General features: G+C 39.7%; 77 protein-coding genes, 2 rRNA genes and 1 riboswitch (2 of these 80 running past the window's edge). Of the genes, 50 read left to right on the plus strand and 29 right to left on the minus strand.

Annotation, left to right across the window (positions count from 1 at the left end; translation table 11 throughout):
* Positions 1-1463: ribosomal RNA gene (locus tag MKY07_RS00635) — 23S ribosomal RNA — on the plus strand (it extends 1466 nt beyond the left edge of the window).
* Between the two features lie 86 nt (positions 1464-1549).
* Positions 1550-1665: ribosomal RNA gene (rrf, locus tag MKY07_RS00640) — 5S ribosomal RNA — on the plus strand.
* Between the two features lie 100 nt (positions 1666-1765).
* Here the strand turns inward: rrf and MKY07_RS00645 are convergent.
* A complete protein-coding gene (locus MKY07_RS00645) occupies positions 1766-2437 on the minus strand; it encodes a LytTR family DNA-binding domain-containing protein (protein WP_339263474.1) in 672 nt (223 codons plus the stop codon).
* Between the two features lie 215 nt (positions 2438-2652).
* Here MKY07_RS00645 and aceA point away from each other — a divergent pair, with 215 nt between their 5' ends.
* The 5 genes from aceA to MKY07_RS00670 all read left to right on the plus strand — a co-directional run bounded on the left by aceA (position 2653) and on the right by MKY07_RS00670 (position 8642).
* The gene (aceA, locus tag MKY07_RS00650; protein ID WP_008407410.1) at positions 2653-3936 is read left to right on the plus strand and encodes an isocitrate lyase; all 1284 of its coding nucleotides are present in this window, start codon (positions 2653-2655) and stop codon (positions 3934-3936) included.
* A gap of 429 nt (positions 3937-4365) precedes the next feature.
* Positions 4366-5541 carry an alanine--glyoxylate aminotransferase family protein gene (locus MKY07_RS00655; RefSeq protein ID WP_014825064.1) on the plus strand — a complete coding sequence of 392 codons (1176 nt, stop codon included), beginning with the start codon at positions 4366-4368 and terminating at the stop codon, positions 5539-5541.
* A gap of 133 nt (positions 5542-5674) precedes the next feature.
* Positions 5675-7420 (plus strand): adenine deaminase, encoded by a 1746-nt coding sequence (ade, locus tag MKY07_RS00660; protein WP_339263475.1) that lies wholly within the window; start codon positions 5675-5677, stop codon positions 7418-7420.
* A 42-nt stretch (positions 7421-7462) separates the two neighbouring features.
* The gene (locus tag MKY07_RS00665) at positions 7463-8173 is read left to right on the plus strand and encodes a glycosyltransferase (RefSeq protein ID WP_014825062.1); all 711 of its coding nucleotides are present in this window, start codon (positions 7463-7465) and stop codon (positions 8171-8173) included.
* A gap of 85 nt (positions 8174-8258) precedes the next feature.
* A complete protein-coding gene (locus MKY07_RS00670) occupies positions 8259-8642 on the plus strand; it encodes a DUF1232 domain-containing protein (RefSeq protein WP_008407415.1) in 384 nt (127 codons plus the stop codon).
* 49 nt (positions 8643-8691) lie between these two features.
* On the opposite strand, the gene MKY07_RS00675 is transcribed toward MKY07_RS00670, so the two are convergent.
* The 4 genes from MKY07_RS00675 to MKY07_RS00690 form a co-directional block, all read right to left on the minus strand.
* On the minus strand, positions 8692-9639 hold the full coding sequence (locus MKY07_RS00675) for a BadF/BadG/BcrA/BcrD ATPase family protein (protein WP_014825060.1): 948 nt from the start codon (positions 9637-9639) through the stop codon (positions 8692-8694).
* On the minus strand, positions 9632-11155 hold the full coding sequence (gene argH, locus MKY07_RS00680) for an argininosuccinate lyase (RefSeq protein ID WP_008407419.1): 1524 nt from the start codon (positions 11153-11155) through the stop codon (positions 9632-9634). Before argH ends, MKY07_RS00675 begins: the two co-directional genes overlap by 8 nt.
* 132 nt (positions 11156-11287) lie before the next feature.
* Positions 11288-12202 carry a DMT family transporter gene (locus MKY07_RS00685; protein ID WP_008407421.1) on the minus strand — a complete coding sequence of 305 codons (915 nt, stop codon included), beginning with the start codon at positions 12200-12202 and terminating at the stop codon, positions 11288-11290.
* A gap of 18 nt (positions 12203-12220) precedes the next feature.
* Positions 12221-12781: a GNAT family N-acetyltransferase gene (locus MKY07_RS00690; RefSeq protein WP_339263476.1), complete on the minus strand. Its 561-nt coding sequence runs from the start codon at positions 12779-12781 to the stop codon at positions 12221-12223.
* 150 nt (positions 12782-12931) lie between these two features.
* Here MKY07_RS00690 and MKY07_RS00695 point away from each other — a divergent pair, with 150 nt between their 5' ends.
* The 5 genes from MKY07_RS00695 to MKY07_RS00715 all read left to right on the plus strand — a co-directional run bounded on the left by MKY07_RS00695 (position 12932) and on the right by MKY07_RS00715 (position 17396).
* On the plus strand, positions 12932-13879 hold the full coding sequence (locus tag MKY07_RS00695; protein ID WP_339263477.1) for a carbohydrate kinase: 948 nt from the start codon (positions 12932-12934) through the stop codon (positions 13877-13879).
* A gap of 529 nt (positions 13880-14408) precedes the next feature.
* Positions 14409-15515, plus strand: coding sequence for a helix-turn-helix transcriptional regulator (locus MKY07_RS00700; protein ID WP_339263478.1), 1107 nt, complete (start codon positions 14409-14411; stop codon positions 15513-15515).
* A 12-nt stretch (positions 15516-15527) separates the two neighbouring features.
* Complete coding sequence (locus tag MKY07_RS00705) at positions 15528-15728, plus strand: PLD nuclease N-terminal domain-containing protein (RefSeq protein WP_008407429.1); 201 nt, start codon at positions 15528-15530, stop codon at positions 15726-15728.
* Entirely contained in the window at positions 15725-16627 is a 903-nt protein-coding gene (locus MKY07_RS00710) for an ABC transporter ATP-binding protein (RefSeq protein WP_339263479.1), read from the plus strand. The genes MKY07_RS00705 and MKY07_RS00710 overlap by 4 nt, the downstream gene beginning before the upstream one ends.
* Positions 16614-17396 (plus strand): ABC transporter permease subunit, encoded by a 783-nt coding sequence (locus tag MKY07_RS00715; RefSeq protein ID WP_339263480.1) that lies wholly within the window; start codon positions 16614-16616, stop codon positions 17394-17396. Before MKY07_RS00710 ends, MKY07_RS00715 begins: the two co-directional genes overlap by 14 nt.
* Before the next feature lie 102 nt (positions 17397-17498).
* On the opposite strand, the gene MKY07_RS00720 is transcribed toward MKY07_RS00715, so the two are convergent.
* Entirely contained in the window at positions 17499-18179 is a 681-nt protein-coding gene (locus tag MKY07_RS00720) for a DUF421 domain-containing protein (RefSeq protein WP_014825055.1), read from the minus strand.
* Between the two features lie 188 nt (positions 18180-18367).
* On the opposite strand from MKY07_RS00720, the gene MKY07_RS00725 reads away from it, so the two are divergent.
* Entirely contained in the window at positions 18368-19567 is a 1200-nt protein-coding gene (locus MKY07_RS00725; RefSeq protein WP_014825054.1) for an MFS transporter, read from the plus strand.
* A gap of 43 nt (positions 19568-19610) precedes the next feature.
* Here the strand turns inward: MKY07_RS00725 and MKY07_RS00730 are convergent, their stop codons facing one another.
* The 5 genes from MKY07_RS00730 to MKY07_RS00750 all read right to left on the minus strand — a co-directional run bounded on the left by MKY07_RS00730 (position 19611) and on the right by MKY07_RS00750 (position 24023).
* A complete protein-coding gene (locus tag MKY07_RS00730) occupies positions 19611-20291 on the minus strand; it encodes a lactate utilization protein C (protein WP_339263481.1) in 681 nt (226 codons plus the stop codon).
* Positions 20288-21715, minus strand: a complete 1428-nt coding sequence (locus tag MKY07_RS00735; RefSeq protein ID WP_339263483.1) for a LutB/LldF family L-lactate oxidation iron-sulfur protein — start codon at positions 21713-21715, stop codon at positions 20288-20290. Before MKY07_RS00735 ends, MKY07_RS00730 begins: the two co-directional genes overlap by 4 nt.
* Positions 21716-21737: 22 nt before the next feature.
* Complete coding sequence (locus tag MKY07_RS00740) at positions 21738-22454, minus strand: (Fe-S)-binding protein (RefSeq protein ID WP_339263485.1); 717 nt, start codon at positions 22452-22454, stop codon at positions 21738-21740.
* Between the two features lie 109 nt (positions 22455-22563).
* Positions 22564-23268: a FadR/GntR family transcriptional regulator gene (locus MKY07_RS00745; protein ID WP_339263486.1), complete on the minus strand. Its 705-nt coding sequence runs from the start codon at positions 23266-23268 to the stop codon at positions 22564-22566.
* 68 nt (positions 23269-23336) lie between these two features.
* Complete coding sequence (locus MKY07_RS00750) at positions 23337-24023, minus strand: histidine kinase (protein WP_014825050.1); 687 nt, start codon at positions 24021-24023, stop codon at positions 23337-23339.
* A 333-nt stretch (positions 24024-24356) separates the two neighbouring features.
* On the opposite strand from MKY07_RS00750, the gene MKY07_RS00755 reads away from it, so the two are divergent.
* The 13 genes from MKY07_RS00755 (at position 24357) to MKY07_RS00815 (ending at position 34756) form a co-directional block, all read left to right on the plus strand.
* Positions 24357-26768, plus strand: coding sequence for a Na+/H+ antiporter subunit A (locus tag MKY07_RS00755; RefSeq protein ID WP_339263487.1), 2412 nt, complete (start codon positions 24357-24359; stop codon positions 26766-26768).
* Positions 26755-27177, plus strand: coding sequence for a Na(+)/H(+) antiporter subunit B (locus tag MKY07_RS00760; protein WP_079523223.1), 423 nt, complete (start codon positions 26755-26757; stop codon positions 27175-27177). Before MKY07_RS00755 ends, MKY07_RS00760 begins: the two co-directional genes overlap by 14 nt.
* 1 nt (position 27178) lies before the next feature.
* Positions 27179-27517 (plus strand): Na(+)/H(+) antiporter subunit C, encoded by a 339-nt coding sequence (locus tag MKY07_RS00765; RefSeq protein ID WP_008407452.1) that lies wholly within the window; start codon positions 27179-27181, stop codon positions 27515-27517.
* Positions 27510-28994, plus strand: a complete 1485-nt coding sequence (locus MKY07_RS00770; RefSeq protein ID WP_008407454.1) for a Na+/H+ antiporter subunit D — start codon at positions 27510-27512, stop codon at positions 28992-28994. Before MKY07_RS00765 ends, MKY07_RS00770 begins: the two co-directional genes overlap by 8 nt.
* 14 nt (positions 28995-29008) lie before the next feature.
* Positions 29009-29491: a Na+/H+ antiporter subunit E gene (locus MKY07_RS00775; RefSeq protein WP_008407456.1), complete on the plus strand. Its 483-nt coding sequence runs from the start codon at positions 29009-29011 to the stop codon at positions 29489-29491.
* A complete protein-coding gene (locus MKY07_RS00780) occupies positions 29488-29772 on the plus strand; it encodes a Na(+)/H(+) antiporter subunit F1 (protein WP_008407457.1) in 285 nt (94 codons plus the stop codon). Before MKY07_RS00775 ends, MKY07_RS00780 begins: the two co-directional genes overlap by 4 nt.
* Entirely contained in the window at positions 29750-30154 is a 405-nt protein-coding gene (locus MKY07_RS00785) for a Na+/H+ antiporter subunit G (protein WP_014825047.1), read from the plus strand. The genes MKY07_RS00780 and MKY07_RS00785 overlap by 23 nt, the downstream gene beginning before the upstream one ends.
* 485 nt (positions 30155-30639) lie before the next feature.
* Positions 30640-31011: a GntR family transcriptional regulator gene (locus tag MKY07_RS00790; RefSeq protein WP_014825046.1), complete on the plus strand. Its 372-nt coding sequence runs from the start codon at positions 30640-30642 to the stop codon at positions 31009-31011.
* Between the two features lie 4 nt (positions 31012-31015).
* Positions 31016-31900, plus strand: coding sequence for an ABC transporter ATP-binding protein (locus MKY07_RS00795; protein ID WP_339263488.1), 885 nt, complete (start codon positions 31016-31018; stop codon positions 31898-31900).
* Positions 31866-32579, plus strand: coding sequence for a silver transporter (locus MKY07_RS00800; RefSeq protein ID WP_339263489.1), 714 nt, complete (start codon positions 31866-31868; stop codon positions 32577-32579). Before MKY07_RS00795 ends, MKY07_RS00800 begins: the two co-directional genes overlap by 35 nt.
* Before the next feature lie 41 nt (positions 32580-32620).
* Entirely contained in the window at positions 32621-33250 is a 630-nt protein-coding gene (locus MKY07_RS00805; RefSeq protein WP_339263490.1) for a glucose-6-phosphate isomerase, read from the plus strand.
* A gap of 37 nt (positions 33251-33287) precedes the next feature.
* A complete protein-coding gene (locus tag MKY07_RS00810; RefSeq protein WP_014825042.1) occupies positions 33288-34106 on the plus strand; it encodes a metallophosphoesterase in 819 nt (272 codons plus the stop codon).
* A gap of 293 nt (positions 34107-34399) precedes the next feature.
* Entirely contained in the window at positions 34400-34756 is a 357-nt protein-coding gene (locus MKY07_RS00815) for a rhodanese-like domain-containing protein (protein WP_339263491.1), read from the plus strand.
* A 189-nt stretch (positions 34757-34945) separates the two neighbouring features.
* Here MKY07_RS00815 and MKY07_RS00820 read toward each other — a convergent pair whose 3' ends face one another.
* On the minus strand, positions 34946-36121 hold the full coding sequence (locus MKY07_RS00820) for a DHHA1 domain-containing protein (RefSeq protein ID WP_339263493.1): 1176 nt from the start codon (positions 36119-36121) through the stop codon (positions 34946-34948).
* Between the two features lie 133 nt (positions 36122-36254).
* On the opposite strand from MKY07_RS00820, the gene MKY07_RS00825 reads away from it, so the two are divergent.
* Positions 36255-36563: a DUF6509 family protein gene (locus MKY07_RS00825; protein WP_339263494.1), complete on the plus strand. Its 309-nt coding sequence runs from the start codon at positions 36255-36257 to the stop codon at positions 36561-36563.
* Between the two features lie 126 nt (positions 36564-36689).
* Here the strand turns inward: MKY07_RS00825 and MKY07_RS00830 are convergent, their stop codons facing one another.
* Positions 36690-38291, minus strand: coding sequence for a gamma-glutamyltransferase family protein (locus tag MKY07_RS00830; RefSeq protein ID WP_339263495.1), 1602 nt, complete (start codon positions 38289-38291; stop codon positions 36690-36692).
* A 158-nt stretch (positions 38292-38449) separates the two neighbouring features.
* On the minus strand, positions 38450-39385 hold the full coding sequence (locus tag MKY07_RS00835; RefSeq protein ID WP_339263496.1) for a Gfo/Idh/MocA family oxidoreductase: 936 nt from the start codon (positions 39383-39385) through the stop codon (positions 38450-38452).
* A gap of 294 nt (positions 39386-39679) precedes the next feature.
* Here MKY07_RS00835 and MKY07_RS00840 point away from each other — a divergent pair, with 294 nt between their 5' ends.
* From MKY07_RS00840 to MKY07_RS00860, 5 genes are all read left to right on the plus strand, one after another.
* Complete coding sequence (locus MKY07_RS00840; RefSeq protein ID WP_339263497.1) at positions 39680-41011, plus strand: FAD-dependent oxidoreductase; 1332 nt, start codon at positions 39680-39682, stop codon at positions 41009-41011.
* 593 nt (positions 41012-41604) lie between these two features.
* Positions 41605-41847: a small acid-soluble spore protein Tlp gene (locus MKY07_RS00845; protein WP_008407481.1), complete on the plus strand. Its 243-nt coding sequence runs from the start codon at positions 41605-41607 to the stop codon at positions 41845-41847.
* 440 nt (positions 41848-42287) lie between these two features.
* Positions 42288-44885, plus strand: coding sequence for a cation-translocating P-type ATPase (locus MKY07_RS00850; RefSeq protein WP_339263498.1), 2598 nt, complete (start codon positions 42288-42290; stop codon positions 44883-44885).
* Between the two features lie 41 nt (positions 44886-44926).
* Entirely contained in the window at positions 44927-46045 is a 1119-nt protein-coding gene (locus MKY07_RS00855; protein ID WP_339263499.1) for a nucleotide kinase, read from the plus strand.
* A gap of 208 nt (positions 46046-46253) precedes the next feature.
* A complete protein-coding gene (locus tag MKY07_RS00860) occupies positions 46254-47036 on the plus strand; it encodes an SDR family oxidoreductase (RefSeq protein WP_008407489.1) in 783 nt (260 codons plus the stop codon).
* Between the two features lie 59 nt (positions 47037-47095).
* Here MKY07_RS00860 and MKY07_RS00865 read toward each other — a convergent pair whose 3' ends face one another.
* Entirely contained in the window at positions 47096-47449 is a 354-nt protein-coding gene (locus MKY07_RS00865; protein ID WP_339263501.1) for a YbgA family protein, read from the minus strand.
* 250 nt (positions 47450-47699) lie between these two features.
* Here MKY07_RS00865 and MKY07_RS00870 point away from each other — a divergent pair, with 250 nt between their 5' ends.
* The 3 genes from MKY07_RS00870 (at position 47700) to MKY07_RS00880 (ending at position 51256) form a co-directional block, all read left to right on the plus strand.
* Complete coding sequence (locus MKY07_RS00870) at positions 47700-48995, plus strand: acetamidase/formamidase family protein (RefSeq protein ID WP_339264608.1); 1296 nt, start codon at positions 47700-47702, stop codon at positions 48993-48995.
* A gap of 111 nt (positions 48996-49106) precedes the next feature.
* Entirely contained in the window at positions 49107-49625 is a 519-nt protein-coding gene (locus MKY07_RS00875) for a hypothetical protein (protein ID WP_008407493.1), read from the plus strand.
* 188 nt (positions 49626-49813) lie between these two features.
* Positions 49814-51256, plus strand: coding sequence for a Fe-S-cluster redox enzyme (locus MKY07_RS00880; protein ID WP_339263503.1), 1443 nt, complete (start codon positions 49814-49816; stop codon positions 51254-51256).
* 46 nt (positions 51257-51302) lie between these two features.
* Here MKY07_RS00880 and MKY07_RS00885 read toward each other — a convergent pair whose 3' ends face one another.
* On the minus strand, positions 51303-52487 hold the full coding sequence (locus MKY07_RS00885; RefSeq protein WP_008407495.1) for a CaiB/BaiF CoA-transferase family protein: 1185 nt from the start codon (positions 52485-52487) through the stop codon (positions 51303-51305).
* Between the two features lie 701 nt (positions 52488-53188).
* Between MKY07_RS00885 and MKY07_RS00890 the strand changes: the two genes are divergently transcribed.
* The 7 genes from MKY07_RS00890 to MKY07_RS00920 all read left to right on the plus strand — a co-directional run bounded on the left by MKY07_RS00890 (position 53189) and on the right by MKY07_RS00920 (position 64082).
* Positions 53189-57655, plus strand: coding sequence for an S-layer homology domain-containing protein (locus tag MKY07_RS00890; protein ID WP_339263504.1), 4467 nt, complete (start codon positions 53189-53191; stop codon positions 57653-57655).
* A 427-nt stretch (positions 57656-58082) separates the two neighbouring features.
* Entirely contained in the window at positions 58083-59492 is a 1410-nt protein-coding gene (locus MKY07_RS00895) for a GGDEF domain-containing protein (RefSeq protein WP_339263505.1), read from the plus strand.
* Between the two features lie 448 nt (positions 59493-59940).
* A complete protein-coding gene (locus MKY07_RS00900; RefSeq protein WP_339263506.1) occupies positions 59941-60114 on the plus strand; it encodes an FAD-dependent oxidoreductase in 174 nt (57 codons plus the stop codon).
* Positions 60104-61597 carry a phytoene desaturase family protein gene (gene crtI, locus MKY07_RS00905; RefSeq protein ID WP_339263507.1) on the plus strand — a complete coding sequence of 498 codons (1494 nt, stop codon included), beginning with the start codon at positions 60104-60106 and terminating at the stop codon, positions 61595-61597. The genes MKY07_RS00900 and crtI overlap by 11 nt, the downstream gene beginning before the upstream one ends.
* 47 nt (positions 61598-61644) lie before the next feature.
* Complete coding sequence (locus tag MKY07_RS00910; protein ID WP_339263508.1) at positions 61645-62763, plus strand: glycosyltransferase family 2 protein; 1119 nt, start codon at positions 61645-61647, stop codon at positions 62761-62763.
* Positions 62764-62775: 12 nt separating this feature from the next.
* Positions 62776-63261: a hypothetical protein gene (locus MKY07_RS00915; protein WP_041865809.1), complete on the plus strand. Its 486-nt coding sequence runs from the start codon at positions 62776-62778 to the stop codon at positions 63259-63261.
* Positions 63262-63356: 95 nt separating this feature from the next.
* Positions 63357-64082: a 3-ketoacyl-ACP reductase gene (locus MKY07_RS00920; protein ID WP_339263509.1), complete on the plus strand. Its 726-nt coding sequence runs from the start codon at positions 63357-63359 to the stop codon at positions 64080-64082.
* Positions 64083-64188: 106 nt separating this feature from the next.
* Here the strand turns inward: MKY07_RS00920 and MKY07_RS00925 are convergent, their stop codons facing one another.
* The 7 genes from MKY07_RS00925 to crcB (MKY07_RS00955) form a co-directional block, all read right to left on the minus strand.
* Positions 64189-64734, minus strand: coding sequence for a GNAT family N-acetyltransferase (locus MKY07_RS00925; protein ID WP_339263510.1), 546 nt, complete (start codon positions 64732-64734; stop codon positions 64189-64191).
* Positions 64735-64863: 129 nt separating this feature from the next.
* Positions 64864-66051 carry an MFS transporter gene (locus tag MKY07_RS00930; RefSeq protein WP_065216226.1) on the minus strand — a complete coding sequence of 396 codons (1188 nt, stop codon included), beginning with the start codon at positions 66049-66051 and terminating at the stop codon, positions 64864-64866.
* 55 nt (positions 66052-66106) lie between these two features.
* A riboswitch (purine riboswitch) is annotated at positions 66107-66206 on the minus strand.
* 113 nt (positions 66207-66319) lie between these two features.
* Positions 66320-67162, minus strand: a complete 843-nt coding sequence (locus tag MKY07_RS00935) for an aldo/keto reductase (protein WP_339263512.1) — start codon at positions 67160-67162, stop codon at positions 66320-66322.
* 176 nt (positions 67163-67338) lie between these two features.
* On the minus strand, positions 67339-67794 hold the full coding sequence (locus tag MKY07_RS00940) for a general stress protein (RefSeq protein WP_065216224.1): 456 nt from the start codon (positions 67792-67794) through the stop codon (positions 67339-67341).
* Between the two features lie 143 nt (positions 67795-67937).
* Positions 67938-68390, minus strand: a complete 453-nt coding sequence (locus tag MKY07_RS00945; RefSeq protein WP_014825014.1) for a general stress protein — start codon at positions 68388-68390, stop codon at positions 67938-67940.
* Between the two features lie 111 nt (positions 68391-68501).
* Positions 68502-68864 (minus strand): fluoride efflux transporter CrcB, encoded by a 363-nt coding sequence (gene crcB, locus MKY07_RS00950; protein WP_339263514.1) that lies wholly within the window; start codon positions 68862-68864, stop codon positions 68502-68504.
* The gene (gene crcB, locus MKY07_RS00955) at positions 68861-69256 is read right to left on the minus strand and encodes a fluoride efflux transporter CrcB (protein ID WP_339263515.1); all 396 of its coding nucleotides are present in this window, start codon (positions 69254-69256) and stop codon (positions 68861-68863) included. The genes crcB (MKY07_RS00950) and crcB (MKY07_RS00955) overlap by 4 nt, the downstream gene beginning before the upstream one ends.
* Positions 69257-69531: 275 nt before the next feature.
* On the opposite strand from crcB (MKY07_RS00955), the gene MKY07_RS00960 reads away from it, so the two are divergent.
* The 4 genes from MKY07_RS00960 (at position 69532) to MKY07_RS00975 (ending at position 72944) form a co-directional block, all read left to right on the plus strand.
* Positions 69532-70149 carry a LysE/ArgO family amino acid transporter gene (locus MKY07_RS00960; RefSeq protein WP_339263516.1) on the plus strand — a complete coding sequence of 206 codons (618 nt, stop codon included), beginning with the start codon at positions 69532-69534 and terminating at the stop codon, positions 70147-70149.
* 542 nt (positions 70150-70691) lie between these two features.
* On the plus strand, positions 70692-72107 hold the full coding sequence (locus MKY07_RS00965; protein ID WP_339263517.1) for a cytosine permease: 1416 nt from the start codon (positions 70692-70694) through the stop codon (positions 72105-72107).
* A gap of 214 nt (positions 72108-72321) precedes the next feature.
* The gene (locus tag MKY07_RS00970) at positions 72322-72747 is read left to right on the plus strand and encodes a PAS domain-containing protein (RefSeq protein WP_339263518.1); all 426 of its coding nucleotides are present in this window, start codon (positions 72322-72324) and stop codon (positions 72745-72747) included.
* A complete protein-coding gene (locus MKY07_RS00975) occupies positions 72726-72944 on the plus strand; it encodes a hypothetical protein (protein WP_339264609.1) in 219 nt (72 codons plus the stop codon). The genes MKY07_RS00970 and MKY07_RS00975 overlap by 22 nt, the downstream gene beginning before the upstream one ends.
* Before the next feature lie 109 nt (positions 72945-73053).
* On the opposite strand, the gene MKY07_RS00980 is transcribed toward MKY07_RS00975, so the two are convergent.
* The gene (locus MKY07_RS00980; RefSeq protein WP_065216218.1) at positions 73054-73656 is read right to left on the minus strand and encodes a TetR/AcrR family transcriptional regulator; all 603 of its coding nucleotides are present in this window, start codon (positions 73654-73656) and stop codon (positions 73054-73056) included.
* 199 nt (positions 73657-73855) lie between these two features.
* Here MKY07_RS00980 and MKY07_RS00985 point away from each other — a divergent pair, with 199 nt between their 5' ends.
* Complete coding sequence (locus tag MKY07_RS00985; RefSeq protein ID WP_014825004.1) at positions 73856-74593, plus strand: SDR family NAD(P)-dependent oxidoreductase; 738 nt, start codon at positions 73856-73858, stop codon at positions 74591-74593.
* A 320-nt stretch (positions 74594-74913) separates the two neighbouring features.
* Positions 74914-76308 (plus strand): D-alanyl-D-alanine carboxypeptidase/D-alanyl-D-alanine-endopeptidase, encoded by a 1395-nt coding sequence (gene dacB, locus MKY07_RS00990; RefSeq protein WP_339263519.1) that lies wholly within the window; start codon positions 74914-74916, stop codon positions 76306-76308.
* Positions 76309-76377: 69 nt separating this feature from the next.
* Here the strand turns inward: dacB and MKY07_RS00995 are convergent, their stop codons facing one another.
* Complete coding sequence (locus MKY07_RS00995; protein WP_339263520.1) at positions 76378-76962, minus strand: helix-turn-helix domain-containing protein; 585 nt, start codon at positions 76960-76962, stop codon at positions 76378-76380.
* Between the two features lie 311 nt (positions 76963-77273).
* Between MKY07_RS00995 and MKY07_RS01000 the strand changes: the two genes are divergently transcribed.
* Positions 77274-78404, plus strand: a complete 1131-nt coding sequence (locus MKY07_RS01000) for a DUF418 domain-containing protein (RefSeq protein ID WP_339263521.1) — start codon at positions 77274-77276, stop codon at positions 78402-78404.
* Positions 78405-78554: 150 nt separating this feature from the next.
* Here MKY07_RS01000 and MKY07_RS01005 read toward each other — a convergent pair whose 3' ends face one another.
* Genes MKY07_RS01005 through MKY07_RS01015 form a run of 3 tightly spaced genes read right to left on the minus strand, consistent with a single transcriptional unit; the run spans position 78555 to position 81060 of the window.
* A complete protein-coding gene (locus MKY07_RS01005; RefSeq protein ID WP_008407537.1) occupies positions 78555-79349 on the minus strand; it encodes an ABC transporter permease in 795 nt (264 codons plus the stop codon).
* A complete protein-coding gene (locus MKY07_RS01010; protein ID WP_339263522.1) occupies positions 79339-80082 on the minus strand; it encodes an ABC transporter ATP-binding protein in 744 nt (247 codons plus the stop codon). Before MKY07_RS01010 ends, MKY07_RS01005 begins: the two co-directional genes overlap by 11 nt.
* Complete coding sequence (locus tag MKY07_RS01015; RefSeq protein WP_339263524.1) at positions 80083-81060, minus strand: ABC transporter substrate-binding protein; 978 nt, start codon at positions 81058-81060, stop codon at positions 80083-80085.
* Between the two features lie 139 nt (positions 81061-81199).
* Here MKY07_RS01015 and MKY07_RS01020 point away from each other — a divergent pair, with 139 nt between their 5' ends.
* On the plus strand, positions 81200-81814 hold the full coding sequence (locus tag MKY07_RS01020) for a CoA pyrophosphatase (protein ID WP_339263525.1): 615 nt from the start codon (positions 81200-81202) through the stop codon (positions 81812-81814).
* Positions 81815-82235: 421 nt separating this feature from the next.
* Here the strand turns inward: MKY07_RS01020 and MKY07_RS01025 are convergent, their stop codons facing one another.
* Positions 82236-82500 carry the 3' end of a carboxypeptidase M32 gene (locus MKY07_RS01025; RefSeq protein ID WP_339263527.1) on the minus strand. The gene runs 1223 nt beyond the window's last position, so only the last 265 of its 1488 coding nucleotides appear in the window; its start codon lies off the right edge, out of view — the gene reads right to left on this strand; it ends in the stop codon at positions 82236-82238.

An 82500-nucleotide genomic window follows, 5' to 3' on the forward strand; every position in this document is an offset into this window, starting at 1 on the left:
AAATGGGGGGACGCAGTAGGATAGGGTAAGCACGCCGTTGGTTGCGCGTGTTCAAGCAGTAAGGCGTGTATGTAGGCAAATCCGCATACTATAACGTTGAGCTGTGATGACGAGCTCGTATGAGCGAAGTTCCTGATTTCACACTGCCAAGAAAAGCCTCTATCGAGGTGAGAGGTGCCCGTACCGCAAACCGACACAGGTAGTCGAGGAGAGAATCCTAAGGTGTGCGAGAGAACTCTCGTTAAGGAACTCGGCAAAATGACCCCGTAACTTCGGGAGAAGGGGTGCTTCTTTGGGTGCATAGCCTAGAGAAGCCGCAGTGAATAGGCCCAGGCGACTGTTTAGCAAAAACACAGGTCTCTGCAAAACCGTAAGGTGACGTATAGGGGCTGACGCCTGCCCGGTGCTGGAAGGTTAAGAGGAGCGGTTAGCGCAAGCGAAGCTGTGAATTGAAGCCCCAGTAAACGGCGGCCGTAACTATAACGGTCCTAAGGTAGCGAAATTCCTTGTCGGGTAAGTTCCGACCCGCACGAAAGGCGTAACGATCTGGGCACTGTCTCAACGAGAGACTCGGTGAAATTATAGTACCTGTGAAGATGCAGGTTACCCGCGACAGGACGGAAAGACCCCGTGGAGCTTTACTGTAGCCTGATATTGAATTTTGGTACAACTTGTACAGGATAGGTAGGAGCCAGAGATCTCGGAGCGCCAGCTTCGAAGGAGGCGTCGGTGGGATACTACCCTGGTTGTATTGAACTTCTAACCCATGCCCCTTAGCGGGGTAGGAGACAGTGTCAGGCGGACAGTTTGACTGGGGCGGTCGCCTCCTAAAGAGTAACGGAGGCGCCCAAAGGTTCCCTCAGAATGGTTGGAAATCATTCGTAGAGTGTAAAGGCATAAGGGAGCTTGACTGCGAGACCTACAAGTCGAGCAGGGTCGAAAGACGGGCTTAGTGATCCGGTGGTTCCGCATGGAAGGGCCATCGCTCAACGGATAAAAGCTACCCCGGGGATAACAGGCTTATCTCCCCCAAGAGTCCACATCGACGGGGAGGTTTGGCACCTCGATGTCGGCTCATCGCATCCTGGGGCTGTAGTCGGTCCCAAGGGTTGGGCTGTTCGCCCATTAAAGCGGTACGCGAGCTGGGTTCAGAACGTCGTGAGACAGTTCGGTCCCTATCCGTCGTGGGCGTAGGAAATTTGAGAGGAGCTGTCCTTAGTACGAGAGGACCGGGATGGACATACCGCTGGTGTACCAGTTGTCTTGCCAAAGGCATCGCTGGGTAGCTATGTATGGACGGGATAAGTGCTGAAAGCATCTAAGCATGAAGCCCCCCTCAAGATGAGATTTCCCATTACGCAAGTAAGTAAGACCCCTGAAAGACGATCAGGTAGATAGGTTCGAGGTGGAAGTGCGGTGACGCATGCAGCTGACGAATACTAATCGGTCGAGGACTTAACCACATTTTATTGCTCAATTCAATGAAACGTTTATCCAGTTTTGAAAGAATGAAATTCTTTTACATAGGCTTATTTAAAGCCCACTATAGTGAAGTGATGATGGCAAAGAGGTCACACCCGTTCCCATACCGAACACGGAAGTTAAGCTCTTTAGCGCCGATGGTAGTTGGGGGCTTCCCCCTGTGAGAGTAGGACGTCGCTTCGCACAACGCAAACCCACTGAGTAATCAGTGGGTTTTTTGTTTTATTTTATTGAATTTCAACTTTTAAAACCCTGTAATGCCCACTCTAAAATCCATCATATATTAAAACTCCAGAACGACCCGCAAGTTATTTATATACGATTGACTAACTGGCAATTCCACACCATCATTCAGCTGTACAATAAAATTGGAAGTCAAATCCCGAGAGATTTTCTTTATATAGCAAATATTAATAATATAGGAACGATGAATGCGAAGAAAGTTATTTGGCAATCGAGTCTGCAGCTCCTTTAATGTAATCGCTGTTTTGTATTGTTCTCCTTTGGAATAAAACCATGTCCGCTTTTGCAGACTTTCAATATGCGAAATTTGGTCGATTGAAATCGGTACCCAATCTTCCATTTGTTTACCTGTTAAAAACTGATATATATCTGAACTCTTTACTTTAAATAACGGGGGCAAGACGACAACTAAAGCACCTTGTTCGCCATTTACCAAAATCGGATACCCGATTGCATAATAAGGTGATTCAAAAAGTGTATTTTCCATAACAGCATCTACTTTTCTACCTGTTTGAAGTACTTTATAAGCAATGCTGTCTTTCGGTACATCGGAACCTACTTTCAATGAAAAATGGTGATGACCTGTACTGAAATAAATAAAGCGATTGTTTACTGCTATTGCAATCGATGCATCTTGAGGAATCCAATCTTCTAAAATAATTTTATACTGATTTAAAATGTTCTTTTCGATCTCAATATTTTGTAGTGACAATGCAAATCCACTCCCTCTGTATTATTGCCTAAATGTCAATTCATCCTCCAAATATACACATTCATCCTAAATTAAAGTTAATTTGTCAGAAAATAATGAAAAGTTAAACATTCTGTTATACATTATATTACAGCAAGATGTTCTGTTATGGAACAGGCAATTACAAATTTTTCTAACAGAATATCCATACACAATGGGGAAGGTGGAAATTTATTATGTCAACTCGTCAAGAAAGAATCGAAGCTTTACAAAAGGATTGGGCAGAAAACCAGCGCTGGAAAGGAATTGAGCGTGGCTATACAGCAGAAGAGGTTGTAAAGTTACAAGGTTCATTCATCCAGGAGCAAACATTAGCAAAACGAGGATCAGCTCGTTTATGGAAGTCATTACACGAAGTGCCTTTCATTAATGCTTTAGGTGCTTTAACGGGGAATCAGGCAGTACAGCAAGTAAAGGCAGGTTTACAGGCGATCTACTTATCGGGGTGGCAAGTAGCGGCTGATGCAAACCTTTCTGGTCAAATGTATCCGGACCAGTCTTTATATCCAGCAAACTCTGTACCGGCAGTAGTAAAGCGTATTAACCAGGCACTGCAACGTGCTGACCAAATCGACCATGCAGAAGGCCGCGACGATGGCTTTGACTGGTTTGCGCCGATTGTAGCTGATGCGGAAGCAGGCTTTGGGGGTCCTCTAAACGTATTCGAATTAGTTAAAGGGATGATTGAAGCGGGTGCAGCTGGTGTGCATTTAGAAGACCAATTAGCTTCTGAGAAAAAATGCGGACACTTAGGCGGGAAAGTATTATTACCAACACAAAACGCTGTACGTAATTTAATTGCTGCACGTTTAGCTGCTGATGTGGCAGGCGTTGATACAATTTTAATCGCACGTACAGATGCGGATGCTGCTGACATGGTAACGTCAGATATTGACCCACGCGATGCAGAGTTCTTAACGGGTGAACGTACTCCAGAAGGATTCTACCGTACTAAACCAGGTATTAAGCAAGCAATTGCACGCGGGTTAGCTTATGCACCATATGCAGACTTAATCTGGTGCGAGACTTCTCACCCATCATTAGAAGAAGCTCGTGAGTTTGCTGCTGCAATCCACGCTGAGTTCCCAGGGAAAATGTTAGCGTACAACTGCTCGCCATCATTCAACTGGAAAGCTAAATTATCGGATGAGGAAATTGCAGAGTACCAACGTGAATTAGGGAAACTTGGCTACAAGTTCCAATTCATCACACTTGCAGGTTTCCACAGCTTAAACTTTGGTATGTTCGAGCTTGCGCATGACTACAAAGACAATGGAATGGCTGCTTACTCTAAGCTACAACAAGCTGAGTTTGCTGCAGAGTCTAAAGGTTACACTGCAACTCGTCACCAACGTGAAGTAGGTACTGGTTACTTTGATGAAGTATCACAAACAATTTCAGGTGGTACATCATCGACAACTGCGATGTCAGGTTCTACTGAAACAGAGCAATTTGTATAAGATTAAGATTTTATAGGCAGTGTTATGAATAGATTCATAAACGGGGAACTGCTTTTACGGATTAACTTATTCCTTTTCTTCTATCATATCGATTCAAGTGACATTGGGGAATGTGCACTTAGTAAATAGACGTTATGCCGAAGCGGTTATTGAAAGAAACGTAGGATGGAGAAGGGGAATAACTTTTTGAACTTGAACAGCTTGACTACTACGATAATTACTAAATCGAATTGGAACGCGGTTTAGTATGGGGTTGCCTCCCAACATATAAGGAAAACTTAGGGGTTTTTATAGAGATAAATGTCTTTTTAGCTTGGATGGGGCTAGAAAGGCATTTTCTATTTTTTAAAAATGAAGGAGTTTTAATCTGATATAGAGAATATTATATAGATAGAATATTTTTACTATTGTGAAAAGGGAGTAATTACAATGAAAAATAAAGAATTATTATTAGTACCAGGGCCGACACCGGTAATGGATGAGATTTATGACGCCCTGGCAAGTGAAACGAGAGGGCATACGGATCCTCGGTTTGTGGAAACATTTAAAAACGCACTTGCCAATACAAAAAAGTTATTTAATACAGATGGGGAAGTGTATGTTGTAGCAGGATCAGGAACATTGGCAATGGAAATGGCAATAGTAAATACTATTGCAAAAGGTGAACGTCTGCTTGTTATTAGTCACGGTTACTTCGGTGACCGTTTTACACCACTTGCAAAGGCGTTTGGAATTGAAGTCGATGTACTGCAGTCAACATGGGGTGAGCGTGTAGACTCAAAGCTTGTTGAGGAAGCATTGAAGGCTAACAATTATAAGGCGGTTACAATTACACATGCGGATACATCAACAGGGGTTATGTCCGATTTAGAGACACTTGTACCGATTATTAAAGCATCTGGGGCACTTGTTATTGTCGATGGTGTTGTCGCAACAGCAGCATTGCAAGAGGATATGAGTAAAGCTTACGGTGAAGACGACTATAAAATTGATATTGTGTTAACAGGATCTCAAAAGGCGATTGGTATTCCTCCTGGGCTGGCGATTGTTGCTTTCAGTCAACAGGCACTGGCTGCCCGTGAACAGATCGGGACAGTGCCAGCTTATTATGCGGATATACATAACTGGCGCGCAATTATGGAAAACCCGGCAATGTACTTTGCGACGCCTCCAGTGAACTTAATTTACGCATATGATGTTGCATTAAATATTGTATTAGAAGAGGGTATGGAAAAACGTGAAGCGCGTCATATCGCATTTGGTAAAGCAATCCGTGCTGCACTGCGTTCGTACGGGATGACACCATTGGCTAATGAGGAAGTAGCAGCACCGACATTGAGCTGTATTTTATATCCTGAAGGTATTGATGATGCCAAGTTTCGAGCAAGCTTGGCAAAAAGCGGCGTTATTGTAGCGGGTTCTTTAGCCCACTTAGCAGGAAAAGCATTCCGAATCGGACATATGGGGAATACGACGGCGGAAATGCTGGAGCAGGCAATTGCTGTGATTGGTGAAGCATTGCAAGAGCAACAGCTTCAAGTCGATATCGAAAAAGCTAAAAAAGTATTCTTGCAACAATTAGAAGCAGCTATGGTACAAAGTTAAAAAGATTGCCCGGAAAGCAAGATTCGGGGGAATATTGAAAAGGGGACGGTGCAATTTATGAGCGTTCCCTTTTTATTTAGTTACTGATAGAAAATATTGTATGATAGTTTGAAATAAAAAGGGTGGGTGGCATATGAAGCAAATCATCGATCAATCCCAAAAACGGGGAAAAGCAGATTTCATTATTCAACATGCACAAATTGCAGATGTCTTTAATTTGCGGTGGCGACAAGGGGATGTTGTAGTAGCAGAAGGAAAAATTGTTGCGATTTCCGAGCCGGGTGAATTTGAAGCAGAAGAAATAATAGATGCGCACGGAAAGTATATTGTGCCGGGCTTTATTGATGCACATATTCATATTGAATCTTCTATGGTGGTGCCAAAACAGTTTAACCGAATCGTGCTTCCCCATGGTGTAACGACTGTTGTTACAGACCCGCATGAAATTGCGAATGTCGCAGGAAAAGCTGGACTGAGATTTATGCTGCAGGATATAGAAAATGTGGAAATGGATATTTATTATATGTTGCCATCCAGTGTACCGGGCACCTCTTTTGAAAACGCGGGCGCAGTGCTGACTGCAAAGGATTTAGAGGAATTTGTTCAACATAAAAGTGTACTAGGTTTGGCAGAGGTGATGGATTTTCCTGCTGTACTAAATGGGGAAAAGGAAATGCTCGCAAAGTTAATGCTTGCTCAAGAAAACGGGATGGTCATCGATGGGCACTGTGCAGGTTTAACAAGTGCACAAATACGTGGCTACCGGGCGGCCGGCATAACAACGGACCATGAATGTGTGACGGCCGAAGAAGCATTGGACCGAGTGGAGCAGGGGATGTATGTGTTGATCCGGGAAGGTTCTGCAGCCAAAAACCTTAAAGCCATTTTACCTGCTGTAACAATGGCTAATTCGCGTCGTTTTGCCTTTTGTACGGATGATAAGCATTTGGATGAATTGATAGAGCAAGGGAGCATCAATTATGCAGTGGCCCTAGCGATTTCAGAAGGAATGGACCCATTACTGGCGATTCAGCTTGCTACAATAAATGCTGCGGAATGCTATCATTTAGTAAATAAAGGTGCTGTTGCTACAGGCTATGACGCAGATTTTATAATAATTGATGATTTAAAGACGATGAAAGCACGCGCTGTATGGAAAAATGGAAGAAAAGTTGCGGAAAGTGGAGAAATACTTTCACCAATCCCGGAAAAATCTACTGTGGAGAGATCTATTTTACAGTCAATGCACTTAACAAAACTTACAATTGAAGATTTACGCCTGCGGTTTAAAGGAAACCGGGCAAATGTTATTAAAATTGTACCAAACCAACTCATTACAAAACGGATAGAAGTGGAAGTAGATGTAGAAAACGGACAATTTGTACCATCGATCGAAAAGGATTTATTGAAGCTAGCAGTGGTAGAGCGCCACCACCATGTTGGGACAAAAGCAGTTGCAATTGTACAGGGTATCGGTATTCAAAGCGGTGCTGTAGCGACAACTATTTCCCATGATTCACATAATGCGATTGCCGTAGGAACAAATGATGAAGATATGCTAATCGCACTTAATGCACTTCAAGAGATAGAAGGCGGACTAGTCGTAGTTAATGATGGGGAAGTGATTGCTTCTTTTAGTCTGCCAATCGCAGGTCTTATGACAGATATTCCTGCAGAACAGGCGAAGCAAAAGCTGAAAAAATTACATGAAGGACTGCATACCATTCATCCTACGCTCGATTATCATCTGTTTCTGACATTATCATTTCTGGCACTGCCGGTAATCCCTGACATTAAGCTTACCGATACAGGATTGTTTGATGTTAAAAAATTCCGGCATATTCCTGTTGAGATTTTACAGTCCGATCAATCGCATTAACCTATATAGTTCCCATAAATATTTTATTAAGGAGCATGTAAAATGGAGCAAGTCATTATTATGATTCCAGCGCTAAACCCTTTACCGGCCCTTCTGGAATTTGTCAGGAAACTGCGTGCATTGCCGATCGCTCGTATTATTGTCATTAATGATGGCAGTGAAGAAAAATATAACCGTCTGTTTGAACAATTACAGCAAGAAGGTTGCGATGTATTAACACATGACCAAAATCTAGGGAAAGGCCGCGCACTTAAAACTGGGATGGAATATATTCTAAAATCCCGACTGCGTACAAAGGGAATTATTACAGTAGGTGCACATGGTCAGCATTCGGTGTTGGATGTTGAGCAAGTGCTATCAAGTACGAAAATTTTCTCGGATGGGATTATTTTAGGGATTCGTGATTTTAAAGATTCAGACTACCCGTTCATTAGCAAACTTCAAAATCGTGCTTATTCGATGATGTTTGAACTGTTTATTCGTAAACGTTTGCTCGACATTCAAACAGGATTACGTTATATTCCAAGAAAACATCTGCCATGGCTATGTAAAGTGAAAGGAGAGTCTTATCACTATGACACGAATATGCTGATAGAGGCGATAAGACGAAAAGTTCCTGTATACGAGGTGCCGATCGGTCATGCAAAGCTCCGGAAAAATTCAATCATTTACTACGATGAAGTATTGAATCCAACGAAAATTTTTCAGCAACTTTGGATAAATTTCCTACATAAAAGACAAAATACGAAATGAATCTTTTCTAATAGCGAAAACGTATAGGATTACGAGTCGCATATTTGAGGAATACTAATGTAATAGCAAGGAAAGGAGCATGAGTATGAGCGAACAATATAATTTCGAAAAAATGGTTGAAGGTCAAGACCAACATTATTCAGATAAAAAGTTTCTGCATAAATTGAAAAACTTCGGTGGAGGTTTAGGTTATAAAGCGGTGCATGCAGCGGCGACACTTTACGTTGCCCTGCGTAGCCCGGACATGCCTAAATCGAGTAAACTCATTGTTTTAGGAGCGCTGGGGTACTTCATTTTACCATTCGATTTAGTTGTCGATTTTCTCCCTTTAGTCGGTTTGACGGATGATGCATTTATTATTTTAACTGCACTTGGAAAAGTATATTTATCGATTACAGATGAGATGAAGGATGAGGCAAAAGGGTTAATCGATTCAAAGCTTGGAAGCCAGGAGAATGTAGTGAAATAAAAGAAGAAATCCCCTTTCAGCAACTACTGCAAAAGGGGATTTTCTATGTCTACTTTACGGGTTGTGCCCCATTTAATTCACGTAAGCCGCGGTTAAAGATAGCTTCAATCGGCTTTTCCTCACATAACTTTAACGTTATCTTCGGATGTGTTTTTTGGAGCTGTGTAGTTATTAACTCAACAAGCAAGGGATTGTTTTTTAGTATTCCGCCATTTAAAAAAAGTGTATGGGCTATATTGGAGTAACCGGCATTTTTCAATGTCGTTGTTGCCAATAATACAAGCTCATCTGCTGCCTTTTGCATAATTTTTTGTGCAACAGTATCTTCCATTTCGACTGCCTGTTGTAAGTAGGAACTGAAGCTTGCCAATCGCGCATTTGTATAATCCGCTGAATAAATGAGATTGAACAATTCATCTGTGCTGTTGACATGATGACCAGCTAAAACAAGCTCTGTTAATAAAGTCGGTTTATTTCGCCCGTCGGCAGCGCGGAAAATTGCTTTTGCAATATGTTTTCCGATCCAGTAACCGCTTCCTTCATCGCCAATCCGATGACCCCAGCCACCGCCGCGGCTAATCCGATCATTCATAAGGCTGTAGCAAATAGCCCCTGTACCGGAAATTAGCAGGCTGACATTGTTTTTCCCGAGCCCCTTTAAAGTTGCTTCAACATCATTTTCTATAATAATTTGACCGAATGTAAAAGGGGAGCGGGCGATACTTTCTTCAATAATCTCTTCGATAATCTTTTTGTCCTGATCTGTATCAATGCCGGCAAGTGCAAATATCGCGATATCAATAAACAGACTTGGTAAATGAGCTGCTGCACTCCGGAGCAGGCCGGTAAATACATGTTGGACATGTTCGATTCCAACAGCTTGGTAATTTGAGCCTGTGGAAGTTGCGGTAAATAGTTCACGGCCATCTGTAGAGCGAATAGTCATTATTGTTTTTGATGCACCACCATCAACGGCTAATACATAACGATTACTCATGTTCCGTCCACCCCTTTAAAATTTGTTCCAATCCATTTTCGGCCTTTAAAATTGCCTCTGTTTTTTCTCTCAGCCAATTTTCAAGATGGACAGTATCATCTTGTGCCTGGCTAAGTGATTTTCGCATTGTTGCAGGCGCAGGACCTCCCTTTAATGTACGAATATTAACGAAGTATTCCGGCTGAATGGCCTGGTAAAAAGCAATCTCATTAATTTGAAGCGTCTTTCCTGTAACTTCCACACATTTCTCATTTGCCAAATTCCATGTCAGGCTTGCAAGCGATTCTTTATTATTTGCCATCAGCTCCCGCACACAAAGGCTAACAATTTTATGTGATTGACGGAATGAAATACCTTCGGAGCGGACAAGGGAATCGGCAAGCTCTGTTACATTGGCAAAGCTGTTTTGTGCACGCTTCAGTAAATTCTCCTTATTCACATCCATCGTGAGAATCATTCCTGCAAATAGCTTATAAATTCCGACTAACCGGTCGATTGCCCGCCATAAATAAGGTTGCATATCATCTTCTGTATCGACAATATCTCCAAATGGTGTATTGTGAACCATCTGCAATACAGTTGCCGCATCCCCGACAACCGATGAGAGCAGTGAACGTGTATGTTCAATTGAAACAGGGTTGCGTTTTTGAGGCATGATGGAACTGATTTGCACATATGGACTGGCCAGCTTAAAAGCATTAAATTCCTGTGTTGCCCATAGTAAAAAGTCCTGAGATGTGCGCCCTAAATTAAGTGCGGCAAGCTGTACGATACTGGCAGCTTCTGCGATATAATCGGCACCGGCTACCGCATCCCAAGCATTTTCGATTAAATCATCAAAGGCAAGCAACTCCTGCACCCGTTCGCGGCTAATCGGAAACCCTGTAGTTGTTAAAGCAGCCGCGCCCATACTGCTTCGGTTAATCGTATTATATGCGGCCTGCATTCGTTTATAGTCCCTAGTAAGCTGGTCAATAACGGCCTTTAAATAATGGGCAAACGTTGTCGGCTGTGCTTGCTGTGTATGTGTATAGCCAATCATAATCGTCTCTACATGCTCTTCGGCAAAGACGATTAGCGATTGACGTAAATTCAAAAGTTCCTGCATGAGCGTGAGCATCTTTTTACGTAGTGTCATGCGGTAAATGGCGATTCCCATATCGTTTCTGCTGCGTCCAATATGTAAATTTCCAGAAACATCGCCACCCAGTTCGATTAGCTTGTTTTCAATACGAAAAAATAAATCTTCAAACTGCGGGTTATAATCACGCGTTTTATAATATTCCAAATCAAGATTTTGGATAGCTTGACCGATACGACGTGCATTTTCTGAGGTAACCAATTCCTGTTCTTCTAGCATCTTTAAATGGGCAATATGAATTTGAAGCATCGCATCCAAAAAATGCTTGCGTGCCTCATCGTAAGCGGGCTGTAAAACCATTTGACGATAACTATTGGAAGGAAATAAAATTCCTTCTTTTTCATTTATTAAATTGCGGTAATTCTGAAAGAACATGTTGAATGGGCCTCCAATCAAATGATAGAAACTACTACCTAATATTCTCATTCTACAATTATTAGAAAATTTTATCAATTCAAATAAATAAAGTGAATTAACCGGAATAAAAGAAAAACAGCCGCCCTAAATTCAGGGCAGCTGTTGTTTTTGATCGATAACACGCACTTTTTTTGAAGCGAAATAAGATGGCAATACCATACCAAATAGTACAAATACGATACCGAAAATTTGTAGAAGTGTTAAACTTTCATTTAATACAATGACGGAAACTGTAATTGCTACTGGCAGCTCCATTGCACTTAAAATTGGGACAAGTGCACCACCGACTTTTGGCGCGGCAATCGAAAATAGTAAAATCGGCAAGATAATACCGAAGAGTCCGAGTGCCAGACCGAACTTCCAAAGACCGCCAGTTAATTGGCCGTTCCATACAATTTCAGGTGATAAGAAGATGAATACGATAATCAGTGACACAACAGATAAAATAAATGTACGTCCAATCGTTGTCACCCCTTCAACAGGCTGAGCGTTAAATTGCATAAATGCTGCAAAAGTAAAGGCAGCGAGTAAACCTAGTGCCCATCCTTGCCAAGCAATCTGCGATAAATCTACATCAATCACACCGGCTGCTAAAATCGTACCTACAAATAAAAATACTAATGAAATTAATTCAATACGAGTTGGCAGACGTCTTTTCAGGAAGCAGTCCATAAACAACCCAATCCATGTGAATTGGAATAGCATAACAACTGCCAATGAAGCAGGTAAATAATTAAGGGAGTGTCCGTAAACAATACCGGTAATCGCTGTACATGTTCCGGCTAAAAGCAAAGTGATAGCGCCTTTTTTTGAAAGCTTCGGTAATGTGCGTTGTGTTACTACAAAAAGTACGAGTGCGAGTAAAAATCCAACGAAATACTGGCTAGTAACAGCTTCTGACGAAGTATAGCCGTGCTGCATTGCCACTTTTACAATTGTTGATAATACTCCATAACTACTAGCCGCTATTACGATTAATAGCGGGTAAATCCAGTTTTGTTTCATTTATTACTTCTTCCTATTCTAAAGCGATTTCACCATATGATGAAATGGCTCATTAATTATTGTCCAGCTTTCGGTTGTACGGTAGCCTATTTTTTCATACAAGCGTCGTGCATCTTGTTTCTCTAGTTCCACATTTAGAGAAATTTTTTCATAGCCAAGTTCCTTGCCTTTTTGCTCGGCGAATTGTAAAAGAAGCGTACCAATGCCAAGTCCGCGTGCATTTTTTGAGACGCAAATTGTATCGATATAATATTCATCCATATGTGCTTCAATATCCAATGAAGTCTGTATTCCTTTTTTGGCTAGCTGTTGTTCAAGCTGGCGATCGAGCTTGTACCCGAGACGCCCATCATAAAGCACGACAATCCCAACTATTTCACCTTGCTGTTCCGCTACAAAAGTATTCAAATAGCTGTGTCGATTTGTCGTTTCTGTGACATACTGTTCTAAAGCAGCTAAAATCTGCGAAACTTCCTCTTCACCAGTCAAATTGTTTGCAATGTCTCCGATTGCGTCATAAATTAAAGGGGCGACAGCTTTCGCGTCATCTCGTTCTGCTTGTCGAATGGTAATATTCATTAACAATCATCTCCTTACCGAACACAGTATAACAGAAATTAAATTCATGCGCGAAGAAAGCATTAGTTTCAGAATAGTATAAAGTTTTATAAATATATCTTTTCTATGGTAAATTAGTAAGAACATACAACGTCGGAGGTTAGACAATTAATGAGTCAAATAGACAAAGAATTCATCTTAGTTTATGGAGATGCATTCGTTGATTATATTGCAAATGATCAGACCAATACTTCATTTACGAAGTATTTAGGTGGCGCAACAATCAATGTTGCAGCAGGGATTAGTCGTATTGGGGCACCGTCAGCACTTATTACAATTACAGGCGATGATGAAACTTCGGAATTTTGCCGTCAGGAGATCGCAAAAGAAGGTGTGAATCTTGATTTCGCTGTATTTGATGCGAAGAAGCGTGTAAGTGGTGTATATGTGCATTTAACTGAAAAATGTGAGCGAGTATTTAAAGATTATGTCGATGAGACGCCGAATTTACAAGTAACACCTGAGCAGTTACAGGAAGAAGCATTCAAACGTGCTTCCGTTTTAAATGTTTGTTCAGGAACGATGTTTGAAGAAACCGCATTAAAAACAACACGTGCTGCAGTGGATATGGCCAAAGATAAAGGAGCGATTATCGCAATCGATGCGAATATCCGCCCGCTTCGTTGGGAATCCGAGGAAATTTGCCGTGAGACGATTACTTCATTTTTTGAAGATGCCGATATTTTAAAGCTTACCGATGAGGAATTATATTTCCTGACAGAAACAACAACAATTGAAGAAGGCCTCCAAAAGTTGGATGAGCTGTTAGTACCGATCGTGTTAATTACAGTTGGAGCTGATGGAGCATATGCTGTATTAAACGGTGAAGTAACACATGTTCCGGTTGAACAGGTAATCCCTGTAGATACGACAGGTGCTGGTGATGCATTTATGGCAGGCGTACTCCGTTATGTTCATTTCAATGGTTTACCTACAGTAACAGAAGATTTAATCAGCTGTGTCGCATTCGGCAACAAGCTGGGAGCAATGGCTGCTACTAAAGCAGGTGCGTTAACGGCACTGCCAAGCTTCGAGGAAATTAAGCATTTAATTAAATAAACTTTATATAGAGCAAGCTGTCTCCGAAGTGTTTTTACATTTTGGAGGCAGTTTTTTGTTGAGCGCAAGTTTGGGTTGCGGTTATTAGAAGAGTGAAGCCGTTTATTAGAAGAAGTTGGATGGTTATTAGAACAACGGGTGGTGTTATTAGAAAGTGAGGGGGAATTGCGAGTGGCAAGGCCTTCGTTTAAACATGAATAGAGGAGAAGGAAGGGCGTTTTAATTTTTATTAGAACAATGGTACGAGATATTAGAAGAAGTAGGAACGATATTAGAAAATACCTTAGCGATATTTGAACAATTCATCCGGATATTCGAACAATGAAAGGTTATATTAGAAAATCGCGATTTTATTAGAACAAATAAAAATATATTAGAACTTCCCCCATTTTATTAGAACATCCTGCCTCCACAATCCCAGCCACCACCGCCAAACGAAACCAGCAGTTGACAAAATCTATATTTCGAAAGAATTAGTCGCTATTAATCAGCCAAAGTTCTTTTATAATAAGAATAAGAGGTGAGGGGGATGACCAACTTTCAATTTGCGGCCATTTTTACAGAGCGCCGTAAACAATTACAAGTGACACAAGAGGAAATTGCGCGGCATGTCGGGGTATCAAGGGCAGCTGTTTCGAAATGGGAGAAGGGGCAAAGCTATCCGGATATCGCACTATTGCCGAAGCTTGCAACGTTTTTCAATATTTCAATTGATGCACTGCTCGGTTATGAGCCTCAATTGACGAATGAACGGATTTTAAAAATGTATGCGGAATTAGCAAAGCGCTTTTCAAAGGAACCATTTGCTGAAGTGGACGCAACAATTGATCAACTCATTGAAGAATATTATAGTTGTTTCCCGTTTTTACTGAAGATGGCGCAGCTTTACGTCAATTACTTTAATCTTGCACAGAATAAAGAAGCCGCTGCGGACAAAATACAGGAACTCTGTAAACGTGTAAAGGAGTTCAGCGGAAATTACCGGCTGAAAAACGAGGCGAATTTACTTGAGGCATATACGTATATTTTAAGAGGAGAACCTCAGCATGTACTCGAATTATTAGGAGAAGATGCTGTAGTTCAGCTTGGTACTGAACAGCTTATCGCTACGGCACAAACGATGCTGGGCAATATAGAAAAGGCGAAGGAAATTCACCAGGTCAACATGTACCAGCATTTGCTGTATATGATTACGAATGCGAATGAAGCACTTGGATTGGAAATAGGAAATGTATCTTATTTCGAACAGTCGGTCAGCCGAATTGAAACGATAATAGACACATTTCATTTAAATAAACTGAATATACACAACACACTGCTGTTTTATATAAAGGCAGCGAGCGGATATGCAACACAAAATAATATAGAAGAAGCAATTCGCTGTATTGAGCGCTATGTAAAAATTTGTACACAAATCAAATTTCCATTTCAAATTACAGGGGATGATTATTTCTACTTGCTGGATGGCTGGATCGCAAAGGAAGTTATGCTGAGCACGCAAACACCACGTGATGAAGAAACAATCAAAAAATCAATTTATGAAAGCATTGCCCAAAACCCGATGTTGGCAAGTGTGCAAAACGATACGCGCTATAAAAGTTTACTTGTCAATTTAAAACATCATTTAAAAATTTAAGGGGGATTTATAATGGATCAATTATCGAATATTCCTTGGGGACTTATTGCGCCGTTATTAGTATTGCAATTGGTGCTTGGGGCGGTTGCCATAGTGGATATTGTACGCAGTTATGAGACGCGCGGCCCGAAATGGGTATGGGTGCTCGTATCACTCTTTGTTAATACACTCGGACCGATCGCCTACTTTCTATTCGGACGGAAAAGCCAATGATCTGTATTGAAGTGAAGGGACTCACAAAGCGGTTTGGCGCAAAAAAAGTAGTAGAGGATTTATCATTCACATTACCGATGCATACATCAACCGCGCTGATCGGTCCGAATGGCGCGGGGAAAACGACGGCCCTTTCGATGCTTTCCAATATACTGGAGCCGACAAGCGGCAAAATCATGATGCCGGATGTAAAGGATATACGCAGTGCAATCGGCTTTTTACCCCAATATCCCCAGTACTATTCCTGGCTGACTGCACTTGAATATATGGAGATGGTGGCAAATTTAAGCGGTCTTGAAAAACGCTCATTAAGAAGTGAATGTAAAAAGATGCTGGAATTTGTGGGCTTGCATGATGCGATGAACAAAAAGACTGAGACTTTTTCAGGAGGAATGAAGCAGCGCTTAGGTATTGCCCAGGCAATAGTTCATAAACCAAAACTTCTATTGCTGGATGAACCAGTATCCGCACTTGATCCGGTTGGACGTCGGGAAGTGATGAACTTGTTAAAGGAAGTGCAGCAGCAAACGACGATTTTGTACTCAACGCATATTTTAAATGATGCAGAGGAAATGACCGATCAGCTGCTGTTTTTACGAGACGGTAAACTTGTCGAGCAAGGTTCATTAACAGAGGTGAAGCAAAAGTTTGAGGAACCGCGTTATAAAATTACATTCAAGCATGCGGATGAGGCGATTCAATTTGCGAGTCAGTCTACATTAGGAGCTGTAGCTAATGGTATAGCAGCATATGTGGAAGTTATAGATGAACGTCCTTCGATGCAACAGCTGCTTCAGCAATTGGCGGCCTCACCATTTGAAGTTGTAAAAGTAGAGCGGGAAACGGCAAGCCTGGAGGAAATCTTTATGAAGGTGGCGGGAAAGCATGCAGCAATTTAAGGCATTACTTTTAAAAGAATGGCGTGAAAGTGTTCGTAGCTTTAAAATTATATGGATTCCGCTCGTTTTTGTATTGCTCGGAATTAGTGATCCGCTCATGAATTACTTTATGGAAGATATTTTGCAGGCGGTTGGCAATATGCCCGATGGATTTATGATGACAATGCCTGAACTTCAGCCTGCTGATCTGCTTATGGCATCAACCGGGCAATTTCAATCAATTGGACTGCTTGTATTAATTACTGCCTTTATCGGTTCCGTGAGCCATGAACGTCAGAATGGTACTGCGACACTTCTTTATGTACGCCCAATGTCTTTTACTGCGTTGTTTTTCAGTAAATGGATTGTTGCAAGCATGATTGCTATTCTCAGCGCATTGGCGGGATATGCGGGGAGTATGTATTATACAGTACTGCTTTACGGGACTGTTGATTTATCAAAATTTTTAGCAATGCTCGGTACGTATTGTGTTTGGCTGATGCTAGTTATGGCGCTTACTGTTGCGATGAGTGCAGCCTTCCAAACATCGGTCGCTGCTGCGATTACAATTATTCTCATCCCAGTCGGTCTGCTTATTGATACATTAATCGGCAGCTTTTGGAGTGTGACACCTTGGAAGCTTGCACAATACGGAACAGGCCTTCTGACAGATAGCGTATTAATGGAAAATTATTGGTATACTTTATTAGTTGTCCTCATCTTAATTTTTGTCATCGTACTGCTTGGCATTAAAATGAGCAAGAACAATATTCGTTATTTAAAAGTATAAATGATAAGCAGAAATCGTTGTTTTACAATTGATTTCTGCTTTTTTGTATTAACTTTCAAGAAAATTGGTAATATAATGAAGATTAAATGTATTTTCAAATGGTTATGAAGGTGGACTAGCATTTTTAATACTAATATAAAGTGATCCATTTTCTAAAATTTGCGCATAATAAACTTTATCGATCTCGTGGATATTTTTCTTTGCTAATTTTTTTCTGAGCCAGTCTTCAGTAAGCTGAAGATCCGTTAAGTTTTTTTGAATAATTTTCCCGTCCGAAATCAATTCCAGAGGAAAGTATTGCGGGGCAGGGGCAGACACTGATACGTCTTCTTTTGTTGCAGTCCGGGCAAGCGGCTTTTTCAGGACACTTAATTCTCCATTTGTTTCAAAAACGGCATATAGTACTTCATCAAATGAGAAAATGCTCTGTTCACGCAACAGCATAGCGAGCTCGTCCGGATGAAGCCGTGCTTTTCTCAATTCATTATTTAATATGACACCGTTATTGATGACAATCGACGGTTTATCGTCAAAAAGGATACGTGCTTTTGAAGATCTGAATGAAATATAACTAACGATAATTGTTAATGCAGCCCACACGATTAAAGAAACCATGCCGTCTAAAAAAGGGGTTTCCACTTGAGTCGAGACTTCGGCAGCAATCGAACCAAAAGTGATCCCCGTGACATAATGGAAGAAAGTGAGCTGACTCACTTGCTTTTTACCGATGATGCGGGCGAGTATTAATATCGCGAAAAAGGAAAAGCTTGCACGTAAAATCATTTCGCCAAGGTTCAGTTCTATGATAATCCCTCCTTATAAAGGGTAGTATGAATAAAATGCGATAATCTATGCACCCTTAATGCATTCAATACGAGAGGCAAAATTGAGGGGTATTTTTATAAAATTAGCGAGTTGCTGAATTAAAAATTATGAGTAATGTATTGATCTAGCAGAAAGAATGTGAAAAAATGTCGACTACAACAGTAAAACAATCAAACCCTGTCTATCCTATTATGGTCTCCATTGGGGTATGTCACTTAATTAATGATACGATGCAGGCGGTTATACCGGCAATGTTCCCATTATTAGAGCGCGACTTAGGACTGACGTTTACGCAACTTGGAATGATTTCATTTGTCCTGAATATGTTCGCTAGCCTGCTGCAGCCGGCCGTCGGATTTATGACAGATAAGAAACCATTCCCGTATGCATTGCCGCTTGGGATGGTGAGCTCTTTTATCGGGCTGACAATGCTCATATTGGCAGGCGAATACTGGATGATTTTAGTGTCGGTTCTATTCTTGGGGCTTGGTTCAGCCATTTTCCACCCCGAAGGCTCACGTGTATCGTTTATGGCGGCAGGCAATAAGCGCGGCTTAGCTCAGTCCATTTACCAGGTAGGGGGGAATAGCGGACAGGCATTAGCTCCATTGCTAAGCGCATTTATCATTTTGCCTTTTGGGATGTACGGGGTTTCCGTTATTCTTATTTTTACATCGATCGGCATCTTTTTATTAACGAAAATATCGATGTGGTATAAACGTCAGCTCGAAGCGGAAAAGAGATCGAAAATCAAAAAAATGCTGGTTTCGTCCTTGCCGCCTTTAACGAAAAAGCAAGTTGGAATGGCTTTACTTGTGCTGCTGTTCATTATATTTGCCCGTTCGTTTTACGTTACGAATATAACAAGTTTCTATGTCTTTTATTTATCGGAACAATATGGGATGAGTGTTGAGCGCGGTCAGCTGTTTATCTTTATATTCATGGCAGTTGGGGTTGTAGGCACTTTTTTTGGTGGTCCATTATCAGATCGCTTCGGCCGAAAAAATGTTATATTGCTGTCGGTAATCGCACCGATTCCATTTTGTTTAGCACTGCCGTTTGTTCCTTTGCCTGCTGTATTGGTATTACTTATTATTATCGGATTGCTGATTATGGTTAGCTTTACCGTCACGGTTGTTTATGCACAGGAACTTGTCCCATCGAAAATTGGGACAATGGCAGGTTTAACAGTCGGAGTTGCCTTTGGGATGGGGGCAATTGGATCGATTGTTATCGGGATGCTCATAGACAAAATGGGCATTCATTTCACAATGAATGCTGTGTCGGTACTGACATTATTATTGCTCGTAGCGTTTTTACTGCCACGCGATCGAGTAGGGGATTAGGGAAATAAAAAGAACTTCGGATTTTATTGTCCGAAGTTCTTTTTTAATAATCCTCCACCAAAATATACGTCATTCTCACCGGCCCGTGTACGCCGACGACTAAGTTCATTTCGATATCTGCGGAGTTGCTTGGTCCTGTAATGAAATTAACACAGGACGAGACATGTGACTGCTCTCGTAAAAACTGGGCAGCTTGTGTCATGCGTGGAACGATGCTGCTTTGCGGTATAATGGCAATAGAATTTTCAGGTAAAAATGAAAGCGTCCGGCCGACTTCCGGTGATGCTTGAAGCATAATTGTGCCGGATTCCGCTAATGTCACGTTGCTGATTACGACACCGACATTGGCCTGTTCAGCAAAATCGATATTTCTTTCACCGTTCCCAGATTGCCATTTTAAATGTTCATATTGATCGAAAACCGGTAACACATTCAATACTCCAAACCGCGGATCATTGCTGTAAAGTACTCGCCCACCACCATAGTCTACAATTGTTTCATTTAATATTTCAGGCAGTTGCTGCTTTGTGCATTTCTTTAATGTAGTGTGGATGTTCAAACATTGTTCTCTCAACACTTCGATAAGTTCTTCCATCGAAGCATCCTTCAATACTTCGTGTTGAGGGAGATGCTTCCAGTTTCGCTCCGGTTTGGTTAAAGAAGGAGTGGATCTGCCGAGACGAGCAGCGACTGACTGTAAAAACGATTCTCGATTTTGAATCATTTGGGATTGCCTCCTTTGTTATGCTGTTCAAACCAGTCACGGAAACGCTCTTTTTGTAATGATGGAAAATCGCGATACGCTGTCCAGTTTTTCAACGGACCAGGACCATTAGTAAATTTCTCGTTCTTCGTGAACGGCTTCATAACCGTTGAGGCTACTTTAGTACCTAGCTTATAGATTGATTGCGATGAAGTTCCCATTCCAAATGCCTGCATCAGTAGACTTTCACTAATCGGAGCACGGCCTTCTCGTTCAACGATCACTTCCCGATGCTTATGAAGCAATTGGTGTAGCGGAATTTTCACTGGGCATACATCTGTGCATGCACCACATAAAGTGGAAGCGTAAGGCAGCTCTTTATAATCATCATATCCTCCTAATAACGGTGATAATACCGCCCCAATTGGACCCGAATAGATGGAACCGTACGTATGGCCGCCAACATGGCGATAAACAGGGCATGTGTTAATACAGGCAGCACAACGGATGCATTGTAAAATTGACTGAAATTCGCCGCCTAAAATCGAAGAGCGTCCATTGTCCACAATGACTAAATGGAATTCTTCCGGACCATCGACTTCAAGCGCTTCTTTTATGCCTGTCAAGACGGTAATATAGCTCGTCAGCTTCTGGCCAACTGCACTGCGTGTTAGCATACCGACGAGTACTTCCATTTCTTCAAATGTTGGTACTAAACGCTCCATCCCCATGACGGAAATTTGTGTTTTCGGCAAGGCTGTTACAAGATCCGCATTGCCTTCATTTGTTACTAAACAAACAGAACCCGTTTCAGCAACGGCAAAATTGCAGCCCGTAATACCTATATCCGCCGTTAAGTAATGTTCGCGTAAAACTTTGCGGGCATGCAGTGCAAGTTCTTCAGGTTGAGAGGAAGCTGTATAACCAATTTTTTGTTCAAATACTTCACGGATCTGATCTTTGTTTTTATGAAGTGCCGGTGTCACGATATGGGAAGGCGGGTCATGGTCATCAAGCTGTAAAATATATTCGCCTAAATCCGTTTCAATCACTTCACATCCAAGTTGTTCCAAGTGTGAGTTTAAATTGATTTCTTCCGTTACCATCGATTTTGCTTTCACAATTTTTTTAGCATTTTTCTGTTTGGCAATTGTTGAAATGTATTCAGTAGCTTCTTCAGCAGTTTGTGCAAAAAATACATGGCCGCCTCGCGCTTCGACGTTTGTACTCAATTCATATAAATAGTAATCGAGATTTTCCAGTACATGCTGCCGGATTTCTTCTCCATGATTGCGCCATTCTTCCCAGTTTAAAGAATCTACAGCGGCGCTTCGTCTCGTTTGAAAACGGTGCTGTGCGCCGGCTACGGCACCACGCATAAAATCATTTTCCAAGTTGGACGAAAGGCGTTCATTAAATTTTTGCTGACTGATTTTCATCGCCATTTGATACACATCCTCCTCTCTATTAACGGCTATTCAATATTTCTGCGATATGCATTGTTTTAATGTCAATGTTTTTCCGGTCAATCCGTCCGCCGATATTCATAAGACAGCCTGCATCAGCCCCGATTAAGTAGTGGACAGCAATCTGCTCAGCAGAAGCAATCTTTTCATCTACCATTTGTTCAGATATTTGGCCCATTTTAATAGAAAATGTCCCGCCAAAACCGCAGCAATTTTCTTTTAAAGGCATTTCCAGCAATTCAAGGCCTTCTACATGCTGGAGCAATGTGAGGGGAGCTTTCTGTACTTTCAATAAGCGCGTCATATGACAGGAAGGGTGATAAGTAGCCGTTCCGTTTAGTTTTGCTCCGACATTTTCAATTTTAAGTAAATCGACAATAAATTGTGTCAGTTCATATGTTTTGTCTGCGATTCGTTGTGCTTTTTCATGCCAAAGCGGCTCATCCTTAAAAATATGAACATATTCTTTTAGCATGTAAGCACAAGAACCTGATGGACAGACGATGACTTCTGCGTCTTCAAATACTTGAATTGTATTTTTCATCGTTTCTTTAGAGGCTTTTACATAGCCACTATTATAGGCTGGTTGACCGCAACAAGTTTGGCCTTTTGGAAAGCTTACTGTACAACCTAAGCGTTCCAACAACTCAACCGTGTTTTTCCCGATATTACTTTGAACCATATCGACTAAACATGTAGCGAATAATGATACATTCATCCAATCCCCCCTGTTCCATTAAATTTACAACTTTCTGATAATTAAGTCAACAGGTCATCTGATGACTTTGTAAATTAGTATTTAAAGAGAATTATATTGAATTAAAACATTATTTGTCGAAAAGTAATGATTCGACTGTTTCAAGATGTTTTGCCATCGCTTGTTTAGCTTGTACATCATCTGCATTTACTAAAGAGCTATAAATAGCGGTATGTTCCTCATGCAAATTGTATAAAGCCGCATGATCTGTAGTGGATAAAATGGAACGGGTATGCTGGATTTGCTGTGCAATCGGCTTTGAAACACTTTGTAGCATCGAAACGAGTAAAGGGTTGTCCGCTGCTTCAGCGATGATTGCATGAAAGCGCATATCGGCGTTACTGCTTGTCTCAGGATCGATCAAGGCATCGTTCATTTTGATGAGCGCTTCTTTTAATTGTTCAAGGTGACGAGCCGTTCTGCGCTTTGCGGCATTTTCAATTAAACCTAATTCTAGAATTTTTCGTACTTCAAATATTTGTTGTAAATCCTGCTGTGAAAAGGAGGCGTATGTAGGAATGTTCAATGAAATATCCTGGGCCGTTACTTTGCGGATATAAGTTCCTTCTCCTTGGCGGATTTCGATAATACCGCGAGCCTGAAGAGCTGTTAAAGCTTCACGAATAGCAGAGCGGCCAACTTCAAAGTTTTTTGCAAGCTGTTCAACAGAATCCAGTTTATCGCCAGGTGAAATTTCCCCGTTCGTAATTTTTTGTTCTATAATAGCGGCTATTTGTTCATATAGTTTTTTTGTTTTAGGCACTTCAAATTTCATATTAATAATCCTTCCTATTTATAAATTCTAAAAAAAGCTGCTCCAATAACTTGGAAACAGCTTTCGTATTAAGGTTTTAGTGATGTAAAGCGATCTTTAGGAAGAATTTCAGGGTTGTTAACAGTACCTTCTGTTATATCAGCTTCTAAAAGCTTCCCGTTATAATTAAACTTGAATATACCATTATCGAAGTCTGTCCCAATTTCCTTAAAGAAAATTCCTTCAAGTGCCACAATTTTAGGGCATGTAAACACGACTTTATAATAATCATTTTCCTGGATTATATAAGCACGAACACCTTTTTCGTATACATCGATCAGTTCATCCTCAGAAGGACGCTTTACCGATACTATATGAAAATCGACGAATGGTACTTCTTTTAAGAGAACATTCAAGAAAGAACCTTTTGTGATTTCCTCCCAGCGGCTTTGGGCACTCTGACCCACGATGATTTGGGTAATGTTAAAGTCCATTGCAATTTCTGTAATGACTTTATGGAATGGACGCTTTTCATTATCCTTAATAATAAACTGTTCTACTTCCAACTCATCTGTCAGTTCTTTCCACTGCTCGATATAGCCGGATTTTTCCGCATCAAATGCATCAATTGGCTTTGAATCAACTGTCAACACATATAATGGGCAGTCAAGTAATGTAGCAAGCTTGTGTCCTCGGCGAATTAAACGCTCACCATTTTGTCCGTAATATACACAAACCAAAATACTTTCGTCTAATCGGCCTTTAACATGTTTCATATTAGTTCGCACCTCTTTTTCTTATCCTATAATAATGAATTAAATCCGAATATATTTTGAGAAACTAAGCATAATTGAGATAAAACGAAGGCTATTACAGTGCAATGCACTCATCATTATTGTATACTTATTTCTATGATGCATATTTATATTCAGTAAATTTTATGTTATATTTTTGCTTTTGTAATTTTTAATAAATTACTGTTGTTGGAAAATATATTCCCCATATGCCACATTATTATGAAGATAGTTATATAGATAGTCAAGTGTGATTGTTCGAATGCCGAACTTTACATATTTTTATTGGCTCACTCGGTTAGGAGGTTATCGCTTTTGGTTATTGCTTTTTCGATTATGCTCCCATTTCTTGCTGCAGCATTAATCCCATTAATATACAGGAAATTTAAGAATATCCATTTAGGTTGGTTCGTTTTACTTGTTCCTGTTGCTTTATTTTCGCTTTTAGCTACATATATCCCTCGAATTGCCAATGGTGAAGTATTCATTAGGACATTTGAGTGGATCCCCACTTTCGGTATTAATATTACTACTTATTTAGACGGCTTGAGTATGATTTTTAGCTTACTCATTACTGGGGTAGGCAGTTTAGTAATACTTTACTCAATTTTCTATTTATCAACGAAAGAATCATTACACCATTTCTATTGCTACTTACTATTATTTATGGGCGCGATGTTAGGCGTCGTCTTTTCAGATAACTTAATGGTGCTTTATGTATTTTGGGAATTAACGAGTGTATCGTCATTCCTATTAATCGCATTTTGGCATCATCGTAAGGCATCTCGTGCAGGCGCACGAAAAGCAATGACCATTACGGTTTCTGGTGGTGTTGCGATGCTGGCTGGTTTTTTAATGTTATATGTTGCATCAGGAACGTTTAGTATTCGCGAAATTATTGCGAATTTGGATGTCGTTCAATCGAGCGTTTATTTTGTACCGGCAATGTGTCTTGTACTTTTAGGTGCGTTTACGAAGTCGGCACAGTTCCCGTTCCATATTTGGTTGCCGGATGCAATGGAGGCACCGACACCTGTTTCCGCTTATTTACACTCTGCAACGATGGTAAAAGCGGGTATTTACTTAGTAGCTCGTACAACACCGATTTTTGGCGGGCACGAGGTATGGTTTTGGGCAGTGAGCGGGGTAGGTCTTCTTACATTATTCTGGGGCTCCTTCAATGCGGTCCGCCAGTATGATTTAAAGGCATTGCTAGCATACTCCACAATTAGTCAGCTTGGACTGATTATGTCTTTATTCGGTCTTGGTTCAGCAGCACTGCATTTTGGTTATTCAACACAGTCGGTAATTTATACGCAGGCTACATTTGCTGCATTATTCCATTTAATCAACCACTCGACATTTAAAGGCGCGCTCTTTATGATGGTCGGAATAGTCGACCATGAAGTAGGAACACGCGATATTCGTCGATTAGGCGGATTGATGTCGTTAATGCCGTTTACATTCACGATTGCTGTAATCGGAAGTGCCTCAATGGCAGGGTTACCACCATTCAATGGCTTTTTAAGTAAGGAAATGTTCTTTGCAGCTACATTAAAAATTACACAGCTTGATATTTTCTCACTTGATAGCATCGGTCTTTTATTCCCGATTATCGCTTGGGTGGCCAGTGTATTTACGTTTATTTACTGTGTCATTATCGTTATGCGTACATTCTTCGGGAAAATACAGCCGGATCGTTTGGAAAAGCCGCCACATGAAGCGCCGTTTGGTATGTTAATTTCACCATTTATTTTAGTTGCCTTCGTGATTGGAATTTTTATATTCCCGAATGTTTTGGGACATTATATTTTAAGTCCGGCGATGGCAAGCATTTACCCAATGTTCCCATCTGTAGAGGAAATGACGCCTCATATCGCAGCATGGCATGGTTATATAAATACGGAACTTATTATGACGTTTGGTGTCATTGTTGTAGGGGTTTTCTTATACCGTACATTAAAAAAATGGCGTCCTGTCTATCTGTGGATACCGCAAAGCTTTACGCTAAATGCGATTTATGAACGTGTGATTAATTCAAGTGAGAGTGTATCAGGACGTGTAACAAACCGTTATATGAACGGTAATTTAACGTATTATTTCGTTTATATCTATGTATTTTTTGTAACGCTACTGGCAGGGTATATGATTTATGCGGACGTATTCAGCTGGAATCCTTCGAAAGACTCGGTGATTGAGCCATATGAATTAGTTCTTGTATTCGTTATGATTGCGGCTGCAATTGCGATTATTTTTGCAAAGCAGCGTATTACAGTCGTGCTGTTGAATGGAGTACTCGGGTATTCTGTTGCCTTTTTCTTCGTAGTATTTAGAGCTCCTGATTTGGCGCTGACGCAGCTTGTCGTTGAATCGGTTACAACAGCACTGTTTTTACTATCATTCAAATATTTACCGAAGCTTAAAAATGAGTATATTTCGAAAAGCTGGCGTTTTGCAAAGGTGACAATTTCGGTTGCGGTCGGTGCAACCGTGACACTGATTGGATTAGCTGTAATGAATTACGATCGTTTTGAACCAATCTCGAAATACTTTGAGGACTCGTATGATCTGGCAGGCGGGAAAAATATCGTCAACACGATATTAGGCGATTTCCGTGCATTTGATACGATGCTTGAAGTAGTTGTACTTTTCATTGCAGGTCTAGGCGTCTACACACTTATTAAGCTTAAGGCGAAAAAGGGGGATGGAGACGTTGAAAGTAAATGATGTTATTTTAAAATCAGTCGTACGAGGCGTTGTTTTCATCGTCTTTACGCTTGGTATGTATTTATTTTTTGCAGGACATAATGCTCCAGGCGGAGGATTCATCGGCGGGTTAGTGCTTGGCTCGGGGATTGTCCTGTTATATTTGACGTACGATATTGAAACGGTGCATAAGGGGATGCCGTTCGACTTTAAAAAAGTGGCGGCAATCGGTGTATTGCTGGCGACCGGTTCGGCCATTGCCTCGATTTTCTTTGACGTACCATTTTTAACACAGACAGCTGGCTATTATAATCTCCCGTTAATAGGAGAAAAGCATTTGTCCACTGTTACGATTTTTGAAGCAGGTGTCGCATTGACGGTTGTCGGTACACTCGTAACGATTATTTTAAATATAAGTGAGGATGATTAGTATGGAATCATTAATGATTGTACTTGTCGGCATTCTAGTCGCAGTCGCTACTTATTTAATCCTCTCTCGTAGTGTCATACGTGTGATTGTCGGCACCGCCATTTTATCTCATGCCGTTCATTTATTGTTATTGACGGTCGGCGGGTTAAAAAAAGGGAGTGTGCCGCTATTAGGTCAGGCGGCTGCACCATATACCGACGCTTTGCCACAAGCATTGATTTTAACAGCAATCGTTATTAGTTTTGCTGTTACGGCCTTTTTACTCGTACTGGCTTATCGAATGTATTTAATGAACGGAACCGATGATCTAGGGGAACTTGGAGGGTCATCAGATGAATAATATAATTGTTTTACCAATGATCGTGCCGATTATAACGGCCGCATTGTTAGTATTTTTAAATAATAATATTAAACTTCAGCGGGTTGTAAGTTTAGTGACAATGATTTTCGTAGTGGGGACTTCTGTTGTCCTGCTGCAGCTTATTCAGACAGAAGGTATTATGCGTATAGACTTTAGTGGCTGGGCACCGCCGTTCGGTATTTTATTTGTTGCCGATTCATTTTCGGTACTCCTTGTTTTAACGGCAAGTCTTGTTACGATGTTCTGTTTAATTTATGCCTTTTCCACAATCGGCGAGCGTCATGAAAAAATGTACTTCTATCCGTTTGTATTATTCTTACTAGCAGGTGTAAACGGATCGTTTTTAACAGGCGATATTTTCAATTTATTCGTTTGTTTTGAAGTAATGCTTCTTGCGTCATACGTCCTTGTTGCTCTTGGCGGTGGAAAGATACAGCTGCGCGAGTCAATCAAGTATGTGCTCATTAATGTTGTCGCATCCTGGATTTTCCTCGTTGCACTGGCATTCTTGTATGGAACGCTAAAGACGCTTAATATGGCGCATATTGCACAGCGTGTTGCAGAAGCCGGTCAAGACCCGTTATTAACGGTTGTCGCACTTGTTTTCCTAATTGTTTTTGCTTTAAAAGGAGGCTTGCTGCTGTTCTTTTGGCTGCCTGGTTCATACAGTGTGCCGCCAACAGCAGTACAGGCATTATTTGCGGCATTGTTAACAAAAGTCGGCATGTATGCATTGTTCCGTACGTTCACGCTCATGTTCCCGTTACAGCCGGAAATTACGCATACGGCCATCGGTGTGATGGCAGGGCTGACGATTATAGCGGGTTGTATGGGCGCATTTTCCGGACGAGATGTTCGGACAATTGCTACGTATAACGTCATCATTAGTGTTGGCTTTATACTGGTGGCACTTGCGATTGGAACAGAATCCGCAATGGCAGGAGCGGTCTATTATTTAATCCACGACATGCTCGGTAAGGCGTTACTGTTTTTACTTATTGGAACAATGGTGCTATTAACAGGGGAAATTGTCGTAAAAAATATGAATGGTTTAATTCGAATTTATCCATTGTTCGGCTGGCTGTTCTTTATTATGATGTGTGCACTTGTCGGAATTCCGCCGTTAAGCGGATTTATCGGGAAAGTATTGATCGGCCAGGGTGCTGTTGAAGCAGAGGCCTATATTTTATTGGCATTGGCATTTGGCTCGAGTATCATCGTACTCTATTCATTATTGCGTATTTTCCTTGCTTCATTTTTTGGAGAAACATCGATTAATGAAGAGGACAAAATTCGGATGCCACGTGGTGCGATGGTATCGTTCATACTATTGACGATTTGTATCGTTGGCTTGGGAGTTGGCGCAGAAGGGCTGGCGGTCTATGTTAATGATGCAGCATACACATTATCAAACCCTGCTGTTTACATTGATGCGGTTTTAAATACGAATAAATAAAGGAGGGTGAGCACTTGTTAGGTCAATTTATTATTAATTTATTTATTGCGGCGCTTTGGTTTTTGTTAAAGGATGATCCAACTGCAGACTTTACGACATTTATGTCAGGATTTTTAGTCGGAACATTGATTTTATATGCTATGCACCGATTTTTCGGAACACAGTTTTACTTGCGTCGTGTATTAAAGATTATTAAGCTCATCCTAATATTTATTCGAGAGCTGCTTTCATCAAGTGTTTCTGTATTAAAACAAGTGCTAGATCCACAGATGAATTTTACACCAGGTATTTTCACTTATGAAACAAAATTAGAAGGAGACTACCAAGTAACGACATTGGCCCTGTTATTAACGTTAACTCCGGGTTCTGTTGTAATGGAAGTCTCAGAAGATAACAGTACGTTTTATATTCACGCGATGGATATAGAAGAATCGAAAGAAACGGTACTCCGTTCAATCGGCAAGTTTGAACGTGCCATTTTGGAGGTGACACAATGATCGATTTGATTCTTAAGGCGGCACTTGTTCTATTTATGGTGGCAATCGGTCTATCCTTATTTCGTGTGATAAAGGGGCCGTCACTGCCTGACCGTGCAATTGCTCTTGATACAATTGGTGTTAATTTAATTTCTGCGATCGCCATCGTGTCAATTGTTTTGAAAACAAAGGCATTTTTAGAAGCCATTTTAATATTAGGGATTTTAGCATTTATCGGAACGATTGCATTCTCGAAATATATCGAAAGAGGTGTCATTGTTGAACGTAAATCAGCTGATTGAATTAATGGCGGCACTTCTTATTTTGTTAGGAGCAATTGTGAGTGTCATTAGCGCATTCGGCATGATCCGTTTACCAGATGTGTACACACGCTCACACGCTGCAACGAAAAGTGCGACACTCTCTGTATTGCTTTGTTTGTTCGGTGGGTTCATTTACTTTTGGATCCATGATGGCTATGTGAGTATTCGCCTCATTTTAGGGATTATCTTCGTATTTATTACAGCACCAGTTTCGGGGCATTTAGTCTGTCGCGCGGCATATCGTTCACGCGTACCGCTAGCTGAAGGTTCTGGAGACGATGCATTAAATGAAATTTTGTTTGGCGAAGAAAATTTGCAAGTGAAAGAAGAAGTAGAAGCTACATTGAAAGAAATTAAATAATGAATGGAAAAGCATTCTAAAAGTGATGGCATGTCACTTTTAGAATGCTTTTTTTAGTGGATAAAAAAGAAAGAGGTGTGGATAACTTGTAGATAAAGTTTTGTAAATATCAATAGAAAAGGAGCAGTTTACTTTTTTTTGCGGAAGATTAATACGTAAAGTTAAAATTATTCCTTTTTTATATGAAATGGCTACGTTTAATGTAGAAAAATGTGACATTTTATAGAACAAATGAATATATATTCGAATATTTTTTTAATATCTTGTTCTAAAATAGAATTTCAAGATATTAATATGTGGATAAGTTGATTGCAACCTGTTGAAAAATCGTGATTAAATTGTGGATAATTGACGTTAATGTGTATAACTTTGTGGATAAATAGTATATGTGGATAATATTTCTCGATTTATTGACAAATAAGCTCGTTTTTTATATAGTACATTACAACACTAATGTACTGGATAACTTTGAAAGGAGGATCCCTTTGATTTTTAATACACAAAGTACAATGCCTATTTATATGCAAGTAGCGGAATGGATCGAAAATGAGATATTGGCCGATCGACTGCTACCGGAAGGGAAAGTTTATTCCCAATATCAGCTTGCTGAAATTTTTAATATTAATCCGGCAACTGCCGGAAAAGGCCTGACAATTTTAGTTGAAAAAGAAATTCTATATAAAAAGAGAGGGCTTGGAATGTTTGTGGTCGGGGATGCAAAATATCGTATTTTAACAACAAGACGAAGTGATACATTGACGAAGATGGTAAAGGAAATCGTAGAAGAGGCAAAACGTTTAGGCGTGATGGATGAAGATTTGATTGAGTTGATCAAACATATTCAAAAGGAGGGGTGAGCGAATGATTGTATGCGAACAAGTGGAAAAACGATACGGCAGGAAAACGATTTTGACACAGTTGTCTTTTGAAATTACAGAGCCGAAAATCATTGGGCTGATTGGGCGCAATGGTGTTGGCAAGTCGACATTGCTGAAAATACTGGCAGGTCATGTAAAAACATCGGCTGGAAAAACAGAAGTTATTGGTAAAAGACCATTTCAAAACTTAACGGTTGCCGCGAATACGATATTTATCGAAGATGTGACATTTCCGTCTGTGATGAATTTAGAGGAAATTTTGAAGTCGGGTGAAAAATTCTATAAAAACTTTGCAACGGATTTAGCGTTTGAACTATTGAAGTTTAGCCGCATATCCGATAAAAGTCATCACCACCACCTTTCAAAGGGTCAAAAAGCGGTATTCAATTTAATTTATGGCATTGCAAGCCGCTGTGCGATTACTTTGCTGGATGAGCCAATGAACGGCATGGACGAAACAATCCGTGATGATATGTACCGCATCATTTTAAAGGATTTCCTGGCGTATCCGCGTATTATGATCATTTCAAGTCATTATTTAAATGAAATGGAACATTTAATTGAAGAAATTTTACTGTTGCATGAAGGTAAAGTTGAATTATTCGCTCCTGTTGAAGAAGTGCAGAGTCTTGCCATCAAGCTTGTAGGGCAAAAGGAGAACGTGGAGCCGGCTTTAAAAGCGTATGAAGTACTTGCGACATATGAAAACGGCCCAATTTTCGAAGCAATTGTTAAAAACAGTGAGTTGCCATTACCTGAAGGAGTAAGAATGCAAAATCTATCGGTAAGTGATGTATGCAAAGTGTTGACGACATCGAAAGGGGGTTCCGTTGATGACATCTATCGTAACAGTAAGTCCAATGCGTAATATTTATGAGCAGGTGAAGTGGAAATGTAAGGCGTACAGTTCAATGTTCAGTACGGTGCTGATTGTATATATTTTAATGGGGTTACTTTCAGGTGGTATGAGCGGCTCGTTAGGAACAGGAACCAGTTTTGTGAATTATGAAGAGCAATTCTATTCACTGGACGGATTTTTTATCTATACAATCATGCTAATGCTGATTTTAGGATGGATGCTCGCTTCAAAGCAGCTTTCCCGGCAAAACTACTCGATTGTAACGACAAATCTGACGGAAGTTGTATCAACCGGAATATTCCTTATAGTATTATGTGTTTTTACACTTGCAGCTGCGGTTAGTACTTTAACGATTTCCGTTTTAATCAATCTGTTGAGTACAGGAGATCAGAGTTTGTATTACGACTCTAATATTTCATTTATTGCAATTATCGGTTTTATTGTTTGTACATTACTCGCTGCATCAGTCGGCTATTTTTTGCATGCCGTGTTCAATTTCTCAAAGATTGCTTTTATCATACTCGCTGTCGGTATGTTCTTACTAATTCGTCAATATACATTTGATACATGGCAATTTGTTTTTGGTGATGGAACAATGCAAATTATTGGGAGAAGTGCTGTTTATGTCGTAATTTTATGGCTTCTAATTGCGTTGATCCGTCGAAAAAGGGAGGTGACACGCCAATGATAGGTGGGGTTATGTTTCTTGTTCTAATACTAGGTATAGTTATGATTTTTACTAGCCTATTAATTACAAAAATACGAATCTGGAAGCCGAAGCGTACGTTTTGGTTTGCCGCTGTTTACTTTAGTTGTGGAATTATGGCGTTTATATATTTACTGTTTGTGTCGGGCAATGTGGAAAAGATAGCTTCAGATAAGGTTTTAAAGGAACAACTGGAGGAAACCGAACAGCTGGAGAAAGATTTAAAAAATCGCCGGTTTGAAAGCTTAAAGGAAGAGCATTTAAAATTTACGGAAACATTTGAAGCGAAAGAAGAAAATATTGAAATCATACGTAATGAAACCAGCTATTACTTACCGGTCGTTATTTCATGGACGGATTCAGCCGAAAATAAAATAGAGGCTTCTTATTACGAAACACCGCTTTATTTGAATCGTGTTTATATTTCGCCATATGTTAAAGCACCAAAAATCGAGTGGGATGACAATAAACTATACATTATAGAGACCGAAACGAAAATAACAGCGAAATCAATGCGTTTATCTATGGAACTTTTAAACTCTACTGAGTACGAAAGCTACAATAATCCACTCAACGAATTAATTGGTAAACGGATTTTACACTTGAATGTTCCGAAACAGTTCAATATTATTGATAAAGATGGGTGGTATTAGTCGCTGCTTAAAACTCACAATGAATTGAGCGAATAAATTGAAAAAGTTATTGAAATTAATCCTTTTTATAGGTGTTGTCTATCTATTTTTATATATAAATAATAATTGGCTTGTCACAACCGATTATGTACATGAATCAGAGAAAATTCCGGAGAGCTTTGATGGCTACCGGATTGCCCAAGTAACCGATCTGCATGATGCGACATTTGGGGAAAATCAATCGCGATTAGTGAAAAAAGTGCGGGCTACCAAACCGGATGCTATTTTCATAACGGGTGATTTAGTTGATAGTCGCCGCTATGACTTGGAAAACAGCTTGCAGGCTGTGCGTCAGTTAGTCGATATTGCGGATGTTTACTATGTTCTGGGCAACCACGAAGTTGCATTGAATTTAACAGATGAAATTTATGCGGCTTTAAATGAGCTGGGCGTCCATGTGTTACCGAATGATGCGGTACAGTTGGAGCGCAATGGAGAGCACATTGTCATTGCGGGTATTGAGGACCCGTTAATGGGGAAAGAAGTGGGACAGTCAATAGATGAAGCACTGTACAATATGAATGCGGATGCATTTAAAGTGCTATTGTCACACCGTCCTGAGGTGTTTGAAACATATGTTGAAAAGGACATTGACCTAGTGTTAACAGGGCATGCACATGGTGGTCAAATTCGTCTGCCATTTATCGGCGGACTTTTTGCGCCAACTCAAGGTTTCATGCCAACATACACAGCAGGTATTTATGAACAGCAGGACACGGAAATGATAGTAAATAGGGGGTTGGGGAACAGCCTGTTTCCTTACCGAATCTTTAATCTGCCTGAAATTTACGTGGTCGAGTTGAAAAGGAAAGACTAATTAGTAGTTTTCTAATATATGCTGTAGGTTTTCTAATAAAGTCGAATAAGTTCTAATATAATGTGAGTGTTCTAATAAATTATTAAGAAGTTCTAAAATAGGCCCTTGTTCTTCTAATAACCTGGTGAACTTTTCAAATAAAGTATTCCCTTGTTCTAATAATCTGCAAAAAGTTCTAATATATTTCCAAACCTTCAATAAAGGACGGCATTCCCGTTCTTAAAGCGCAAAATATTCGTAAGCTTATGCAGATTATCGTAAAATAAGTGAAAACAGATTTTAGGAGTATGCAAATGGAAGGGATTATTACACTACTTGCAATGGTGGGAATCATTGTAATGATCGTGCGTTTTATGCCGAAAAAAGGCGTGAAATATATGACGGTAAAAGAACTGCAGCCTTTACTGGATGATAAGAAATATGTATTTGTGGATGTCCGTACGGAAAAAGAATATAAAGAGGCTCATATTCCTCAGTTTATTAATCGTCCGCTTGGAACGTATTTAGAAGATTTGCCGAAAGATCGACCAATTGTTGTCATTTGTCAAAGCGGTGCACGCAGTAATAAAGCGTGCAAGGAACTCGTAAAGCTCGGTTATACCGATATAACAAACATTCGTCGCGGGATGAATGGACTGCGTGCAGAATAAAAAGAAGAAGCGATAGAGGGTACCCTCTATCGCTTCTTCTTTCGTTTTATCCCGCATTAACGGTTAGTAAGATCCAGCCTTCATATTTAGGCAGGGCAAAGGGAGATGCGGGAGATCTTCTCCTCGTAAAAGCCCGATTGGTTCAACTAACAATCCGTTGAGGAAAACCTCCCGGATTGAAATTTCACTTTATTGAACTGCTTCCTTCATTGCCTTAATCAATGCTTCTGCAGTTATTGCCTTCTCACCGCCACCTTGTACAAGCGCATCATTGCCGCCGCCTTTACCATTAATAAGCGGTAAAGCAGCTGCAGAAATATCTTTCATCGATTTCGTTTGTTCACTTCCGCGTGCCGCAACAAATTGTAGCTTGTCTTCATTATTGGCAACGAGCAGGGCAATTGCCTCATCATTTTGCTGTGTAATAAAACGGGCAAGCTTCTGCAGGCTTTGGATCGAACGGTTTTCGAAAGTCACGGCTGCAACGGTTTCTTTTGCCAGTTCTTTTGCTTCGAATTCAAGAAGGGTATCTTGTGCTTCCGTTAAACTTTTCTCTGTTTGTTTTGCTGCTTTCGTGAATTTGCGCAACGTATTAGCTGCTTCTTCTTCCGATGCACTCAACTGTCGTGCCACATCGCTTAAGACCTGTTTGCGCATTGCCAGCTGCTGTAATACGCGATTCCCGCATACGAAATGTACACGAATCTGCTTCTTCATCTTCTCGGTAGCTAAAATCTTAATTAAGCCTACTTGTCCGGTAGAAGTAGGGTGTGTGCCGCCACAGCCGTTGTAATCATAATCAGGGATTATAACTAGACGGATATCTTCGTCGACTTTTACATCTTTCCGCAGGTTATATTGTGCTAATTCTTCTTTTGTTACCCACTTTGTTTCAATAGGTCGGTTTTCCAAAATAATTTCGTTAGCCCGTTTTTCCACTGCTGCCAGCTGATCTTCTGATACTTCACCAACATTTAAATCGATTGTGACAAGCTCTGTTCCTAGGTGGAAGCTCACTGTCGCCATATCGAATAATTCAACAAAGGCCGCTGATAAAATATGTTGCCCCGCATGTTGTTGCATATGGTCGAATCGGCGCGACCAATGAAGTTTCCCGGATATTTCCCCGGAAATATTCGACACATCGGCTGCCGTATAATGACGAATTTCCTCATTAATTTTCTCAACATCGATAATTTCCACATCATTAATCCAGCCGGTATCATGGGGTTGTCCGCCACCTGTAGGATAAAAGGCCGTATTGTCTAATACGATGAAGTTTCCCGTGTCATCTTTGCCTGTTTTCACAACCTGTGCCGTAAATTCCTTCATCATTGCATCTTTGTAATATAATAGATTTTTCAAAGTCCATCACTCCTTAATTTCTAGTTTGTCATATGAAAACGTTGCTGTCACGGTGTAAATAATGATTGTTATTTGACGCGGGGCAATTTTCGTTTATGATAAAATAGAAGCATTTCCCGGAAGGAGCATGAATATGAATATTACGCAATTTTCAATAGAAGAAATTTTAGATCCGACAAAGATTATTGAAGGTAAACGCTATGAGTTTTTATTAGATGTAGAAGTGGATGAGGAAGATGAACTGTATTCTACTGCAGGATTAGAGATTCGCGTAATCGTGGGAGTAATTGACGACATCGTACGCATCGTGAACTATTTTATTATCGATAAAGCAAATAATGAGTTTTTGGATTTTGCATTGGAAGAAGACGAAGAAGCAATGATTTTGGCGTTTTGCAAAGAGGAATTATCTGCTGATTCTAGTGAAACAGAAGCTGAATAATTGGTATAAAAAAGGTAGCAAATACGCTACCTTTTTTTAGTCAATATATTTCGTTTTAAACTGATTTGAACCAATCCCGTAAAATCAATTCAATGGGATACGCCTGATTTGTTGTATGAATATCTTTTACCAAGCGGCAATTGCGCCATCTGTTCGTGGCTCTGTTCCACCGTACAGTACGCCTGTCTTCTGGTCACGCCATATAATTTGGCCGCGTCCAAAACTGCCGCCGTCGACTGCAACTCGAATGTCGTGGCCTTTCCGCTGCAATGCCTGCACTAAATAATTAGGGAAGTGCGGCTCGACTTCAACGTGCTTTTCACCGATCCATTGCCATCTCGGCATATCGAGTGCTGCTTGCGGGTTGAGTGCGAAATCGACTGTGGATGTAATGACCTGGAAATGCCCTTGAGGCTGCATATAACCCCCCATTACACCAAACGGTCCGACCGCTTCATTATCCTTCGTCAAGAATCCTGGAATAATTGTATTGAATGTTCGTTTTCCAGGCTTTAAGAAGTTCGGATGTGCTTCATCCAATGAAAAGTCATAGCCGCGGTTTTGAAGTGCTACACCCGTTTCCGGAATGACCACGCCTGAACCGAAGCCCATATAGTTACTTTGGATGTACGATACCATATTCCCATCTGCGTCGGCTGTTGCCAAATACACCGTGCCGCCTTTTGGAATATCGAATGGTTTGGGCTCGAGTGCTGTATTGCTGATTTCGGCAAAGCGTGATTCTCCGTAAGTTTTAGATAATAGTGTTTCGACATTTATCGGCATATCCATTGTTTCTGTGATAAATGCTTTACCGTCCGTATACGCAAGCTTCATCGCTTCGATTTGATTATGTAGTGTCTCGGCATCATGCCACTTCGATTCGGCATGCTGATAAATATTCAGCGCCATTTGTGCAACAATGCCCTGGCCATTCGGCGGGATTTCCCATACATCATAGCCTTTGTAATGCACTTTTATCGGGTTTACCCACTCCGGTTCATAGCTTTCCAAATCGTCCTTTGTAAGAAAGCCATTATGTTTTTTCATAAAAGCATCAATTTTGTCTGCAATTTCGCCTTTATAGAAAGCCTCGCCATTTGTTTTGGCGATTTTGCGCAACGTATCTCCATGTGCTGGTGAACTCCACACTTCACCGATTTCCGGCATCCGTCCATCAATTGAAAATGTTTCAAACCAGTGCTGGAATTCTTCGGATGTGAAATTCTTATTATACTTTTTATAGGCAGATTGCCAGTAGTGTCCGAGCGTTACAGAAATCGGATATCCTTCTTCTGCATACGAGATGGCAGGGGCTAATACTTCACTCAGTGGCAGCTTCCCGAACCGCTTTGACAAGGCCGCCCATGCGGATGGAGCACCTGGAACAGTAACAGGAATAACTCCATGCATCGGAATTTGATCAAGTCCGCGTTCGGTTAAGGCTTTTTTGGAAAACGACTTAGGAGAAGGTCCTGAAGCGTTTAACCCGTAAAGTTCATCCTTCATCCAGACGAGCGCAAATGCATCGCCGCCGATTCCGTTTGATGTAGGCTCAACGACAGTTAGTGCCGCCGCTGTTGCGATCGCTGCATCGACTGCATTGCCGCCTTTTTTTAAAATATCCAGTCCTGCCTGTGCTGCGAGCGGCTGAGATGTTGCGACCATACCTCGATTGGCGATGACCGTATTCCGCTTACTTGGATACGGATAATGTAAAAAGTCCACAAATAATTCCCCTTTTAATTTTAATGACATAATAAAAAGAATATTAAAATTATTTTAGTATACAAGAGGGGTATTTACAATTTAAATATTTCAGAATCCGAAATAAAAACTGTTTGGAAAGTTAATCCGCTTTCCAAACAGCTCCATAATACCAATTGTTATTTCAGCAATTCATCAATCCAGCGCTGCACTTTCAGGCCTTCCTCAAATGGTACGACAAATGCTTCCTCTCCTAAAAGGACTTTTCGGCATGCATCGAGCATTGTTTCAGGAGTTTCGTCAGATGTTATTTTCACTTCCGGTTCATATGCTTTGCTGATATAAACTTCGGACCAGTTGCGCAATGTTACGACTTTTTCTGTACCGAAAATTTTAAAGTCGATGCGCTCTTCCTGTCCAATACCTGCAAGACCGTTCATGACCATTGGAATACCACTTGCTGTTTTTGCTAAAGCAGATACCCCAGTTTCACAAAGTGCTTCATTTTCAGGGTAAGTAGTTTCATGCGCCAAAATATCAACATCACCGAATAAATGATGCGTTAATTGCAAATAATGCGGGAAAATCTCCCGAATAAAGCCACCTTGCTCACGTGAAGCAATCCAAGGATTTTGCTGCCATTTACGAGGCCATTCAGGAAAATACGTATGTAGTTCAATACGTGTAATATTACCCATACCTGTTGCCAGCTCTTGTTTTAGCTGATAGACTGCTGCACCGTACATTAAAGGAAAGTGCATCGCTGTTTGAACATTTGCTTCATTTGCAATGCGTACCATTGTTTCTCCGTCTTCTGCATCATGGGCAAGCGGTTTTTCCGATAAAATATGTAATCCATGCTTTGCAATTTCTGCGGCAAGTGTTGCATGACTGACAGGCGGTGTGCCGATGTACACCCAGTCCGGTTTTAAATTTAATAACGCTTGTAAATCATTAGTAGCGGGTACATTATATTTAGATGCCAATTGCGCTGTACGTGCTTCATTTGTATCGAAAATTGCCGCAATTTCATAATGTTCGTTTTGCAGTGCCTGGTTAATAATGCGTTCACCGACAACACCAGTGCCGATAATGCCAATCGTTGTTTTAGTCATTCAATATTCTCCTTTTTTTATCAATTATGCCTTGGCGTAATTGCGTCTGGATTCGGCTTTGCGCCCCGGCGCAAAGATGTCCTTATCGAATCCATGACATCCGCCGGAGGCTTTATTTCTTTCGTCCGGTATATGCCGGACGAAAGAAATATGGGATTTTTCTGATAGTTAGTGTAACATATTTTGGGAATACATAGGATTACGAAACAATAGTAATGGTATGCTATTAATAGAAATAATTTTCGGTGGCATTTTATAAAGAAAGAGAAAAGTGTATTGAGGAGTGGATCAGCTATGAAAGTTGTAATTATAGGCGGCGACGCGGCGGGGATGAGTGCGGCTATGGAAATCGTGCGTAACAATAAATCCGCCCATGTTGTCGTATTGGAAAAAGGAGAGGTCTATTCGTATGGACAATGCGGATTGCCTTACGTAATTAACGGAAAAGTCCCTCATGCAGAAGAATTGATTGCAAGGGATGTTGAAGAGTTTCGTTCGAAATACGGAATTGATGCCCGCATTTTCCATGAAGTGACTGCAGTTGATACGAAACTGCAAAAAGTGTGTGGGATTGATGTAAACAGCAATGAGCCATTCGAATTTATATACGATAAACTGCTCATCGCCACAGGGGCATCACCGACAATGGCGAAAATCGAAAATGCCCATTTAAAAGGGATTCATACAGTAAAAACAATTCCGCAAATGAATGAACTGATGGAACAGTTACCGAATGTGAAGCACGTAACGGTCATCGGTGGAGGATATATTGGTCTGGAAGTTGTCGAAACAGTACGGGAGCGAGGTCTCGATGTACGTCTCATTCAACGTGGAAGCAACTTAATGTCGATTTTAGATACGCAGCTGACTGAACTTATATATGAAGAAGCAATCAAAAACGGTGTGGAAGTTTTATTAAATGAAGATACGATTGGCTACGTAGGAACCGAATTTGTGGAGGCTGTTCGGACAAATAGTGGTGTGCATACTACAGACCTCGTTATCGTCGCAACAGGAGTGCGTCCAAATACACAGTTTGCACAAGGTTTTGCCAAGCTGGAAAATGGTGCACTTATCGTCAATGAGCAAATGGAGACTTCGATTCCCAATGTGTATGCGGCTGGGGACTGTGCCTCTCATTTTAATCGCGTAAACCAAAAGGATGATTATTTACCGCTTGGGACGACGGCAAATAAACAGGGGCGAATTGCTGGGTTGAACATAGCCGGATTTAATCAGAAGTTCCGCGGTATTGTCGGAACATCCATCTTGAAGTTTTTCGACCTGCACATCGGCATGACAGGATTAAATAATGAAGCTGCAGATCGTTTAAATGCACTTGTAGAAGCGTATGTGATGGAAGTAAATGATATTGCGAGCTATTATCCGAATGTCCAGCCGATGAAGCTACGAATGCTCGTCGAACAACATAGCCGCAAACTTGTAGGTTTACAAATTGTCGGGAAGCACGGCGTCGATAAACGCATCGATGTATTTGCGACAGCACTTTACAATGAAATGACCTTCGAGGAACTACTGGATTTGGACTTAGCGTATGCACCGCCATTTAGCGGCGTGTGGGATGCCATTATGCAGGCACCGAAACGCTATGGTAAAAAAGAATAAAATATCAAAAGCTCCAGCTACTATTGGGAAATAGCTGGAGCTTTTTTGTGTTTAACTTCTTTTAGTAGCATCTTCCCACCTCTATGAGAGTTGCAAGATGGCTGGAGGAAGTGTCTATATTGTTTCAAGTGTGTGTTATAAACACTCGCTAAATGAAGTTAAAACCTCGGGTGGATATCCAACGTTTGGATACAATTACGCTGTGACGTAATCGGCAAAGAGGTGTTAGTCAAATTTGTTCAAATTAATTATGTATAGTTATGCGTTCGCTCATGCTAGCAGCTGTGATTTTCTGCAAAGGTGGAATCATGATGAAGGCTAACTACTTGTTTTGAACTTATCCATACTATAGCGCATAATTATTAGCAAAATGTCATTTTAATAAAGATGTAAATAAGATGTAAAGTAGCAAATTATATGAAAAAACCTATTGTATCAAGGCTTTGAAGGTGTTTTTTGCATTTTTTATTATTATTTTATTGTATTTGTATAACAAAAATATGACATCTGTGACGAAATAAAGAAAAATTATGTTGGAATAAATAAAGTGAAGGAAAACAAACTAAATTTATCATCGAAAAGGAGGAATAGTGATGAAAAACAACAGACATGAAGTGTTTAACAAAGGGTCGGAAAATGCAATAAGTTTAGGGAAAATGATTAACAATACAAAAGAAAATATACACGAAGCTGAAATTAGTAAAGAGTTTGCACTTCCTGATGAATTGGAGAATATTGAAGAGAAAAATGCGCGTCGCAGAACAGCCATTGCCGAACTAGAAGAACAAATCAAAGAAAGAAAAGCAGCCAAAGCTAGAAGAGAATCATTTAAATAGCATATTTAGTTTATAAATAAAAAGCTCCTTTTAAGAGGGTGGGACATAACCCAAAAATGCCATTTTTCTCTTAGAGAAAAATGGCATTTTTTTGCTGAGCGTAAAAATTGATTTCCATTCCGGGACGCTTTCCGCGGGCGTGGCCTGAGCCTGTAGTCTCAGGCGTCACGCTATTCCCGCAGGAGTCGCCCTCCATTCCAATCAATTTTATATAATATCCGTTTCTTAATAAGGTTTTTCTCCTTAGTTTATGAAATTTCTACTTCTGTCCCAGCCTCTTTTTTATGTATAAAACAAAATTTTTTAAGAGATTTTTGTTGTGAAGTTTTCATTTTCATACTGAAACTCTCATACAGTGTTTTGGGAGAGTTATTCTATTTTAAATGGGATTGCTCAAAATAGTTATTTGCACCATTCAAATGACTTAAAGGAGGTTTCAAATGAAAGTAACAGAATATTACCAAGCATCTGTACAAGAGGTAATGAAAAAGTTAGATGTGACGCAATATGGGTTAAATGATTACGAAGTTCGTGGCAGACAGAAAAAGTATGGATATAACGAATTAAAAGAAGGAAAACAGAAAAATATTTTTCAAGTTTTCTTGGAGCAGTTTCAGGATTTTTTAGTACTCATTTTAATTGTTGCGGCAATTGTTTCGATATTCCTTGGAGATATGGACAGTTCCATTGTCATTTTAGTTGTCATAATATTAAATGCCATTCTGGGAACCGTTCAGCATGCACGAGCTGAAAAATCATTGAACAGTTTAAAAGAAATGTCGGCACCCGTTTCAAAAGTAAAACGCAATGGAGAGATTTTGGAAATCCCATCTAGAAATGTAATTGTAGGGGACTTGCTCATTTTGGAAGCGGGCGATTCTATTAGTGCGGATGGACGAGTAGTTGAAAGTTACAGTTTGCAAATAAATGAAAGTTCGTTAACAGGCGAATCTTTGGCAGTCGATAAAGTAGCCAATACTATTCATGAAACAGAGCTTGCACTGGGAGACAGAAAAAACATGGTGTACTCCGGCAGCTTTGTAACAAATGGACGTGGAGCGGTGGCTGTTACTTCGATTGGAATGAATACAGAAATCGGAAAAATTGCTAAGCTGATCGATAATGCGAAAGAGAAAAAAACTCCTTTGCAAGTTAATCTTGATAAATTCGGGAAACGTCTTGCGATTGGAATTATCTTTATTTGTATTATTATCTTCGCACTGGATATTATTCGCGGGCGCGAGATGATTGATTCCTTTATGTTTGCAGTTTCATTGGCAGTTGCGGCAATCCCTGAAGCGTTAAGTTCGATTGTGACGATTGTTTTGGCAGTAGGGACTCAAAATATGGCAAAAGAAAATGCGATTATCCGCAAATTGCCGGCAGTAGAAAGTTTGGGAAGTGTTTCGATTATTTGTACAGACAAAACAGGGACGCTGACACAAAACAAGATGACTGTTCAGGAAATTTATACGGGGGAGCAGTTTTTCTCATCTAGCGAGCTGGAGCCGGCCAATCCGAATCATAAAAAACTGCTCGATTTCGCAATTCTTTGCAATGATTCTATGATGCTAAGGGATAAAACAATAGGAGATCCAACAGAACTTGCGCTTGTAAAGTTAGGACATGAATTTGAAATGAGTGAGCAACTGATACGCGGGCTTCATCCGCGTGTAGGAGAGATTCCTTTCGATTCTACTCGAAAATTGATGAGTACTGTTCACCGTATGGGGAACCGTAATGTCATGATTACTAAAGGGGCAGTGGACGAGCTTCTTCCCCGTATTAGTCGCGTCGATTCAAGCAGCAGTACAATTATTACAAACGAGCAGCTAGAAAAGATTAATCAGGCGAATACCGCATTTTCGAATGCCGGGTTACGCGTAATTGCCATTACGTATAAAGATGTCTTTTCTTCTCATATAAATGAAAAGGACGAGCAAGGCTTAACATTTGTCGGTTTAATCGCGATGATGGATCCTCCACGCGATGAATCGGCACAGGCAGTTGCAGATTGTATTGAAGCGGGAATTAAACCTGTCATGATTACAGGGGACCATAAAATTACAGCAATTGCGATCGCGAAACAGCTTGGTATATTAAAAAGTCCTGATGAAGCAATTGAAGGAAAGGAAATTGAAAAGCTCTCGGATCGGGAATTGAAAAATAAGGTGGAAAGCTTCTCTGTCTATGCTCGTGTATCTCCAGAGCACAAAATCCGTATTGTAAAGGCTTGGCAAGAAAAGGGACATGTTGTCGCAATGACGGGGGATGGGGTAAATGACGCCCCGGCGTTAAAACAGGCTGAAATTGGTGTGGCAATGGGGAAAACAGGAACAGAAGTGGCTAAAGATGCGTCAGCAATGATTTTAACCGACGATAACTTTTTAACAATCGTCAAATCGATCTCCAACGGACGAAGTATTTATGCCAATATTAAAAACGCAATTAAATTCCTTTTATCCGGGAATGCAGGGGCCATTTTCGTTGTTTTATATGCGACGCTTTTTGCTTTGCCGGCTCCGTTTCTGCCGATTCATCTGCTGTTTATCAACTTATTAACGGATAGTCTTCCAGCAATTGCGATTGGTTTGGAACCGCATAATAAGAAATTGATGAAGGAAAAACCGCGTCACATAAATGAGTCACTCCTAAATAAAAAATTCGTATCTCAAGTAGGTTTTGAAGGCCTGATTATTGCAGCAGTCACAATTATCGCCTTCCAAGTGGGCTTATCGACAGGCGATACAGCAGTCGCAACAACGATGGCGTTTGCAACATTATGTTTATCAAGGTTACTGCATGGATTTAATTGCCGATCGGAAGAATCCATTTTTAAAATAGGGATTTTCTCAAATTTGGCAGTTTGGATCGCCTTTTTACTCGGGTTTACAATACTGAACTTTGTACTGATCAACGGGTTATTTGAGGTTGCTAATTTGACGAGTAACCAATATTTAATGATTTACGGATTATCTTTGGTGCCGTTAGTTATTATCCAAGTCCGTAAACTGTTTTTCGGATCTGCTAAGGCATAAACAGAAAATAGAATGTATAAAAATGAAAATGGCAACTTTTCTTGCCGGTTAACATAAAAATAAGGTTAACAAGGTTATGGAAGGATGACATTATTAGCACGACAAAACATTTCTTCGGCCAGGCAATGACAGGGCAGGGTATTAAAAATATTTATAAAGAGTTAATGGATGAAGCAAAAGCTGTGTATTTATTAAAGGGAGCACACGGTTTCAAAGTTTCTGAGTTACTGCAGAAAATTGGCTCTCATTACTGTGAAAAAGGTGCCCACATTGAGCTTTTCCATGATCCTTTATTTGAAAATACGGTCGAGGCTGTTTATATTCAAGCCCCTCATCAGATTTTAATTGTTCAAGCGACAAACCCGTCAATAGAACCGGTACTGCTGGGAATACGGGATCATGTCATTTCCCTGAATGACTGTTTGGATGAACAATACATTTCATTGTATGGAAATTTGTCTTCAGTAAACGAATCGAAACAAGCCTATTATGACCAATGCTTTGCCAAGCTTGCAGATGCTATTCACATTCATGATGACTGGGAAGTGGAAACGAGAAAGCAAATGGAATGGAGCGGGTTGGATCAGCAGTTTGCGGAGTTGACGAACGATCTGTTTGGCGAAACGAATCGGCAGAAATCCGGCCAGCTTACTCATCGCTTACTCGGAACATTAACCCCAACAGGAGCGCAAGACACAGTACAAAGCATTACGCAAAACCTTGAAAAGAGATTGTTTATTAAAGGGTATCCCGGAACAGGGAAATCTTCGATGATGAAGAAATTAGCCAATGAAGCGATAAGCAGAGGCTTTGATGTACAACTCGTTTGGTGCGGACTGGATTCCAATTCGATTGATATGGTCATTATCCCTGAATTGAAATTCTGTATTTTTGACAGTACGGAGCCGCACGTGTATTTTCCTGATGGAAATCGTCCTGGTGATGAAATTTTCGATATTGCTCAGCATTGTCATCCGACAGAAGTAGAAGAAAAGAATATTGAAGCAATCGTAGAAAAGTACAAAGCAACGATGGCAGGTGCAAAACATTTTGCAGCAAAATACGCAGAACAAGAAAGGAAAGTACGTGAAGCAGTAGATGCTGCTATCAACTTAGATGAATTCAATAAACGAACAGCCGGGCTTTTTGAGCTTTTCTGATTTAAATAACATTTTTAGTAGGCATGGATCCGAATCTATATCGGGTCCATGCCTCACTTTTGTGATGATATATCCTATATTATAAATACTTTTTCCAAATAACATAAAAGTTTACAGAATATTAAATTTTTTAGGGGCTATAAATTTTACTCAAACAGAAAATACTGTATGCTGATGGTGAGCTTTTCATAACAAAGGAGGACAACTCATGAATCGTTTTGAAGGAAAAGTTATAATTGTTACCGGTGCAGGTTCGGGATTAGGACAAGCTGCGACATTGCAAATTGCAAAGGAAGGCGCAAAGCTTGTACTCGTTGATTTAAACCAGGCTGGACTGGATGAAACAAAGAAAAAAGTGCAAGAAGTGGCACCAAATGCTGAAACATTGTTAGTGACAGCAAATGTAGCTACAGAGAGCGAAGTCGAAAATTTTGTCAATCAAACGGTTGAGAAGTTCGGCAAAATTGATGGTTTCTTTAACAATGCAGGAATTGAAGGAAAGCAAAATTTAACTGGTGATTACGGAATTGAAGAATTTCATAAAGTCATATCCGTCAATTTAAACGGTGTCTTCTATGGTATGAAATATGTGCTTAAAGTAATGAAGGAGCAAGGATACGGCTCGATTGTCAATACGGCTTCGGTTGGCGGGATCCGTGGTGTGGGTAACCAGTCAGGCTATGCGGCAAGTAAGCATGGCGTTGTCGGTTTAACGCGCAACTCGGCGATTGAATACGGCCAATACGGAATTTCGATTAAAGCAATTGCCCCTGGTGCAATCATGACCCCAATGGTAGAAGGATCACTGCGCCAAATGGGTGGCGATAACTGGGAGGAAGTCGGTAAGGAGTTTGTAAAGCCGAATCCGATGAGACGTTTCGGTAAGCCGGAAGAAGTCGGTTATTTAGTGGCATTCCTCTTATCAAACGAAGCTGACTTCATCAACGCAGCGGTTATTCCAATTGACGGTGGGCAGTCTTATAAATATTAATTATTAATCCCCTTAAAAAAATCTTTAAGGGGATTTTTTATCCTCATTAATCTCCTCTTTTAACGCTCCAAAACGCGGCTTTCCAGTAAATATGTTACTCCATATTTCTCTGCCAATTGTCTTAAAAAGGTTAATAGTTCGCTGAAGCTTGATGTTTGTATCAATTGTTCATACTGTTTTTTCTCTTCTTCGGTTGCAACCTTTTTAAAATAGCCCCACATATGTTGGCAAGTATTGCGCATGCTTCCTTCTGTTGGCGTTAAGTTTAATGCCTGTTCGATCAGCGCTGAAATTTCTTCATAAGCGGCCTTGTTTTTCATCGCCTGTCGAATCTTATTATAGTAATTTTGGCTGTGAAACATCACATTATACTTTTCCTCACGCCAAACGATTTCCGTCTTCTTCTGATCCATAAAATTTTCTCCTCCCGTTTCACTTTTGCATAATGTACTAGTTGTTCACATTATATAAGATAGAGAAAAGTTTTGCTTTTATATGAAGGCAAACCAAACTTATAGTGTAAAAAATTGTATAATGTAGATAGCTTCAAAATTTACTGAATTTACTTAAAATTAAAGGGAAAGAGGGATTCCGATGGTAAATGAACTAACATCAGTGAATGGAGAAATAACAGGAGAGTTGGTATACCGGGAAAAACAAGTCATTCAGGCTGCTGAAACAATATTCGTCAATGAATTTACAGATGGTGTATTGAATCCGAATGCACCGATGTTGGGACTATTAAAAGATGGAGGGACGATTATTGCCAATACAGCTCCTGGCTGTTGGGGCCCAATGATTACACCGACGATTCGTGGAGGACATGAAGTAACGAAGCCGGTATATGTGGAAGGTGCGGAAGTCGGAGATGCAATTGTTATTCAGATTAAGTCGATTCAAGTAACATCGATTGCGACTTCTTCAGGAACAGACGAAGCTCAGAATGAACGTTTTATCGGAGATCCTTTTGTGAAAGTGAAATGTCCGGGTTGCGGGAAGCTCCATCCGCCGACAATTGTCCAGGGTATCGGTCAGGAATCGGTAAAATGTATGACATGTGGGACGGATACAACACCATTTAAAATTTCAAACGGCTATACGATGACATTTAATTCAAAAGGGAATGTTGGATTAACGGTCGGAAAAGAGGCTGCACGCCGGATTGCTCAAGACAGCAAAAACTATATGCGAACTCCGGAAAATTCCGTTCAAAATCCAATTACTTCATTCGCGCCGAGTGATTTGATCGGAGTGCTTGCAAGAATGCGTCCGTTTGTTGGACAGCTTGGAACAACGCCATCAAAAGCAATGCCGGATTCTCATAATGCCGGTGATTTCGGAACATTTTTAATCGGAGCACCACATGAATTTACGATGACCGAAGACGAGCTGAATATTCACCGTACAGATGGACATATGGATATTAATCGTGTACGTGAAGGGGCTGTTGTCATTTGCCCTGTAAAAGTTCCTGGGGGCGGTGTATACGTAGGAGATATGCATGCAATGCAGGGTGATGGAGAAATTGCCGGACATACGACAGATGTCTCGGGTATCGTACAGCTTCAGGTGAGTGTATTGAAAAAAGTAAATTTGGACGGTCCAATTCTGCTGCCGAATGTAGAGGATTTGCCTTATACTGCAAAACCTTTTACGAAAGAAGAAAAACGCATTGCACGTGAGTTGGCTGAAGAATTCGGTGTGAAGCAAGTTGAGGAAAGTTTCCCGTTGTCGATAGTAGGAACAGGAGCTAACTTAAACGTGGCTACAGAAAATGCACTCGAACGAGCAGCAAAATTATTTGAGCTGACAGTGGAAGAAGTGAGAAATCGTGCAACCATTACCGGTGGAATTGAAATAGGAAGGCACCCGGGTGTTGTGACGGCTACGGTTCAAATGCCGAAAACACTTCTGAAAAAAGCGAGACTGTTTAAAACCATTAAACGCCAGTATGACTGAATTTCGTTGATCAGTCGTAAAAAGCAGTAAAATCATAGTTAATTAGATAAGTTTTTGTTCTTTATTTTTCGGGAATTAGGAAATTACTAGAAAAGTAGAGGGGATGAAGCGATGCAGCCATTGATCAAGAAGATAGAAGCTCTTGTCATCTCGATTAGCGTTCAGTCCGGTATTGGTATTATTGAAGCAATAAGTGAAAAAGACGGCAATAAGAAAGTCATATTCCAAATTACATCAAAAACGCCTTTAATGACAAAGGACGGATACCAAATTGGGGCATCTGCCATTCCAGTTAAGGCGAAAATTATTGCCTTTATTGATTCCAGAAATCCGTTGCCAATGGTTTCCCCGCCACATACGACACCATTGCTCATTATTTTTGATCAGTTTGATAAAGAGGGCGAGGTATGTGTCGGTGCATTTGACCGGGTGCTTTACTGTGATCAGCTGAAGCTTAAACTCCATGTTAATGAAAAAACGGAAATTGTGGATTTGGCGGGAAAGCGCGTTGATCAGAAAGATTTGGAAGGAAAGATGCTGTTCATTTTTTATGACCGTGCAACGAAAAGTAAACCAGTGCAAGCCAATCCATCAAAAATTATTGTGACCTCTATTATGCATAATGAATAGTGAAGAGGCATATCGTTTTCTATTTATCAGTTTGTATGTTCTAAGCAATATTTCATACGAATTGGAACAAATGAAACGATATGCTTTTTTTGTGCAAGAAAAGTAAAAAAATTAAAACGTTACATACACAATTATTTTTTGGTATATTTTTGTATAGAAATAAGGTGGAATATATGGAGGGATCTTTGTTGTTGCTTTCATTTGATGAGCAGCTCTTTCAACGGACGGACGGACAAACAGGAAAAAAGCTAGAGCAAGCTTTGGAGGAAGATTTTCTATTTGTAAAACAAACTGCAATTTGGGGTGCAACTGTACAAAGTAATGAATTTTTGTTGGAGCAGGAGCGTGCAGAAAAGTTTTGCTTTCAGTTAATCAAAAAATATTGGGGTAAACTAGAATTATATAGTAATGATTCAGTTCACGAGACGAATACAGTGAATGAAAAAATGAAGGAGTATTTTGCCGAGCAGCAAAACAGAAAAGCGTTATTTTCATTTTTACATACACAAGGAGAAGTGGCATTTGACCAGCTGATTGAATTTATTTATACAAAACCTGTTCCTGTATCTCGTCAACAAACAGGACTTGAGAAAATGTATGTGTACAAAGTAAACAATCAATTTTTTGTGCAACCAATTTACTCTGTAAATGAAAAGTACTGGAAAATAATTGGAGCGAAGAAGATTTATTCAATGTTTTTACAAGTACCCTTAAGGAACATTACAAGACCCGTTGAATTAATGAGACATTTTAAAACATTGCTTGCGGGACAATTCACGGCAAATCGGATTGCAACTATTATTCATAAGCTCGTACAAAAGATTGATTATGAAAATCCGAAATCTGATGAAGTAAAGCAGCTGCATCTATTAAATGTCCGAACGCATTTTACAAGTGGACGACGCCATATGCTGAAGCTTCGAAAATGCATTCACGCATTACTGGAAAATTGGTCGACCGGAAAGTTTGCATTAAATATGAAAGAACAAACACTGCTTGGCTATATGTTATTTCAGGAGGCGGTTTATAAAAGAGATTATCGGAGTATTTTACTGCAGGGTATGTATCTAATTGAAGAAGAGCGGATTAATAATCATGCGATTGAACTTGTCGTTGAATATGCTGACGTGTTGAGCAGCATGAACCCGCAGCCTGATACACTTGTGAAAGATTACCGGGAAAACTACTTGGAGCATGTCTTTTATGAACTGATTAATAGTGTTGTAAAAGAGGAGCAGTTTGGGCTTGGGATGGAGCTGTTGAAAAATAATGAGCTCGCGTCATGTACAGCGGTATTTCAGCTGCTGCATGCCGATGAAACGGAAACGATGCTGCATATGATTGAAGCCACTGTTCAACGCGATATTGCTCTATTCGTTGATGGTTCGCCACAAAATATCAGGGAATCGATCATTATTTGGCAACAGCAATATTTAAAAAAAGGCAGCGCTTATTATCATGTTGCTGAAATGACATCACAGCATATTTGCAATTTGTTGAAAATACTGTTTTGGGCAGAAGAAGATCTTTTAGTGGAGAAACTATTAGCGGTCTATAAGAAATATTTGATTATACCGCATCATTTCCAAGATTTGCGCCTATTTATTGAGCGCCGTGTAGCTCTATGTTAAAAAAGAAAAGGTGAGGCAATGCCGATGCATGCCTCACCTTTTTATTTTACTGTAATACCCCTGCTTTTGTTAGTTGCTCGATTTGTTCTTTACTATAGCCATATGCAGCTAAAATTTCCTCGGTATGTTCACCCATTTTTGCCCCGACATGTTTATAAGTCGGCTCAACTCCGCTTATTTTCAGGGCAGTTCCAATTTGGCGTTGCGAGGATCCATCCGGTTTCTGAACATCTACAAGCATATTCCTTTCTTTTATTTGCGGGTGTTCGCAAGCTTCGTCAAATGTAAGAACGGGCTCCACACATCCGTGGAAGTCTTCATTGAAAATTTCTAGCCACTGATCAAATGTTTTCGAGCAAAACGCATCGGTAACCGCTTCCTTAAAGCGTTGCTGTGTATAGTAAGAGTCATTAAATGTGCTGTCGATCAGTTCCGGAATGCCAAGCGCTTCACATAGCAGTTTACGGAACTGAGGCTCCAGGCTGCCGACTGAAAAATAGCGCCCGTCTTTCGTACGGTAGTAATCATAAAATGTTCCGCCGTTTAAAATTTCCTCTTCTGGCTGAGGCGGACGGCCGCTTCCGAGATATTGTGTGCCATATAAAGCATTCATAGAAAACACCGCATCAGTCATCGAGACATCAATAAATTTCCCTTCGCCTGTTTTTTCACGGTGAAAAGCAGCCGCTAAAATTCCGACAGCAGCATGCATTGTCCCGCCGGCAATATCCGCGATTTGAATTCCCATTGCAACAGGTTTTTTATCCTTTAAACGGGAATGATTGAGCACTCCGCCAATTGATAAGTAGTTATTATCATGGCCTGGCCGTGTTGCATATGGTCCGGTTTGTCCATAGCCTGTAATCGCACAGTAAATGAGGCGCGGATTGAATTCGCGCAATGTTTCATAGTCAATTCCAAGACGCTTCATCACACCCGGGCGGAACCCTTCAATGACAATGTCATAATCTTGGATAAGCTTTTTAATAATTTCAATGCTCTCCGCAGACTTTAAATTGAGCTGCAAAGATTTTTTTGAGCGGTTTAAATGCTGATGGAAGTAAGATTCCTTATCTTCATCATACGGCGGCATAATCCGCATTAAATCAACACGGCGCTCTGATTCCACATGAATAACATCTGCCCCAAGATCTGCAAACATCATTGACGCAAGCGGTCCCGGTAATAGCGAACAAAAATCCAAAACTTTTAACCCATTTAAAATAGTCATACCCATCCCCCTTATGTGTTGAACAGTTGTTTTTGTAAGAAATATTGAATGTTAAGTGTGGAAAGTAGAAACCCTTTGCCGGAAAGTAGAACTTTTTGGCGCAAAAGTTGAATCAAATTAAGTGAAAGTAGAAAGCATTGGTGTCAAAGTGGAAAGTTCTGAATGAAAAGTAGAACCAACGCCAAAATAAGAGCTTATACAAGAGCAGATGACGCCAACGCTTTCAATAAAATATAAATATAAGAAAAAGAGTCCCCTTATTTTCTCATTCTCTATCATCCATTATATTTTAAATACTCTGAAAATTATAGTGCGAAAATAAGCAAATTGTGCAGAAATATAGAAAAAACAAACTTAGATAGATTGTTCTCTACTCTTTTTTTAAAAAATAGCCCTAATGAGGAATAAAATATAAGTTTAGTGAATATTAACTAGTATAGAAACCCTATTAAAGATTAGAAAGTTTTTAGCTAGGGTAAAGTATGGATGGTTGGCTATTTATTTATAAGAACGATTTTGCTTTAGACATTTAAGTCGGAGCAGGGTCGTTCCTTTTTTTGTCCAAATATAGAAATCCAGAATTAAAATGAAAAACTCCATAAATTTCATACAGTTTTGCACACCGTTAGCCGATATAAAGAGTAGAAGTTTTTACTAGATTGAACATGTTACGACATTTCAAAAGGGAGGGATTTTCTAACATGGACTCGAAAAAAGCACAAAAACTCTCGAAGGCAGCGGTCGCAACGGTTTTGGCGACAAGCGGTGTGCTAGTGGCAATACCCCATCAGGTAAACGCCTATTCATTCAGTGATTTAAATCCAAATGCAGATTATTATGAGCCGATTATCGATTTAGCCAACCGTAAGATTGCAACAGGCTATTCAAACGGAACATTTAAACCAAATACAGCGATTACTCGTGAAGATGCCGCAAAAATGCTGGCATTGACGATTGATGTAAATACAACAAATCCAAAAAATCCGGGTTTTAAAGACGTGACGGTAAATAATCCAAATTACCGTTATATCGCCGCATTGGCAGAGGCTGGTGTCATTAATGGCTATTCAGATAAAACCTTTAAACCAAAAGAGCCGATAACACGTGGTCAAATGGCGAAAATTTTAACACTCGGCTTCAAGTTTGGTATTTCAACAAAACTTAACCACGGTTTCAAGGACGTTTCAAATAAAAATGCCAATGCGTATTTTATACAGACACTTTACGATCTGAATGTAACAAAAGGGAAAACGCCTGTTTCATTTGATCCGTTCAATACCGTAACACGCGGACAGATGGCGACATTTATTTGGCGTGCGGAAAAAGCGGACCGCGGCAATCCTGTCTACACAGTCGGGGATATTGTAGGGAATCAAATATACATAAACGGTGTCGCGTACACGGTGGCATCCCATTTACGCAGTATTATTAATGCGGGAAATCAAAATGTATTAAAAGGTGCTTACATTGAAGGAAGCTATTCAGGAAAGACCCTTCAAAACATTTCGAAGCTGACAATCAATGCAAGCGGAACTTCCTCACGTTTACTGGCGCTTGATGGGGGCTATTCTTCTTTTGCAGGGGAACTTGTCATTCATGGTAGTTATTTACGCTTCAAAAATGTCAATTTTACAGGACGTGTGGAAGTAGCGGAAGTACCACGACGCTCGCTTGGCGCATTGGAAAATGTACGTATTGCAAGTTTAGGAAGCTTCGCATCGTTTATCGACTGGGGAACACCTACAGATCCGAAAAATGAAGATTTCCTCAACCCTAGTGAAAACGAGAATTTACAGAACAAGCCGGACCCGACAAAACCGGAGCACCTGCAAAAATACACAGAACGTATGGCAAACGTTAAGAAGTACGTGGACTTTGAAAACGGGGATATTCGTCAATTGTATGTAACTGCTGACCGTACATTTTTAAAGGCTAACTATGATATCGACCGCCTGACAGTACAAGGAAATGTAGCAAATGTGGAACTGTATGCAAGCCCGAACGCGATGTATATCGATACGGACTACAATGTTTCTATTTATGGCGTTCATGATATTCAATACGTGTATAAAAACACATTGAAAAATGTGTACCTGAATACAGACAGCACATATGATTATTATTACATTACATCAAGCAACGGCTTTACGAATCTTGGCACACATGCCTATATTTCTAAAGCGATTATCCCAAACAACAAAACGGTAAATGATGTGTTTGATGATTATAAAACAGATGACCCGAACATTGGTTATGTAGAGGATGAAAACGGAAAAGCGGTTGACCGTGACCCTGTGGAAAATACGATTATTACAGATGTAACGTCCCCATCCATTACACAACTGGATGTTGCAGCAGGCGGATCGACAGCCGATGTGACATTAACAGCCGATGAAGATGGAACGTACTACTATGTCATTAAAAAGGCCAATGAAAAAGCGCCATCGATCAGCGAGATTAAAACAGGCGGTACAAAATATAACGGCAATGGCCCACTCGTCATGGACGAGCCTGTGAAATTTACGGTATCCGGCCTGGAAACGATGACGGACTATGTGATTTATGCGATTGTCATTGATGATGCGGACAATGTTTCGGAGAAGGAAGAGCAGGAGTTCTCGACAATTGATAACCGACCACCGACGTTCAGCTTGGATAAAGGCGAAAAGATGTACGGTGGAAAGCGCGTGCAATTTGTCATTAAGGGCATTACCGAGCCAGGCGAATACTATTACTATATTCGCGAGAAATCGCCCGTTACGATGCCGGACCCAACTGTCGATGAAATTATGAAGCGCTATACAGGAAAAGGGACAATTACAAAACCTGAAGATATCGTCATTACCGAAACAAAATATGGCTCAACCCCGGCAATCGGCGACATTAAGCCGAATACAGAGTATGAAATTTATGCGGTGATGGTCGACAAATCGGGTAATAAAATGCGCAACCCCGCGCCGAAGATTGTGATTAAGACGGAGGGGCCTGATACGACTTATCCGTATGTTATAAATACTGAATTAACACCTGCAAGTTCATCTAATTCAAACGAAGGTTATTTTTACATTTCAGTTAGTGAAGAGTTAGATAAAACAAGTGCTGAAGATGTTAATAACTATGTGTTATCAGGAACCGGTATTGTCAATATTACAGGTCAGAAAGAAATCAAACCGAGTGAAGTAGTTTACTCTAATAAACGTATTCGTATTAAAATCCCTTCTGTTACAGCGTTAGTAAATGGGGATACAATTCGTGCAACGATACTACCAGGAGTAAAGGACCTAGCGGAAAATGAGTTTGAAAGTGCACTAACAGCTCCAGGAGGAAATCCGCCACGTAACTATGCGGTATATAACCATACTGATGCATTAGCACCAAAATTAAAAATTGATAAAGTTGAATCTTCACCAACAGACAACAAATTCTTAATTGATGTAACGACTAATAAAGCAGGTACTTACTATTACATGATATTAGAGAAGGGGTATTTTGATAAAAACTCTAATATTACACCACGGGATTTTGTAGATGAGTTTGATTCTGAAACAGTAACAGGTGAATTCCAGTCAAATGGCTTAAATGATTATTTAGCTAAAGGTTCTGGACCGGCAGAACTAGGGAAAATCAAGTTACCCCCTATATCAAGACCAAGTGGAGTTAGTGAATTTAAAGATTACGCAATTTATATTTTGCTGAGGGATCGTTCAGGAAAAATCTCAGTATGGGATCAAAAAACTTTGATTACTGATACGAAGCCACCTTTAACTTCAAACTATAGTATTCAACCACCATTAACTGGTAAGGATGATTATAAAAATAAAACAGCTCTAATTACGTTTAATGCGGATGAAAATGGTACACTTCATGTTGCAGCAATTCCAAAATATAAGAAAGATTTACCACCAAATAATAATAATTATATTTGGAATAAAGACTCCTCTGAAGTAAGTTATTTCAATACGAGTAGCGGCAAACTAGATACTTCACGGAGAGATATTAATATTATTGATGATATTAACACATATAATAATGCTGCACGTGCGCAGTACTTTAAAGATTTTGCAAACAAAGCAGGAAAATATATTTCGAAAGAGTTTGAAGCTGGGAACCCTACAGTAACAATTGAAAATCTTGACCCACATATGGAATACAACTTTTTAATCGGTGTGGAAGATGCATACGGAAACTTTACTGTTCGAAAAGTAGATGAGGACAAACCGTTAACCTCTTCAGATCAACCAAATGGCGAACTAATTGTTGAGAATTTTTATACAGATGGTGTGAAGCCGCATATTATCGATTCAACTCGAAATGATGCGGTTAAACCGATTGATCAAGCGTATGTTTTGGCGGAGAACGAAGCTCTAATTTATAGAGATAAATTAAATCCAAGTGATTCTGATTCATTACGATTTACTATTACATTTAATGAAACAATCATGCGTCAAAATACGGTAAACAGTTTTAATAAGAGTAATTTAAATGCTTCCAACTGGAAAGAAATTCTGAATATTACGGGTGACGGTGTATCGGAAGATCATTTTGATTTTGTTTCGTATACTGAAGGAACTCCGGCTACAACAAATCAATCTACTCTAGTAATTAAAGCAAAAGATGTTACAACTGCTAATAAAACAATAACCGTTACGATGGAAGACTCAGATAAGGTATATGATTATAATGGAAAAAATCGAGATAATCGATTCGATGTCTCTAAAATTGGTAAGTACATTTACCCAATTGAATCATTGGCAGTTAATATTAAAGAAATTTTGAATTATGGAAATTACTTTGTTCGAATTAGAGTCGAATCTAGTATACCGGTGAAACATGGTCAACGCTTCTACTATGCAGTAATGAATAGTAATGCATCTACACCTCCAACCTTTGAAGATGCAAGAAGAGCTGCACAAGGTGGAACAAAAATAACGGGTATGACAATAGCTGGAACGAATATTATGGACGAAGCTCGTGACGGAAGCCGAATATGGGATTTAACATTACCATCCAATGCAACAAATGTATTTGGGGGAGGACAAAAAATCTACTTCTTTACTGTTGATAATTTCGGTAACATAATACAGGCGAAGAATTCCGATGGTACTGCGAATCATGTAGTTATTCCATCTATTGTGACTACACCAGCACCAAAACCTATTGATGATTAACCTATATTATTCTTATTAATTTCACTCAATCCAAACCAATTCCACAAAGCGAAAGCTGCGCGGAGTTGGTTTTTTCTCTGAATTTTTATTCTGGGTGAAAACCCGCATTATTTAATTCCTAGAGATTTTCACATGTACAGAAGCACTTCTATAAGGATTCGGTGGAGTGTAACCAATGGCCCGATTTTAATGAAAAAGCTGCACAGTCTGTATCATAAGTAACTGAAGCTTTTGAAAAATCCCTCTAGAAGATGTATAAATAAGCGTTTTAGAGGGATTTGTTATTTATTAAAATTACTATAATATATTGTATAATCAATCAAATATACATATGGTTGTTTCAGCTTTAATTGACAGTAATGGAAAGAGGAATAGGGATTGTTCCAAATTTGAGTAGGCATTTACTATAGGAAACCGGGAGCGGATTATGGAAAAACAAGATTTGAATTTACTGCAGCAGAAGGTGACTATGCTTAGAGCTGAAGGGAAATACAAGGATACAATAGAAGCTGGATATGAACTTCTTAAGTTGGGCATAGAATTAAAAGATTATAAATCGATTTTAACTGCATATATAAATAATGCAGCATCTTTTTATTGCGTAGGCGATATTGAAGAGGCTTTCAATTGTATTGACCAGTATACGGAAGTTTGTACTAAACATGGTGATGAAGCAGATTGGGTAAATTTATACAATGTCTCCTTTTTATTATATGAAACAAACAAAGATTACATAAAAGCAAAAGAAACATTGGAAAAATCCATTCAGCTAGCGGGAAAATTGGAAAAGTATAATATTGTCAGTAACGGATACAGCAATCTTAGTCATGTCTATATGATGGAAGGGAATTTTGAAAAGGCTTTAGAAATGGCTGGATTAGGGCTTGAAATGGCCAAGTTACATAAACCGGTATCATCCATTTTAGCATTTAGGGTCAAACTGAATCTTGCCAAATCATATATTGGTCTTGAAGATTTAGAAGCTTCCAAGTCACTTATAGATGACATGATCCATGAACCACTATTAGAAGATTTTAAAAGAGAAAAAGCGCAGTGTTATGACTTACAGGGCGCCTGGTACAGAAAAAGCAAGCTATATGCAGAAGCTTATGAATCCTATACGAATGCAAAAAATATTGTTGAGGAATATAACGATGTCAACTTATTAAAAACGATTCAGGAAGAACGCTGCAAATTGTGTGAATTAATGAATAATGTACAATTAGGTTATACCGTACAAAAAGAATACATCGCCCTGCTCAATGAAATTAGCGAACGTCAAATTGCTTTGTCAGCGCTCAAGCTCGACATTAAGCATAGGGTTTCAGCTATAAAAGCAAAGGCGAATATAGATTATTTGACAGGTTTATATAACCGGAGTTATTTGGAGGGAACTGCTAACGAATGGTTACAGGAAGCCTCCATTAACAATGAATCTATTCAATGTTTAGTGCTTGATATTGATAATTTTAAAGGGATTAACGATGAATTTGGGCATCTTTTCGGTGATGAAGCCATCAAACTTGTTAGCAAGGCATGCTCAAGTACGCTAAAAGAAAATGAACTGATCGGCCGTTATGGTGGAGATGAATTCGTTGTAATATTAAAGGGTGCTACACGTGAAGAAGGCTTGATAAAAGCGAAGCAAATAAATCATAGCATACGTAACTTGAGCATCAATAAAGATGGAAAAACAGTGAAGATAAAGGTCAGTATTGGGATGTCAAATAACTTGGATAGAAAAGTAGAAACCTTTGAAAATTTATTCTATTCTGCGGACATGGCATTATATGAAGCAAAAAAAGGCGGGAAAAATCAAATTCGTGTTAGTCGATAATATGAATTAGTGATAAGAATATATTAGTTATTTGGTAGGGGACACGATTCAAATATGAATCCGTGTCTTTTTTTTGTTGTGATGTTGTAAACAAGAAATATGCATTATTAGTGGTGTTACAACTGGATTATTCTACTGTAGAAATTTAGGGAAAGCTTCACAGTCTTTTCTTTAAACGTTATACAAAGTTGATAACTATTTGATAAGGTTAATAAAACGATATGACTTGCGAGTTGAAAATGAAAAAGATGAATAGGGCTTAATAAGATAGGTTAAGAGCGATAAATTAAGGGTAAACGATTTAGAAGGAAAATAAAAAATAAAGATACACAGCGATTAAAAGGTTATACATTTTTATAATTATTGTATAATGTTAAGTGAAGGGCGATCTATCTATATACATAAGGAAGAACGAGCGTAACCGAATAATTATTAGGGGAGCTCAAATATGAATAAAAAAGTCATTGTTATGGGAGCTGGTGCAGCAGGAATGGCAAGTACAATTCGCTTGCAACAAGAGGGTTACGAGGTGGAGCTGTTTGAAAAGGATGCACTGCCGGGAGGGGCAGATTCGAGTCTAAACAAAAAGATTACAGAGGGGGAAACACAATATGTCAGGTAAGAAAAAGGTGATTGTAATAGGCGGAGGGCTTGGTGGTTTATCAGCTGCAATCTCACTTCAGCAAAAAGGATACAATGTTGACCTATACGAACAGAATCATCATCTAGGCGGAAAGTTGAACCGTTTGGAGCAGGATGGTTTTGGTTTTGACCTGGGTCCATCCATACTAACGATGCCTCATATATTCGAAACTTTATTTCAGCAAAGCGGAAAACAAATGAGCGATTATGTTCCGGTTCAGCGATTGGAGCATCAATGGCGCTCATTTTTCCCGGACGGTAATACACTTGATTTATATGAGGATTTACAGGATATGGAGAACTTGAATCCTTCTCTTACGAAAAAAGACATTAAACAATACAAAAAACTACTGGAATATTCTAAAGGATTATATGAAATAACGGAGCAAGGGTACTTTAATCAAGGGTTAGACAATTTAAAGGAAGTGCTCCAATATCACGGTGCGTTTCAATCATTGCGGAAATTTGATTTATCTTCCACAATGTTTGATGCAATTGATAAAAGAATAAAGAACCCGCAATTCCGGGATATGCTAAGTTATATTGTAAAATATGTTGGATCTTCCGCCTATCATGCGCCGGCTGTTCTAAATATGATGATTTACATGCAGCATGCCCAGGGAATTTGGTATGTACCTGGTGGAATGCATAATTTAGCAAATGCTTTAGTGAAGTTAGCAGAGGAGATTGGTGTGACATTCCATCTTGGGAAAAAGATCGTGAAATTAGATAAAAACAAACGAGTTATTACAGCTGCCTATACAGATGATGGAATGAAGTTGACTGCCGATTATTTTGTTTCCAATATGGAAGTCATCCCAACGTACAAACAATTAACAGAAGAAAAAGAAAGTTATACCGATAAATTAGATAAAAAATTCGAACCCGCAAGCTCGGGGCTGGTTTTACATTTAGGGGTTAAAAATAGCTATCCGCAACTTGCCCATCATAATTTCTTTTTCTCCAGCAATATGAAAAAACAAATGAATCTGATTTTTGATAAGCATGAACTTCCTGATGACCCGGTCATTTATTTAGTGAATGTGAATAAAACTGATCCAAAACAAGCACTGCCAGGCCATGAGAATCTGAAAATTCTTCCACATATTCCTCACCTTCAAGAGAAACCCCTAACTCGACAGGAGTATACCGAGTTTGCTGAAAAGGTATTAATCAAGCTGGAAAATATGGGATTGGACAGACTTAGAGAAAGTATTGTCACAAAGGATATGTGGACACCGCATGATATTGAACGAACGTACTCTTCAGACCGCGGGGCAATTTACGGAACCGTATCCGATAAGAAAATGAATAAAGGATTTAAACATCCGAAGCAAAGTGAACGTTATGACAATTTATATTTCGTCGGGGGAACCGTCAATCCAGGCGGCGGCATGCCAATGGTTACGCTTAGCGGGCAGCAGGTGGCGAAGAAACTAATGGAAAGAGACAGGCTGAAGTAGATAGCGTATTAGCTATTAGACAAAAGCAAATGGAAGGAACATGATCAATGGAAACTTTGTATTTGGTTGTGCAAATACTATCCTTACTCGGATTATTATGTGGTGTGCTGATGTTTTGGTCTACAAGAAAACCACCAGCAAAAGAGGGAAATCAGCCATTACCTGCATTGTCGATCATCATACCAGCCAGAAATGAAGCGCTTCGGTTGCCGCCATTGTTAAAATCACTCCAGCAGCAAAGTTGGAAGCGTTTTGAAATAATTGTAGTCGATGATGGTTCCTCGGATCATACTGCTGAAGTTGCATTATCATACGGAGCGAAGGTATTAAATAGTAAACAAGTAGGCGGGATGAGCCCGGGTAAATCCAATGCTTGTGCGTACGGGGCACAATCTGCAAAAGGAGAATGGCTGCTGTTTTTAGATGCGGATGTTCAGCTTGCCGATGAGGACAGCCTTGAGCGCATGATGAACAGCTTCAGCAAGCAAGAAGGAAAAGGGATCTTATCCATTCAACCGTATCACCGGATTGTAAAATGTTACGAAAATTCATCCGTAATATTTAATATTATTGTGCTGACAGGAATGAATGTATTTACCGTTTGGAAAGGAAAGTTTGCAACGGCAGGATCATTTGGACCATGTATCCTTTGTGATAAGGAGAGCTATATTTCAACAGGGGGGCATGAGGCAGCGGAAGAGTCGATTATGGATGACTTTGCACTGAGTGATGTTTTTTTAGCTAAAGACTTACCGGTAACCAATTATGCCGGCAAAGGGATTATTAATATGCGTATGTATGAAGAGGGACCGAAACAATTATTGGAAGGCTGGACAAAAAATCTGGCAACAGCTTCACAGTCAACTCATAGATTTGTCATGTTGCTCATTCAGCTGTGGATTTTTGGTGTAATAATGGCAGTGTCGGCAACAATTCTCGCTTTTTTGACGGAATCTTCTGTGGCGCTCTTATGCGGAATTATTGTCTACTTATTATACGGAGGGCATGTGTATTTTCTGGCGAGAAGAGCAGGGAATTTTCATCTCATGATGTTCTTGTTCTATCCTTTTTTTGTTTTATTTTTTACAGCCGTATTTTTATATTCATTATATCGCACACATGTTTTACATTCGGTCATGTGGAAAGGCAGAAAAATCAAAGTGTAATAGGAGAGAGGTATGACAGTCATAAATGCAATTTGGCTTCTCATTGTTAATATAATGGTATGGCTTGTTCTTCATTTTTCGATTTCAGCGCTCTGTTTCAAAATTCCTTTACGCTATTTTTTGAAGGATGTTGTATTTCTCCGTATTGCAGAGTGGGAGGAAAACGGGAAGATATGGAACCGGTTATTTTTAGTGAAGAAATGGAAAAGGCACTTAATTGATGGGTCTTCGATTGCAAAGAAAAGTTATAATAAAAGCCATTTGCACGGTACAAAGCGGGAAGATTTAAAGATTTTTGCAGCTGAAACAAAAAGAGCGGAGATAACGCATTGGCTGCTAATTTTGCCAGCGCCCCTTTTTTTCATATGGAATCCTGTTTGGGCAGGCTGGATTAACATCGCCTATGCACTCTTCGCCAACTTCCCATTTATTATGACGCAACGTTATAACAGAGGACGAATTGAGTCTATTGTAGGTTTATCTAATCGTAGCAATTAAAAAGTATATCTATATCGGCCAATCGCAAAATAAGACGTATGGAAGTTCACTATGTTAAAATTTTATTGAAATAATGTTTGAAGGAGACGATAAAATTGGGTCAGTCATTACAAGGTAAAGTAGCGGTTGTAACAGGTGCTGCACGCGGAATCGGTAAAGCGGTAGCGGTAGCATTAGCAAAAGAGGGTGTGAACGTAGGGATCATTGCACGTTCGGAAGAGGCACTACAGCAAGTAGCGAAAGAAATTGAAAGCCATGGCGTTAAAGCTGCTTATGCAGTGGCGGATGTTTCGAATTTAGAACAAGTACAGAAGGCTGCTGGCCATCTAAAAGAAAAGTTGGGGTTAACGGATATTTTAGTTAACAATGCAGGTGTCGGGAAATTTGAAAAGCTCGTGGACATGGATCCGGCAGAATTTAAAGAAATTGTCGACATCAACATAATGGGTACTTTTTATGTATCGCACACAATTGTACCGCAATTAATCGAGAAAAATGCGGGTGATGTTATTAATATTTCATCAACAAACGGTTTAAACGGTGCGGCAACATCAAGTGCATACAGTGCTTCTAAATTTGGTGTCATCGGCTTAACCGAGTCACTTGCTGCAGAAGTGCGCCGTAACAATATTCGCGTAACAGCATTAGCGCCAAGTACGATTGCAACAGATTTGGCGGATGCACTGAACTTAGTGCCTGATGAAAAAAGAGATCAATATATGCACCCTGAAGATATTGCGGATTATATTATTGCTCAATTAAAGCTGAACAATCGCATGTACATTAAAAACGCGACATTAATGAATACAAATCCATTCTAATCATGGACCGGTTTTCATAACTGTTGAATATGAAAAAGCCCTTCATTCTGTTTGCTGCAGACTGAAGGGCTTTTTTTAATAATTCTATTTTAGGGTGTAAAAGCGATTAGAATTCCTCTTTTAATATAGAGTAATAAACACTATCCACGAGAGTACCTTTAATCATATGATTTTTTCGCATCGTTCCTTCATGTGTCATCCCTAAACGTTGCATAACTTTAGCGGAGGCCGCATTTTGAACGTGAGATTCAGCAAATACACGTTCTAAGCTGAGTGTATTGAAGGCTAAGTCCAATATTACTTTGCTTGCTTCTGTTATATAGCCTTTTCCCCAGAAGCTGCGGTTTAATGTAAAGCCGAGTTCCCCGCTTTTATTCCATTCATGGACACGGAACTCGATTGCACCGATCATTTTATTGCTTTCTTTTAATACAATCGCATACTTCCCGGCAGGTTCTTTCATAAAATAATTCTCAATCATCTTCTTCGTTTGTTCCAGATCTTTGTGTGCATGATAAAGAAATTTCGTCGTTTCCTCATCCGCAGTATATTCGTACATATCTTCAGTATCCTCAATAGAAATCGGACGTAAAAAAAGACGCTCGCTTTCCAGATGACTGTTTTTTTCTAGTAATAAATTAAGGTTTTCCATTTGTTTTCTCCAATAATATGACTTTTATTCGAGAGTGTTATAGGCTTGCTTATCATAACATAATATACATTTTTTAACTATACAGAGAAAAAGCAACATCCGGTATACAACCGGATGTTGCCTTTAACCTTACATATTCGATTGATGAGCAGTGGAAATTTTTTCTTCTCTTCCATTTGTTTTTCTCGTTAAAGAAAAGACTGCACATGCTAACGCAACAAGTACAAGTGCACCGCCATACCAAGCTGCATGTGAAATCGTGTCTGTTTGAGTGATTACGATTCCGCCAAACGCTGATCCCATCGAAATACCGATCTGTAAAGCCGAATTATTAAAGCTTTGCTGAATATCGGATGTGGCAGGATCTGTCTGAATCAAGTAGCTTTGCTGTGGTGGTGATAAACTCCAGCTTAGCGCTCCCCAAATCATCATAATCGGTATGAAGATGATAAGAGAGAAGGTTGTGAATGGCAGTATGAATAGCACGACTGCAAATGAAACAATAACGAAAATGATACTCTTTGGTGCACCAATTTTATCCGAAAGCGTTCCGCCAAATGCGCCGCCGCTTACTGCAGCAATCCCGAATAATAAATAGCAGAGACTGATCCAGCTGGAATTCAGACTTAGTTCTGTTTCCAAAAATGGTGTGAAGTACGCGTACATCGTATAGTGTCCAGCCAGCATAAACATCGTTGCAAGATGGGCACTGCCAATTTTGGAACTGGCAACAGCCTTTAATTGTTTCGAAAGTGGAATTGTCATTTCCCCAGGAACCTTCTCTAAGAAGATTGAAATGAGAATAAATGAGCCTACCGATAAAATCGCAATACCTAGGAAAATTACACGCCAACCGAAGTAATCGGAAATTAAAATGCCAAGTGGTACACCTAATACAAGCGAAGAACTAATTCCCATATAAATGAAACCAAGTGCCTTCGCACGATGTGCCGGTGAAACTACTTTTGCAGCGAGGATTAACGAAAGCACGGTAATCAGTGATGTACTCATTGCACTTAAAATACGGGCAACCATCATAAATGTGTATGTCACACTGAAATACATCATGATATTACTGATGAAGAAAATAAACAACGAAATAAGATATAACTTTTTTCGTTCAACTTTGCTCGTTAAAACTAATAACACAGGACCGGCGATTGCATAAATAAGGGCAAACACGGTAATCAGTTGTCCGGCAGTGCTTATTGAAATATTCATATCAGTTGCAATGATTGGGAGAATGCCTCCAACGATCAGTTCCACCAACCCGACAGCAACTGTTGATAATGCGAGTATTAAAACTTTGAAATTCATATTTTGTCTTACTTCCTTTCTTATAAAAAATAAAAAAAAATCCTGATTACAAAAAATGAAAAAAATCATTTTCTGTAATCAGGATTTTATGGTTCCTGGTAGAGACCCTCAAGCCATATTCTTGAGGTTATACAGTTACTATTAACTTGGATAAATGAGCACTTTGATAGTTTACTCGTTTTCAAAAAAAATTTCAAGTATGTGTTTTTTAGTAAAAAGCTGTCCTCGTAATAAGAGACGAGGACAGCTTGCTGAATGGAGCGTATAATTAAAAGCTAAAGTGATCCGGATCAGGCCCGATACGGAAATCTTGGTTAAGGCCATTAATCAGTTCCATATCCTCATTAGACAGTTCAAAATCAAAAATATCGGCATTTTCTACAATGCGATGTTCCTTCGTTGATTTTGGGATTGTTACGACACCATTCTGCAGATCCCATCTTAAAATAACTTGAGAAACGGTTTTATTATATTTAGCAGCCAAATCGTTTAATAGTGGGTTATCCAATAATTTTGCCTGCATTAACGGAGACCATGCCTCGAACTGAATGTCATTTTTTTCGCAGAAAGCTTTTACTTCCGATTGAGATAAGCGTGGATGGTATTCTACTTGGTTGATCACCGGTTTGATTTCCGCATCTTTCATCAAGTCTTCTAAATGATGAACCTGGAAGTTACAAACACCGATTGCTTTTACTTTCCCTTCTTTATAAAGGGTTTCCATCGCTCGCCATGCATCTTTGTATTTATCTACAACAGCCCAGTGAATCAAGTACAAGTCCAAATATTCAAGACCTAACTTCTTTAAGCTTGTTTCGTACGCCGCAAGCGTTTCTTCATAGCCTAAATCTGTATTCCACACTTTAGAAGTGATGAATAGTTCTTCTCTTGAGATGCCGGTTTCTTTCATTGCTTCACGGATTGCTTCGCCGACGCCCTCTTCATTTTGATAAACGGCAGCTGTATCGATACTGCGGTAACCGTGCTTAATCGCAAACTTCACCGCGTTTAACAGTTCTGGGCCTTCCTCTACCAAATATGTACCGAGCCCTAGCCAAGGCATTTGAACACCGTTGTTCAAAGTTGTTGTATCTTGTAGATTTTTGAGCATCGTAATACCTCCATCTCTAAACTAACACTGAATAGTGCAACTTCAATAATATACCATGAAATACCGCTCCGACCTACTGATTGGGTGGGAGAGAATCACACTTGAAAAACATTAAAAAACAGTAAAAAACAGCAGGAAAGCCATCCCGATTTATAGGACGGCCAACTTTCTTTTATTTATAAAATGGTGCCGGAACCGCGTTTATCTTCTGCTACCATGATTAAAATCTTACCTGCTTCAAATTGCTCGTTGTAGCGCTCTGCCTCGTCTTCCGGAATCCCCATACCGACTAAAGCACCGACGATTCCACCGACCATTACACCGGTAGCTAATCCGGTTAATCCGGCAGCGATTGGTCCCGCTGCAACAACAGGGCCGATGCCTGGAATTGCAAGTGCACCAAGTCCGACAATAACTCCGCCGAGTCCGCCTAATGCGCCGCCGGCAGCTACACCTGTAATGGCACCTTCCATAGCATTTGCGCCGGTTTCATTTGAAATTGCATCTACATCCGATACGTTCTTACTAATGATTGAAATATCCTGTGCACTATATCCTTGTTGCTTTAAGTCTTCAACTGCTTCAATAGCTTCTGCTTCTGTATCATAATATCCTACGACATGTTTTACCATTTCCCTCATCCTCTCAAATTCTCTTTTCACATACTAAAATTTACCCTTGAGGAATATTTGTAAACATGAGGAAACAGGGAAGGGAGAAAACATAACGAAAAAAAGCCATTCTGATAAATCAGGAATGACTTTCTGCTGTTTTATTATAAAAGTGTAGTACCACGTGTATTTTCATCTACCATAATTAAAATTTTGCCAGATTCAAATTGTTCATTGTAACGGTTTGCTTCATCTTCTGGAATCCCCATTCCGATAAGAGCACCCGTCAAGCCGCCGACACCTGCACCGGCTGCCGCGCCTGTAATACCGGCAACTATTGGACCAGCTCCCACGATTGGACCGATACCTGGAATTACCAATGCGCCAAGACCTGCAAGCACGCCGCCAATTCCGCCTAAAGCACCTCCCGCAGCTGCGCCTGTTACAGCACCTTCTGCAACGTTTGCACCTGTTTCATCGGTAATTGTATCAACATCTGATCGGCTTTTACTGATAACTGAAATATCTTCAGTACGGTAACCTTGTCGTTTCAGATCCTCGATTGCATCAATTGCCTCTGATTCTGTATCATAATACCCCACAATATGTTTTACCATTTCTATCATCCTCCTCATCTAAATGTTGCACAATGTAAATTTACCCGTGTCGATTGTTTGTAAACATAACTTGTTAACATCGATGCTAATTGGAGGGTGGAAACAGAAACATTAGGTTAAATATAACTTTGCCATCCAAAAGCCGGCAAAAGCAAAGGAAAGACCGACCGAATATGTGAGTATAGAGTAGAGTAAAAATTGCTTCCATTGTTTTGCATGGACAAGTGTAAGACTTTCCAATTTGAATGTTGAGAATGTAGTAAACGCACCTAAAAATCCAATACATAGAATAAGGTTTGCAGTTGTATGGAGATGCATATTAACTAAAAATCCCAATGTAAAGGAACCGAGCATATTTACCGCAAAAGTACCGAAGTGAACAAATCGGTATGCATGATTGAGCCGCTTAGAAATAATAGCACGCAAAATCGCTCCGAAAAATCCACCAACGGCAACTAACAAGAAATTCATCATACAGGTTCCTTCCTTTCCCAAAGGCTTCTCCCGGATTTCATACCAAGCGCAACAAAAAGGAAACCGAAGATGGCACTAATGAAAATATAGAGAATGGCAAAAAAATAAGAGTTATGCTGCAGCAGCTGGATCACTTCGACACTAAATGTGGAAAAGGTCGTAAACGAGCCGATTAAACCTGTTTTTAATGCAGATAAATAGTTGGGATTTGCTATTATTTTCTGTTCGAAACCGGAAGAGAGCAAACCTAAAAGAAAGCAGCCTGCTAAATTCACTGCAACCGTCGCAAAAGGGAAGGCAGCTGTCTCGGTAGTTGTGAAGAAAAGAATGGAAACGCTATATCGTAATGCCGCTCCAATAGCACCACCGATTCCTATTAAAATCATTGGCATATTCAATAACCTCCTTAAATAAAACAGACTCCTACCAGTTCATTAAACTGACAGGAGTCTTTCGTCTATAGGCGGTTAAGGGCGAATCACGCCTATCATGTTCTATTTACTACATTAGTTTATCAATTAATGGCAAGTCAAGATTCTCTTAATAAACAGTGGGATTATCCATAAATATAAGTCACTCAGGTATGCCGAATCTGACCTGTTAATTAGGTGAAGACAAATCGTTCCTTCATCGTTATTCTTAAATAATGGAAATAGGAGGAATAAACATGCAACCACTAATTCATGGAATTTTATTGGCATTTGGCTTAATTTTGCCACTGGGTGTTCAAAATGTATTTATATTTAATCAAGGTGCAACACACCGGAAATTTACGAAATCATTGCCTGCAATAGTAACAGCAGGTGTCTGTGATACGATTTTAATTTATTTGGCAGTAGCGGGGGTATCGGTAATTGTTTTTAGTTTTGAATGGTTGAAATTATCGCTTTTTTTAGCAGGGTTCTTTTTCTTGGCGTATATGGGATGGGTAATATGGAAGGACAATTCATCAGTTAAAGCACACCGAGAAGAAAAAGGTTTTTCAGCGCGACGTCAAATTACGTTTGCTGCTTCAGTGTCGCTACTTAACCCCCATGCTATTTTGGATACAATCGGGGTAATAGGAACAAGTTCATTAGCTTATACAGGTTATGAGAAATGGATGTTTACATGGGCCTGTATAGTTGTGTCGTGGATTTGGTTTCTGTCACTTGCCATTGTCGGGAGTAAGATTGGACAAATTGACGGAAACGGGAAATTCTTAAATTCCCTTAATAAGATATCTGCCATGATTATTTGGTTAATGGCACTCTATATGGGCTATCAGTTTTATTCACTGCTCTAACGAGGATGTTATAGAAAGGCAGAATTAAAAAAGTGGCTTATGAAAATTGAGACGTTAAAGAGTGGGTATAATTTGAAAATTTACCGGAGAGATTACGAAGTAATGCGGAGAGGGAAACCCCAAAAAGTATTTATTTGCTAAATAGCCATTTTGCGGGGAGTGGAAAAGAATATGTAGAAGAAATAGATGGTCAATGTTAGCCAGACTTACCTGTTAAACGACTCGGGAAACAACAGTAATTTATGTTTTTCGAGCTTTTTTATTACTTGGAAAAGAGTGGGTTTATTGTAGCCCTAAAGAATGACTTGGGGTGAGATAGCAAATAATTGCTTTAAATTATGTTAAAATATTTAATGGAGCTATTTAACTTACGCTCACAACTATCTGCGCGGTAAAAAATCATTTCTTTTTTTGTTTCTGAATTGAGGGATCAATTGCAGATGATTTACCGTAACCGACCTTTCCCTTAAAAAGATCCACCCACCTCTAATAAAAGTTCCTTTGAAACAAAAGAAGTAAAAGTACAGAAAGGATTTGATTGAATGAGATCTGAGATTACTGCAGATCAGAAATTAAGAGAACAAGACTTTTCTCGTCAAGAAGCAACTAGTGACTATACTTTTGACCGAGTTCCGCGCGAAGAACGCAAAATGGGCTGGTTAAGTATCACGAATATAACGTTTGGGATTGCAACTGCCATTTTCTATTTCCAGATGGGAAGTGTGATGGCACTACAGTTCGGAGCGGTCAATGCGCTCATCTCTGCTGGCTATGCAATCATTGTTGCAGGTATCCTTGGAAGTATCATTGTTTATTTATCGGCTAAGTCCGGCATGAACGTCAACTTATTATCCCGCGGAGGATTCGGTTATATCGGAGCCTCATTAACCTCATTAATTTACGCATCAAATTTTATTATGTACTGTGCATTTGAAGGTATGATTTTAGTCGCTGCAGTTCATGCATTTTTTCCGGCGATTCCGATCTGGCTTCTAATTGTAATCTTTGGTTCCTTAGTAATTCCGTTAAACTGGTTTGGCATTAAACAATTGGACAAACTTCAAAAATGGTCATTGCCTATTTTTGGAATATTCCTTATTACAGCCATTGTTATTGCTTTTAATACCCCATCAATTAACTCCGGAAATTTCTGGACCTATATGCCTGAAGGTGTTCAAATAGGCGGTACGTCATTACTGTTATGTATCGGAATGCAACACGGTATAATGGGACTTACAGCTTTAATTGCTTCGGATTACGCACGTTTCCTAAAACCGAAAGACTTGAAAATTGGTTCAATTGCTATCGGATTTATTCCGCAAATCTTCTGTTTTGGTGTAATGGGCGGCCTTGGCATTTGGTTCGGTGTAAAATTTGCCGAAGCAAATCCCGGCGTTTATATCGTGACATTGTTAGGGCTTGGTGGTGTCGTATTTACGGTACTGACACAAGTTCGTATTAATATAACGAATATTTACAGCAGCTCACTTTCCCTCTCAAACTTTTTTGAAAACATGTTTGGCTTTAAACCGGGACGCCGTTTTTGGGTTGTAGTAGGTGGTGTTATTGCCATGATTTTAATGCTTGGAGGTATTGTCGATCATCTTCAAATTGCGATGACTTTCCAAGGTGTAGCACTGATGAGCTGGGCAGCCGTTCTCGTAACGGAAGCGCTCATTCTCAAAAAATGGATGAAAATCGGTCCGCGCTATTATGAATCCAGACAGGAAAACCTGTTTAAATGGAATCCGGTTGGTGTCATTGCATTGATTGTTCCAACTATAATCGGCACAATCGCAGCACTCGGATATATGGGCACATTCCTGCAAAATACTGCCGCCTTTTTCGCAGCGCTGATGGCAGCAGTTCTGACTGTCATTTTAGGGTTGACGACAAAAGGGCGATACTATATTAGGAAAGAAGCAGAGGATATTCCGAAAGAGGACTGGATTGCTTAAAAAATTTAGAGCCGCACTTACCATTTCGATGGAAGTGCGGCTTTTTGTTGAGGGGAATGAAAAAAATAATGGTGGATTATAATAATCTCCTCTACAGGAAAATACCAAAAAGTACTTGTTATTAGGGAGTTTAATATATACAACCCATTTGGGGTTATAGTAAAATAATACTATGTAAGATATTGAAGAGTTAATTTGAAAGCGGGTCATTTTTATGGGTATTGTTGTAGGAGGTATATTAATCTGCCTCATCGTATTATGTATACATCTGCACAATGAAAAGGCGAAGTTGCAACGAAAAATAGACTTATTTAAACCAATGATTGAAACGACTGAGGGCATCAGGGATATAGTATATTACTGTGAAGTATACCCGAAACTAAAGTATCTTTATTTAAGTCCGAATTTAGATAGTATTTTAGGGCCAAATTCGCTGGAAAAACATTTGAAAAATCCGGACAAAATTTTCGGAATTGTTCACCCTGATGACCTCGATACTTTAAGGAAAAAGCAATTGGGAACTCTTAACTTTGATAAACCGATAACGGTAAGGTTTCAAAACCATTTAGGACAGTATATATGGTTTGAAGAATTGGCGGAGATGAATTCGCAGTTATTATTCCGGATAAGTATGTTTTAGAAGTTGAACAATATATCGAAAAAGTACACTCAGAATTGAATGGAATTTCTAATAGCTTACCGTTCTCTCCTATTCGAGTTTCAATCGGCTATGAGTATTCACCTTCTTCGTATGGCGTAATGAGACAATTATTTAATAAAGCCGATCAGAAAATGTATAAAAACAAAAAAACCAAAAAGATGTTAATCGGAAACTGATAAGCGTTATATATATGCGATAAACATCTAATATTTTTAAACTAACCTTGCACTAGGGTTAGTTTTTATTTATAGGTAATGACACATATGTTAAAGCTCATGAATACCGTCATTTCTTTTGTTTTCCCACAAACTCCAGTGAATAAATATGTGTTTGGGATAAAGCAATGACTTCTTCTATAAACTCTTCTTTGGATTCTTTAAAATTGCTGTTAATCCAATTTTGAATAAGTCCGTAAAATCCGTATGCAGTATATCGTTTAAAGTAATCCATATTTACCGGGATATTATTAATTGTTTGAAATATAAACTGCTCCCCGTATATTTTTAATATCGTTTGAGGAAATTTTGTATGTAAGCCTGTTAATGTATCATCGTATTTAATCAGTTCAAAGAAATTTCGATTATCATAAATGTAAGAAATAATATTAAAAGAGGGTTCACTTAGTTTTGTCGTATATACTTTTTGACCAGGAGAATACGGTTTCCCTACAGATTCTTCCAATCCCGCAAGCATTGTTTCAAGTAGATCCTCTGCCAATTGAAATTTATCCTGGTAATGTACATAAAATGTACTGCGATTGTAAGAAGCATGATCGACAATATCCTTTACGGAAATCGCATGGTAGCCTTTCTTTTTGATAAGGTCAATTAACGCCAACTTTAAATGTTCTTTTGTTCGGTTTTTTCTTTTGGATGTATCATTTTCCAAGACATTCCCTCCATGTAAAAAGACAAAATAATAGTAAGTGTCTACTTATTATACACTTTACAATATTCTAATGATTGATGTATTTATTGGAATTGTTAAAATTGAAGTGTAAAGAAAATGCGCATATTTCTGCTATTTCTGTTCAATTTAACTTAAATATGTATGTTTTCAATGACTCATTATATAGGAGGAATAAAAGATGGGAAAATTACAAGGTAAAGTAGCAGTCATCACTGGTGGTGCGTCAGGTATTGGTGCAGCTACAGCAAAATTATTTGTCTCTGAAGGTGCTAAAGTCGTATTAGTTGATTTAAATGAAGAAAAAGGTAAAGCTTTCGAAGCAGAATTGAAAGCGCTTAACGCGGACGCAGTATTTGTTAAAGCAAATATTACAAGTGAAGAAGAAGTAGCAAATATATTCAAACAAACAATTGAAGCATTTGGAAAAGTGGATGTCGTATTTAACAATGCCGGCATCGGCCGTGTTTTCCCTTCACATGAATTGGAATATGCTGAATGGCGCAACACGGTTAATGTAGACTTGGACGGTGTATTCTTGGTAGCACGTGAAGCTATCCGTGAAATGCTGAAATCTGGCGGAGGGTCAATCATCAATACCGCTTCTATGTACGGCTGGGTTGGTTCACCAGGATCGGCAGCATACAATGCAGCAAAAGGTGGGGTTATTAACTTAACACGCTCACTTGCACTTGAATATGCAGAGCAAAATATTCGTGTGAACTCACTATGCCCAGGCTTCATTGACACACCGATTATTCCGGAAGAAAGCAAACAGGCATTAGCTTCAATGACACCAATGAAACGTCTTGGACAAGCAGAAGAAATGGCAAAAGCTGTATTATTTATGGCAAGTGACGATTCTTCATTCATGACTGGCAACAGCTTAACGGTTGATGGTGGATATACAGCCCAATAATTTTTGATTCTAAGCGCACTTTCAATTTGGAAGTGCGTTTTTTGTGTGGGCTGTTTTTATTAGAAAAGTTAAGCGGGATATTAGAAAAAGTGTTGTCGATATTAGCAAATGCTAAAGGAATATTAGAACAAAGCGAACACTTTTTAGAACATTGGAAGGATTTTTTAGAACATCACAGTTTTATTAGAACAAATAAAAATATATTAGAACATTTACATTTATATTAGAAAATCCCGCCTACTTCAATTCGTGCTAACCGTTAATAAATATTTCTGTTAGAATAAATTTACAGTAAATTCTAACAATTTAGGGGGCAAAGTATGGAGGAGATTCAAGAGAAGAACTTAAATAGCGATACAATCACGAAATTGGAACAGGTAGTGGAGACAATTTTAGGGAAGGACAAGGCAACTTTTACGCTGCGGGACAAAACTTCTGGAGAGATTCTGTATACATATCGAGGGGAGCATTTAATGCGTCCTGCATCCAACATGAAAATTCTTACAGGGGCAGCTGCAATTTCGGAGCTTGGACTGGACTACCGATTTAAAACAGAAATTTTTATCGACGGAAATGTTGAGGACCACACGTTAAACGGGGATATTTACGTGAAGGGTTACGGTGATCCGACATTAAATGAAGCGACACTTAAGCATTTTGTAAAAGTTTTGCGGGAATACGGCATCCGACATGTGAAAGGTAAGTTAATCGGGGATGATACATATTTTTCGGGTGAAACATTGCCTCCTGGTGTTGATGATGAAGGGGAAACGCATTATTACGGTGCACGTATTTCGCCTATTACCATGTCACCGAATGATGATTTTGATGCGAGCACAATTATCGTCGAGGCAGCTTCGGGGAGTATCGGGGAAAAGCCGATGTTTAATGTCATCCCGCATTTAAGTGGTCTGCTAATTTCTAATGAAGGGAAAACAGTAGATAAAAATGCTGAAAATACATTAGAAATCCGCCGAATTAATAATACAAATCAAATCGTGATTACCGGTGAACTACCAGAAGGAGAAACGGCGAAAGTATGGGTGTCCCACCAGGATCCTACAAAAAACACATTGCTGTTTTTCAAAGAACTATGCAAAGATGCAGGCATCCGCTTTGAACAGGAAGATGCCATTGCAAGCGGCACGACGCCAAAGCATGCCAAGCTAATCCACACGCACGAGTCTCGTCCAATTGCAGAGATGTTTTCTATATTTATGAAACTAAGCAATAACAGCATCGCCGATATTTTCCTGAAAACGATGGGGAAACAAAAGCATGGAATAGGCGATTACGTGCATGGCCTAAAAGTAGTGCGAGCTTATTTGGAAAAGCTGCATATCGATTTTGCGACATGGCAATTCGCTGATGGTTCTGGCCTGTCACATCATAACCGTCTGCACTCAAATGGTATATCCGAGCTATTGTATAAGCTGCAAAAAGAACCGTATTTCGAGAACTTTTTCGAATCCTTGCCTGTTGGAGGAAATACAAACAGACTGGTTGGCGGGACGTTAAAAGACCGCTTTTTAGAGCCGGAACTGCAACAGCAAATTTTCGCCAAAACAGGCTATATCCATGAAGTGAATACATTGTCAGGCTATGTAACGGGAAAAAGCGGGAGAGATTATATTTTCTCGATTATGCTTGAAGGCAGGGAAGAGGGAATTCCGTTTTTGGATGAAGGGTTGAAGGTAATTATTGAAATAGTGTAACCATTGAGCGCAAAGAAACAGTCTCAATTATTAGCTGCTGACTAATAGTTGGAGACTGTTTATAAAGAATTAAATATACTGATAAAATAATCCGTCACGTGTATCGAACCAAATTAGTTTCCCGTGTTTTTTACGTGGGACTGTTGCCTGCAAAGCCCATTCAGGGAACTGCTTGTACAATTGAATCTGATCCCCTGTTGCCAGTGCGATAAATGATACGTAATGGTCTTTCGTCATTGGGTGGTCTGCTGAAATGGACCATTGCATGTCGATTTCCTTTACATTTAATTTTTGTTCGTCCGTTGCTTTTACAGCGGCTAACGGCTCCAATTTCCGTCCGCAGCACGAAACGGTAAAATTCCCTGTTGCTAACCCGATATTCGAGCAGCTTGGGCATACATAATAGCTGGAATTTTTCATATTGCCTCCTACGAAATCGTTTTGATTTATTTCACCTGTCAGTAAATTTTCTATTGGAATATCGAAGAGGGCAGCGAGCTGAGGGAGAAGTGTAATGTCAGGACATCCGATCCCTCTTTCCCATTTTGAAATGGTGCGGTCTGATAAAAACAGTGCATCTGCTACTTGTTTTTGTGTCATCTCTTTTCCCTTACGCAATGTATAAATTAATTGGCCAATTTTTTCATTATCCATTCGTTTCCCTCCTACTGTATTTAGCATAAAAGGATTGAAGTCGATTCGCAACAAACGGAGCGTAGAGTTGGGATGAACGACCAACAGCTGAATTTTTAGTACCGAATATAAAATAAATAATAAAGGAACCTTATTTACGTAGTGATTATTAAAAATCTCTTATTCATGATGGAGTGCCAAATAGCTTTTACAGCAGAAAATTAATTGGAAATAAGCGGAGCTAAAGGGCAATACAAATTTATTACTATACTAAGCAAGTAATTTTGAAACTTCCTTGAGCTCAATTCGTAGAAATTATTAGGAGGTGTAAGATGAAGAACAGAATTGAAGCATTGGATGCATTGAGAGGATTTTCTTTACTGGGTATCTTGATTGCGAATATGCTGTATTTCCAATATGGAGATATAACGATAAATACAATTGAGCCTACAACATGGTGGGATAATGTGGCACTTTATTTCACAAAAATATTTATAGAGGCATCGTTTTATCCGATTTTTGGATTTTTATTTGGATACGGAATTATTTTATTTGTACGTGCGTTGGAAAATCGAGACTTGAAGACGCCCGGTCCTTTATGGCGCAGGGTGATAGGGTTAATAATTTTAGGAAGCTTACATATTACATTTGTATGGGACGGCGATATTTTATTGACATATGGTGCAGGTCTTATCATTATCATATCGTTCATTAAGCGCAAGGTGAAAACTTTGCTTATTTGGGCGTCTGTATTAGCAGTGCTGATGATCCCGCTTTTAATATTGAAAACGGATGTGTTGTTGCTTGCTGGATTAGAAGAATCAACGGCCGTTTTAGCGAATGGAACCTATTGGGAAGTTGTGCAACAACGGATCGGTTTAACAGAAGAGGTTCCATTAATCTTCTTCTTGATCGGATTACCAATTGCACTTGTTTTTATTGTGTTGTTGGCCTTTTTCACAATTGGTCCTTTTGTGTTGTTGGGGATGGCAGCAGCGAAGAAGGATTTCTTTACACATATTAGGCTAAGAACAAAGCTTTTAAAACGTTTAGCGTTGCTTGTTCCACTAGGCTTGGTGTGTAAGTCATTCTTATATTGGGATCATTTTGCAGGAAAATTGATTTATGGTACGGGAACATATTTACTGGCGATTGGCTATATTGCTTTATTTACGCTAATTTATTTAGCGAAGGATGAAACGAAGCTTGCACAAGCATTTGTCAGTATGGGACGTTTATCACTAACCAATTATTTAATGCAATCTATTATATTTACATCAATTTTCTACGGATATGGATTTGGCCTATTTGGAAAGCTAGGTGTAGCGGTTGGATTACTGTTGGCAATCGTAGTGTACATCTTGCAGCTTTATATTTCAGGAATTTATACAAAACGCTTTTCAATTGGACCGGTCGAATGGTTACTGCGTAAATTTGTTTATTTGAGGCAGGGTCGTAGTTAATAGAAGCAGGAGCACGCCAGGTCAACAAGAAGAACTTTTTTTCTTTTAGCCCGCAACCTCTTTAAAAAGTACAAAAACATCCACTTTTCTCCCCCCAGAGGAAAAATGGATGTTTTTCAATTTGCCCTGGCGACTTTTTCAACTCACTAATCACTGCTTTTCCAATACCTTTCGTTCAATCAGTTCAACGCCTTTATACATAATCGTTGCCAATACAATAATGATGAGAAGCGCCAAGAATACTAACGTAAAGTTAAATACTTGGAACCCGGAAATAATTAGATAACCGAGGCCGCTTGATGATACTAAAAATTCCCCGACAATAACCCCAACCCATGATAAGCCGACGTTTACCTTTAAAGTAGAAATAATCGTCGGGGTAGAGGCAGGAAGAATAACATGCCGGAATGTTTCATATTTGGATGCCCTGAAAAGCTGCATGACTTTAATATAGTTTTCGTTTACTTGCTGAAATGCGGAAAAAATAACGATGGTCGAAATAATAACCGAAATGAGCACACCCATTACGAGAACTGCGAGCATATTCGGTCCGAAAACCACGAGAATCATCGGTCCAATTGCGACTTTAGGCATTGCATTCAATACGACAAGATAGGGGTCCATCACATTGGCAAATGTTTTGGAAGACCATAGCGAGATTGCAAGCAATGTTCCAAAAAGGGTTCCTAATATAAAGCCGACAACGGTTTCAAACATCGTAATCGCAATATGAGGAAATAAACTGCCATCCGTTATTTTTGTAATAAACAGGCTTCCCACTGCGCGTGGGCTGCTGAAAATCAGCGGGTCCAATATACGGAAATGGGTCGTAATTTCCCAAAATAGAAGAAGACCGACAAGTAGCATTAGTTGGAAAGAGAAAATTTTTCGTTTTTCACGTCGCCGCTTTTCGTTATATTGCTGCTGCAACTGTTCAATATTCATCCGAATCAAGCTCCTTCCATATTTCCTGGAATAGTACTTGGAAAGCAGGGGCATTTCTTGCTTCGAATGGTGTCAGTTCGCGAATTTCCTGTGGGATGATGAAGCTTTTCACAATCGATCCCGGACGAGGGCTAAAGATAAATACCTTATCACTCATCGCAATGGCTTCGCTAATATCATGCGTCACCAAAATGGTCGTCGTTGAAAATTGCTTCAATGTATTCGATACAAAGTTTTCAAGGGACAGTTTGGAACGAAAATCGAGCGCAGAAAACGGTTCATCAAGTAAAAGCAATGTTGGTTTTACGGCAAGTGTTCGGGCAAGTGCGATACGTTGGCGCATCCCCCCGGAAAGCTGCGTTGGGTAAAGTTTTTTCGTATGGGCCAATTCAAATTGTTCGAGCAGTTCGTCAATGATTTCACGGTTTTCCCTTTTTTGCAGTGTCAGACCGAGTGCGACATTGTCCTCAATTGTTTTCCATGGGAACAAGAAATCCTGTTGAAGCATATAGCCGATTTCAACATCGGGCTCAGCAAAATTAATCGAACCGGTCGTCGGTTTCAATAAGCCTGCCAGCAAAGAGAGCAGTGTGGATTTCCCGCAGCCGCTCGGGCCTAAAAAGGAAACGAATTCTCCTGAAGCAACTGTGAAATTCACATCTTCAAGAGCTGTTGCCACTTGCTGTTCTTTAAAGAAATGATGGGTAACCTGTTTTACTTCCAAATAAGTCATTTACTTCACAACCGCATCGGCAAATGACCGGTTTACTAAATCTTTGTAAGCTGGCTCAAACTCCAGTACGCCTGCTTCGGTCATTACATCAAGTAGATTTTGGAATTCGTCTTCATCGATAATCGGATCTTTTGCATAAGATTGCTGATCACGGTAACGCGTCACAACCTGCTCAATAATTTTTTGGTCTGTATCTTCAAAGTAAGGGGCAATCGCTTTTGCCACATCAGCGCTCGATGCTTCGTACACCCATTTTTGTGCTTTATAAAGAGCTTTCGTAAAGCTATCCATCATTTCTTTTTCTGAGAATGTACTTTCTTTTGCCATAAATACCGTATATGGAATGGCGCCAAGCTCTTCGCCGAATGAAGCGACGATTTTTCCGATGCCTTGCTGTTCAAAAATACTTGCAGTCGGTTCGAAAAGTTGTACATAGTCACCTGTACCTGAAGCAAAGGCGTTCGCAATATTGGCAAAATCAATATTTTGAATCAATGTTAAATCATTTTGTGGGTCGATCCCTTGTTTTTTCAGTACAAATTCGCCGGCCATTTGCGGCATACCTCCAACACGCTGACCTAAAAATGTGCTGTCTTTTAAAGCATCCCAGCTAAAGTCGACATTCTGGTCACGTGCGACTAAAAATGTTCCATCTGTTTGCGTAAGTTGTGCAAAGTTAATTACTTTATCGTTCGGATTTTGCCCAGATACATAAACCGATGTTTCAGCTCCAATTAACGCAATATCAATCCCGTCCGATAAAAGCGCGGTCATCGTTTTATCTCCACCAGGTATAGTGGATAGTTGGATCGATAAACCTTCATCCTCAAAAAATCCTTCTTCAATCGCTGCATAAAGAGGTGCGTAGAAAATGGAACGGGTTACTTCACCAACTTTTACTTCCTGCAAATCCTTCTGACCACAGCCGACCAACAACAATAAAAGCCCAACGAAAAGGGCAATTCTAAGCCATTTCATTTGGTCATCCTTTTCTTTAATAGTGTTGTAGTATCGTATGCAGTAAAGGGGTGAGAGGTGTTACTTCCACATTTCCATTTCACCATAGAAGGCGGTCATGGTACGATAAAGATAACTATTTAGTAAGGTGGAGAATGTTATGGATTTAAATCAACTGAAAGGGCAGCTTGCAAAACCGCAGCCTCTGTTTTTAGGGGAAGAGACCGCATTTCGGTCTGCCGTGCTTATCCCGCTTGTAAAAAAACAGGGCGAGTGGCATATTTTGTTTGAGGTTCGTGCTTTAACGATGCGTAAACAACCTGGCGATATTAGCTTTCCGGGCGGGAAAATCGATGAGACGGATGAATCGCCGCTCGCTGCAGCGCTTCGAGAAACGCATGAAGAGCTCGGAATTGATCAACAGTCAATTGAACTAATAGGCAATCTCAGTCCTTTCGTTATATCACCGGCTTTTGTTGTCTATCCATTCATCGGAATTATTGAGCAGTCGGAACTGGATACATTTAATAAGGATGAAGTAGAAGAGCTGTTTACGGTCCCTTTAGACTGGCTGTTGACACATGAACCGTATGTGCATTATGTTCCGGTAGAACCGAAGCCTCCGATTGATTTCCCGTACGATAAAATTGCGAATGGCGAAAATTACGAGTGGCGCTCAAGCCGGATGGAAGAATGGTTTTATGAATACGGAAACTACACAATATGGGGTTTAACTGCACGTTTATTAAAGCATTTTATAGAAAAATTAAAATAAAAAATTAGGCGTCTTCCTACTACCGGGAAGACGTCTTTTCCTTTGTTTTCCTTAGATTATTAATAGTTTTGAGGAGGAGGGGAAATATACAAATCCTATGGTAAAATCAATGTATTGTCCTAAAGTTTATGAGTAGATGAAGAAGAACCATAGATAGCTGGAGTGGAGCAATATAAAGAACAGGGACTCATTATAAGGGAAGAATCAGGAGGCATTTATGAAAGGGAAAAAGATGTTGTATATAGGAGTTGTTGTAGCGATTGTAATTGCTGCAGCTTTAGATATTGCATTTAAAGGTTTAGGTTATCAACTGTTGCAAAAAATATTTTCATAAGTCTGTAATTACTCGCTGCATTTTTAATGTAGCGAGTGTTTTTATATAAAAAAAGCAAACCTTTGTAAGAAAAGGCTTGCTAAAAAACTACAGATTATAAAGTTGTGAGTATTTATTTTCTAAATAATCTGCCAAATATTTTGCTGAAAGTGCTTTTCCGGTACCCTCTGAAATTAACTCGTTCGGCTTTTTCAATGCACCATATTGATGTACTTTATCAGTCAGCCAATCTTTAATAGGTGCCAATTCGCCGCGTTCGCATAACTCATCGAAGTTCGGAATGTCTTGATCCATTGCATGCTTCCATTGCGCCGCATACATGAATCCTAGCGCATAGCTTGGGAAATAGCCA

Source organism: Solibacillus sp. FSL W7-1472 (assembly GCF_037969775.1).
In the GTDB taxonomy this organism is placed as follows: Bacteria; Bacillota; Bacilli; order Bacillales_A; family Planococcaceae; genus Solibacillus; species Solibacillus silvestris.

Excerpts from the sequence above, each read along its gene's own strand:
- aceA (WP_008407410.1), top strand. The coding sequence starts at position 2,653 with ATGTCAACTCGTCAAGAAAGAATCGAAGCTTTACAAAAGGATTGGGCA.
- MKY07_RS00655 (WP_014825064.1), top strand. The coding sequence starts at position 4,366 with ATGAAAAATAAAGAATTATTATTAGTACCAGGGCCGACACCGGTAATG.
- ade (WP_339263475.1), top strand. The coding sequence starts at position 5,675 with ATGAAGCAAATCATCGATCAATCCCAAAAACGGGGAAAAGCAGATTTC.
- MKY07_RS00665 (WP_014825062.1), top strand. The coding sequence starts at position 7,463 with ATGGAGCAAGTCATTATTATGATTCCAGCGCTAAACCCTTTACCGGCC.
- MKY07_RS00670 (WP_008407415.1), top strand. The coding sequence starts at position 8,259 with ATGAGCGAACAATATAATTTCGAAAAAATGGTTGAAGGTCAAGACCAA.
- MKY07_RS00675 (WP_014825060.1), bottom strand. The coding sequence starts at position 9,639 with ATGAGTAATCGTTATGTATTAGCCGTTGATGGTGGTGCATCAAAAACA.
- argH (WP_008407419.1), bottom strand. The coding sequence starts at position 11,155 with ATGTTCTTTCAGAATTACCGCAATTTAATAAATGAAAAAGAAGGAATT.
- MKY07_RS00685 (WP_008407421.1), bottom strand. The coding sequence starts at position 12,202 with ATGAAACAAAACTGGATTTACCCGCTATTAATCGTAATAGCGGCTAGT.
- MKY07_RS00690 (WP_339263476.1), bottom strand. The coding sequence starts at position 12,781 with ATGAATATTACCATTCGACAAGCAGAACGAGATGACGCGAAAGCTGTC.
- MKY07_RS00695 (WP_339263477.1), top strand. The coding sequence starts at position 12,932 with ATGAGTCAAATAGACAAAGAATTCATCTTAGTTTATGGAGATGCATTC.
- MKY07_RS00700 (WP_339263478.1), top strand. The coding sequence starts at position 14,409 with ATGACCAACTTTCAATTTGCGGCCATTTTTACAGAGCGCCGTAAACAA.
- MKY07_RS00705 (WP_008407429.1), top strand. The coding sequence starts at position 15,528 with ATGGATCAATTATCGAATATTCCTTGGGGACTTATTGCGCCGTTATTA.
- MKY07_RS00710 (WP_339263479.1), top strand. The coding sequence starts at position 15,725 with ATGATCTGTATTGAAGTGAAGGGACTCACAAAGCGGTTTGGCGCAAAA.
- MKY07_RS00715 (WP_339263480.1), top strand. The coding sequence starts at position 16,614 with ATGCAGCAATTTAAGGCATTACTTTTAAAAGAATGGCGTGAAAGTGTT.
- MKY07_RS00720 (WP_014825055.1), bottom strand. The coding sequence starts at position 18,179 with ATGATTTTACGTGCAAGCTTTTCCTTTTTCGCGATATTAATACTCGCC.
- MKY07_RS00725 (WP_014825054.1), top strand. The coding sequence starts at position 18,368 with ATGTCGACTACAACAGTAAAACAATCAAACCCTGTCTATCCTATTATG.
- MKY07_RS00730 (WP_339263481.1), bottom strand. The coding sequence starts at position 20,291 with ATGATTCAAAATCGAGAATCGTTTTTACAGTCAGTCGCTGCTCGTCTC.
- MKY07_RS00735 (WP_339263483.1), bottom strand. The coding sequence starts at position 21,715 with ATGGCGATGAAAATCAGTCAGCAAAAATTTAATGAACGCCTTTCGTCC.
- MKY07_RS00740 (WP_339263485.1), bottom strand. The coding sequence starts at position 22,454 with ATGAATGTATCATTATTCGCTACATGTTTAGTCGATATGGTTCAAAGT.
- MKY07_RS00745 (WP_339263486.1), bottom strand. The coding sequence starts at position 23,268 with ATGAAATTTGAAGTGCCTAAAACAAAAAAACTATATGAACAAATAGCC.
- MKY07_RS00750 (WP_014825050.1), bottom strand. The coding sequence starts at position 24,023 with ATGAAACATGTTAAAGGCCGATTAGACGAAAGTATTTTGGTTTGTGTA.
- MKY07_RS00765 (WP_008407452.1), top strand. The coding sequence starts at position 27,179 with ATGGAATCATTAATGATTGTACTTGTCGGCATTCTAGTCGCAGTCGCT.
- MKY07_RS00770 (WP_008407454.1), top strand. The coding sequence starts at position 27,510 with ATGAATAATATAATTGTTTTACCAATGATCGTGCCGATTATAACGGCC.
- MKY07_RS00780 (WP_008407457.1), top strand. The coding sequence starts at position 29,488 with ATGATCGATTTGATTCTTAAGGCGGCACTTGTTCTATTTATGGTGGCA.
- MKY07_RS00795 (WP_339263488.1), top strand. The coding sequence starts at position 31,016 with ATGATTGTATGCGAACAAGTGGAAAAACGATACGGCAGGAAAACGATT.
- MKY07_RS00800 (WP_339263489.1), top strand. The coding sequence starts at position 31,866 with ATGACATCTATCGTAACAGTAAGTCCAATGCGTAATATTTATGAGCAG.
- MKY07_RS00805 (WP_339263490.1), top strand. The coding sequence starts at position 32,621 with ATGATTTTTACTAGCCTATTAATTACAAAAATACGAATCTGGAAGCCG.
- MKY07_RS00815 (WP_339263491.1), top strand. The coding sequence starts at position 34,400 with ATGGAAGGGATTATTACACTACTTGCAATGGTGGGAATCATTGTAATG.
- MKY07_RS00825 (WP_339263494.1), top strand. The coding sequence starts at position 36,255 with ATGAATATTACGCAATTTTCAATAGAAGAAATTTTAGATCCGACAAAG.
- MKY07_RS00835 (WP_339263496.1), bottom strand. The coding sequence starts at position 39,385 with ATGACTAAAACAACGATTGGCATTATCGGCACTGGTGTTGTCGGTGAA.
- MKY07_RS00840 (WP_339263497.1), top strand. The coding sequence starts at position 39,680 with ATGAAAGTTGTAATTATAGGCGGCGACGCGGCGGGGATGAGTGCGGCT.
- MKY07_RS00845 (WP_008407481.1), top strand. The coding sequence starts at position 41,605 with ATGAAAAACAACAGACATGAAGTGTTTAACAAAGGGTCGGAAAATGCA.
- MKY07_RS00850 (WP_339263498.1), top strand. The coding sequence starts at position 42,288 with ATGAAAGTAACAGAATATTACCAAGCATCTGTACAAGAGGTAATGAAA.
- MKY07_RS00860 (WP_008407489.1), top strand. The coding sequence starts at position 46,254 with ATGAATCGTTTTGAAGGAAAAGTTATAATTGTTACCGGTGCAGGTTCG.
- MKY07_RS00865 (WP_339263501.1), bottom strand. The coding sequence starts at position 47,449 with ATGGATCAGAAGAAGACGGAAATCGTTTGGCGTGAGGAAAAGTATAAT.
- MKY07_RS00875 (WP_008407493.1), top strand. The coding sequence starts at position 49,107 with ATGCAGCCATTGATCAAGAAGATAGAAGCTCTTGTCATCTCGATTAGC.
- MKY07_RS00885 (WP_008407495.1), bottom strand. The coding sequence starts at position 52,487 with ATGACTATTTTAAATGGGTTAAAAGTTTTGGATTTTTGTTCGCTATTA.
- MKY07_RS00890 (WP_339263504.1), top strand. The coding sequence starts at position 53,189 with ATGGACTCGAAAAAAGCACAAAAACTCTCGAAGGCAGCGGTCGCAACG.
- MKY07_RS00895 (WP_339263505.1), top strand. The coding sequence starts at position 58,083 with ATGGAAAAACAAGATTTGAATTTACTGCAGCAGAAGGTGACTATGCTT.
- MKY07_RS00900 (WP_339263506.1), top strand. The coding sequence starts at position 59,941 with ATGAATAAAAAAGTCATTGTTATGGGAGCTGGTGCAGCAGGAATGGCA.
- crtI (WP_339263507.1), top strand. The coding sequence starts at position 60,104 with ATGTCAGGTAAGAAAAAGGTGATTGTAATAGGCGGAGGGCTTGGTGGT.
- MKY07_RS00910 (WP_339263508.1), top strand. The coding sequence starts at position 61,645 with ATGGAAACTTTGTATTTGGTTGTGCAAATACTATCCTTACTCGGATTA.
- MKY07_RS00915 (WP_041865809.1), top strand. The coding sequence starts at position 62,776 with ATGACAGTCATAAATGCAATTTGGCTTCTCATTGTTAATATAATGGTA.
- MKY07_RS00925 (WP_339263510.1), bottom strand. The coding sequence starts at position 64,734 with ATGGAAAACCTTAATTTATTACTAGAAAAAAACAGTCATCTGGAAAGC.
- MKY07_RS00930 (WP_065216226.1), bottom strand. The coding sequence starts at position 66,051 with ATGAATTTCAAAGTTTTAATACTCGCATTATCAACAGTTGCTGTCGGG.
- MKY07_RS00935 (WP_339263512.1), bottom strand. The coding sequence starts at position 67,162 with ATGCTCAAAAATCTACAAGATACAACAACTTTGAACAACGGTGTTCAA.
- MKY07_RS00940 (WP_065216224.1), bottom strand. The coding sequence starts at position 67,794 with ATGGTAAAACATGTCGTAGGATATTATGATACAGAAGCAGAAGCTATT.
- MKY07_RS00945 (WP_014825014.1), bottom strand. The coding sequence starts at position 68,390 with ATGGTAAAACATATTGTGGGGTATTATGATACAGAATCAGAGGCAATT.
- crcB (WP_339263514.1), bottom strand. The coding sequence starts at position 68,864 with ATGATGAATTTCTTGTTAGTTGCCGTTGGTGGATTTTTCGGAGCGATT.
- crcB (WP_339263515.1), bottom strand. The coding sequence starts at position 69,256 with ATGCCAATGATTTTAATAGGAATCGGTGGTGCTATTGGAGCGGCATTA.
- MKY07_RS00960 (WP_339263516.1), top strand. The coding sequence starts at position 69,532 with ATGCAACCACTAATTCATGGAATTTTATTGGCATTTGGCTTAATTTTG.
- MKY07_RS00965 (WP_339263517.1), top strand. The coding sequence starts at position 70,692 with ATGAGATCTGAGATTACTGCAGATCAGAAATTAAGAGAACAAGACTTT.
- MKY07_RS00970 (WP_339263518.1), top strand. The coding sequence starts at position 72,322 with ATGGGTATTGTTGTAGGAGGTATATTAATCTGCCTCATCGTATTATGT.
- MKY07_RS00985 (WP_014825004.1), top strand. The coding sequence starts at position 73,856 with ATGGGAAAATTACAAGGTAAAGTAGCAGTCATCACTGGTGGTGCGTCA.
- dacB (WP_339263519.1), top strand. The coding sequence starts at position 74,914 with ATGGAGGAGATTCAAGAGAAGAACTTAAATAGCGATACAATCACGAAA.
- MKY07_RS00995 (WP_339263520.1), bottom strand. The coding sequence starts at position 76,962 with ATGGATAATGAAAAAATTGGCCAATTAATTTATACATTGCGTAAGGGA.
- MKY07_RS01000 (WP_339263521.1), top strand. The coding sequence starts at position 77,274 with ATGAAGAACAGAATTGAAGCATTGGATGCATTGAGAGGATTTTCTTTA.
- MKY07_RS01005 (WP_008407537.1), bottom strand. The coding sequence starts at position 79,349 with ATGAATATTGAACAGTTGCAGCAGCAATATAACGAAAAGCGGCGACGT.
- MKY07_RS01010 (WP_339263522.1), bottom strand. The coding sequence starts at position 80,082 with ATGACTTATTTGGAAGTAAAACAGGTTACCCATCATTTCTTTAAAGAA.
- MKY07_RS01015 (WP_339263524.1), bottom strand. The coding sequence starts at position 81,060 with ATGAAATGGCTTAGAATTGCCCTTTTCGTTGGGCTTTTATTGTTGTTG.
- MKY07_RS01020 (WP_339263525.1), top strand. The coding sequence starts at position 81,200 with ATGGATTTAAATCAACTGAAAGGGCAGCTTGCAAAACCGCAGCCTCTG.